Annotated in this window: 108 protein-coding genes (2 of these 108 running past the window's edge); 49 read left to right on the top strand and 59 right to left on the bottom strand. The window is 73.6% G+C overall.

Annotated elements, in window-relative coordinates:
• The 6 genes from F8568_RS24415 to F8568_RS50570 form a co-directional block, all read right to left on the bottom strand.
• A protein-coding gene (locus F8568_RS24415) for an oxidoreductase (RefSeq protein WP_151596004.1) crosses the window boundary here: on the bottom strand, positions 1-584 show its 5' portion. The gene continues 331 nt to the left of window position 1, outside the view; only the first 584 of its 915 coding nucleotides appear in the window; the start codon lies at positions 582-584; its stop codon lies beyond the left edge, outside the window.
• Positions 585-723: 139 nt separating this feature from the next.
• On the bottom strand, positions 724-1212 hold the full coding sequence (locus tag F8568_RS24410) for a glutathione peroxidase (RefSeq protein WP_151596003.1): 489 nt from the start codon (positions 1210-1212) through the stop codon (positions 724-726).
• A gap of 63 nt (positions 1213-1275) precedes the next feature.
• Entirely contained in the window at positions 1276-1437 is a 162-nt protein-coding gene (locus F8568_RS46990; RefSeq protein WP_202125274.1) for a hypothetical protein, read from the bottom strand.
• Between the two features lie 168 nt (positions 1438-1605).
• On the bottom strand, positions 1606-1764 hold the full coding sequence (locus F8568_RS46985; protein WP_202125294.1) for a hypothetical protein: 159 nt from the start codon (positions 1762-1764) through the stop codon (positions 1606-1608).
• Positions 1765-1877: 113 nt separating this feature from the next.
• Entirely contained in the window at positions 1878-2174 is a 297-nt protein-coding gene (locus F8568_RS24405) for a hypothetical protein (protein ID WP_151596002.1), read from the bottom strand.
• A 60-nt stretch (positions 2175-2234) separates the two neighbouring features.
• A complete protein-coding gene (locus tag F8568_RS50570; RefSeq protein WP_151596001.1) occupies positions 2235-3335 on the bottom strand; it encodes an LCP family protein in 1101 nt (366 codons plus the stop codon).
• Positions 3336-3541: 206 nt separating this feature from the next.
• Between F8568_RS50570 and F8568_RS24395 the strand changes: the two genes are divergently transcribed.
• Complete coding sequence (locus F8568_RS24395; protein WP_151596000.1) at positions 3542-5554, top strand: ABC transporter ATP-binding protein; 2013 nt, start codon at positions 3542-3544, stop codon at positions 5552-5554.
• Here the strand turns inward: F8568_RS24395 and F8568_RS50565 are convergent.
• Positions 5551-9150 (bottom strand): AAA family ATPase, encoded by a 3600-nt coding sequence (locus F8568_RS50565; protein ID WP_151595999.1) that lies wholly within the window; start codon positions 9148-9150, stop codon positions 5551-5553. The two genes, F8568_RS24395 and F8568_RS50565, sit on opposite strands and share 4 nt — an antisense overlap.
• Positions 9151-9340: 190 nt before the next feature.
• On the opposite strand from F8568_RS50565, the gene F8568_RS24385 reads away from it, so the two are divergent.
• Complete coding sequence (locus F8568_RS24385; RefSeq protein ID WP_151595998.1) at positions 9341-9775, top strand: STAS domain-containing protein; 435 nt, start codon at positions 9341-9343, stop codon at positions 9773-9775.
• Positions 9776-9804: 29 nt separating this feature from the next.
• On the opposite strand, the gene F8568_RS24380 is transcribed toward F8568_RS24385, so the two are convergent.
• From F8568_RS24380 to F8568_RS24360, 5 genes are all read right to left on the bottom strand, one after another.
• The gene (locus F8568_RS24380; RefSeq protein WP_151596034.1) at positions 9805-10599 is read right to left on the bottom strand and encodes an SGNH/GDSL hydrolase family protein; all 795 of its coding nucleotides are present in this window, start codon (positions 10597-10599) and stop codon (positions 9805-9807) included.
• A 121-nt stretch (positions 10600-10720) separates the two neighbouring features.
• The gene (locus F8568_RS24375) at positions 10721-11338 is read right to left on the bottom strand and encodes a GTP-binding protein (protein ID WP_151596033.1); all 618 of its coding nucleotides are present in this window, start codon (positions 11336-11338) and stop codon (positions 10721-10723) included.
• 40 nt (positions 11339-11378) lie between these two features.
• On the bottom strand, positions 11379-11825 hold the full coding sequence (locus F8568_RS24370; protein ID WP_151544490.1) for a DUF742 domain-containing protein: 447 nt from the start codon (positions 11823-11825) through the stop codon (positions 11379-11381).
• Positions 11826-11855: 30 nt separating this feature from the next.
• On the bottom strand, positions 11856-12305 hold the full coding sequence (locus tag F8568_RS24365; protein ID WP_151595997.1) for a roadblock/LC7 domain-containing protein: 450 nt from the start codon (positions 12303-12305) through the stop codon (positions 11856-11858).
• Positions 12302-15589 (bottom strand): sensor histidine kinase, encoded by a 3288-nt coding sequence (locus F8568_RS24360; RefSeq protein WP_328601000.1) that lies wholly within the window; start codon positions 15587-15589, stop codon positions 12302-12304. The genes F8568_RS24365 and F8568_RS24360 overlap by 4 nt, the downstream gene beginning before the upstream one ends.
• Positions 15590-16458: 869 nt before the next feature.
• On the opposite strand from F8568_RS24360, the gene F8568_RS24355 reads away from it, so the two are divergent.
• The 10 genes from F8568_RS24355 (at position 16459) to F8568_RS24310 (ending at position 26469) form a co-directional block, all read left to right on the top strand.
• Positions 16459-17439, top strand: coding sequence for an ABC transporter substrate-binding protein (locus tag F8568_RS24355; RefSeq protein ID WP_151595995.1), 981 nt, complete (start codon positions 16459-16461; stop codon positions 17437-17439).
• A 21-nt stretch (positions 17440-17460) separates the two neighbouring features.
• Positions 17461-18270, top strand: coding sequence for an ABC transporter permease (locus tag F8568_RS24350; protein WP_151595994.1), 810 nt, complete (start codon positions 17461-17463; stop codon positions 18268-18270).
• Positions 18267-19121, top strand: a complete 855-nt coding sequence (locus F8568_RS24345) for an ABC transporter permease (RefSeq protein ID WP_151595993.1) — start codon at positions 18267-18269, stop codon at positions 19119-19121. Before F8568_RS24350 ends, F8568_RS24345 begins: the two co-directional genes overlap by 4 nt.
• Positions 19118-20734, top strand: coding sequence for a benzoylformate decarboxylase (gene mdlC, locus F8568_RS24340; protein ID WP_151595992.1), 1617 nt, complete (start codon positions 19118-19120; stop codon positions 20732-20734). Before F8568_RS24345 ends, mdlC begins: the two co-directional genes overlap by 4 nt.
• A gap of 5 nt (positions 20735-20739) precedes the next feature.
• Positions 20740-21558, top strand: coding sequence for an ABC transporter ATP-binding protein (locus tag F8568_RS24335; RefSeq protein WP_151595991.1), 819 nt, complete (start codon positions 20740-20742; stop codon positions 21556-21558).
• Positions 21559-21772: 214 nt separating this feature from the next.
• The gene (locus tag F8568_RS24330; RefSeq protein ID WP_151595990.1) at positions 21773-22759 is read left to right on the top strand and encodes an ABC transporter substrate-binding protein; all 987 of its coding nucleotides are present in this window, start codon (positions 21773-21775) and stop codon (positions 22757-22759) included.
• Complete coding sequence (locus F8568_RS24325) at positions 22756-23532, top strand: ABC transporter permease (protein ID WP_151595989.1); 777 nt, start codon at positions 22756-22758, stop codon at positions 23530-23532. The genes F8568_RS24330 and F8568_RS24325 overlap by 4 nt, the downstream gene beginning before the upstream one ends.
• Positions 23529-24332, top strand: coding sequence for an ABC transporter permease (locus tag F8568_RS24320; protein ID WP_151595988.1), 804 nt, complete (start codon positions 23529-23531; stop codon positions 24330-24332). The genes F8568_RS24325 and F8568_RS24320 overlap by 4 nt, the downstream gene beginning before the upstream one ends.
• Before the next feature lie 23 nt (positions 24333-24355).
• Entirely contained in the window at positions 24356-25192 is an 837-nt protein-coding gene (locus F8568_RS24315; protein WP_151595987.1) for an ABC transporter ATP-binding protein, read from the top strand.
• Positions 25193-25206: 14 nt separating this feature from the next.
• Positions 25207-26469 (top strand): flavin-dependent oxidoreductase, encoded by a 1263-nt coding sequence (locus tag F8568_RS24310; protein WP_151595986.1) that lies wholly within the window; start codon positions 25207-25209, stop codon positions 26467-26469.
• Between the two features lie 28 nt (positions 26470-26497).
• Here F8568_RS24310 and F8568_RS24305 read toward each other — a convergent pair whose 3' ends face one another.
• The 6 genes from F8568_RS24305 to F8568_RS24280 all read right to left on the bottom strand — a co-directional run bounded on the left by F8568_RS24305 (position 26498) and on the right by F8568_RS24280 (position 34024).
• A complete protein-coding gene (locus F8568_RS24305) occupies positions 26498-28231 on the bottom strand; it encodes a bifunctional 3'-5' exonuclease/DNA polymerase (RefSeq protein WP_151595985.1) in 1734 nt (577 codons plus the stop codon).
• 148 nt (positions 28232-28379) lie between these two features.
• Positions 28380-28895 (bottom strand): DUF4234 domain-containing protein, encoded by a 516-nt coding sequence (locus tag F8568_RS24300; protein WP_151595984.1) that lies wholly within the window; start codon positions 28893-28895, stop codon positions 28380-28382.
• Positions 28896-29060: 165 nt separating this feature from the next.
• The gene (locus F8568_RS24295; protein WP_151595983.1) at positions 29061-30575 is read right to left on the bottom strand and encodes a metallophosphoesterase family protein; all 1515 of its coding nucleotides are present in this window, start codon (positions 30573-30575) and stop codon (positions 29061-29063) included.
• Positions 30576-30730: 155 nt separating this feature from the next.
• Positions 30731-31129 (bottom strand): YccF domain-containing protein, encoded by a 399-nt coding sequence (locus tag F8568_RS24290; protein WP_151595982.1) that lies wholly within the window; start codon positions 31127-31129, stop codon positions 30731-30733.
• Positions 31130-31538: 409 nt separating this feature from the next.
• The gene (locus tag F8568_RS24285) at positions 31539-32429 is read right to left on the bottom strand and encodes a diacylglycerol/lipid kinase family protein (protein WP_151595981.1); all 891 of its coding nucleotides are present in this window, start codon (positions 32427-32429) and stop codon (positions 31539-31541) included.
• A gap of 5 nt (positions 32430-32434) precedes the next feature.
• Positions 32435-34024, bottom strand: a complete 1590-nt coding sequence (locus F8568_RS24280) for an FAD-binding oxidoreductase (protein ID WP_151596032.1) — start codon at positions 34022-34024, stop codon at positions 32435-32437.
• Positions 34025-34161: 137 nt separating this feature from the next.
• On the opposite strand from F8568_RS24280, the gene F8568_RS24275 reads away from it, so the two are divergent.
• From F8568_RS24275 to F8568_RS24260, 4 genes are all read left to right on the top strand, one after another.
• Positions 34162-34770: a TetR/AcrR family transcriptional regulator gene (locus tag F8568_RS24275; protein ID WP_151595980.1), complete on the top strand. Its 609-nt coding sequence runs from the start codon at positions 34162-34164 to the stop codon at positions 34768-34770.
• Positions 34767-36335: a glycerol-3-phosphate dehydrogenase/oxidase gene (locus tag F8568_RS24270; RefSeq protein ID WP_151595979.1), complete on the top strand. Its 1569-nt coding sequence runs from the start codon at positions 34767-34769 to the stop codon at positions 36333-36335. The genes F8568_RS24275 and F8568_RS24270 overlap by 4 nt, the downstream gene beginning before the upstream one ends.
• Positions 36336-36483: 148 nt before the next feature.
• On the top strand, positions 36484-37386 hold the full coding sequence (locus tag F8568_RS24265; protein ID WP_151595978.1) for a sucrase ferredoxin: 903 nt from the start codon (positions 36484-36486) through the stop codon (positions 37384-37386).
• Between the two features lie 185 nt (positions 37387-37571).
• Positions 37572-37868: a WhiB family transcriptional regulator gene (locus F8568_RS24260; protein ID WP_021600082.1), complete on the top strand. Its 297-nt coding sequence runs from the start codon at positions 37572-37574 to the stop codon at positions 37866-37868.
• A 216-nt stretch (positions 37869-38084) separates the two neighbouring features.
• Here the strand turns inward: F8568_RS24260 and F8568_RS24255 are convergent, their stop codons facing one another.
• The 3 genes from F8568_RS24255 to F8568_RS24245 all read right to left on the bottom strand — a co-directional run bounded on the left by F8568_RS24255 (position 38085) and on the right by F8568_RS24245 (position 41319).
• The gene (locus F8568_RS24255; protein WP_151595977.1) at positions 38085-38792 is read right to left on the bottom strand and encodes a phosphoribosyltransferase; all 708 of its coding nucleotides are present in this window, start codon (positions 38790-38792) and stop codon (positions 38085-38087) included.
• A 247-nt stretch (positions 38793-39039) separates the two neighbouring features.
• On the bottom strand, positions 39040-40026 hold the full coding sequence (locus tag F8568_RS24250) for a phosphotriesterase family protein (RefSeq protein ID WP_151595976.1): 987 nt from the start codon (positions 40024-40026) through the stop codon (positions 39040-39042).
• Between the two features lie 39 nt (positions 40027-40065).
• The gene (locus F8568_RS24245; RefSeq protein ID WP_328600999.1) at positions 40066-41319 is read right to left on the bottom strand and encodes a YihY/virulence factor BrkB family protein; all 1254 of its coding nucleotides are present in this window, start codon (positions 41317-41319) and stop codon (positions 40066-40068) included.
• Positions 41320-41868: 549 nt separating this feature from the next.
• Between F8568_RS24245 and F8568_RS24240 the strand changes: the two genes are divergently transcribed.
• Genes F8568_RS24240 through F8568_RS24220 form a run of 5 tightly spaced genes read left to right on the top strand, consistent with a single transcriptional unit; the run spans position 41869 to position 45486 of the window.
• Positions 41869-43536 (top strand): nitrite/sulfite reductase, encoded by a 1668-nt coding sequence (locus tag F8568_RS24240; protein WP_202125273.1) that lies wholly within the window; start codon positions 41869-41871, stop codon positions 43534-43536.
• 13 nt (positions 43537-43549) lie between these two features.
• Entirely contained in the window at positions 43550-43711 is a 162-nt protein-coding gene (locus F8568_RS24235) for an Insertion element protein (protein WP_151595973.1), read from the top strand.
• Positions 43708-44418 carry a phosphoadenylyl-sulfate reductase gene (locus F8568_RS24230; protein ID WP_151595972.1) on the top strand — a complete coding sequence of 237 codons (711 nt, stop codon included), beginning with the start codon at positions 43708-43710 and terminating at the stop codon, positions 44416-44418. Before F8568_RS24235 ends, F8568_RS24230 begins: the two co-directional genes overlap by 4 nt.
• A gap of 11 nt (positions 44419-44429) precedes the next feature.
• Entirely contained in the window at positions 44430-45164 is a 735-nt protein-coding gene (locus tag F8568_RS24225) for a sirohydrochlorin chelatase (RefSeq protein WP_151596031.1), read from the top strand.
• 43 nt (positions 45165-45207) lie between these two features.
• Positions 45208-45486, top strand: a complete 279-nt coding sequence (locus tag F8568_RS24220; RefSeq protein ID WP_151595971.1) for a hypothetical protein — start codon at positions 45208-45210, stop codon at positions 45484-45486.
• A 57-nt stretch (positions 45487-45543) separates the two neighbouring features.
• Here F8568_RS24220 and F8568_RS24215 read toward each other — a convergent pair whose 3' ends face one another.
• Positions 45544-46263 (bottom strand): DUF1707 SHOCT-like domain-containing protein, encoded by a 720-nt coding sequence (locus tag F8568_RS24215; protein ID WP_151595970.1) that lies wholly within the window; start codon positions 46261-46263, stop codon positions 45544-45546.
• Between the two features lie 192 nt (positions 46264-46455).
• Between F8568_RS24215 and F8568_RS24210 the strand changes: the two genes are divergently transcribed.
• A complete protein-coding gene (locus tag F8568_RS24210; protein ID WP_328600998.1) occupies positions 46456-48081 on the top strand; it encodes an acyl-CoA dehydrogenase family protein in 1626 nt (541 codons plus the stop codon).
• A gap of 301 nt (positions 48082-48382) precedes the next feature.
• Here F8568_RS24210 and F8568_RS24205 read toward each other — a convergent pair whose 3' ends face one another.
• Both F8568_RS24205 and F8568_RS24200 read right to left on the bottom strand, forming a co-directional pair.
• Complete coding sequence (locus F8568_RS24205) at positions 48383-50047, bottom strand: sensor histidine kinase (RefSeq protein ID WP_202125272.1); 1665 nt, start codon at positions 50045-50047, stop codon at positions 48383-48385.
• 189 nt (positions 50048-50236) lie between these two features.
• Entirely contained in the window at positions 50237-50386 is a 150-nt protein-coding gene (locus F8568_RS24200) for a hypothetical protein (RefSeq protein ID WP_160573739.1), read from the bottom strand.
• Between the two features lie 489 nt (positions 50387-50875).
• Here F8568_RS24200 and F8568_RS24195 point away from each other — a divergent pair, with 489 nt between their 5' ends.
• Genes F8568_RS24195 through F8568_RS24185 form a run of 3 tightly spaced genes read left to right on the top strand, consistent with a single transcriptional unit; the run spans position 50876 to position 52316 of the window.
• Positions 50876-51577 carry a response regulator transcription factor gene (locus F8568_RS24195; protein WP_151595967.1) on the top strand — a complete coding sequence of 234 codons (702 nt, stop codon included), beginning with the start codon at positions 50876-50878 and terminating at the stop codon, positions 51575-51577.
• Positions 51578-51609: 32 nt separating this feature from the next.
• Positions 51610-51756 carry a cation-transporting P-type ATPase gene (locus F8568_RS24190; protein WP_160573738.1) on the top strand — a complete coding sequence of 49 codons (147 nt, stop codon included), beginning with the start codon at positions 51610-51612 and terminating at the stop codon, positions 51754-51756.
• 8 nt (positions 51757-51764) lie between these two features.
• A complete protein-coding gene (locus tag F8568_RS24185) occupies positions 51765-52316 on the top strand; it encodes an HAD-IC family P-type ATPase (protein ID WP_202125271.1) in 552 nt (183 codons plus the stop codon).
• A gap of 180 nt (positions 52317-52496) precedes the next feature.
• On the opposite strand, the gene F8568_RS24180 is transcribed toward F8568_RS24185, so the two are convergent.
• Positions 52497-53375 (bottom strand): universal stress protein, encoded by an 879-nt coding sequence (locus F8568_RS24180; RefSeq protein WP_151595966.1) that lies wholly within the window; start codon positions 53373-53375, stop codon positions 52497-52499.
• A gap of 196 nt (positions 53376-53571) precedes the next feature.
• Between F8568_RS24180 and F8568_RS24175 the strand changes: the two genes are divergently transcribed.
• Together F8568_RS24175 and F8568_RS24170 are read left to right on the top strand one after the other, a co-directional pair.
• A complete protein-coding gene (locus F8568_RS24175) occupies positions 53572-55989 on the top strand; it encodes a glycoside hydrolase family 65 protein (RefSeq protein ID WP_151595965.1) in 2418 nt (805 codons plus the stop codon).
• Between the two features lie 100 nt (positions 55990-56089).
• Positions 56090-56425, top strand: coding sequence for a hypothetical protein (locus F8568_RS24170; protein WP_151595964.1), 336 nt, complete (start codon positions 56090-56092; stop codon positions 56423-56425).
• Between the two features lie 110 nt (positions 56426-56535).
• Here F8568_RS24170 and F8568_RS24165 read toward each other — a convergent pair whose 3' ends face one another.
• Positions 56536-56949: a hypothetical protein gene (locus F8568_RS24165; RefSeq protein ID WP_151595963.1), complete on the bottom strand. Its 414-nt coding sequence runs from the start codon at positions 56947-56949 to the stop codon at positions 56536-56538.
• A gap of 269 nt (positions 56950-57218) precedes the next feature.
• On the opposite strand from F8568_RS24165, the gene F8568_RS24160 reads away from it, so the two are divergent.
• The 3 genes from F8568_RS24160 to F8568_RS24150 are packed head-to-tail and all read left to right on the top strand — an operon-like array spanning position 57219 to position 59238.
• Entirely contained in the window at positions 57219-58427 is a 1209-nt protein-coding gene (locus F8568_RS24160; RefSeq protein WP_151595962.1) for a globin domain-containing protein, read from the top strand.
• Between the two features lie 22 nt (positions 58428-58449).
• Positions 58450-59025, top strand: coding sequence for a pyridoxamine 5'-phosphate oxidase family protein (locus tag F8568_RS50560; protein WP_151595961.1), 576 nt, complete (start codon positions 58450-58452; stop codon positions 59023-59025).
• A 15-nt stretch (positions 59026-59040) separates the two neighbouring features.
• Positions 59041-59238 carry a hypothetical protein gene (locus F8568_RS24150; protein WP_407924486.1) on the top strand — a complete coding sequence of 66 codons (198 nt, stop codon included), beginning with the start codon at positions 59041-59043 and terminating at the stop codon, positions 59236-59238.
• A 232-nt stretch (positions 59239-59470) separates the two neighbouring features.
• Here the strand turns inward: F8568_RS24150 and F8568_RS24145 are convergent, their stop codons facing one another.
• From F8568_RS24145 to F8568_RS24105, 9 genes are all read right to left on the bottom strand, one after another.
• A complete protein-coding gene (locus F8568_RS24145) occupies positions 59471-59950 on the bottom strand; it encodes a pyridoxamine 5'-phosphate oxidase family protein (RefSeq protein ID WP_151595960.1) in 480 nt (159 codons plus the stop codon).
• A gap of 60 nt (positions 59951-60010) precedes the next feature.
• Entirely contained in the window at positions 60011-61180 is a 1170-nt protein-coding gene (locus tag F8568_RS24140; RefSeq protein ID WP_151595959.1) for a PucR family transcriptional regulator, read from the bottom strand.
• Between the two features lie 168 nt (positions 61181-61348).
• On the bottom strand, positions 61349-62116 hold the full coding sequence (locus F8568_RS24135; protein ID WP_151595958.1) for an SDR family oxidoreductase: 768 nt from the start codon (positions 62114-62116) through the stop codon (positions 61349-61351).
• A gap of 179 nt (positions 62117-62295) precedes the next feature.
• Positions 62296-65073, bottom strand: coding sequence for an AAA family ATPase (locus F8568_RS24130; RefSeq protein ID WP_328600997.1), 2778 nt, complete (start codon positions 65071-65073; stop codon positions 62296-62298).
• Between the two features lie 159 nt (positions 65074-65232).
• Positions 65233-66009 carry a sigma factor gene (locus F8568_RS24125; protein WP_151595956.1) on the bottom strand — a complete coding sequence of 259 codons (777 nt, stop codon included), beginning with the start codon at positions 66007-66009 and terminating at the stop codon, positions 65233-65235.
• Positions 66010-66276: 267 nt separating this feature from the next.
• Positions 66277-67002: an alpha/beta fold hydrolase gene (locus F8568_RS24120; RefSeq protein WP_151595955.1), complete on the bottom strand. Its 726-nt coding sequence runs from the start codon at positions 67000-67002 to the stop codon at positions 66277-66279.
• A complete protein-coding gene (locus F8568_RS24115; RefSeq protein ID WP_151595954.1) occupies positions 66999-67964 on the bottom strand; it encodes an alpha/beta hydrolase in 966 nt (321 codons plus the stop codon). Before F8568_RS24115 ends, F8568_RS24120 begins: the two co-directional genes overlap by 4 nt.
• A 115-nt stretch (positions 67965-68079) precedes the next feature.
• Positions 68080-68376, bottom strand: coding sequence for a WhiB family transcriptional regulator (locus tag F8568_RS24110; protein ID WP_151595953.1), 297 nt, complete (start codon positions 68374-68376; stop codon positions 68080-68082).
• Positions 68377-68408: 32 nt separating this feature from the next.
• Positions 68409-69104 (bottom strand): sigma-70 family RNA polymerase sigma factor, encoded by a 696-nt coding sequence (locus F8568_RS24105; RefSeq protein ID WP_236009084.1) that lies wholly within the window; start codon positions 69102-69104, stop codon positions 68409-68411.
• Positions 69105-69358: 254 nt separating this feature from the next.
• On the opposite strand from F8568_RS24105, the gene F8568_RS24100 reads away from it, so the two are divergent.
• Positions 69359-69601 carry a hypothetical protein gene (locus F8568_RS24100; protein WP_151595952.1) on the top strand — a complete coding sequence of 81 codons (243 nt, stop codon included), beginning with the start codon at positions 69359-69361 and terminating at the stop codon, positions 69599-69601.
• Between the two features lie 72 nt (positions 69602-69673).
• Here the strand turns inward: F8568_RS24100 and F8568_RS24095 are convergent, their stop codons facing one another.
• The 6 genes from F8568_RS24095 to F8568_RS24070 all read right to left on the bottom strand — a co-directional run bounded on the left by F8568_RS24095 (position 69674) and on the right by F8568_RS24070 (position 74966).
• Entirely contained in the window at positions 69674-70585 is a 912-nt protein-coding gene (locus tag F8568_RS24095) for an RNA polymerase sigma-70 factor (RefSeq protein ID WP_151595951.1), read from the bottom strand.
• Positions 70586-70741: 156 nt separating this feature from the next.
• Positions 70742-71824, bottom strand: coding sequence for a ferritin-like domain-containing protein (locus F8568_RS24090; RefSeq protein ID WP_151595950.1), 1083 nt, complete (start codon positions 71822-71824; stop codon positions 70742-70744).
• Between the two features lie 35 nt (positions 71825-71859).
• Positions 71860-72099 (bottom strand): hypothetical protein, encoded by a 240-nt coding sequence (locus F8568_RS24085; RefSeq protein ID WP_151595949.1) that lies wholly within the window; start codon positions 72097-72099, stop codon positions 71860-71862.
• Positions 72096-72557: a cupin domain-containing protein gene (locus tag F8568_RS24080; RefSeq protein ID WP_151595948.1), complete on the bottom strand. Its 462-nt coding sequence runs from the start codon at positions 72555-72557 to the stop codon at positions 72096-72098. The genes F8568_RS24085 and F8568_RS24080 overlap by 4 nt, the downstream gene beginning before the upstream one ends.
• Before the next feature lie 52 nt (positions 72558-72609).
• Positions 72610-73368, bottom strand: a complete 759-nt coding sequence (locus tag F8568_RS24075; RefSeq protein WP_151595947.1) for an SDR family oxidoreductase — start codon at positions 73366-73368, stop codon at positions 72610-72612.
• 128 nt (positions 73369-73496) lie between these two features.
• Positions 73497-74966, bottom strand: a complete 1470-nt coding sequence (locus F8568_RS24070; protein ID WP_202125269.1) for an MDR family MFS transporter — start codon at positions 74964-74966, stop codon at positions 73497-73499.
• A 96-nt stretch (positions 74967-75062) separates the two neighbouring features.
• Here F8568_RS24070 and F8568_RS24065 point away from each other — a divergent pair, with 96 nt between their 5' ends.
• Positions 75063-75632 (top strand): TetR/AcrR family transcriptional regulator, encoded by a 570-nt coding sequence (locus F8568_RS24065; RefSeq protein WP_151595946.1) that lies wholly within the window; start codon positions 75063-75065, stop codon positions 75630-75632.
• 16 nt (positions 75633-75648) lie between these two features.
• Here F8568_RS24065 and F8568_RS24060 read toward each other — a convergent pair whose 3' ends face one another.
• From F8568_RS24060 to F8568_RS24050, 3 genes are all read right to left on the bottom strand, one after another.
• Positions 75649-75906: a Rossmann-fold NAD(P)-binding domain-containing protein gene (locus F8568_RS24060; protein WP_236009083.1), complete on the bottom strand. Its 258-nt coding sequence runs from the start codon at positions 75904-75906 to the stop codon at positions 75649-75651.
• Between the two features lie 261 nt (positions 75907-76167).
• Positions 76168-76839, bottom strand: coding sequence for a hypothetical protein (locus F8568_RS24055; protein WP_151595945.1), 672 nt, complete (start codon positions 76837-76839; stop codon positions 76168-76170).
• A 64-nt stretch (positions 76840-76903) separates the two neighbouring features.
• Positions 76904-78001, bottom strand: coding sequence for a DUF6807 domain-containing protein (locus F8568_RS24050; RefSeq protein WP_160573737.1), 1098 nt, complete (start codon positions 77999-78001; stop codon positions 76904-76906).
• Between the two features lie 488 nt (positions 78002-78489).
• On the opposite strand from F8568_RS24050, the gene F8568_RS24045 reads away from it, so the two are divergent.
• The gene (locus tag F8568_RS24045; RefSeq protein ID WP_202125268.1) at positions 78490-78978 is read left to right on the top strand and encodes a Gfo/Idh/MocA family oxidoreductase; all 489 of its coding nucleotides are present in this window, start codon (positions 78490-78492) and stop codon (positions 78976-78978) included.
• Between the two features lie 26 nt (positions 78979-79004).
• Here F8568_RS24045 and F8568_RS24040 read toward each other — a convergent pair whose 3' ends face one another.
• A complete protein-coding gene (locus F8568_RS24040) occupies positions 79005-79763 on the bottom strand; it encodes a DeoR/GlpR family DNA-binding transcription regulator (RefSeq protein ID WP_151595943.1) in 759 nt (252 codons plus the stop codon).
• A 72-nt stretch (positions 79764-79835) separates the two neighbouring features.
• Between F8568_RS24040 and F8568_RS24035 the strand changes: the two genes are divergently transcribed.
• The gene (locus tag F8568_RS24035) at positions 79836-81029 is read left to right on the top strand and encodes an MFS transporter (RefSeq protein WP_151595942.1); all 1194 of its coding nucleotides are present in this window, start codon (positions 79836-79838) and stop codon (positions 81027-81029) included.
• Here F8568_RS24035 and F8568_RS24030 read toward each other — a convergent pair.
• The 3 genes from F8568_RS24030 to F8568_RS24020 all read right to left on the bottom strand — a co-directional run bounded on the left by F8568_RS24030 (position 81026) and on the right by F8568_RS24020 (position 83818).
• On the bottom strand, positions 81026-81898 hold the full coding sequence (locus F8568_RS24030; protein ID WP_160573736.1) for an LURP-one-related/scramblase family protein: 873 nt from the start codon (positions 81896-81898) through the stop codon (positions 81026-81028). The genes F8568_RS24035 and F8568_RS24030 overlap by 4 nt on opposite strands.
• A 145-nt stretch (positions 81899-82043) precedes the next feature.
• On the bottom strand, positions 82044-82430 hold the full coding sequence (locus F8568_RS24025; protein ID WP_151595940.1) for a hypothetical protein: 387 nt from the start codon (positions 82428-82430) through the stop codon (positions 82044-82046).
• Positions 82431-82537: 107 nt separating this feature from the next.
• Positions 82538-83818, bottom strand: a complete 1281-nt coding sequence (locus F8568_RS24020) for an ArsB/NhaD family transporter (protein WP_151595939.1) — start codon at positions 83816-83818, stop codon at positions 82538-82540.
• A gap of 193 nt (positions 83819-84011) precedes the next feature.
• Between F8568_RS24020 and F8568_RS24015 the strand changes: the two genes are divergently transcribed.
• On the top strand, positions 84012-84473 hold the full coding sequence (locus F8568_RS24015) for a CBS domain-containing protein (RefSeq protein ID WP_151595938.1): 462 nt from the start codon (positions 84012-84014) through the stop codon (positions 84471-84473).
• Positions 84474-84838: 365 nt separating this feature from the next.
• On the opposite strand, the gene F8568_RS24010 is transcribed toward F8568_RS24015, so the two are convergent.
• Positions 84839-85162: a histone-like nucleoid-structuring protein Lsr2 gene (locus F8568_RS24010; protein WP_151595937.1), complete on the bottom strand. Its 324-nt coding sequence runs from the start codon at positions 85160-85162 to the stop codon at positions 84839-84841.
• A gap of 402 nt (positions 85163-85564) precedes the next feature.
• Between F8568_RS24010 and F8568_RS24005 the strand changes: the two genes are divergently transcribed.
• The 5 genes from F8568_RS24005 to glgX all read left to right on the top strand — a co-directional run bounded on the left by F8568_RS24005 (position 85565) and on the right by glgX (position 90305).
• Positions 85565-86128, top strand: coding sequence for a DUF4262 domain-containing protein (locus F8568_RS24005; protein ID WP_151595936.1), 564 nt, complete (start codon positions 85565-85567; stop codon positions 86126-86128).
• A gap of 86 nt (positions 86129-86214) precedes the next feature.
• Positions 86215-86739, top strand: coding sequence for a GNAT family N-acetyltransferase (locus F8568_RS24000; RefSeq protein WP_151595935.1), 525 nt, complete (start codon positions 86215-86217; stop codon positions 86737-86739).
• Between the two features lie 17 nt (positions 86740-86756).
• Positions 86757-87332 (top strand): N-6 DNA methylase, encoded by a 576-nt coding sequence (locus F8568_RS51125; RefSeq protein ID WP_160573735.1) that lies wholly within the window; start codon positions 86757-86759, stop codon positions 87330-87332.
• On the top strand, positions 87227-88075 hold the full coding sequence (locus F8568_RS23990) for a restriction endonuclease subunit S (RefSeq protein WP_151595934.1): 849 nt from the start codon (positions 87227-87229) through the stop codon (positions 88073-88075). The genes F8568_RS51125 and F8568_RS23990 overlap by 106 nt, the downstream gene beginning before the upstream one ends.
• A gap of 121 nt (positions 88076-88196) precedes the next feature.
• Positions 88197-90305, top strand: a complete 2109-nt coding sequence (gene glgX / locus F8568_RS23985) for a glycogen debranching protein GlgX (protein WP_151595933.1) — start codon at positions 88197-88199, stop codon at positions 90303-90305.
• 43 nt (positions 90306-90348) lie between these two features.
• Here the strand turns inward: glgX and F8568_RS23980 are convergent, their stop codons facing one another.
• On the bottom strand, positions 90349-90747 hold the full coding sequence (locus F8568_RS23980; RefSeq protein WP_151595932.1) for a hypothetical protein: 399 nt from the start codon (positions 90745-90747) through the stop codon (positions 90349-90351).
• Between the two features lie 155 nt (positions 90748-90902).
• Here F8568_RS23980 and F8568_RS23975 point away from each other — a divergent pair, with 155 nt between their 5' ends.
• Entirely contained in the window at positions 90903-91625 is a 723-nt protein-coding gene (locus tag F8568_RS23975) for a pyrimidine reductase family protein (protein WP_151595931.1), read from the top strand.
• Here F8568_RS23975 and F8568_RS23970 read toward each other — a convergent pair.
• The gene (locus F8568_RS23970; protein ID WP_151595930.1) at positions 91607-92308 is read right to left on the bottom strand and encodes a dihydrofolate reductase family protein; all 702 of its coding nucleotides are present in this window, start codon (positions 92306-92308) and stop codon (positions 91607-91609) included. The two genes, F8568_RS23975 and F8568_RS23970, sit on opposite strands and share 19 nt — an antisense overlap.
• Before the next feature lie 63 nt (positions 92309-92371).
• On the opposite strand from F8568_RS23970, the gene F8568_RS23965 reads away from it, so the two are divergent.
• Positions 92372-93463, top strand: coding sequence for an ATP-dependent DNA ligase (locus F8568_RS23965; RefSeq protein WP_151595929.1), 1092 nt, complete (start codon positions 92372-92374; stop codon positions 93461-93463).
• Between the two features lie 24 nt (positions 93464-93487).
• On the opposite strand, the gene F8568_RS23960 is transcribed toward F8568_RS23965, so the two are convergent.
• On the bottom strand, positions 93488-95164 hold the full coding sequence (locus tag F8568_RS23960) for an alkaline phosphatase D family protein (protein WP_151595928.1): 1677 nt from the start codon (positions 95162-95164) through the stop codon (positions 93488-93490).
• 210 nt (positions 95165-95374) lie between these two features.
• Here F8568_RS23960 and F8568_RS23955 point away from each other — a divergent pair, with 210 nt between their 5' ends.
• The gene (locus F8568_RS23955; RefSeq protein ID WP_151595927.1) at positions 95375-97768 is read left to right on the top strand and encodes a HelD family protein; all 2394 of its coding nucleotides are present in this window, start codon (positions 95375-95377) and stop codon (positions 97766-97768) included.
• 111 nt (positions 97769-97879) lie between these two features.
• On the opposite strand, the gene F8568_RS23950 is transcribed toward F8568_RS23955, so the two are convergent.
• Entirely contained in the window at positions 97880-98176 is a 297-nt protein-coding gene (locus F8568_RS23950; RefSeq protein ID WP_151595926.1) for a hypothetical protein, read from the bottom strand.
• 75 nt (positions 98177-98251) lie between these two features.
• Here F8568_RS23950 and F8568_RS23945 point away from each other — a divergent pair, with 75 nt between their 5' ends.
• From F8568_RS23945 to F8568_RS23935, 3 genes are all read left to right on the top strand, one after another.
• Positions 98252-98494 (top strand): GntR family transcriptional regulator, encoded by a 243-nt coding sequence (locus F8568_RS23945; protein WP_151595925.1) that lies wholly within the window; start codon positions 98252-98254, stop codon positions 98492-98494.
• A 249-nt stretch (positions 98495-98743) separates the two neighbouring features.
• Positions 98744-100426 carry a 2-isopropylmalate synthase gene (gene leuA / locus F8568_RS23940; RefSeq protein ID WP_151596027.1) on the top strand — a complete coding sequence of 561 codons (1683 nt, stop codon included), beginning with the start codon at positions 98744-98746 and terminating at the stop codon, positions 100424-100426.
• A 27-nt stretch (positions 100427-100453) separates the two neighbouring features.
• Positions 100454-102535: a Xaa-Pro dipeptidyl-peptidase gene (locus F8568_RS23935; protein WP_328600996.1), complete on the top strand. Its 2082-nt coding sequence runs from the start codon at positions 100454-100456 to the stop codon at positions 102533-102535.
• 78 nt (positions 102536-102613) lie between these two features.
• Here the strand turns inward: F8568_RS23935 and F8568_RS23930 are convergent, their stop codons facing one another.
• From F8568_RS23930 to F8568_RS23920, 3 genes are all read right to left on the bottom strand, one after another.
• On the bottom strand, positions 102614-104539 hold the full coding sequence (locus F8568_RS23930) for a sensor histidine kinase (RefSeq protein ID WP_151595923.1): 1926 nt from the start codon (positions 104537-104539) through the stop codon (positions 102614-102616).
• A gap of 43 nt (positions 104540-104582) precedes the next feature.
• Complete coding sequence (locus tag F8568_RS23925) at positions 104583-105365, bottom strand: MBL fold metallo-hydrolase (RefSeq protein WP_151595922.1); 783 nt, start codon at positions 105363-105365, stop codon at positions 104583-104585.
• Positions 105366-105437: 72 nt separating this feature from the next.
• Complete coding sequence (locus tag F8568_RS23920) at positions 105438-106523, bottom strand: DNA polymerase domain-containing protein (RefSeq protein ID WP_151595921.1); 1086 nt, start codon at positions 106521-106523, stop codon at positions 105438-105440.
• Positions 106524-106587: 64 nt separating this feature from the next.
• Between F8568_RS23920 and msrB the strand changes: the two genes are divergently transcribed.
• The gene (gene msrB / locus F8568_RS23915; protein ID WP_151595920.1) at positions 106588-106989 is read left to right on the top strand and encodes a peptide-methionine (R)-S-oxide reductase MsrB; all 402 of its coding nucleotides are present in this window, start codon (positions 106588-106590) and stop codon (positions 106987-106989) included.
• A 40-nt stretch (positions 106990-107029) separates the two neighbouring features.
• Here msrB and F8568_RS23910 read toward each other — a convergent pair whose 3' ends face one another.
• From F8568_RS23910 to hemG, 3 genes are all read right to left on the bottom strand, one after another.
• The gene (locus tag F8568_RS23910) at positions 107030-107623 is read right to left on the bottom strand and encodes a hypothetical protein (protein ID WP_151595919.1); all 594 of its coding nucleotides are present in this window, start codon (positions 107621-107623) and stop codon (positions 107030-107032) included.
• Between the two features lie 88 nt (positions 107624-107711).
• Positions 107712-108416 (bottom strand): hydrogen peroxide-dependent heme synthase, encoded by a 705-nt coding sequence (hemQ, locus tag F8568_RS23905; RefSeq protein WP_151595918.1) that lies wholly within the window; start codon positions 108414-108416, stop codon positions 107712-107714.
• Positions 108367-109857, bottom strand: coding sequence for a protoporphyrinogen oxidase (gene hemG, locus F8568_RS23900; RefSeq protein ID WP_151595917.1), 1491 nt, complete (start codon positions 109855-109857; stop codon positions 108367-108369). The genes hemQ and hemG overlap by 50 nt, the downstream gene beginning before the upstream one ends.
• Before the next feature lie 118 nt (positions 109858-109975).
• Here hemG and F8568_RS23895 point away from each other — a divergent pair, with 118 nt between their 5' ends.
• Together F8568_RS23895 and F8568_RS23890 are read left to right on the top strand one after the other, a co-directional pair.
• On the top strand, positions 109976-111085 hold the full coding sequence (locus F8568_RS23895) for a hypothetical protein (RefSeq protein ID WP_151595916.1): 1110 nt from the start codon (positions 109976-109978) through the stop codon (positions 111083-111085).
• A gap of 133 nt (positions 111086-111218) precedes the next feature.
• On the top strand, positions 111219-112198 hold the 5' portion of the coding sequence (locus tag F8568_RS23890) for a DUF4349 domain-containing protein (RefSeq protein ID WP_151595915.1). Its footprint extends 64 nt past the window's final position; 980 of the gene's 1044 nt are visible here — the first part of the coding sequence; it begins with the start codon at positions 111219-111221; its stop codon lies off the right edge, out of view.

The following is a 112198-nucleotide window of genomic DNA, read 5'->3' as shown; positions in this document are numbered from 1 at the left end:
GTGAGCTCGGGGACGCGGCGGTCCAGCTCGCGGGCGAAGACGAGGTTGGCGAGCTTGGCCTGGCCGTAGGCGCCCCACCGGCTGTAGCGGCGCTCGCCCTGCAGGTCGTCGAAGCGGAACCGGCCGCTCCAGGCGACCCCCGAGGTGACCGTCACGACGCGGGCGGACGCGGCGGCGCGCAGCGCGGGCAGCAGCAGGCCGGTCAGCGCGAAGTGGCCGAGGTGGTTGGTGCCGAACTGCATCTCGAAGCCGTCGGCGGTGGTGCGGCGCGGGAGCGCCATGACGCCCGCGTTGTTGACCAGGATGTCGAGCGGGTCGTCGCCGTACCGGGCGGCGAACCCGCGCACCGACGCCAGGTCGGCGAGGTCGAGGGCGCCGAGGGTGAGGGCGGCGCCGGGCGCGGCGGCCCTGATCCGGTCGAAGGCGGCCTGGCCGCGTTCGGCGCTGCGGCAGGCCAGCACGACGGCGGCGCCGTGCCGGGCGAGCTGCAGCGCCGTGTGGTAGCCGATGCCGCTGTTGGCCCCGGTGACGATCGCCCTTCGGCCCTGCAGATCGGGAATGTCGGCCGCCGTCCACCCGCTCATGGCACCTCCACGTCGTAGCGCGACCTCAAAAGCTAGACGTGTCATTCAATAGCGACAAGCGGTGTGGCGCGATTCACAATGCCGGAGTGCCGGGCGCGGGGTTCGTGTGCCCGCGTCCGGCGCTCTTCCAGGCCTTTTCTCAGGCCGGAAGGTTCTTCTCGATGGCGGCGACGACGTCGGCGGACTCCGGCTCGGTCTGCGGCGCGAACCGGGCGGCGACCGCGCCGTCCGGGGCGATCAGGAACTTCTCGAAGTTCCACCGGATGTCGCCGGTGTGGCCCTCGGCGTCGGGGGTGCCGACGAGGCCGTCGTACAGCGCGTGCCGGCCGTCGCCGTTGACCTCGATCTTCTCGGTCATCGGGAACGTGACCCCGTAGGTCGCCGAGCAGAACTGCGCGATCTCCTCGGCGCTGCCGGGCTCCTGGCCCATGAACTGGTTGCACGGGACGCCGAGGACGGTGAAGCCGCGCCCGGCGAACCGCTCCTGCAGCCGCTCCAGGCCGGCGTACTGCGGGGTCAGGCCGCACTTGGAGGCGACGTTGACGACGAGCACGGCCTTGCCCCGGTACTGCCCGAGGTCTGCGGGACCGCCCTGCAGACCCTCGATCTCCACGTCATAGAAGGACATGCGGCCGATCCTAGGCGATCACCCCCGGCCCGCACCGCCCGGACCGCACCGGAAGGCGGCGGGTCACGGCGACAGGTCCAGGCTGCTCACGAACGAGGAGACCTGGTCACCGGCCCTGCCCAGCTGGGTGAACGCGTTGTTGACGAAACCGGCCGCGTCCTGGGGTGAGCTCAGCAGGTAGAAGATGACGAAGGCGATGGCCACATAGCGGAGGTTCTTCTTCATCCGTACGCCGTCCCTGTTGTAGCGCAGCGACACATTGACCCGATCCAATGATGCCCAGCCGCGTCTGCTCGCAAAGCGGGATTTTACTGTGACGCGGGGGAGAGCGCTTGCTTGCCGCGCGCGAAAAAGCCCCGCACCCGCGGCGGGTACGGGGCCTGGAAGCGGCACCTAGCTGGGAATCGCGCTCATGAACTGCGACAACGACTCGGCCGCGGTCCCCAGCCCGTTCAGCGCGTTGTGGACGAGATTCGCCGCTCCCTCGGGCCTGCTGATGACGTACCACGCTACGAACGCGATAGAGGCCAGCTTCAACTGCTTCTTGTACACTACAACCACCCTCTGCGGTCGGATGCCTACGGAGTGTAGTTCCCAAGGGTGGCCGCAAGGAGAGCAAGACGCGGAAAAGTCAAGGTCATGTCCGCTTGGCGCGGACGCGGGCCTCAGCCGCCGTGCTCGGTGAGGTAGTCGATGTAGAAGGGCCGGAGGGCGTCGGCGACCTCGCCCTCCCCCGCGTGCGTGAACTCGCGCAGCAGCGACAGGCCGTGGAACAGGTCGAACTCGGCGCGGCCGACCTCGCCGGCGGCCGCGGCGGCGGCGGGGATGGCGCGCAGCAGGTCCCACAGGAAGCCCACGTCGTGGCGCTCCCTGGCCAGCTCCATCGCGCGGTCGTGGAGTTCCTTGGACGACAGGGTCGACAGGTCGTCCTGCTTTCCGCCCTCAGGCGTCACATCCGCCATGGCCCGACTCTATGCCAAGCCCGGCCCGGCCCCCGACGGGACCGGGCCGGGCGCGGCGCCTCACTTCTGGACGAGGTCGGACGGGACGGGCTGCCCCTGCTTCAGCGCGCCGAACAGCTTCGACGCCTTCGTCTTGTCCCAGGTGATGTAGGAGCCGACGCTCGGTGAGGAGCCGGTCCCGCCGACCGGGACCGTCACGGTCACGCCGCCGTTGGACACGCCGCGCATCGCCCACATCATCCGCACCAGGTCGTACAGGTGGTCGCCGTCGTCCACGAGGAAGTTGCTGGTGGAGTGGAGGGCGAGCGGGACGCTGCGGAACGGGTTGAGGAGCGTCGCCGGGCTGGACGCCTTCTTCATGAGCGCGCCGAAGAACTGCCGCTGGTGCTCGACGCGCTCCAGGTCGGCGCGGGCGTAGTGGCGGCTGCGGACGTAGCCGAGCGCGTCGCTGCCCTTGAGGTTCTGGCAGCCGGCCTTGAGGTCGATGCCGGCCTTCGGGTCCTTGAGGTCCTCCTTGACGCAGATGTTCACGCCGCCGACGGCGTCGACCACGCCGACGAACCCGTTGAACCCGATCTCGGCGTAGTGGTCGATGTGCACGCCGGTCGACTTCTCCACCGTCTGCGCCAGCAGCTTGGGGCCGCCGAACGCGAACGCCGCGTTCAGCTTGTTGGATCCGTGCCCGGGGATGGGGACGTAGGAGTCGCGCGGGAGGCTGATGAGGGACGTGCCGCCCGCGCCGTAGTGCAGCAGCATCATCGAGTCGGTGCGCCGCCCGGCCGCGTAGCCGGTGTGGAGCTTCTTCTGGGCCGCCTTGTCGAGGCCCTTGCGGCTGTCGGAGCCGACGATCAGCCAGTTGGTGCCGGGCGTGTCGGCGACCCGGCCCGGGTAGTCGACCAGGACCGACTCCCGCTCCAGCCGCGAGTCGAGGTAGAAGTAGCCGCCGACGATCAGCAGCACGAGCACGACGGCGATCACGCCGAGCACCCGGGGCCAGCGGCGCCGCCGGCGCCGGCGGGCCGGCGGTTCGTCGGGATAGACCCGGCCTCCGGCGAGCTGGTCGCCCGCATACGGGTCGTCATAGGGGTCGCCGTACGCCTCCCGCCCGTAGGCGGCGTGCTGGTGCTCCGCGCGTACGGAGTCGTGCCTCTCGCGGGCCACGCCGTCGTCCTTCCTGCCGTGTCCGGCCACCAGGCCGGCCGCCGGTCATGCCGTAGACCCTAGACAAACCCGCGGTGTGCCGCGTCCATCCGGCGCATGATTGTCCACACCTCCAAATCACTACGTTTTGTGACATATGAAGCGGACACCGTCCCCCTCAAGGCGCACACTGCCCTTCGGTGGCACAGACGCGCGGAGGGCGGCGCATGGGCGCGAGGCGGCGTACCGCCGGGAGATCTCGGCTGCTCGCACGCCGGCGGCGCGGGAGCGGCCCCGCCGCGCCGGACGACCCGTTCGAGTCGCGGCTGCCGGAGCTGACGGCGCACATCTGGCACGCCAAGGACGGCGAACTCGCCGAGACCGGCATGGGCACCATGGCCCGCCGGCTCCCCGCGGTGATCGCGCGGGCGGCGGGGCTGGCCTGGCGGGCCAGCCGCGCCGACACGGCCGCGACGATCTCCCTGAACCTCGCCGCCGGGCTGTTCACCGCGTTCGGGCTGCTCGCCACGACCGGCGTGCTCACCGCGCTGTTCAGCGCCGGCCCCACGCCCGACCGGGTCCGCGACGCGCTGCCGTCCCTGGCGCTCGTCGCCGGCTCGGTGGCGCTGCGGTCCGGGCTCCAGGCCGCCGCCGGCTGGACCCAGGCCCGCCTCCAACCGCAGGTCCAGCGGCTGGTCGAGCTGCGGCTCTACGAGGCGACCACGGCCGCGGACCTGACCGCCCTCGACGACTCGACGTTCCTGGACGACCTGCAGCGCGCCCAGACCCGCGGGATGAACGCCGCGCCCCAGGTCGTCCAGCACGCCGTCGACGTGCTGACCGGCGCCGTCGGCATGATCGCCGCCGCCGGGACGCTCGGCGTGCTGCACCCGCTGCTGCTCCCGCTGCTGCTGCTCACCGCCGTCCCGGAGGGCTGGGCGTCGGTCCGCAGCGCCCGGATGCGCTACGCCACGATGCTCGCGCTGGTCGGCGTCGCCCGCCGCAAGTGGATCCTGTCCGACCTGATGACCGAGCGGCGGCACGCCGCCGAGGTCCGCTCGTTCACCATGCGGCCGTTCCTGCTCGGCGAGTACGACCGGTTCGCCGCCCACCAGCGCCGCGTCGAGCTCGGCCTGGCCCGCAGGCAGACCTACGCGAAGCTCACCGGCGACGTCCTGAAGGGCGTCGCGACCGCCGGCGTCTACGTCGCGCTGGGCCTCATGCTCTGGCAGGGCTGGGTGCCGCTGGCCGTCGCCGGCACGGCCGTCCTCGCGATCAGGAGCGGGCAGACGTCCCTGGTGAACCTCGTGTTCGCGGTCAACCAGTGCTACGAGGAGGGCCTGTACTTCGGTGACTACCTGGCGTTCTGCGACGCCGCCGAGGCCCGCGTCCCGCAGCGCGCCCTCCCGCCGCCGGACACCGACTCGCATCCGGCGCTGCCCGCCGACTTCGCCCGCATCGAGGTCCGCGACGTCACCTTCACCTACCCCGGCTCCGACGCCCCGTCCCTCAGAGGCGTCTCACTGGAGCTGCGCCGCGGCGAGGTCGTCGCGCTCGTCGGCGAGAACGGGTCCGGCAAGACCACCCTCTCCCGGATCATGGGCGGCCTGTACGAACCCGACGCCGGCGAGGTCCGCTGGGACGACGTGGCCCTCACCGACGTCCTCCAGGCCGAGGTGTGGAGCCGCGTCGCCGTCATCGCGCAGGAGTACACCCACTGGCCGATGACCGCACGGCAGAACATCACCATGGGGCGCGGCCCCGAGCACCGTCCCGGCGAACCCGAGGACCCCGCCGTGCTCGCCGCCGCCCGCGCGTCCGGCGCCGAGGAGGTCGTCGCGGACCTGGCCCGCGGCTACGACACCCTCCTGGACCGCCGCTTCCAGGGCGGCGCCGAGCTGTCCGGCGGGCAGTGGCAGCGGCTCGCCGTCGCCCGCGGCTTCTACCGCGACGCGCCGCTGCTGATCTGCGACGAACCCACCGCCAGCCTCGACGCCCGCGCCGAGCACCTGCTCTTCGACCGGATCCGCGACCACGCCGCCGGGCGCACCGTCCTGCTCATCACCCACCGCCTCGCCAGCGTCCGCTACGCCGACCGCATCTACGTCCTGGAACACGGCAAGGTCATCGAAGAAGGCGACCACACCACCCTGATGGCCGCCGGCGGCCTCTACGCCGACCTCTACAACCTCCAGGCATCCGCTTACCAGGGGGGCGATCCCCTGGGCGGACACAGCTAGATGTAGGGGCCGAAGGCGTTGGGGTCGGTGGGGTTCGGGGGGGTGTCGGGGAGGTCCTCGGGGCGCAGGAGGCGGACCTCGGACGGTTCGATGGCGGCGGGGTCGGCGTCGTGGGCGGCGGTGATGCGCTGCGCCTGCCGGGACACCGCGGCGTCCAGCAGGTTCCGGACGAGGCGGGCGTTGCCGAACGACGAGCCGCGCGGATGGGCGGCGACGAGGCGGCGCAGCGCGCCCGGGACGCCGGGGTCCAGGGTGAGGCCGGCGGTCGCCGCCATCAGCTCGAAGATCGTGACGAGCTCGTCGTCGGAGTAGTCGGGGAAGCGCAGGACCTGCGGGAAGCGCGACTCCAGGCCCGGGTTGGACTTCAGGAAGCGCTCCATCTCCGCGTCGTAGCCCGCGACGATGACCACCAGGTCGGCGCGGTGCTCCTCCATCAGCCGCAGCAGCTCGGCGATCGCCTCGTGCCCGAAGTCGCGCTGGTCGCCGCCGCCCGCCGAGGTCAGCGCGTACGCCTCGTCGATGAACAGCACGCCGCCGAGGGACCGCTCGACCGCGGCCCGCACCCGGGGCGCGGTCTGCCCGACGAACTCGGCGACGAGGTCGGCGCGGGTCACCTCGACCAGGTGCCCGGACGACAGCAGGCCGAGCCGGGCGTACACGGCCGCGATCAGCCGCGCGATCGTCGTCTTCGCGGTGCCCGGGTTGCCCATGAACACCATGTGCCGGGTCGGGACGGTCAGCGGGACGCCGGCGTCGCGGCGCATCTGCTCGGCGCGGGCCTCGGCGACCAGCGCGTCCACCTGCCGCTTGACCTCCTTGAGGCCGATGAGGCGGGCGATCTCGCCGAGCGGGTCGGACGAGACGTCCCCGCCGGCGCGGGCGAGCGCGTCGGGGACGTCCTCGAGGAGGATCTCGTCGAGCGACTCGGTCTCGTCGACGACGCCGTCGGCGAGCACGCGGCGGCCCTGCATCGCGACCGCCCGGTCCAGCAGGTTGATCATGATGCGGGCGTTGCCGAAGCCGTTGTCGCGCGGCGCGGCCTGGGCGAGCGCGCGCACCTTGTCGAGGACGCCGGGGGCGAGCGCGAATCCGCCGTCGGCGGCCTTGCCCGCGAACACCTGCACCAGCTCGTCGTCGGTGAGGTCGGGGAAGCGGACGGTGCGGGGGAACAGCGCGGCGAGGTCGGGGTGGGACTTCAGCAGCCCGTTCATCTCCGCCTGCGGCCCGGTCAGCACGACCACCAGGTCGTCGGCGTGCGCCTGGACGGTGGTGAGCAGCACGTCGAGGACCTCGCGGCCCCGCACGGCGTCCACGGCGGCGGCGACGAACGCGTGCGCGTCCCGGACCACGAGGACGCCGCCGAGCGCCTGCTCGACGGCGCGGCGCACCCGCAGTACGCTCTCGGTGGCGTACTCGCCGAGCAGGTCGGCGCGCTCGACCTCGACCATGTGCCCGGACGACAGCACGCCGAGCCCGGCGTAGATCCGGCCGAGGATCCGCGCGACCTTGGTCTTGCCGGTGCCGGGGTTGCCGGTGAAGACCAGGTGGCGGGGGCGCGCGGCGAGCGCCATCCCCGCCTCGCGGCGCAGCCGGGCGGCCTTGGCCTCGGCGACGAGCGCGTCCACCTCGCGCTTGACCGGCGCGATGCCGGCGCAGGCGGCGAGCTCCGCGTAGGGGTCGGTCTCGGCGGGACGGCCCGGGATGAGGCGCTGCGGCAGGTCCGCGGCGGCGACCTCCGGGGCGTCGTTGCCGGTACGGGCCCGCGCGGCCGCGGCGCACTGCGCCGCGGTGTGCTCGGCCAGGCGCGCGCCGCGGAGGTTCAACAGTGGGGGCGTCCGGCTGAGCAGCACGCCTGCGGTCGCGGCGACGTCGGCCGGCACCGTCGCGCCGCGCGCCCGGACGGCCCGGGTGAACAGCTCGGCGAAGTGGTCCTCGGCGAAGTCGTGCGTGCGGGCCACCTCGAAGGCGCGGACGAGCGCCGGGTTGGCGTCGAACAGCCGCCGGTCGCCGCCGGGGCGGCACAGCGCGACGACGTCCAGGGCCGGCGAGCGGGCCATGAGCCGGCGCAGTTCCTCGACCGCCGCGGCGCCGCAGCGCTCGTAGGAGACCAGCCGCTCCAGGTCGTCGACGACGAGCAGCATCCGGCCCTCGACGCAGTCGCGGACGCGGGCCTGCAGCCACAGCGCGGCGTCGCTGACGCCCAGCGAGGCGAACACCTGGTCGGAGACCCAGAGGGCCTCGCGAACGGCGCCGGCCGCGGCCAGCCGCCGTTCCAGCAGCTCGGCGGCGGTGCCCTTGCCGGTGCCCTCGGGGCCGGCGATCAGCAGCCGGACGGGCCGCTCCCCCGCGAGCCGCGCGGCCAGCGCGTCCCGGAGCGCGCGCGCGAGCTCCGGCTGCCCGACCAGCTCGTCGCGCACCTCGTCCCGTGCGGGACCGTCATCCTCCGGTGTGCCGGTTCCGGGCGCCTCCTCCGGACGGCCCTGAGCGGGCGCGGACGGCGCGAGGAGACCGGCCAGCGGGTTGACGACGCGGCGCGCCGCGAACAGCCGCCGCAGGTCGGACTGGAACGGGCGCACGGGAACGCGGCAGCGCGGGCTCGTCGGCGCGTCCGGCAGGCCCTGGACCGCGCCGGTGATGCGGACCGCCATGTCCAGCCAGGCGCGGGCCGCGTCCGCCTCCCCGGCGACGAGCCCCCGCGCCAGCCATCCGCGCAGGTCCTGCTGCCACGCCTCGACGGCGAACCCGGCGCGGACCGCGCGGAACCGCTCCTGCAGGTTCTGGTAGCGGTCGGCGCCGAGCGCGACCGCGAACTCCGCCGGGACGGCCGCCGCGTCGGCGGCCAGCAGCAGCTTGGCCAGCGCCGCGTCGGCGCCGTCGCCGTCCAGGACGGCCTCCGACAGCCGCGCGTGCGCCGCGTCGAGGCCGTCGCACGCCCAGCCGAGGTACCCGACGGGCCCGGCCAGCTCGGGCAGGACGTGGAGCTCCTCGTCGGTGAGCCCGGCCGTCCACACCTCCTCCAGCCGCTCCTGCGGGACGGTCAGGTCCTGCTCGCGCAGCTCCGGGTCGGCGGCCCGGCGGTCGAACAGGCCGGCGAGCGCCCGGCGGCGGCGCTCCAGCGGCTCCAGGCCGTCGAAGACGTCCAGGCCGTCGCGGGCCAGCTCCAGCATCACCGTGCGCAGCTCGCGGTCGTCTCCGGCCGGCTCGGGCAGCCACAGGCCCGGCGGGCGCCACCGCCCGCCCTGGGTGAACCACGCGACCGGCTCGCGGACGGCGGGCTCCGGAGTCGCCAGGAAGTCCGACAGCAGCTCGTAGTCGACGTCGCCGCGGGACCCGCCGCGCACCGCCGACGCGCCCAGCAGGAACGTCAGCAGCGACCACTGCTCGGCGCCCGCCGCGCTCGTCCCCTCGCCGTAGAAGTCGCTGAGCCGGCGCGGGAGCAGCGCCGCGCGGGGGTCGGCGTTGTAGGCGACGGCCCGTTCCCGCATCCGCTCGTAGAGCCCGTCGGGCACGCGCCACGGGCCGTGGGCGTACACGTCGAGCACGGGCTCCTCGGTGAGCAGCAGTTCGAGATGGTCCGGCAGCCGGGGGGAACGCACCTGGTCCTTCTCCTATGCGGCGGGTGGGGGACGTCACGTCTGGCAAGCACCCTACGACCCGGCGCGATCACGCACATCCCGTCGCGCCGGGTTGGCACCGAGCCGCTCCTCGGCGATAGTTGCCATACGGAAAGTATCCGCCTCGGGGGCCATGCCTGTGGCGGCGCCCGGCCCCTAGGAGGCGGACCTCGTGCCACCGTTGGAAGTGACCGCCCGCTCGCAAGCCGGACGCGCCGTCGTGCGCCTGCGCGGCGAACTCGACATCGCCGGCTCCGACGAGCTGCGCCGGCTTCTGGAGGCCGCCCGCCGCGAGCACGGGGAGCACGTCGTCCTCGACCTCGCGGACTTGGAGTTCATGGACTCCCAGGGTTTGTCGGTCATCGTCGGCTGCTACAAGGCCGCCACCGCCGCCGGGGGCAGCCTCACCCTGGCCGGCCCCCGGCCCGTCGTCCGCCGCGCCCTGGAGATCACCGGCCTGCACCGCCGCATCCCCGTCCAGGCGACGCTGGAGGCGGCCCTCACCGCGCAGCGCGACGCCGCCCCGAACCCGTCGCGCGACACCGGCCGCGCGGACGGTGACCCGCCGGCCCGGCCGGGCGCGCGGCACGAGTTCCCTCGCGCCTAGTGCGCCCGACCGTGCAACGGCCGTCCCGGTCAGCTCGCCGTCTCCGGCGAGCGCAGCTCCGTCGGCTCCGGCCGCTTCGGTCCGCGGCCGTCGCCGGACGAGCGGCCCGTCGCGCGGCGGCCGATCCACGGCAGCAGGTAGGCGCGCGCCCAGTGCAGGTCCTCGCGGCGCGAGGTGAGCCAGTCCACCGGGTCCAGCGGCGGCCACGGCGCGCGCCAGTCGTCCCGCACCGGCACGCCGACGACGCCCGCCACGACGAGCGCCATGCGGCGGTGCCCCTCGGGCGACAGGTGCAGCCGGTCCTCGTACCAGGCGCGCGGGTCGTTGAAGACCCGCAGCGACCACAGGTCGACGACCGAGCAGCCGCGGCGGTCCGCGATCGCGCGCAGGTGCATGTTGTACGTGGCGGCCTTGCCGCGGATGCGCGAGCCGCTGCGCAGCCCCCGGGTGTCGAACCCGGTGAAGATCACCACGCGGGCGCCGGTGGCGCGCAGCCGCCGCACGGCGTCGTCGAACACGACCGCGAGCGCGTCGGGGTCGGCGCCGGGGCGGATCATGTCGTTGCCGCCCGCGCAGAACGTCACGAGGTCGGGCCGCAGCTCGACGGCGCGCGGCACCTGGTCCTCGACGATCTGCCGGACGAGCTTGCCGCGCACCGCGAGGTTCGCGTAGCGCAGGCCGGGGCTGTGCTCGGCCAGGTGCTCGGCGAGCCGGTCGGCCCAGCCGCGGAAGCGGTCGTGCTCGCCCGGGTAGGGGTCGTTCAAGCCTTCGGTGAAGCTGTCGCCGATGGCCACGTACGTACGGATCTTCTCCAGTTCGTCCATCGCGGGCCCTGGCGTCGGTTCAAAGTCGGTCACGTCAGACAATCATGCATCGTGCACACAATCTACGCGACCGTAACCACGAGGGGTATGCGAGACGGCCGACGCCGACCGGGCCCGGGCGTCAGGTCCAGCTCGGCGACGCCGTGCCCAGCTGCCCGCCCGACGCCGCGGGCGGGGCCTGCGCGGCCGCCGGGGCGCCCGTGGCGTGCACCGACATCGCGTGCTGCACCAGCGTGATCAGCACCTGCTTCGTCGACTCGCGGCTGCGCGCGTCGCACTGCACGATCGGCACGTGCCCGCTGATCGACAGGGCCTCGCGGATGTCCTCGATCGCGTACTGGAACTCGCCGTGGAACCCGTTGACGCCCACCACGAACGGCAGGCCGAGCTCCTCGAAGTAGTCGACCGCCGCGAAGCAGTCCTCCAGCCGGCGCGTGTCGACCAGCACGACGGCGCCGATCGCGCCGCGGACCAGGTCGTCCCACATGAACCAGAAGCGGTGCTGGCCCGGGGTGCCGAACAGGTACAGGATCAGCTCGCTGTCCAGCGACACCCGGCCGAAGTCCATCGCGACCGTGGTGGTCGTCTTGTCCGGGACGGCCGACAGGTCGTCCACGTCGGCGCTGGCCGCGGTCATCACCGCCTCGGTGGTGAGCGGCATGATCTCCGAGACCGACCCGACGAAGGTGGTCTTGCCGACGCCGAACCCGCCGCCGACGACGATCTTTACCGAGGTCAGCTCGGCCTCGGGTCCGTGCGGCCCCGGGGGCGGGACCTGGTCAGAGCTTCCGAAGGCCACTGAGCACCCTTTCTAGCAAGCGGAGGTCCGGCTGGCCGCCGGCGGTGGTGGGGGTCGACTGGTGCAGGCGCAGCAGCCCTTCCATGGCCATGTCCGCGACGAGGACCCGGGCCACGCCGAGCGGCATCCGCAGCAGCGCCGACACCTCGGCGACGGAGCGGGCCGACCGGCACAGGTCCATGATCGCCCGGTACTCCGGGGTCAGCATGGCCACGTCGCGCGGCGGGTACGGCGCCGCCGTCACCAGGGCCTCGATCGCCAGGTCGTACCGCGGCTTGGTGCGCCCGCCCGTCACGGCGTACGGGCGCACCAGCGAGCTGCTGTCCCCCTCGTCCCGCCCTTCCGGCCGGTCCTGCACCGAGCGCGGCTCACCGGGCCAGCGCCCGGGACCTCCCGGACCGGCTCCGAAGGGACTGCCTCGATCCATGTCGCCGACCTCCGTCAGAGTCAGTCACGGTCAAAAGCGGGCGGGGCCGGCGCCCATCTCGGTCACCGAGGGGCCGCCGTAGGGCTGCTGCTGCTCCTGCGCGCGCAGCGCCGGCGTCAGCACCCGGCCCACCCGCTCGACCAGCAGCGTCATCTCGTAGGCGACGAGCCCGAGGTCGCAGTCGGGCGCCGCCAGCACCGCGAACACCGACCCGTTCGCGATGGACATGACGAACAGCAGCCCGCGGTCCATCTCCACGACCGTCTGGTTCACGCCGCCCGCGTCGAAGATCTTCGCCGCGCCCTGGGTCAGGCTCATCAACCCCGAGGCGATCGCCGACAGCTGGTCCGCACGCTCGGGCGGGAAGCCCGCGGAGTAGGCCATCGGCAATCCGTCGGAGGAGACCACGACGGCGTGCGCGACCTTCGCGACACGGTCCGCGAAGTTCGTCACCAACCAGTTGAGATCCTGCCCGCTCACCGGGTGCCTCCCGTCTCGCCGTCACCCTGTGACGGCACCTCACCTGACACGCCCCCGCCGCGAGTCTCGTTGCGTCCCCGGTGGACGCCGCGCTGCAGGCTCGCGAAACGGTTGCGCACGACGTCGGCCGACTGGCCGGACGACTGCTGGTTCTGCACGGGCGCCCCCGGACGCGGCACCGGCTGCGTCCGGCCGGTCGCCGCGGGCGGCGCCGCCTGGGGCTGCTGCCCGCTCCCGGCGGCCGGCCGGTTGCCGACCGCACCGGGGATGCGGTTCTTGCCCGGGACGCGCTTCGGCAGTCCGACCTGCGTGCGGCTGCCGGCGACGGGCTCGCGGATCGCCTCGGCGGCGCGGAAGCCCTCGTCCGCGGGTGACTCCCAGCCCTTGACCGGATCTTCGCCCACGTCCCCTCCCGTCCGGCGCTGGAACCATTCCGACTGCATCGCATCGAAGATCGGCGATCGCTCGGGCACCCGCGGCGACGGTTTCGCCCCGGCCGGCGCCGGCGGCCGGTGAACGGCGGGAGCGGGCTGATCGTAACCGTTCCGCTCGTAGGCCGCCGGTTCGGGGGCGCGGTGCTCGGGCGCAGCGGCCTCGCGGGGCCGCTGCGGCTCGGCGGCGCGGCCGCGGGCCGGCGCCCCGTTGCGGGAGCCGCCGCCGTGCGGGCCCTCGTCCGCGACCTGGTCCAGCGGGCCGGTCTCCCAAGGGATCTGCTGGCGCCGGGCGCCGGGCTCGGGCACCACGGGCTGGGCCTCGGGGACCACGGGCTGCGGTCCGGTGTGCCGGCCGCCCGCGTCGCGGTACCCGTTGGGAGCGTCCTGGTAGCCGTTGGGAGCGTCCTGGTACCCGTTGGCGGCGTTCTGCATCCGCTCGCTGCGCGGCTGGAACACGTTGTCCTGCCGGCCGGCGTCCGTCGTCTGCCGCCCGCGCAGCTGGGCGCCGGGACGGCGGACGGGCAGGTCGCTCGGCGAGCGCGGGGCCGGCGGGTCGCCGTACGGGTCGTTCGGCGGCGCGGCGTCCGCGGACCGCGGCATGTCCGGCGGGACGACCGGCAGCGGGCCGGTGTGCGGGGCGGCGTGCGCACCGGTGCCGGCGGCGGGGGTCAGCGGGCCCGTCGTCAGCGGCGGCTGCGGTCCGGTGCCCTCGCCTCCCGGGACCTGGCCGCCCATCATCGGCTGCGGCCCGGTGGCGCCGCGCAGCGGGCGCAGCGGGCCGGTGTGCCCGACCATCGGGTTGGTGCCGGCGCCGAGGCCGGCCGCCGGCCCGAAGTCGTCCTGGCGGAACCCGCCCCCCGCACCGGCGGCGAGCGGCTCGGGGCCGGTGCCGTTGAGCGCGGCGAGCTGGCCGGTGTCGCGGGAGCCGAGGCCGCGGGCGCCGACGCCCGCCGGCTCGCCGGGGGTGACCGCCGCGTCCGGCAGCACGACGAACGCGGTGAGCCCGCCGCCCTGCGCGGCCCGCAGCTCGACGCGGATGCCGTGCCGGACGGCCAGGCGGCCGACCACGAACAGGCCCATGCGGCGCGCCGCGGAGAAGTCGATGACGGGCGGGTTCGCCAGCCGCCAGTTGGCCTGCTCCAGCTCCTCGGGGGACATCCCCACGCCGTTGTCGGTGATCTGCAGCATCGAGCCGCCGCCGCTGAGCAGCTGCCCGGAGACGGTGACCTTGGTGTGCTCGGAGGAGAACACCAGGGCGTTCTCCACCAGCTCGGCGAGCAGGTGGACGAGGTCGTTGACGACCGGGCCGGAGACGGTCATGTCGCCCTGCACGCGCAGCGCGACCCGCTCGTACTGCTCGACCTCCGACAGCGAGGCGCGCACGACGTCGATCAGCGGGACGGGCTTGTTCCACCGGCGGGCCTGCTCCTGGCCGCCGAGGACCAGCAGGTTCTCGCAGTTGCGGCGCATGCGGGTGGCGAGGTGGTCCAGCCGGAAAAGGCTGCCGAGCTGCTCCTCGTCGCGCTCGCTCTGCTCCAGCTCCTCGATCAGCCGCAGCTGCCGCTCGATCAGCGACTGGCTGCGCCGCGACAGGTTGACGAACATCGCGTTGATGTTGCCGCGCAGGACCGCCTCGTCGGCGGCCAGCCGGACCGCCTCGCGGTGGACCTCGTCGAAGGCGCGCGCGACCTGGCCGATCTCGTCGGTGGAGTCGATCTCGATCGGCGCGACCTCGATGCCGCCGGCGGCGGCCTCGGGGTCGCGGAGCCGGTCGACCAGGCCGGGCAGCCGGCTGCTGGCGACCTCCAGCGCGCCGGACTGCAGCCGGCGCAGCGGCCGCACCAGCGACCGGGCCATCACGACGGTGATCAGCAGGACGATGATCAGCAGCGCTGCGACCAGCGCCGAGTCGAGGATCGTCGAGTTGCGCGCGGCCGTGCCCTGCTCGTCGCTGTGCGAGCGGATGTCGCCGGCGATCTTCTGCTCGACCAGGCGCATCTGGTCGACCATCGCGGTCATCGCGCCGCGCATGGCGGTGGCGGCGTGCGAGGTCCGCAGCGTGGTGGGCAGCAGACCGTTGTTGGCGCTCGCCGACGATATGACGCGCTGCCGCACGTCACGGGCCTGGTCGACCTTGGGGCCGACGACCGTGTCCTCGAACAGCTGGTTCTGCTCCAGGGAGGCCGAGTCCTTGAAGGCCGCGAGCTCGCTGTCCTCCTGCGCGCGCGCCGCGGTGAGCTCGTTGATCTCCTGGGTGTCGAGCTGCCTGCTCCGCGCGCCGATGAGCAGCAGGGCCCGTTCCCGGGACACCGCCTCCTTGGCGCGCGCGAGGGCGCCGAGCGCACGGGTCGACTCGGCGAGCTCGTCGTCGGCGACGTTCTGGGAGATCCCGTCGAGGACGGCCGTCAGCTCCCGGGCCGCCTCGGTGTACTTCTCCAGCACGATGAAGGGCGGGACCTTCGTGCCGACGACGAGGGAGCGCAGCGCCTTCAGACCGTCCAGGCGGCTCTTCACCGTGGTCGCGTCGCGGACGGCCTCGGTGCCGTAGGAGCCGTTGATGCGGCCCGCGTCGGCCTGCACCGGGCCGACCTGGGCGTCGGTCTTGCGCTGCTGGGCCTGCAGGGCCGGCAGGAGCGCCTCGGACCGGCCGGCCGCGATGTACTCGACGGCCGCGTCGCGTTCCGCGGTGAACTCCTGGACGAACCGGGTGATCCCGACGCCCAGCTCCGCCATCCGCTCGACCCGGCCGTAGCTCTCCGCCTTGCTCACGGAGCTGGAGATCCGCAGGCCGGCCAGCACGACGGCGGCGACCGTGGGCACCAGGATCAGCACGATCAGGCGCTGGGGCACCCGCCAGTTCCGCAGCCGGAGCCGCCCGCCCGATCGCGGCGGACCGCCTGTCCGTGCCGGATGGTCCGACTGCACCTCGACGTCACCAGGCCGAGCACGGTCGCGACCCTCGTCGCTTGGTTGCATCCGCCGTCAACACCCTCTCCCTCACGATGCCGCACTCTCCGTGGCCTCATCGCCGCGAAGGGTCATGGCGACATCGTCTCGACCTCCGGCGCCCGATATTGCAGCACATCCATGGATATGCCGCAAAGGACCCTAGGGGAGTGGATAAGAACCAAGGTGGCGATCGCGAGTTCATGCCCATATGTCCGTTTTCATCGTCACGAGCCGTCACGGTGCGCACGCAGACGTAGCGCATCTGACCGATTACCTCGCGTGAACACCCCTGCTCTCGTCACTCCTTCCGTCGATCCGCCGCAACGGCGCGCTCGGAAACCGAAAAGCCGATCACACTCCGTATTCGCTTCGCAATGGATTGTCACAGCGGGCGCGGAAGCCCTTATGAGCAAGGGGAATGCGGCGGTCGGCACACCCCATTCGACGCGTTATCAAATCGAATCCGCCGACCCATACCGACCAGTAACCGTCGGCGGCCGGCCCGCGCTCCCCGGCGCCTCCGCCACCATCCCCACCTGGAATGACGCCCGGGGAACCGGGGAGGGCGATCGGTCCACTGAAGGACACAAGAGAGTCACGCAATTCAGCCCCAAACCCCCTAAGATGCCTAGTCCGCGATACTCTCCCGACGCACGTGATCTTCGAGCACGGCGGGAGAGGTGGCTGCAGTCGTTCCCCTGGCTCATGAGCCCTGGCCTGCCCAAGCCCTGCCGAAGCAACTTCCCCCGTGAGTTAAGAAGGAGTGCCCGATGCGGCATCCCAGACGTCTTCTGGCGCTGGTCAGCGCCCTCGCCCTCGTCACGTCCCTGGCCGCGGGCTGCGGCGGATCGGACGACTCCGGCGGCGGCAACGGCCTGGAGAAGAAGGACATGAAGGTCGCCTCGCTGCCCCTGGTGGACGGCGCGGCGCTCTACATCGCCCAGAAGCAGGGCCTGTTCAAGGCCGAGGGCCTGAACGTCAAGATCGTGCCGGTGCAGCAGAGCATCAAGGCGCTGCCGGCGCTGAAGAACGGCGAGGTCGACGCCATCGCGGGCGCCAACTACGTCTCCTTCCTGCAGGCCAACGAGCAGGGCACGCTGAAGCTCAGCATCCTCGCCGAGGCCGCCACGCTGACCTCCAACATGATGAACGTGGTGGTCATGCCCAACTCCAAGATCAAGACGGCGAAGGACCTGGAGGGCAAGAAGGTCGCGGTCAACATCACCAACAACATCCAGAGCCTGACCCTGGACGCGATCCTCAAGGCCAACAACGTCGACCCCAAGAAGGTCAACTACGTCGCCATCCCGTTCCCGCAGATGGCGAGCGCGCTGCAGAAGGGGCAGGTCGACGCGATCCACACCGTCGAGCCGTTCCTGTCCGACATCGAGAAGAAGGCCGGCGCCCGCGTCGTCGTCGACGGCGGCAGCGAGCCGGTCACCGGCCTTCCGATCAGCGGTTTCGTGAGCACCCAGGAGTTCGCGAAGAAGAACCCCAAGACCGCGGCGGCGTTCCAGCGCGCGATCATCAAGGCGCAGAAGATCGCGTCCCAGGACCGCAAGCAGGTCGAGGGGGTGCTGCCCGGCTACGCCAAGATCGACGCGCAGGTCGCCTCGGTCATCACGCTGCCCGGCTACCCGACCTCGCTGAGCACCACCCGGATGCAGCAGATCGCGGACCTGATGACCTCCGCCGGGCTGCTCAAGCAGAAGCCGGACCTGAAGTCGATCCTCTTCCAGCCGACGTCGTGACGGCAGGACGCTGATTCGCCCATGGCACACGAGCCGACGCCGCCCCGCGGCCTCTCCCGCCCAGGAAAGTGGGCGCGGGGGGCCGCCGGGGTGGCGGTCCTGTTCCTGGCGAGCGAGGCCCTTGGCCGGGCCGGGATCGTGGACCGTTCCTATCTGCCCCCCGCATCCGATGTCACCGCTCGCGCGTTCGAGCTGATCGGTGACTCCGACTTCCTGTTCAACGTGCGCGTCACCCTGACCGCGTGGGCGCTCGGGACGCTGATCGCGATCGCGGTCGCGGTCCCGCTCGGGCTGGTGCTCGGCAGCATCCCGGCCGTCAACACGGCGATCCGCGCGATCGTGGAGTTCCTGCGCCCGATCCCCTCGGTCGCCCTCATCCCGCTCGCCGGGCTGCTTCTCGGCTCGGGCCTGAAGATGGAGGTGCCGCTCATCGTCTACGCCTCCAGCTGGCCGATCCTGTTCAACACCATGTACGGGCTCGACGACGTCGACCCGACCGCGAAGGAGACGCTGCGCAGCTTCGGGTTCGGCCGGACCCAGGTGCTGCTGCGCGTCTCGCTGCCGAGCGCCGCGCCGTTCATCGCGACGGGCGTGCGGCTCGCGGCGTCGATCGCGCTCATCCTGGCCGTCGGCACCGAGATCCTCTCCGGCTTCGGCGACGGCCTCGGCATGTTCATCGCCCAGGCCGGCAACGTCCCCGACGGCACCCGCGACGTCCTCGCCGGGACGGTGTGGGCGGGCTGCCTCGGCCTGATCATCGACACGCTGCTGGTGCAGGCCGAGAACCGCGTGTTCCACTGGCACAAGGCGCAGAGGAGTGGTGCATCGTGACCGCGGCGGCGCTCACCGCCCGCACCGGCCGGACCGCCCGCGGCGGGGCGGCCGCGCGGCTCGCCCGCGGGCTGCTGCACCGGCTGCTGCCGCTCGCCGTGCTGGTGGCCTGCTGGGAGGCGGCGACCCGCGCCTCCGACAGCGCGTTCTTCCCGCCGCCTTCCGAGATCGTCAAGCACATGCGCGAGATGTGGCTGTCCGGCCCGCCGAGCCATCTGTACTTCAGCGGCGAGGCCGGCGACTCCATCGCGCCGAGCCTCGGCCGGATGGCGCTGGCCCTGGTGCTGTCGGTGGTCGCGGGCGTCGTCCTCGGCATCGCGCTCGGCCGCTCGGAGCGGGTGCTGGCCTACCTGCAGCCGGTGATGCAGTTCGCCCGCGTGATCCCGCCGCCGACCCTGGTGCCGGTGTTCATCGTGCTGTTCAAGATCGGCACGGAGATGCAGGTCGCGTCGATCGTGTTCAGCGCGATCTGGCCCGTCCTGCTCAACACCGCGGACGGCGTGCGCAGCGTCGACCCGATGCAGATGGCGACCGCGGAGGCGTTCCGGTTCTCCGCGGCGGACCGCATCCGGTACGTCATCATCCCCGCGGCGATGCCGAAGATCTTCGCCGGGCTGCGGCTGGCGCTGTCCCTGTCGCTGATCCTGATGATCTTCTCCGAGCTGCTGCCGGGCACCTCCGACGGCCTCGGGTTCGAGCTGTCGAACGCGCAGAGCAGCTCCGACCTGCCGACCGTCTGGTCGGTGATCGTGCTGCTCGGCATACTCGGCTACCTGTTCAACACGATCCTGCTCGCGGTGGAGCGGCGCGTCCTCTCCTGGCACCGCGGGGCGCGAAAGGCGGATTCATGACGACCGAGCTCACGGTCCGGGAGGCGTTCTTCGACTTCTGCCGGAGAGTGGGGATGACCACCGTCTTCGGCAACCCGGGCTCGACCGAGCTGCGGATGTTCCGCGACTTCCCCGCCGACTTCGAGTACGTGCTGGCGCTGCAGGAGACCGTCGCGGTCGCCGCGGCCGCGGGCCACTCGCTCGGCACCGGCAACGCGACGCTGGTCAACCTGCACTCGGCGGGCGGCGTCGGGCACTCGCTCGGCGCGGTCTTCAACGCCTACCGCGACCGGGTGCCGGTCGTCATCGTCGCCGGCCAGCAGTCCCGCGCGATGCTGCCCACCCACCCGTTCCTCGGCGCCGACGAGCCGGCCCTGTTCCCCCGCCCCTACGTCAAGTGGAGCCGGCAGCCCGAGCGGGCCGAGGACGTGCCCGCCGCGCTCGCCGAGGCGTACCGGGTCGCGATGACGCCGCCGCGCGGGCCGGTGTTCCTCTCGGTGCCCGAGGACGACTGGGAGCACCCCGCCGAGCCCGTCCCGGACCGCGAGGTGCGCAGCGACTTCACCGCCTCCCCCGCCGCGCTCCGCGAGGTGGCCGAGGCGCTGAACGGGGCCGCGAACCCGGTCCTCATCGTCGGCCCCGGCGTCGAGGACGAGGACGCGCTGCCCGGCGTGCTCGCGCTCGCCGAGCGGACCGGCGCGCCGGTCTGGATCAGCCCGCTGTCGGGCCGGTCCGGGTTCCCCGAGGACCACGCGCTGTTCCGCGGCTTCCTGCCGCCCGTCCGCGACCAGCTGTCGGCGCGGCTGGAGGGCCACGACGTCATCCTGGCGCTCGGCGCGCCGATCTTCACCTACCACGTGCACAGCGAGGGCGCCGTGATCCCGGCGGGGTCGCGGCTGTTCCACTTCGACTGCGACCCGTCGCAGACCGCGTGGGCGCCGGTCGGCACCAGCGTGCTGACGACGATCGCCGCGGGCGTGTCCGGGCTGCTGGAGCTGGTCGACAAGGCCGACCGGCCGCTGCCCGAGCCGCTCGAGCGGCTCGCGAAGCCGGCCGTGACCGACCGGGCCGCCCCGATCGACGCGGCGCTGGTCGTGGAGACGCTGCGGGAACGGATGCCGGAGGACGCGGTCATCGTGGAGGAGGTCCCGAGCTACCGGGACATGTTCCACGCGCGCCTGCCGATCACCCGGCCCGGCGGCTTCCTCACCACCGGCAGCGGCGCCCTCGGCTGGGGTCTGCCGGTCGCGGTCGGGCGCGCGCTCGCCGGGTCGGGCGAGCGCATCGTCTGCGTCATCGGCGACGGCGCGATCATGTACTCGGTGCAGGGCCTGTGGACGGCCGTGCAGCACAACGTCCCGATGACCGTCGTCGTCCTGAACAACCAGGGCTATGGTGCGGTCAAGGCCCTCGGCCGGCGCATCAAGATGGACAGCGTCCCGGGCACCGACCTGCCCGGCATCGAGTTCGTCACGCTCGCGCAGGGGTTCGGCTGCGCGGGCCGGACCGTCACGAACGCGGCGGACCTGGACGCCGCGATGGCGGAGGGCCTCGGGCACGATGGTCCCTACGTCATCGACGTCCGCGTCGCCGCGGACAACGCCGCCCTCTACGACGAGCCTTGGGCACGGTGAGCGATATGCTGGAGATAACCGGACTGGGCCACAGCTACGGTGCGCACCGCGTGCTGGAGGGCATCGACCTGAAGGTCGGCGAGGGCGAGCTGGTCACGATCGTCGGGCCGTCCGGGTGCGGCAAGTCGACGCTGCTGCGCTGCATCGCCGGACTCGTCCCGCCGAGCGAGGGCAAGGTCGTGCTGAGGGGCGCGCCGATCGACGGCGTGCCCGACGACCTCGCCGTGGTGTTCCAGGACTACAGCCGCTCGCTGCTGCCGTGGCTGACCGTCCGCGACAACGTGGCGCTGCCGCTGCGCCGCCGCGGCCTGGCCAAGGCCGCGCGCCGGGCCCAGGCCGTCGAGGCGCTGGCGTCGGTCGGTCTGAAGGACGCGGCGGGCAAGTACCCGTGGCAGCTGTCGGGCGGCATGCAGCAGCGCGTGTCGATCGCCCGCGCGCTGGCGTACCGGCCGGCGCTGATGCTGATGGACGAGCCGTTCGGGTCGGTCGACGCGCAGACCCGCGAGGACCTGGAGGACCTCGTCCTCCAGGTGCACCGGGCCCAGGGCATGACGATCCTGCTCGTCACGCACGACATCGACGAGAGCGTCTACCTGGGCGACCGGGTCGTGGTGCTGGCCCGCAACCCCGGCCGGGTCCGCGACGAGCTGCCGGTGACGCTGCCCGCCGGCCGGGACCAGATCGGCACCCGGGCCGACGCGGAGTTCGTGCGGCTCAGGGCCGAGGTCGGGCGGCTGGTCCGCGGCGTCGTCAAGGATTCCGAGGCGGCGGACGCCCTCGACGCCAAGGGCGGCGCCTCCGTGGAGGAGCCCGTGAAGAAGTAGCGCGGACGTCCCGCGGGGCCCCGGTCGCGTCGCGGCCGGGGCCCCGCGCTTTCCGGGTTTCGAGCAACAAAACAATCCTGTTCACAATTTTCCCTCCATACCGCCACATACGCCACATTTCTCCCGCGATCGGGCGGGCGATGCGCTACGCTCCCGGCACTCGTTGAACGATCAGTTATCCGCCGGCTGCCCCTCCCGCAATGGAGCGTCGCCCATGCCCGCCACCCTCCCCCGCGCCGCACTCGGCGGCGCGCTCGCCGTCGCGGTCGCGCTCTCGGCCACCGCGTGCGGCGGCTCGGACGACAAGAAATCGGCCAACGGGCTCGAGGAGTCCACCATCACCGTCGGCACCATGACGATCGCCGACACCGCGCCGCTGCAGATCGCGATCCAGAAGGGCCTGTTCAAGGCCGAGGGGCTGACCGTCAGGACCCGCGTCGTCAGCGGCGGCGCCGAGGCCATCCCGCTGCTGAAGAGCGGCCAGCTCGACATCACCTTCGGCAACTACGTGTCGCTGTTCACCGCGGCGTCCAAGGACCCCGGCTTCAAGCCGAAGGTCGTCGCCGACGGCTTCCAGGGCGCCCCGAAGACCCACACGCTGATGGTCCGCGGCGACTCCCCCTACCGCACGATCAAGGACCTGGCCGGGAAGAAGATCGGCGTCAACACCAAGCGCAACGTCAGCACGCTGCTGGTGCGCGCCGCCGGGCAAGCGCAGGGCGCGACGTTCGACGAGGACGAGAACTTCGTCGAGATCCCCCCGCCGAACATGGAGGCGGCGCTGAAGAACAAGAGCGTCGAGGCCGTCCAGGCGATCGAGCCGTTCGGCACGCAGATGCAGCGGTCGATGGGCGCGCGGATGGTCGCCGACCTGTCCAGCGGGCCGACCGCGCAGTTCCCGATCGCCGGATACGCCGCCATGGCGAAGTTCACCGGCAAGAACCCGAAGACGGTCGCCGCGTTCCAGCGCGCGCTCGTCAAGGGCGAGGGCATGGCGGCCGACCGCAAGCTCGTCGAGCAGATCGTGCCGACCTACGCCAAGGGGATCGACGCGAAGGTCGCCGCGAGCATGAGCTACGGGACCTATCCGACGTCGCTCGACGCGACCCGGCTGCAGCGGGTACCGGACGTCATGCAGCAGTTCGGGTACATCTCCAAGAAGATGGACGTGAAGCCGCTGCTGCTGACCGCGGCTTCATGACCGCTCGCCGCATCCTCCTCGGCGCGGCCGGGGCGGTCGTGGTGGTCGGCGCGCTCGAGGCGGTCAGCCGTGCCGGCCTCGTGGACGAGACCTCCCTCCCCCCGGCCTCGACCGTGCTGAAGGAGGCCGGGAAGCTGGCCATGGACCGCGAGTTCCTGGTCGACGTCGGCGCGACGGTGCGCGAATGGCTGCTCGGGCTGCTGCTCGCGGTGCTGGCCGCGGTGCCGCTCGGCGTGCTGCTCGGCTCGGTGCCGCTGCTCGGCACCGCCTCCCGGGCGCTGGTCGAGCTGTGCCGGCCCGTCCCGTCGGTCGCGCTGATCCCGCTGGCGACCCTGCTGTTCAGCTCGCCCGCGCAGACGAACATGTCGCTGATCTTCTACGCGTGCCTGTGGCCGATCCTCGTCAACACGCTGTACGCGCTGCGCGACGTCGACCCGGTCGCCAAGGACACGCTGCGCGCGTTCGGGTTCTCGGCGCCGGCGGTGCTGTGGCGGGTGTCGCTGCCGAGTGCGGCGCCGTTCATCGCCACCGGCGTGCGGATCGCCGCCTCGGTCGCCCTCGTCGTGCTGATCAGCACCGAGCTGCTGGTCGGCGGCGACAACGGGATCGGCATCTACCTGACCGAGACGCAGCAGGGCGGCGGGCGCACCGACCTGATGCTGGCCGGCGCCTGCTGGGCCGGGGTGCTCGGGCTGCTCGCCAACACCGCGCTGACCGCGCTGGAGCGGGTCGCGTTCCGCTGGCACGCCGCGCGGGTGGAGGGGATCGCATGAGGATCGGCCGCCCGGCCCGCGGGCTCGCCGAGCGGGTGTGGCTCGTCGCGCTCGCCGCGGTCTGCTGGCAGCTCGTCACGTCCGCGGTGGACGAGACGTACTTCCCGCCGCCCACGAAGATCATCGAGGCGCTGCACGAGGTGTGGTTCTCCGGGCCGGCCTCGCACGCGTTCCTCACCGGCAACGCGGTGGACGACTTCTCCAGCAGCCTCGCGCACCTGTTCACCGGGTGGGCCGCCGCCGGTGCCGCCGGGATCGCGGTCGGCGCCGCGATCGGCCGGTCGCGGGTCCTCAACGACCTGCTGGACCCGGTGCTGCAGTTCCTGCGCGCGGTGCCGCCGCCGACGCTGGTGCCGTTCTTCATCGTGGTGTTCCAGATCGGCACCACGATGCAGATCGTCACGATCGCGTTCGGGGTGGTGTGGCCGGTGCTGCTGAACACCGCCGACGGCGTCCGCGCGGTGGACCCGCTCCAGCTCGACACCGCGCGGGTCTTCGGCGTCTCCCGGCCCCGCCGGCTGCTGCTGATCATCCTTCCGGCGGCGGCGCCGAAGATCTTCGCGGGGCTGCGCGTCGCGCTGTCGTTCGCGCTGATCCTCATGGTGCTGTCGGAGATCGTCGGCAGCACCACCGGCATCGGCGCGGAGCTGCTCGACGCCCAGCGCGCCTTCGAGCTGCTCACCATGTGGGCCGGGATCGTCATGCTCGGCGTCCTCGGCCTGCTGTTCAACGGAGCCTTCATGCTCCTCGAACGGCGGCTGCTGGCGTGGCACACCGGCGCGCAGCGGCTGACGAACTGACCCCGACAGAAAAGGCGTCCGCGATGCTCGCGATCACCGGCCTCACGCACACCTACACCGGCGGGCACACCGCGCTCGACGGCCTCGACCTCACCGTCCCGGACGGGCAGCTGCTCAGCATCGTCGGCCCGTCCGGGTGCGGCAAGTCCACCCTGCTGCGCTGCATCGCCGGGCTGATCAGACCGACCGGCGGCACGCTGGAGATGGACGGCGCGCCGGTCGACGGCGTGCCGGACGACCTCGCCGTGGTGTTCCAGGACTACAGCCGCTCGCTGTTCCCGTGGCTGACCGTCCGCGACAACGTGGCGATGCCGCTGCGCCGGCGCGGCGGGTCCCGGGCCGAGCGGCGCGCCGCCGCCGACGAGGCGCTGGAGTCGGTCGGCCTGCACGACGCGGCCCGCAAGTACCCCTGGCAGCTGTCGGGCGGCATGCAGCAGCGCGTGTCGATCGCGCGGGCCCTGGCGTACCGGCCGTCGCTGATGCTGATGGACGAGCCGTTCGGGTCGGTCGACGCGCAGACCCGCGAGGACCTGGAGGACCTGGTGCTGGGCGTGCACCGCACCGGGAAGATGACGATCCTGCTGGTCACCCACGACATCGACGAGAGCGTCTACGTCGGTGACCGGGTGGTCGTGCTGAACCGGTCGCCGGCCCGGGTGCACGCCGACATCCCGGTGGGGCTGCCCGCGTCCCGGGACCAGATCGAGACCCGCGGGCTGCCCGAGTTCGTCCGGCTGCGCGCGGAGGTCGGGCGGCTGGTCCGCGGCGGCGCCCGCGTCCCGGGTGCCGCGCCCGCGGACGGGCTCCCCGCGGACCGCGGGCCGGATGCGGACGGCCAAGCGGAGACCGGCGCCGGATAAGGGACCATGAGTGCATGCGCGTACTCATCGCCGGGGCCGGTATCGGCGGGCTCACCACCGCGTTGAGCCTGCACGAGGCCGGGATCGAGGCGCTCGTGGTGGACTCCGCCCGGCGGCTGCGGCCGCTCGGCGTCGGCATCAACCTGCTGCCGCACGCGGTCCGCGAGCTCACCGAGCTGGGGCTCGGCGGGGACCTCGCCGACATCGGCGTCCCGACCGCGGAAATGGTGCACTTCGACCGGTTCGGCGGGCGGATCTGGGCCGATCCGCGCGGCCGCGCCCTCGGCTACGACTGGCCGCAGTACTCCGTCCACCGGGGCGAGCTGCAGATGGCGCTGCTCGACGCGGTCCTGTCCCGGCTCGGCAAGGGCGCCGTCCGCACCGGCACGGTGCTGGAGGGCTTCGAGCAGGACGGCGGGCCGGTGCGGGCGCGGCTGCTGGACCGGGCGTCCGGCGCCGCCGAGACGGTGCCGGCGGACGTGCTCGTCGGCGCCGACGGCCTGCACTCCACCGTCCGGGCGCGGCTGTACCCGGACGAGCCCGCGCCGTTGTGGAACGGGATCCGGATGTGGCGCGGCGTCACCGAGTCCGAGCCGTTCCTCACCGGCCGGACCCTGGCCGTCGCGGGCAGCAACGCCGCGGCCAAGATGGTCGTCTACCCGATCTCGATGCGCGCCGAGCGGCGCGGCCGGGCCCTGCTGAACTGGGTCGCGGAGGTCAGGCTCGAAGGGGACCGCCGCGCGGGCGCCGCCGACTGGAACCGCAAGGGGCGGCTGGAGGACGTCCTGCCCCACTACGCGGACTGGACGTTCGGCTGGCTCGACGTCCCGGCGCTGCTCAAGGGCACCGCGGAGATCCTGGAGTACCCGATGGTGGACCGGGAGCCGCTGGACCGCTGGACGTTCGGCCGGGTCACCCTGGTCGGCGACGCGGCGCACCCGATGTACCCGATCGGCTCGAACGGCGGCTCCCAGGCCGTCCTGGACGCGCGGGTGCTGGCGTACGAGCTGGCCCGCGCCGCCGATCCCGGTGAGGGCCTGCTCGCCTACGAGCGGGAGCGCCGCGAGACGGCCAACGCGGTCGTGCTGGCCTGCCGCGACATGCCGGCGGAGCGGATCCTGCGGCTGGTGAGCGAGCGGGCGCCGGACGGCTTCGCGGCGATCGAGGACGTCCTGACCGCGGCGGAGCTGGCGCGGCTCACCGGCGCCTACCGCAGGACGTCGTTCATCGACGCCGAGACGCTCAACGGCCGCCCGTCCTACTCGGTCGTCCGCTGAGCCGCCGCCCGCACCGGGCGCCGGGCGCTCACTTGGCGTCGGCGTAGCGGTCCACCACCGCGATCTCCATCGGGAAGGCGACGGGCGTCGCGCCGAACAGCAGCCGGCGCGCCTCCTCGGCGGACGCGCGGACGGCCTCGGCCACGGCGTCCGCGAGCTCCGCCGGGGCGTGCACGATGACCTCGTCGTGCTGGAAGAAGACCAGGCGCGGCGGGCCGAGCGCGGTGAGCCGGCGGCGCAGCGAGCCGAGCAGCGCGAGGGCCCAGTCGGCCGCCGTGGCCTGGACGACGAAGTTGCGGGTGAAGCGGCCCCGGCTGCGCAGCGCCTGCGCGGCGGTCGCCGGGCGGCGCGCCCCGTCCGGCGGCGCGCCCGCCGCCCGGGCCGGGTCGCGCTCGTCGTCGCCGGCCAGGGTCAGCTCCCGCCAGCCCGCCGACGGCGGCGGGCACGTCCGGCCGAGCAGCGACCGGACGAGCCGCCCGCGCTCCCCCGCGCGGGCGGCGGCCTCGACGTACTCGAACGCGTCGGGGAACCGGCTCTTCAGCACGCCGAGCAGCTGCACGGCCTCGCCCGTCCCGCCGCCGTACATCGCCGACAGCAGCGCCAGCTTCGCCTTCGCGCGCGCGGACAGCCCGCCGGCGGCCTCGTCGGAGCGGAACGCGTCGGACAGCGCCGCGTAGAGGTCGCCGTGGGCGGCGGCGTCGGCGAACGCGCGGTCGCCCGCGAGGGCCGCGAGGACGCGCGGCTCGAGCTGCGCCGCGTCCGCCACCACCAGGCACCAGCCGGGGTCGGCGACGACGGCCCGGCGCAGCACGCGCGGGATCTGCAGCGCGCCGCCGCCGTTGGTCGCCCACCGCCCGGACACCACGCCGCCCACCACGTACTCGGGCCGGAACCGCCCGTCGCGCACCCACGTGTCGAGCCACGCCCAGCCGTGCGCGGCGTGCAGGCGCGCGAGCTCCTTGTACTCCAGCAGCAGCGGCACCGCCGGATGGTCGACGCGCTTCAGCACGTGCGCGCGGGTGGACGGGATCGGCAGGCCCGCCGCCGCGAACGCCTTGAGGATCTGCGCCGGGGAGTCGGGGTTGACGTGCGTGCGCGGGCCGAACGCGGCGCCGATCCGGTCGGCGAGCTCCTGCAGCCGGCGCGGCCGCAGCCCGCCGGACGGGCGCGGGCCGAGCAGCTCGGTGAGCAGCGCGTCGTGCTCGGCGGCCGACCAGGGCAGCCCGTCGTGCCCCAGCTCGGCGGCGACCAGCGACCCCGCGGACTCGGCGGCGGCGAGCAGCGCGAACCCGTCCAGCCCGGCGATGGCCCGCTGCTGCGCCGCGTGCACCTCGACGATCCGCCCGAGGTCGTCGGACGGCGCCGCGCGGTCGGCGGCCTCGTCGTCGCCGAACAGCGGCGCCTGCGGCGACGCCTCCCCGTGCGCCGGCGGCGGGTCGGGCGGGACGGGACGGCCGTGCAGCCGCGCCCACGCCGCCGCGACCGAGCGCGGCTCCCCGTAGCGGCCCGCGTGCCCGAGCAGCAGGTTCTCGACGAGTTCGAGGTCGTGGCAGCGCGCGACCCGCACGCCGGCGCGCAGCAGCCGCGGGTACAGCCGGGCGCTGGACGCCCACACCCAGCGCGGCGCCGACTCGCGCTCGCGCGCGGCGATCTCGGCGGCCAGGTCGGCGGCGGCGTACCCGGGCCCGGCGGGCGAGCCGTCCTCGGCCAGCGGCCGCAGCTCGCCCCCGTCCCCCGGCCCGGCGGCCACCGCGATCCTCACCCGCCCATTCTGGCCCCCGCCTACGACAGAGCCCCCTCCGCGGGCTGCGGAGGGGGCTCGGAGCCGTTCCAGGAGGCCAGGGCCGCGGCCCCCTTGCGGGGTTGGAGCGGGTCAGGCCGCGCGGCGTACAGGCCGCGCGACCGTCAGGTCACGCGACCAGGGAGACCTGCTGGCCCGCCGGGGTGTCGCCGTAGCGGTCGACGACCTTGTTGATCTGGATCTGGTAGTACAGCACGCCGAAGCCGAGGATGCCGAGCAGGAAGCCCATGCCCCCGCTGCAGGTGGCGGGCAGGCCCGCGGCGCGCTGCGCCTGGGCGATGCGGCCGCCGAGCTTGCACCACACCACCAGGGGCCAGATGCCGAGGGTGACGAAGCCGAAGATCATCGACAGCAGCGCGCCGGTGGCGGCGTCGTCGATGCGGCGGTCGTAGTTGTGCAGCTCGTTGTGGACCTTGAACATCCACACCAGCCCGTAGACGCCGAGCGTGATCATCGGCAGCCCGAGCCAGGCGCCGACGGGGTTGCGGCGCTTCATGTTGGCGCCGACGCCGCGGGCGACGGCCTGCTGCTGTTGCTGTGCCGGGGCGGGCGAGTAGCCGCCCTGGTAGGCCTGCTGCTGTTGCTGCTGGTAAGGCTGGCCCTGACCCTGCTGGGGGTAACTCATCGAGTCGCTCTCCTGTGGACGCGGTCGTTCTCCGGCCGACCGTCCGTTACCGGTCACCTGTTCGGTGAGCTGAGACTGTAACGGCATTGCGGCACGTCGCGCGGCGACACGACATATTTTGTCGACATTTCTGGCGGATTCTCCAATCCGCCCGTCACCCCTGCATCACCGGAGCGGGATCGTCACCTCGTCCTCGACCGGCGGCGCCGCCTCGTGGTCCCCGCAGCCGGTCGCGGCGAAGCAGCGGACCCGCAGCTCCGACGCGGTCACGTCCAGCCGGAGGAAGCTCTTGAAGAACGGCGGGCTGTCCCAGTCGGCCATCTCCGAGCGGAACCGCTGCGGCATCTTGCGGACCGGCAGCCGCAGGAAGCGCGGACGGCGCCGGCCGCCCCGCGGCACGCCCAGGACGAACGCGACGAACCGGGCCCGGCGGGACGGCTGGAGCCCGTCGTAGCCGCGCCCCGGCGCGATCCCCACGCGCGAGCGGATGACGGCCGTGGCCTCCTCCGGGGTGAGGTCGAACAGCCCCGGCATGCGGGTCCACCTGCCGTACAGCCGGCTGTAGCGCGACAGCGAGTCGCCGCGCAGCGGGTAGCAGCGGAAGTCCTTCTCCTCGACCACGCGGGCGCGCGGGATCGTGTGCGTCGCGTGCATGAACGCCCCGCCGCCGCCCGACACCAGGTACTGGACGACGCGCCCCGTCCCGTCCACCTTCACCGGGTAGCGCTGGTAGTTGTGGATGTCGCCGCCGACCGCGAGCACGTAGTTGTGCGCCGGGTCCCGGACGATCTCGTCGACCGTCCCGCCGCCCTCGATCGGGCCCGGATGGTGCTCGTCGTCCACGTACAGCGGCTTGCCGGTGACCAGCATCTTGGGCTTGGGGCCCGCGGACACCCCGCGCAGCCATTCGCCCTGCTCGCGGTCGATGCCGCCGGTGATCCCGGTGTCGATGCCGATGATGCGCAGCGACGGCGTGTCGATCGCCCAGTACGGGCCTGGCTGGCCGGCCTGCTGGCCGGGCGCGCCCCGGTACAGCGAGCGGGCCTCCGCGAGCGCGCTCCTGTCGACGTCCCCCGAATGCCGCCAGAACAGGCGCGGGATGAACGAGAGCGGCCCCCGCCAGTGCGGCGAGCAGTCCGCGTCCAGCCCGCAGAAGACGTGCAGGAAGCCGCGCAGGCCGTCGTACCAGTCGTGGTTGCCCGGGACGGCGTAGATGGGCGCGGGGTAGTCCCGGTAGGGGCGGTAGAACTTCTCGGGGTAGTCGCCCGCGTCACCGGTCGGATAGATGACGTCGCTGGCGACGACCATGAAGTCGGTGCCCGCGGTGGCGTGCAGCAGCGGCGGCACCACGGCGTACTGCGACCGGTCGCCCTCCCCCGTGTCGCCCAGGAGGGCGAAGGAGAACTCCTCTTCCGAGCGGTGGACGGTGAACGCGGCGGGCGTCCCGCGTTCGCGCAGCGCGGCCACGGCCCGGCGGCGGATCGCGTTGGACGGGTCGCCGAACAGCCGCGCGACCACGTCGTTGCGCGACCGCCACAGAATCCTCGGGCGCCGCCAGGAGAAATCGGGGACGTGCTCGGGCAGCAGGTCCCAGAACGTGCCCGGCTTGCCGCACGCCCATCCGGCGCCCGCTTCGGACGCGCGGGAGTTCTCGGGGGCGGCGGCTTGCTCGGCGCACAAGGGGGCCTCCGGCAGGGGGTGAAGGGGGCGTCCCCAGCCTGTCCGCAGGCGATCTCGGGCGTCAAGCAACGCCGCCCCGCCGGAAAGGGCGTGTCGCCTATGTCAGGGCACCTGAGCGGCGCCTGCGAGGGCGCTCAGACGCCATGCCGGGGCGCTCAGGCGGCGCCGAAGGAGCGCGGGTCGCCGGACGGGACGATCTCGCGGCCGAGCGGCAGCAGCGAGATCGGGATCAGCTTGAAGTTGGCGATGCCGAACGGGATGCCGATGATCGTGACGCAGAGCGCGATCCCGGTGAACAGGTGGCCGAGGGCGAGCCACCAGCCCGCCACGACCAGCCAGATGACGTTGCCGATCGCCGAGCCCGCACCCGCGTCGCGGCGGCGGGCCACCGTGTAGCCGAACGGCCAGAGCGTGTACATCGCGATCCGGAACGCGGCGATGCCGAACGGGATCGTGATGATGAGCACGCAGCAGACGACGCCGGCGATCGCGTAGCCGATCGCCAGCCAGAGGCCCGAGAGCACGAGCCAGATCACGTTGAGGAGGGTGCGCACCCGATCAGCCTAGGCGCGGGCCGCCCGCGCGGGAACGTGGCGCGCTGGGGCGGTCGGGGCGGTCGGGGCGGTCGGGGCGGTCGGGGCGGTCGCTGAGGCAAGGCTCCGGATCGGCACGGGGCGGGCCGGACCGAACCGGACCGTGGTGGGCGCCGGCGCCACCCCCAGAGACGCCGGCGCCACCACGCGGAGGGCGCCTGTGGCCATCATGAGTCCCCCCAGAACGGCGAGCGATCGCCTTCTCATGATGCCTCCACAGACGACCCCAAGGTCCCGAAAGCGGGACGTAATTGACGCTATCCGGAGGGCCGTAATGGGTGCGTAAACCGCCCCAAACGAGGGTCCAAAAACCCGTGGATCTTGCGTCAGTGCAGGTCAGACGTATAGTTCGGGGATACGGATCGTCCTGTCACGGGGCCAGGACGCGGAGCGCGCCGGGCATCACCTTCGCGGTCACCGGCAGCACCCCCGGCAGCTCCCCGTCCGCGCCGTAGGGCAGCGTCCGGCCGGGCGGCCCGGCCAGCTCGATCCGCACCTCGCGGCCGCGCAGCACCTCCACCTGGGGCCGCCGGACGTGCGTGCCGGCCTCCAGCTCCCGCATCACCGCGAAGAACAGCGTCCGGGAGGCGTTGCGGATCAGCACCACGTCGAGCAGGCCGTCGTCCACGCGGGCGTCCGGCGCGATGTGCTTGCCGAACCCGTAGTAGCCGGAGTTGGCGGCGACGACGGTGTAGCCCTCGCGGCGGTGCTCCTCGCCGTCCACGACCACCCGGTAGTCGGCCGCGCGCCAGGACAGGATCGCGCGCAGCGCCCCGATGTAGTAAGCCGCCGACCCGCGCAGCAGCCGGGTCTTGTTGGCGTTGGCGTTGGCGACGGCGTCCACCCCCGCGTAGACGCTGCCGAGCACGGGCGTGCCGTTGGCCTCGATCGCGTCGACCGTGCGGGGCTCCCCGTCCAGCAGCAGCGGCGCGAGCCGCTCCGGGTCGGACGGGACGCCGAGCTGGCGGGCGAAGTCGTTGCCGCGCCCGGCGGGCACGATGCCGAAGAGGGCCCGCGTGCCGGCGAGCGCGCCGCCGACGCAGCCGATCATGCCGTCGCCGCCGACGCCGAGCACCACGCGGCCGGCCTCGGCGGCGTCGCGCGCCACGGTGCGCGCGTGGTCGAGGCCGCGGCTGTACTCGACGGCGACCTCCGCGCCCGCCTCGCGCAGCAGCCGGGCGAGCGGGATCAGCGTGGAGGCGGACGCCGATCCGCCGGCGGCCGGGTTGACGATCGCGGTGAAGACGCGGGGGGTGGTCATGGCGGCTACTCCCCGGCGGCCGGCGGGACGAGGACGCCGGGGTTGAGGATCCCGGCGGGGTCGAGGCGGTCCTTGACGGCCCGCAGGATCCCGGCGCCGAGCGGGCCGATCTCCCGGGCGTACCAGTCGCGATGGTCGGTGCCCACGCCGTGATGATGGCTGATCGTGCCGCCCGCGTCGATGATCGCGTCGGACGCGGCCCGCTTCGCGGCGTCCCAGTGGGCCACCGGATCCTCGCCCTGCGCGGACACGACCGTGAAGTACAGCGACGCGCCCGCCGGGTAGACGTGCGAGATGTGGCACATGACCAGGGGCGGCGTGCCCGCTCCCGACAGCGTGCCGATCAGCGCGCGGCGGACGGCCTCGTACAGCGCCGGGATGTCGCTCCAGAACGCCGCGGTCTCCAGCGTCTCGGCGAACGCACCGACGTCGAGCAGCGCGTCGCGCAGGTAGGGGGCGCTGAAGCGGCCGTGCCGCCACCTCTCCCCCGGCCCGTCGCCGAGCGGTTCGCCGCCCGCCTCCCGCAGCACGCCGGCGGTCCCGGCGCGGCGTCCGGCGATCTCCTCGGCGGTGCCCTCGTAGCCGAGGACGGCGAGGCAGCCGGCGGCCGCCGAGCCGCCGCCGATGGCCGCGGGGTCGGCGAGGCCGATCATGGTCTCGGTCTCGTCGGACAGCCGCAGCACGACGGGGAGCGGGCCGTCCTGGGCGAGGCGGCGCAGCGCGGCGGCGCCGTCGGCGAACGAGGCGAACCGCCAGCCCTCGTAGGCCCGCTCCGGCGGGACGGGCCGGATCCGCACCGTCACCGAGGTGATCACGCCGAACGCCCCCTCCGAGCCGAGGACGAGCTGGCGCAGGTCGGGGCCCGCCGCCGACTTCGGCGCGCGGCCGAGCTCCAGGGCGCCCTCCGGGGTGGCGACGGTGAGGCCGACGACCAGGTCGTCGAACCGGCCGTATCCGGCGGACGCCTGGCCGCTGGAGCGGGCGGCGGCGAACCCGCCGATCGACGCCCACTCGAACGACTGCGGGAAGTGCCCGAGCGTGTAGCCGCGCGCGCCGAGCAGCTCCTCGGCGCGCGGCGCGCGCATGCCGGGCTGCAGGACGGCCGTCCGGGACACCTCGTCGAGGGCGACCAGGGCGTCCATCCGGCGCAGGTCGAGCGCGACGAACGCGTCCACCCCCTCGGGGGCCAGCCCGCCGACGACCGAGGTGCCGCCGCCGAACGGGACGACCGCGACGCGGTGCGCCGCGCAGGCCCGCAGCACCGCGAGGACCTCGTCGTGGCCGCCGGGCAGCACGACGGCGTCGGGCGCGTCGGAGGCCTCGCCGGCGCGGATGCGCACGAGGTCGGGGGTCGACTTGCCGCGGGTGTGGCGGACGCGGGACTCGGCGTCGGTGCGGACGTGCTCCGCGCCGACCGCCGCGGCGAGCGCGGCGAGGGCGGCGTCGCCGAGCCGGGGGTCCGCGACCTCGACGCCGGCGAGGGCGACGGGGGCCGCGCCGCCGGTCTTCACGCCGAGCAGGTCGCGCAGGAGCCCGACCATCGGTTCCGGCAGCGGCGCGGCCTTGGCGGGGTCGCCCCAGCCGCTCCACAGCATGTCCCGCGCCCGCCCCGTGCCGGCGGTCCCCGTGCTGGTGATCTCCGTTCCGGTGGTCAAGGCGCCTCCCCTTCGACTGGGCCGCTCCCGGCACCGGGTTCCCGTTCACCCGTCCCGGTGGGCTTACACTGTGACACATGACGTCGAATCGTCACAACAGGCCGGCGGCCCGGACCGCCGACGACGCCGTGCTGGACGCCGCCCGCGACTGCGTGCTGGCCGTCGGGGTGCGCCGCACCACGCTGACCGACATCGCGCGCCGCGCCGGGGTCTCCCGCATGACGCTGTACCGCCGCTGGCCGGACGTCCGCACGATCGTGGCCGACCTGATGACCCGCGAGTGGACCGCGATCGGCACCGCGATGCAGCCCCCCGACGACGGCCGCCCGGTCCGGCCCCGGCTGGTGGACGGCCTGGTCGCCGGCGTCCGCACGTTCCGCGACCACCCGCTGCTCCGCAAGATCGTCGAGGTCGACCCCGAAGCGCTGCTGCCCTACCTGCTGGACCGCTGCGGCGCCACCCAGCAGGCCTTCCTCGGGCTTTTCGAGGAGGCGCTCGCCGCCGGGCACGCCGACGGGACGATCCGCCCGGACCACCCGGGCCGCCAGGCGCGCGCGCTGCTGCTGGTCGTGCAGTCGTTCGGGCTGTCCGCGCAGATCGTGATCGACGAGGCCGACCCCGAGCTGCGCTCCGACGCCTTCGATGCCGAACTCCGGCACGTCCTGGAGAGGATGCTCTCGCCGTGACCTCCGCCGCCGTCCCGCCGCCCGCTCTCCGGAACACGCCGGCGTCGCTCAACGCCGCCCGCCGCGAACGCGACCTCGCCGCGCTTCCCGGCGAGGTCGTGGACGTCCTGGTCGTCGGCCTCGGCGCGACGGGCGCCGGCGCCGCGCTGGACGCCGCGTCCCGGGGCCTGTCGGTCGCCGCGGTCGACGCGCACGACCTGGCCTTCGGCACGTCCCGGTGGAGCTCCAAGCTGATCCACGGCGGGCTGCGCTACCTGGCGTCCGGGCAGGTGGACGTGGCGCACGAGAGCGCCGTGGAGCGCGGCGTGCTGATGTGCCGGACGGCGCCGCACCTGGTGCGCGCGCTGCCGTTCGTGCTGCCGCTGACTCCGCTGGTGTCGCGGTCGCAGGCGGCGGTGTCGCGGGCGGGCCTGCTGGCCGGGGACGCGCTCCGGCTGGCCGCCCGCACGCCCCGCTCGGTGCTGCCCGGCCCGCGCCGGCTGTCGGCGGTGGAGACGCTGCGGCTCGCGCCGGCGCTGCGCCCGTACGGGCTGCGCGGCGGCCTGCTGTCCTGGGACGGGCAGCTCGCCGACGACGCGCGCCTGGTCACCGCCATCGCGCGGACCGCCGCCGCGCACGGCGCGCGGATCCTGACCCGGTGCCGCGCGGTCGAGCTGACCGGCGGCGGCGCGCTCGTCCGCGACGAGCTGACCGGCCGGGAGATCACCGTCCGGGCCCGCGCGGTGGTCAACGCCGCGGGCGTCTGGGCGGGCGGGCTCGTGGACGGGGTGCGGCTGCGGCCGTCCCGCGGCACCCACCTGGTGCTGGCCGCCGAGTCGCTGCGCGGCCTGAGCGCCGGGATGCACGTCCCGATCCCCGGCGCGGCCAGCCGGTTCATGCTGGTGATCCCGCAGGGCGACGGCCGCGTCCACGTCGGGCTGACCGACGAGCCGGCGGACGGCCCGATCCCCGACGTGCCGGAGCCGACGCCCGGCGAGGTCGGCTTCCTGCTGGACATCCTCGGCTCGGCGCTGGACGTGCCGGTGCGGCGTTCGGAGGTGCTCGGCGCGTTCGCCGGGCTCCGCCCGCTGCTGGCCGGCGGCGAGGGCGCCACGGCCGACCTGTCGCGCCGGCACGCGGTGCTGACCTCGCGGGACGGCGTCGTCACGATCGTCGGCGGCAAGCTCACGACGTACCGGCGGATGGCGCAGGACGCGGTGGACGCGGCGGTCGCGCGCCGCGGCCTGCCCGCGGGCCCGAGCCGCACCGCGTCGCTGCCGCTGGTCGGCGCCGCGCCGCGGGACCGCCTGGACGCGCTGGACGCGCCGCGCCGCCTCGTCCAGCGCTACGGGACGGAGGCGCCGCTGCTGGCCGCCCTGGGGAAGGAGGACCCGGCGCTGCTGGAGCCGGTCGTGCCCGGGCTGCCGGTGCTGGGCGTGGAGCTGGCCTGGGGGGCGCTGCACGAGGGCGCGCTGGACGCGGGGGACCTGCTGGACCGGCGCACCCGGATCGGCCTGGTGGCCGCGGATCGCGCCGCGGCGCTGCCGGCGGCGGAGTCCCTTCTCCCCCGGTCCGCCGTGCACTGACACCCCGGCTCACGACAGAGGTCACCAAAGGCCCAGATATCCCCCCAGATAGACTCGCGCACCGGGGACCCCGCTGGTGCGACCGATGGAACTTAGGTTACCCTTACCTAAGCATCCATGATCGGACCGTACGGCCAGGGGGACTCATTTGACGCGCGGGAAGGGCTGCGGACACTGTCCGGGAAGCCACACCGGCGAGCGGCCGTGCCTGGCGAGCGCGACCGTCAAGGCCCGCTCCTGGCTGCTGATCGAGCACCCCGGGCCCTGGCCTCAGCATGTGGCGGACCTCGCCGGGCCCGCCCCGGTCGCCGCGGCCGTGCGGGCCGCGCAGGCCGCCGGCGTGCGGCCGCAGCTCATCCGGCGGCCCGGGCGGCGGCGCAAGACGCCGCCGATCCAGGTCTTCGCGGGGTTCTCGCACGGCCGCGAGGCCTGGATCGAGGGCCGCGAGCTGGCCGATCCGCGGGAGCTGGCCGACCTGGACCTGCCCGCGCTCGCCGCGGGCCGCTCGCCGGGCCTCGGCGAGCGGGTCGCGGGCCCGGTCCTGCTGGTCTGCGCGCACGGCCGGCACAACGCCTGCTGCGCGCGGACGGGCGCCCCGCTGGCCCGATCCCTCGCTGGGCGTTTTGACCGTCTTGTCTGGGAAACCACCCATGTCGGCGGCGACCGGTTCGCAGCGAACCTGGTCTGCCTCCCCCACGGGCTCTACTACGGCGACCTCGGCGAGGCCCAGGCCGTGGCCGCCATCGAGGCCTACCTGCGCGGCGAGGTCGTGCTCGACCGGCTGCGCGGGCGGGCCGGACGCCCCGAGGCCGCGCAGGCCGCCGAGCACTTCGTCCGCGCGCACACGGGGCGCCTCGAACTGGACACCGTGACCGTGGAGTCGATCTCCGGGGCATCACGCTACGAAGCGATCGTTGCCGTCCAGGAGCGCCGTTACCGGGTCATTCTGGACGCCGTCGAGCGGCCCGCTTGCGGTCCGGGGTGCGCCGAGAACCTGAGAACCTACGCTGTTACGGAACTCACCCTTCTCAACGAGGCCGCCCTCGTGTAATCTCTCGAAGGCCCCATTCGAGGGTCTCCCTGTCGCACGACCCCAGGTTTCCGGAGTAACCGGACGGGGAACAGAGCGGCAACTCCAGACGTTGGAACTTTCGGCGCTGCTGACTCATGTCACCCGAAGCACGTCGATGCGTCCATGTCCCGAAATTGTTCGAAACCAATCAAGGTGGGTGTTCCATGGCTCAGGTACGTCGGCAGGCAAACCTCCCTCGTCCCAGCTGGGGCTGGCAGGACGCCGCGGCGTGCCGGGGGGAAGACCTCGTGCTCTTCTTCGGCCCCGACGGCGAGCGCCAGCCCGAGCGTGAGATCCGCGAGCGCAAGGCCAAGCAGATCTGCATGGGCTGCCCGGTCCGCACGGAATGCCTGGACTACGCCGTGTCCCGGCCCGAGAAGTACGGCACGTGGGGCGGTCTGAACGAGGACGAGCGCGCCTCCGAGCGCCGCCGTCGCATGCGCCGCGCGAACGCGGCCTGACCGTCGCACGGCACGCCAGAACCGCTCCCAGCGCGCACCCCGGCACGCCACCGAAAAACGACTCGGCCCCGCCCCGCGGGGCCGTTTGCGTTGCTCAGGGCCCGGCCGCCACGGCCGGGCCCTGCCGCGTTCGTCACAGGTGCGTCACATCTGTGTTGCGGCCCGCCGGGATTTCCCGGTCGCTTTTACCGCAGCGGACGCTTCCGTGTGGCTATTTCACCGAAATTCGCCGCACCCATTTCCGGCGCGCTCCAGCCAGCCGGTCACGTCGCGGTCGGTGAGCTGACCGAAGTCGCGGTACCACTGGCCGACCGCGCGGAAGTCCCAGGGCGCGGCGGGCACCACCAGGTCGTCCACCTCGGCCGCCAGCGACCGGACGGTGTCCTCGGCGCCCACCGGCACCGCCAGCACCAGCCGGGACGGCCCGCGCCCGCGCAGCGCCCGCACGGCCGCGCGCGCGGTCCCGCCGGTGGCGAGGCCGTCGTCGACGACGACCGCGGCGCGTCCGGCGACGTCCGGCAGGCTCCGGCCGCCGCGGTAGGCCGCCACGCGCCGGTCCAGCTCGGCGCGCTCGGCCCGCACCGTCGCGGCCATGTCGTCCTCGGTCAGCCCGAGCCGGTCCAGCAGCCCGCGGTCGAACACCGGCTCGCCGCCCTCGGCGATCGCGCCCACCCCGAGCTCCGGCTGCGGCGGGAACCCGATCTTGCGGGTCACCAGCACCTCCAGCGGGGACCGCAGGCGCCGCGCGACCTCGAACCCGACCGGGACGCCGCCACGCGGCAGCGCGAGCACCACGGCGCCGTCCAGGCCCATCGGCGCGAGCCGCGCGGCGAGCACCCGGCCCGCCTCCGCGCGGTCGGCGTAGGGCAGCGGGACGGTCCCTTCCTGAGCCGGCGCCCGCTTCGCCGTCCTGTTCCATGACATCGGCGCACCCCCTCCCGGGGTCGCGGAAGAGCTCCTACCGCAGCCCTACCCGCCGGGGGCCGTGTTGACCCAGGGGGACGACCCCCTGGAACCCCCGTCACGACTGACAGGCTGTTTCCCGCTCCGCTAGCGCTCCGCGCGAAACAGCCTCTCAGTCGGCGGGCAGGCCCGCTGCGCTCGCTAACGCTCGCTCCGCGTGCCTGCCCGCGTCTGCCCAGGGGGGCGACCCCCTGGAACCCAGCGGGCTTCAGCCGGCGGTGAGCCAGCGCAGCGGGTTCGCCCGCAGGACCGTGTCGAGGGTCGCCTCGTCGGCGCCGGCCGCGCGCAGCGCGGGCAGGAAGGTGCCGAACAGGTAGCCGTAGCCGTGGCCGCCGTACCGGACGATCTGCTCCATCCGCGAGACGCCGGTGCTGAGCAGCACCCGCTCGGCGTGCCCGGCCTCCAGCAGGTCCATGACCGCGCGCACGCGGGCGCCGATCGCGGCGTGGTCCTCGCCCGCCAGGCCGAGGGTGCCGAACGACACGTACCCGCCGGACTCGGCGATCTTGCGGTGCTGGCCGGGGTCGTCCACCCGGTCCTGCTGGCCGACGGCGACGCGGTCGGCGGGCAGCCCGGCGGCGGTGAGGATCTCCAGCTGGGCCAGGCCGGCGCGGCCGTAGGTCGCCACCGACAGGCCCGAGTAGCGGGCGGCGCGGGCGGCGGCCCGCAGGCACAGCTCCTCGGCATCGGTGGGCGCCTCGCCCCAGGTGCCGATCTCGCCGATCACGCCCGGCAGCGCGTTGGTGCCGTCCATGCCGAAGCCGATCTCGGCGAGCAGCCGCTCGGCGAGCCGGTCCACGCCCGACTGCCCCTCCGGGCCGGGGCCGGCGGCGAGGGCCTCGCGGACGAACGCGGGGTGGAACGGCTCGGTGAAAACGCCCGTCCCGGCGACCACCGCGACCCGGGAGCCGGCGCTGATGCGGGCCAGCGCGGCGGCGTTGCGGCCCATGCCCGAGCACGTCAGGTCGACGACGAGGCCGAGCCCGTGCTCCTTGCGCAGCTCGTTCAGCTCGCGCTGGACCCCCTTCTCCTCGTCCAGCCAGCGCGCCGGGTCGGACCCCACCTGCTGCGGCCGGGCCGGCCAGCGCAGGTCCATCTGCAGGTGCTCGTGGGAGAGCACCGGGCCGGTGATGTCGGACGTCGCGATCGTGCCGGTCACGGTCCGGAGCCGGCCGGTGTCCTCTCGGGGGGTCATGGCAAGCGAGGCTACGACATGTTTGGCCTTTTCAGAGCCTTATTCGGTGTAGTCTTTACCATTCGTCCCAGGGGCATCGGGCCCACCGGGCGCCTCACCGGCCTCGTCCGGCGCGGGGGCGGCGGTCGCGCCCGGCTCCTGCGCGCCGGGCTCCGGCCGCCGCGCGGCGGCGTCCCCGACGGCGCGCGCCCGGGCGGTGCCCGCGCTCGGCCACAGCCGGTCGATCTCAGCGTTCAGTGTCGCGCCGATCAGCACCGCGATCGCCGCCACGTACAGCCACGCCAGCACGGCGATCGCGGCGGCCAGCGAGCCGTACACCGACACCCCGCTCAGCGATCCGCTCAGGTAGATCCGCAGGACCAGGCTTCCGACGACCCAGATCACCAGCGCCAGCGCCGCGCCGGGCACCTCGCGCCACCAGGCCGTCCGCACCGGGACGCTCATGTGGTACAGCAGCGCCAGGAACACGATCGACAGGGTCACCAGCACCGGCCAGTACAGCACCTGGACGATCGTGGCGCTCTCCGGCACCGCCTGCCGCGCCAGCGTCGGCCCGGCGACCAGCAGCGGGGCGACGACCAGCCCCACCATCAGGCCGACGACGTAGAGGATGAACGCCCGCGTGCGGGTGCGGATGACGCCGCGGATCCCCGACAGCCCGTAGGCGATCGTGATCGTGTCGATGCACACGTTGACCGCCCGCGAGCCCGCCCACAGCGACAGCACGAAGCTGATCGACACGATGTCGGGGCTGCCGCCGTGGATCACGTCGTCCAGCAGCGGGACGACGACGGTGTTCACCGCGTTGGGGGTCAGTACGGTCTGCGCGTGCTCGATGGCCCGGTTGCGGATGTCCTCGACGGTGTCCTTGCTGATCACGCCCTGGAAGTGGCCCATGGTGCCGATGAGCCCGAGGGCCAGCGGCGGCAGCGACAGCAGCGCGAAGAAGGCGATCTCGGCGGCGAGCCCGGTCACCCGGTAGCGGAACGCCCCGACCGCCGTCCCCCGGACCAGCCGCCACCCCACCGGGCCGCCGGAGCGCGCGAGGACGCCCAGCGCGGCGCAGAACGCCGTGCGGACGCGCCCGGTCGCGGCCCGGACGCGCGCCGCGGCCGTGCGGGCGCGCGCGGCCGGGCCCGCGGTACGGCGCGGGGCGTGGTCGGAGCGCACGGAAGCGGTATGCCCGTGATCGGCGGACCCAAGATCCGCGCCGTCCCGGCCGTCCCAGGCGGCGGGCGCGGCGCCGTCGCCCCTGGCCGGGGAGTCGCCGGCGGCGTCCGAGACGGTGGTCACACCGCCCCACCGTAGGGCGTGGGCCGCCCGCGCGCACGGGTAGCGCGCCAGGTGTGCGCGTGCGCGAGCATCGATGCGCATCGGTGACAATGGAGGGGTGATATGCCAGTCCTGCCGCGAACGCCACCACGGGGAGTGCCGTGGCGGCTCGTGGTGCGACTGCCAGCACAGGGCCGCGCCCGCGACGCCGTCGGAGCCGTCGACGCCGCCGGAGCCGGCCGGGGAGCGGGCGCAGGACGCCGAACCCCCGGTGAACTGGAAGCGTCAAGGATGACTCTTCTCACTCGTTCACATTCCGGACGTCACTGGACAGCCCGCGAGACCGCGTGTCAGAGTTTGAGCATGACTGCCGCGGACCCGTTGCTGGCCAAGCGCCGGCACGTCGATTTCCTGCGCGTCCGCAGCGCGATCTGTCGTTGACGCCCCAGACCACGCCCCCTTGCTCAGCCGGGCGCGTGGTGCATCGGCGTCACCTTTGACTTCATCCTGCTCAGCGTCGAGCCGGCTGCCTCAGAGCGCCGGTGCGCTACGCGTCCCTCACCACCACAGATGAGGACGCGCGCCGTGCCACCCGCGATCAAGCGCAAGAAGGGCGAGGGCCAGTGGGCCCTCGGCTACCGGGAACCGCTCAACAAGAACGAGGAGAACAAGAAGAACGACGACGGGCTGAACGTCCGCCGCCGGATCATCGACGTCTACTCCAAGACCGGTTTCGACTCCATCGACCCCGCCGACCTGCGCGGCCGGTTCCGCTGGATGGGGCTGTACACGCAGCGCAAGCCCGGCATCGACGGCGGCAAGACCGGCGCCCTCGAGGACGAGGAGCTCGAGGACCGGTACTTCATGATGCGGGTGCGCATCGACGGCGGCCAGCTCAGCGGGCCGCAGCTGCGCACCATCGCCGACATCTCCACCCGGTACGCGCGGGGCACCGCCGACCTCACCGACCGGCAGAACGTCCAGCTGCACTGGGTGCGGATCGAGGACGTCCCGGCGATCTGGGAGGCCCTCGAGGCGGTCGGGCTGCACACGATGGAGGCCTGCGGCGACGTGCCGCGCACCATCATCGGCTGCCCGCTCGCCGGCATCGCGGCCGACGAGGTGATCGACGCGACCCGGGACCTGCGCGAGATCCACGACCGCTACATCGGCTCGCCCGAGTTCTCCAACCTGCCGCGCAAGTACAAGACGGCGCTGTCGGGCTGCACCTCGCACTGCACCGTCCACGAGATCAACGACATCGCGTTCGTCGGCGTGGTGAACGAGGCGGGCGAGACCGGCTACCAGCTGTTCGTCGGCGGCGGGCTGTCCACGAACCCGATGTTCGCGCAGAGCCTCGGGGTGTTCGTGAAGCCGGAGCAGACGAGCGAGGTCTGGCACGGCGTCACCTCGATCTTCCGCGACTACGGCTACCGGCGGCTGCGCAGCCGCGCCCGGCTGAAGTTCCTGATGAAGGACTGGGGCGCGGAGAAGTTCCGCGAGGTGCTGGAGAAGGAGTACCTCGGGTACGCGCTGCCGGACGGCCCCGAGCCGGCCCCGCCGCAGGCGCACCGCGACCACGTCGGCATCCACCCGCAGAAGGACGGAAACTTCTACGTGGGGTTCGCGCCGCGCGTGGGCCGGGTGAACGGCGAGCTGCTCGGCGCCATCGGGGAGCTGGCCGACCGGTACGGCTCGGGCCGGGTCCGCACGACCATCGAGCAGAAGATGGTCATCCTGGACGTCCCGGAGGAGAACACCGAGGCGCTCGCCGCGGCGCTGGCCGAGCACGACCTGCAGGTCCGGCCGTCGACGTTCCGGCGGCAGACGATGGCGTGCACCGGCATCGAGTACTGCAAGCTCGCGATCGTCGAGACCAAGCAGCGCGCCATGGACCTGATGGACGAGCTGGAGAAGCGGCTCCCGGACTTCGACCAGCCGCTGACGATCAACGTCAACGGCTGCCCGAACGCCTGCGCCCGCATCCAGGTCGCCGACATCGGGCTGAAGGGCCAGCTGGTCGTGGACGAGAACGGCGACCAGGTCGAGGGCTTCCAGATCCATCTCGGCGGGCGGCTCGGCGCCTCGTTCGGCAAGAAGGTCCGCGGCCTGAAGACCACCTCGGCCGGGCTGACCGACTACGTGGAGCGGGTCGTCCGCAGGTTCGACGAGCAGCGCACCGAGGGCGAGACGTTCGCCGCGTGGGCGCAGCGCGCCGACGAGGCCGACCTCAAGTAACGGGCAGACCGGAATGAGCGAACGTGCCGCGCCGTTCTACTGCCCGTACTGCGGCGAAGAAGATCTCGAACCCCTTGCGGAGCACGGGGCGTGGTTCTGCCACGACTGCGCCCGCTCCTTCCAGCTGAAGTTCCTGGGTGTCCGAGCCGCCCACCAGACCAAGGAGTCCCGGTGACCCTGCTGGAGACCGACAGACCGACGCTCGATCTCGAGGACATCGTCGAATCGGCCGCCGAGGCGCTGGAGGGCGCGCCCACCCTCGAGGTCATCCGGTGGGCCGTCGCCACCTTCGGCGACCGCATCTGCCTCACCTCGTCCATGTCCGACGCCGCGCTGATCCACCTGGTGTCGAAGGTGAAGCCCGGGATCGACGTGCTGTTCGTCGACACCGGCTACCACTTCGCCGAGACGATCGGCACCCGCGACGCGGTCGAGGCCGTCTACCCGGTGAACATCATCAACGTCACGCCGTCGCGGACCGTCGAGGAGCAGGAGGCCGCGCTCGGCCCCCGCCTCCACGGCCGCAACCCCGACCTGTGCTGCCACCTGCGCAAGGTGGAGCCGCTCGGCCGCGCGCTGGAGGGCTACATGGCCTGGTTCAGCGGCATCCGCCGGGACGAGACCGCGAGCCGCCGCAACCGCCGCGTCGTCGAGTGGGACCGCAAGCGCGGCATGGTCAAGGTGAACCCCATCCTCGACTGGTCGCAGGAGGAGATGGACAACTACATCGAGGACAACGGGGTCATCATCAACCCGCTGCACTACGACGACTACCCCTCGATCGGCTGCGAGCCGTGCACCCGTCCCGTCGCGCCCGGCGAGGACCCGCGCAGCGGCCGCTGGGCCGGCCTGGGCAAGACCGAGTGCGGCATCCACCTGTGAGCGCCGTCCCGATGGTCGCGGTGGCGCACGGGAGCAGGGACCCCCGCGCCGCCGCGACCGTCGCCGAACTCGCCGCCGCCGTCCGGGCGCTGCGCCCCGGCCTGCCCGTGCAGGCGTCGTTCCTCGACCACGCGACGCCGGCGCCCGACCGGGCGCTGGACGCGCTGGCCGGGGACGGCGCGGCGGAGGCCGTCGTGCTGCCGCTGCTGCTGACGGCCGCCTACCACAGCAAGACCGACATCCCGGGCGTGCTGAACCGGGTCCGGGCGCGGTGGCCCCGGCTGGCGCTGCGGACCGCGCGGACGCTCGGCCCGCATCCGCTGCTGACGGACGCGCTGGAGCGCCGGCTGTCGGAGGCGGGCGTGGAGCCGGGCGATCCGGACACCGCCGTGGTGCTGGTCGCGGCCGGGTCGTCCGACGCGTCCGCGAACGCCACGATCTGGCGGCTGGCGCGGGAGTGGCGCGCGCGCGGGTGGCGCGGCGTCGTCCCGGCGTTCGCGTCGGCGTCCCGCCCGACGCCCGCCGAGGCGGTCGGGGCGCTGCGCGACGCGGGCGCGCCCCGCGTGGCGGTGGCCTCCTACTTCCTCGCGCCGGGCTACTTCGCCGACAAGGTGCGCGCCGAGTCGCTGGAGGCCGGCGCGTACGCCGTCTCCCCCGTCCTCGGGGCCGCGCCGGAGGTCGCCGAGCTGGTCGTCCGCCGCTACGACGAGGCGCTGGACACCGCCCGCGCGGCCGCCGCCGTCTGATCCCTCACGTTCCGCCCGGCCCGCTCGGGGTATGCGGCCCGGCATGGACGGCATGGACGAGCGCGACGATTCCGGACACGAGCCCGAGACGACCCACGACCGCGACTTCGCGCCGGTGAACCAGGGGTCCGACGCCCGCGGCCGCACCGTGCCCGGCGCGCCCGTCCCGGCGCACGTGCCGGGCGAGGAGCCGGCGGACCGGGCCGGCCGCGAGGACGTCAGCGGCACCGGCACGCCCGGCGTCCGCCGCGGCCATCCCGACGCGCTGCCGCCCGACGAGGCGGGCGTCGCCGAGGCCGAGCGCACCGACGACTCCCGCTGACCGGCGGCGACGGCGTCCTGCCGGAGGTGGCCCTCTGAGCGCGGCGCGCCCGGCCGGTCAGGAGCCGGAGCGCCGGTCCCGCCACCACGACGCGACGGCCCGCCGCATCGGCGCGTGGTGCTCGTCGTCCACGATCTTCACATCGCCCATGAAGGCGTTCGCGGTGACGCGGACGACGGGGATCCGCTCGCCCGGGCACGGCTCGCGCACCTGGACGCGGCGGTCGCCGAGGAAGGCGTGGCCCATCAGCTCGACCGCCACCCCGTCCGGCACGATGATCTTCACATCGCCCATCACGGCGGTGGCCGCGACGTGCACCTCGCCGGTCGGCACCTGCGCGCCGCGCAGGTCCAGCTCGACGTCGCCCATCACCGACACCGCCTCCAGCGGGCCGTCGATGCGCCCGACGATGCGCTCCTTGCAGTCCCCCATGACGGCGCTGAACCGCCGCTTCACCTGCGGCGGAGCCGGGTTGGCGCCGGGTGCGCCCATGCCGGGCAGGTCCGCGGTGATGCGCTCGAGGTCACCGCGGGTGACCGCCGCGTAGGCGGCCTCGGTCCGCACGGTCAGCTCCTCGAAGGTCAGCCGCCCCTCCACCGAGGCGACCCGCAGCCGCTCGACCACGGCCTCGCGCTCGGCGTCGGAGGCCCGGACCGCGCCGGGGGCGGGGGCCGTTCCGGCGGGATCGGCGCCGGGCCGCGCGGGGTGCAGGTCCTCCCGCCGCCGCGGGCGGCTCGGGCACGGCGGCCGCCCCTGCTGCGGACTGGACTGACTCATGGTTTCGAAGTTATGCCCCCGCGCCGCATGGACAATCCGCCGCGCGGACGAGATCGCCCCACCACTTCAGGAGGATGCCCCGGACGGCCCGGGCAGGGCATGATCAATCTTTCAACTACCCGAACCCGGTTCTGTATCCTGCGGTCGGGGGCGTCCCCCACGACCCGTCCTCCGCAGCACAGGAGCAGCGCAGTGACCCACGAGGTGTTCAACCAGGTTCCCCCGCTCGCCGGCCACGACCTGGCCGACGATCCCGCCCTGCTGGACGGGCTGGAGCGCGAGGGCGCCGGCTGGGCCGTCCCCGAGGTGCACGAGCTGGGCCTGCTCGCGGGCACCGAGCGCGCGCAGGAGTGGGGCCGGCTCGCCAACGAGAACCCGCCCGTCCTGCGCACCCACGACCGCTACGGGCACCGCATCGACGAGGTGGAGTTCCACCCCGCCTGGCACGAGCTGATGACCGTCGCGGTGACCCGCGGCCTGCACGGCTCCGCCTGGGCCGACCCCCGCGAGGGCGCCCACGTCGCCCGTGCCGCCAAGTTCTACACCTGGCGTGTGGACGCCGGGCACGGCTGCCCGATCTCGATGACGTACGCCGCCGTCCCCGCCCTGCGCCAGGCCCCCGGCCTCGCCGCGCAGTACGAGCCGCTGCTCGCCGAGCCCGAGTACGACTTCGGCCTGCGCGCCCCGCTCACCAAGAACGCGCTGCTCGCGGGCATGTCGATGACGGAGAAGCAGGGCGGCTCCGACGTCCGCGCCAACACCACGCAGGCCGCCCCGCAGCCCGACGGGACGTACCGGCTCGTCGGCCACAAGTGGTTCACCAGCGCCCCGATGTGCGACGTGTTCCTCACCCTCGCCCAGGCGCCCGAGGGCCTGACCTGCTTCCTCGTCCCCCGCGTCCTGCCCGACGGGACGCTCAACCCGCTGCGGCTGATGCGGCTGAAGGACAAGCTCGGCAACAAGTCCAACGCCTCGTCCGAGATCGAGTACGAGAACGCGGTCGCGTGGCGGGTCGGCGACGAGGGACGCGGCGTCCGCACCATCATCGAGATGGTCAACATGACCCGGCTGGACTGCGTCATCGGCGCCGCCGCCGGCATGCGGCAGGGCGTCACCACCGCGGCGCACCACGCCGTGCACCGCAAGGCGTTCGGCGAGTACCTCATCGACCAGCCCCTGATGCGCAACGTCCTCGCCGACCTCGCCATCGAGTCGGAGGCCGCGACGGTCCTCATGACGCGCCTGGCCGGCGCCACGGACCGCTCGGTGCGCGGCGACGCGTCCGAGGCGGCGTTCAAGCGGCTCGCCCTGGCGGTCAGCAAGTACTGGGTCTGCAAGCGGTGGCCGGCGCACGCCGCCGAGTCCCTCGAATGCCTCGGCGGCAACGGCTACGTCGAGGAGTCCGGCATGCCGCGCCTGTTCCGCGAGTCCCCCCTGAACTCCATCTGGGAGGGCTCCGGCAACGTGGCCGCGCTCGATCTCCTGCGTGCAACCCTACGCGAGCCGCAGACGCTGGAGGCGTTCTTCGAGGAGGTCGAGCTCGCCCGCGGCGCGGACCCGCGCCTCGACGCGGCCGTCCAGGAGGCCAAGGACGCCTTCGCCGACACCGCCACGATCGAGTACCGCGCGCGCCGGGTCGCCGAGCGCCTGGCGCTCGTACTCCAGGCATCGCTGCTGGTCAGGCACGGTCACCCGGCCATCGCCGACGCCTTCTGCGCGAGCCGCCTCGGCGGCGACCGGGGCGCCGCCTTCGGCACCCTCCCGCCCGGCCTGGACCTCTCCCCCATCATCGACCGCGCCACCCCGAAGATCGGCTGAGCCCACACCCACGACCAGCGTCCGGAGCCCGCCCGCGGTCGATCGGAGCAAGATCATCCGCTAGCGGACCCGCTAGTAGGCGCCCGCCGCGGCCTCATCCAATTTCGGGCCGGACGGCCCCGCCATGCGAAAGGGCGGGGCTTGCGGCCGACGCGACGGTGGTGAAGGTCGACCCGGCGAGCCGGACCCGCCACGTGACGGTGTCCTGGGCTCCTGCGGCGCCGCTTGGACGAGGCCCGCTACCGGCGCTGGGACGCCGCCTGGGCCTGCTTCGACCGGCATCGCATCGGACCGTGAACCATCAGCCGTCCTTGAGCGGGACGCGCCAGACCAGGATCGTGCCGCCGCCAGGGCGCCGGCGGGTGCTGAAGGAGCCGCCGCACGCCTCGGCGCGTTCGCTCATGTTGCGCAGGCCGCTGCGGCGGCCGCCTTCACCGATGCCGACACCGTCGTCCTCGACCCGCAGGGTCACCTCGTCGCCGACGTCGATGGCGACGACGGCCTGGCCGGCCTGCGCGTGCCGTGCCACGTTCGACAGCGCTTCGCGCACCACCGCGAGCAGTTGCTCGCCGGTGTCGTCGTCGACGGCGGTGTCGAGCAGGCCGTCGAGCCGGACCGAGGGGGAGAACCCCAGCTGCTCGGCGGCGCTGTCGACGAGGGCGCGGACGCGGCTGCGCAAGGACTCCTCGTCGCCCGTCGCCTGCAGCGCGAAGATCGACGAGCGGATCTGGCGGATGGTGTCGTCCAGGTCGTCCACGGCGCGCTGGACCCGGACCGCGACCTCCCGCTTCTGGGTCATCTTGATCGCGGCCATCAGCGTCATCGCGGTGGCGAACAAGCGCTGGATGACGGTGTCGTGCAGGTCCTTGGCGATCCGATCCCGGTCCTCCAGCAGCGTCAGCCGCTCGGCGTCCCGGCGCCGCTCGGCCAGCTCCAGCGCCACCGCCGCCTGGCCGGCGAACGCCTCCAGCAGCCGCTGCGTCCGCTCGGAGAAGGCCGGCTCGCCGGGCGCGTTCACGACCGTCAGCACGCCGCGGGCGGAGGAGCCGACGCCCAGCGGCACCATCAGCAGCGGACCGATCTCCACCTCGACCGGCATGCCGGCCTCGCGTACCGCCTCCGCCCCGTCGGCCAGACGCAGCGAAGCGCCCTCCTCGAACACTTTCCCGGCGATCGAATGCCCTCTGGACAGCCGGATCCCGCGGACCAGGCCCGCGTCGGAGCCGTCGGCGGCCTCCACCAGGAACTCCCCGCCCGCCTCGTCGATCAGCGCCACGGTGGCGAGCCCCGCGTCGGAGACCTGCCGTGCCCGTTCGGCGACCAAGGAGGTGACCTGGTGGGTGTCAGTGCCCGACAGCAGCCTGGTGGACACCTCCGCGGACGCCTCAAGCCACCGTTCGCGGCGCCGGGCCTCCTGGTAGAGGCGAGCGTTCTCGATCGCGACACCGGCCGCCGTCGCCAGGGCCGTGACGACGACCTCGTCCTCCTCCTCGAACGCGCCGCCGCCGGCCTTCTCCGTCAGGTAGAGGTTGCCGAAGACCTCGTCGCGGACCCGGAGCGGAACGCCCAGGAACGTGCGCATCGGCGGATGGTGGGCGGGGAAACCGTACGACTCGGCGTGCTCGGTCAGGTCCGCCAGCCGCAGCGGCCGCGGGTCCTTGATCAGCAGGCCCAGGATGCCGTGCCCGTGCGGCCAGTGGCCGATCGCCGCGATCTCCTCATCGCTGACCCCGGCGGTGACGAACTGCACGAGCCGCTCGCCGCCCTCGTCGATCACGCCGAGCGCACCGTAGCGGGCGTCGACGAGGGTCGTGGCGGCCTCGGTGATGCGCCTCAGCACCGTCTCCAGGTCCAGCTCGCCGCCGATCGAGACCACGGCCTCCAGCAGCGCGTGCACCCGGTCACGGGTCGACCGGGCGGCCTCCAGCCGCGTCTGGAGTTCCGCGAGCAGATCGTCCAGCTGCAACTGAGGGAGGATAAGTCGTGCCTTGTCACCGCCCGACCCAGGCTCATCGGTCACCCTCCCAGTATCGCCGACCGGTAACCTCGGCCATAGGTGGGTCTGGCCATAGGCGAGAGGGCATCGTCACCCGATGGCGCGTCCTTCACACCACGGCGGCCGAGCGGCGCTGCCGCGCCCACCGGGCTCTCCCGGTCACGGCTCTTCGAGCATGACGTCGTCGACCGGACGCCGCACGGTCGCCAGCTCCTCCCCCACCTGCACGCCGATCCGCAGCAGCATCTGCGGGTAGGCGCCGTCGCAGAAACGTGTGCGGATGAAGGCCCGCAGCTCGGGGACCTCCAACGCCTGCGTCCGGCAGCAGCCGCACCACCGGCTCGTAACCGCGCCTGCGCAGCGACAGCCGCAGGTTGTACAGGGCCGCGCCACAGCTGATCAGCATCTCCCGGCCCTGCGGATCGGCGACGTCCAGCCGGCGATCAGGGTCGGCGCGCACGCTGATCCGCGACCCGCGCAGCCCGAACAGCCACGGCTGGGTGTTGTGCACCGACGGTGCCCGAATCGCGTCCTGCACGGCGCCGCGAACCAGGTCGCTGCCGATCGGGGCGCTGCCACCACCATGCATGGGTCACTCCTTCCCCTCTGCCTCCAGCCCACTACCCGGCCCTGACCAGGACAAGGGCCGAAGGTCCATGCATGGCCGCCCCGCGCCGCCCGGCGAAAGGACCGGTGGGACTTTCGTCCCCGCGACCGCGGGACCTCCGGTTCCTGTGAGGCGGCCCTTCGCCGGGGTAGCGTCCAGGGCATCACCACTGACCCGAGGAAACGATCACCATGACCGGGACCGGCGACCAGAACGCTCCGCAGGCCACCACGACCATCCGGGTGTTCCTGATGGACGACCACGAGGTCGTCCGCCGCGGCGTCGCGGCGCTGCTGTCCGCCGAGGACGACATCGAGATCGTCGGCGAGGCCGGCACCGCCGAGCACGCCCTGGCCCGGATCCCCGCCGCCCGGCCCGACGTCGCCGTCCTGGACGTCCGGCTCCCCGACGGCGACGGCGCCGAGGTGTGCCGCGAGATCCGCTCGCGGATGCCGGAGCTGGCGTGCCTGATGCTGACCTCCTTCGACGACGAGGACGCCCTCTTCCAGGCCGTCATGGCGGGCGCCGCCGGCTACGTCCTCAAGCAGATCCACGGCTCGGACCTGGTCGGCGCCGTCCGGACCGTCGCCTCCGGCCAATCCCTCCTCGACCCGCGCAGCACCGCCCGGATGCTCCAGCGCATCCGCGCCCGCCAGGAGAAGAAGGATCCGCTCAAGGGCCTCACCGAGCAGGAACGGCACATCCTGGAGCTCATCGGCGAAGGGCTCACCAACCGGCAGATCGGCGAACGCCTGTTCCTCGCCGAAAAGACCGTGAAGAACTACATCTCCAGCATCTTCACCAAACTCGGCATGAGCCGCCGCACCCAGGCCGCCGCCCTCGCCGCACAACTCAAAGCCGACACCGAGAAAGAGCACGGTCGCCACGGGTGACCGGCTCGCCCGCCGTCGATGATGGGGCTCGGATGACGCCCGTCCCGGCGCCTTACCGCACTCCGGCCGGCGAGGTGGCGACCGCGCTCGGCACGGACGCCGAGCGCGGTCTCGCCGGTCCCGAAGCGGCGGTCAGGCTCAAACGGGACGGCCCGCGGCGCGCGGCCGCGGGCCGGTGATCCGGTTCTTGCTGCAGTTCCACAGCCCGCTGATCTACGTGCTGCCGGCGTCGGCGGCGGTGAGCGCGCTGCTGGGCGAGCACGCCGACGCGCTGGTCATCCTGGGCGTGGTGGTGGTGAACGCCGTCGTCGGGTTCGTCCAGGAGTCCCGCGCGGAGAAGGCGCTCACCGCGCTGGCCGCGCTGACGCGGACCACGGCCTCCGTCGTCCGGGACGGCAGGTCCCTGACCGTTCCGGCGGCCGATCTGGCCCGCGGCGACCTCGTCGAGCTGGCGGCCGGCGACAAGGTCCCCGCGGACCTGCGCCTGCTGCGCACCGACGAGTTGCCGGTGGACGAGTCGGCGCTCACCGGCGAGTCCGTCCCGGTGGGCAAGGACCCGGCGGCTCTGGGCGAGGCGCCGCTGGCGGACCGCCGCAACATGGCCTTCTCCGGGACGCTGGTCACCAACGGACAGGGCTCCGGAATCGTCGTCGCCACCGGTGCCGGCACCGAGATCGGCGATGTGCACCGCCTGATGCGGACGACCAGCACGGTCGGCCCGCTTCAGCAAGATCGTTAACGTCGCGATCCTGCTGCTGGCGGCGCTGGCCTTCGAAATCGGCGTCCGGTACGGCCGCCCGCCCGCCGAGATGCTCACCGCCGCGGTGGCGCTGGCGGTCGGCGCGATCCCCGAGCGGCTCCAGCGCGGCTGACGTCCCCCGCGGCCGGGTCCCGGCCGCGCCGTCCGGGGCCGGTGCGGTCAGTGGGCCGACGGCACGATGGCGACCGTGCAGGGGGCGTGCTGGAGCATCGCCGAGCTGGTCGCTCCGAGGAGCAGCGGGTCGAGGCCGCCGGCGCCGCGGTCCCCGACCACCAGCAGATCGGCGCGGTCCGCCGCCTCCAGGAGGGCTTGGCGCGGGCGATCGAGGGCGACCGAGGCCTGGAGATCGGCCTTGGGGTAGCGGTCGCGCCATGGGGCGACGGTCCGCTCCAGCGTGTCGGCACGGACCTGGGCGAGCCGTTCCTTGTCGGTGAACAGGGGCAGCTCCGCTTCGTCGACGGCTCCCGGCTCCCAGACCCCGAACACGACTTGCAGGCTCCACTCGCGCAGCACCGCCTCCTCCATGGCGAAGCCCAGCGCGGCGTCGCCGCCCGCGGACCCGTCCACGCCGACGACGACGCTGCCGCGGGTGCGCCCGTCGCCATGGCCGTACCGGCGGGCGGCCAGCACGGGCCGGCGCGCCCGGGCCGGCAGTTGCACGGCGGTCGATCCGACCGGCAGGTGGTGGCGCTCGTGGGAGCCGATCACGATCAGTTCGGCGTCGTCGGATTCGCCCACCAGGGCGTCGGAGACGGGTTCGGGCCTCAGCCGCTTGCCGACCGTCCCGGGCATCCCGAGCTTGCGGGCCCGCGCCTCCCCGTGCTCGAGGAGCTTCTCGCCCGCCCGCTTGATGATCGTTTCGACGTGGTCGTCCACATGGTCCGCGGAGTACGGCCAGTGCCAGCAGTGGCACATCACCAGGTCCAGCCCGCGCAGGCGGGCCTCGTCGACCGCCCACCGCAGCGCGGGATCGTTGTCCTCGCTGGCGTCGTAGCCGAGCAGCACATGGGGCCGTTGAGCCCTGTCCAGTTCGCCCATCCTCAACACTTCTCCCCAGTCAGGCGGCAGTACTCCTCGACTACTCAGTCTGGGTTCGCATCGCCTCGTCCGAACGGGCCGAAGGTCCCTGGACCGCCGGCCCTTCCGGCACTGAGCGCTCGGGGCCGCCGGTGAGATGGTCCGGAAAGGGGGCACCCTCACCGGACGGCTGCACACTGACGGGCAAGGGGAGGCCATGAACCGGTGGATCCTCGCCTATGACGGCTATGACCCGGCCGCGGAGCGGCTGCGTGAAGCGCTGTGCACGCTGGGCAACGGGTATTTCGCCACGCGCGGTGCCACGCCGGAGTCGTCGGCCGGCGGCCCAAATTACCCCGGGACCTACGTCGCCGGATGCTACGACCGGTTGACCGCACGGATCGGCGGGCAGGTCGCCGACAACGCCGATCTCGTGAACGTCCCGAACTGGCTGCCGCTGACGTTCCGCGCCGCCGGAGGCGACTGGTTCGACCTCGACCGCGCGTCCGAGGAGGGACGGCTCCTGACGTACGGGCAGGAACTGGACCTGCGCCGCGGCGTCCTCACCCGGCTCCTGCGCTGCCGTGACGCGGCGGGCCGGACGTTCCGCCTCGCCCAGCGCCGGATCGTGTCCATGGACGACCCGCACCTGGCCGCCCTGCAGACCACCATCGTGCCGGAGGACTGGACCGGCGTCCTGGAGGTCCGGTCGGCGCTGGACGGCCGGGTCGCCAACACCGGCGTGGACCGCTACCGGAACCTGCCGGCCGAGCACCTGTCCCGCGAGAAGCCGGACGAACCCGACGACCCCGAGCTGTCGTGCGTGAGGACGACCACGGTCTCATCGGGGATCGGCATCGCCGTGGCGGCACGCACCCGCTCGTCCGAGCCCGCCGAACGGTCGCGGCACGCCGAGCCGGGATGGGCCGCGCAGGATCTGCGCATCGAGGTCCGCGAGGGCGCGGCGGTCACGATCGAGAAGGTGGCGGCCGTCTTCACCTCCCGCGACCGGGCGATCGAGGAGCACGGCCGGGCGGCGCTCGCCGCCGCCCGGCGCGCGGACGGTTTCAAAGGCCTGCTGGAGCGGCATGAACTCGCCTGGGCGCACCTGTGGCGGCGCGCTCAGTTCGAACTCGACCACGACGACGTGCAGCGCGTCCTCAACCTGCACGTCTTCCACGTGCTGCAGACCGTGTCGCCGCACAGCGTGGAACTGGACGCCGGCGTGCCCGCCCGCGGGCTGCACGGCGAGGGCTACCGCGGCCACGTCTTCTGGGACGAGCTGTTCATCCTGCCCTTCCTGACCATGCGGTTCCCCGAGATCGCCAAGGCCCTGCTGATGTACCGGCACAGGCGCCTGCCCGCTGCGCGGCGCGCGGCCGCCGTGGCGGGCCGCCGCGGCGCCATGTACCCGTGGCAGGGCGCGGCCGACGGCCGCGAAGAGACCCAGCGCGTGCACCTCAACCCCCGCTCGGGCCGCTGGCTGCCCGACCACTCCCATCTGCAGCGGCACGTCGGGCTGACGATCGCGCACAATGTCTGGCGGTTCTACGAGGCGACCGGCGACCTGGAGTTCCTCGCCGAGTACGGCGCCGAGGTCATCTGGGAGATCGCCCGGTACTTCGCCGATCTGGCCGGCTACGACCGCTCCACCGACCGGTACCGGATCCGCGGCGTGATGGGCCCCGACGAGTACCACGACGCCTACCCCGGCCGGGACGAAGCGGGCCTCGACGACAACGCCTACACCAACATCCTCACCGCCTGGGTCCTGCACCGGGCACTGGACGCGCTCGCGCTCCTCCCCGAGGACCGGCGCACCGAGCTGCGCGAGCGGCTCGGACTGACCCGCGAGGAGATCACCCGGTTCGAGGACGTCCGCCGGCGGCTGTACGTCCCGTTCCACGACGGCGTGATCAGCCAGTTCGAAGGCTACGGCGACCTCGAAGAGCTCGACTGGCCCGGCTACCGCGAGCGCTACGGCGACATCCGCAGGCTCGACCGGATCCTGGAGGCCGAGGGCGACTCGACCAACCGCTACAAGGCCTCCAAGCAGGCCGACGTGCTGATGCTCCTCTACGTCCTGACGCCGCGGGAACTCGACGAGATCCTGCAAGACCTCGGCTATGAGCACGGGCCCGACCTGATCGCGCGGACGACCGCCTACTACCTGCCGCGGACCTGCCACGGCTCGACCCTCAGCTCCCTGGTCCACGCGTGGATACTGGCCAGCACCGACGGGGAGGAAGCCTGGCGCGTCTTCCGGGAGGCCCTCGGCAGCGACCTGGAGGACGCCCAGCACGGGACCACCGCCGAAGGCGTCCACCTCGGCGCCATGGCCGGCACCGTCGACCTCGTCCAGCGCTGCTACGCCGGAATGACCACCCAGGGCGGCACCCTCCACCTGAACCCGCGCCTGCCCGCAGCGATCGGCGAGCTGCGCCTGGGACTGCGGTACCGCGGCCACTGGGGAATCGACCTCACCTGCCGACAGGACCGGCTCAGAGTGACGCTCCGTCCCGGCGCCGCGCTGCCCGTCCGGATCGCCTTCAGCGACCAAGACGTCTTCATCCGCCCCGGGGACTCCTGGGAGACCCCGCTCCACCACGGCAGGACGCCCACCACCGGAGATTGAACGCCAGGTCGTTCGTCCCGCCGGCACAGGACGTCCGCACCTGCAGGCACTCACCCGTCCGCGGTTACGTTCGGCGCAGAGGCGATCCCAGGAGGCGGCCATGTCCAGCGTTCACCCACGTCAAGTCCTGGACGAACTGCAGCGACTCCGGCGCCGGCTCGGCTTCGACCGCAACGACCTGCGACGCGCGGCGGACCGGCGGCAATGGGCCGCCGGACCGGCGGCGGCGGTGTCGTTCGCAACGATCGCCCCGCCGCCATGCGCGGGCATCGTCTCGGCGACCTACCAGTCCGGCGTGAGGACCGAGGCGGCGCAGACCGCCTCGCACCTGGCGGTCGGCGGAGCCGCCGCGTCCGGCGTCCAGGTGGTCCGGATCGGGCAGAGCGGCGCCGACGCGGTGTGGCACGGGGTGGCCGCTCGTCCGGGCGCTCGCTGAATGAGCGGTGCAGGAGCCGTGGCCGCCCGAGGCGACGGCCGCGGCTCCCGTGACCCAGGATCCGGCCGTCGGTACAGGCCCGGCAGCGCCCAACGTCCGGAGGAAAAGCCTTACGTCCTGCCGGCGATGGAGCTCGGGTTGCGGATCTGCAATCCGAGTTGGACCTTCCACATCGCCTCGGCCAGAGCGTGGAACTGGTACAGCAGGCGGCGCATGACGGGGAGGTCACCGGCGTCCGCGGTCGCGGCGGCGTGCTCGGCGACGATCCTCAGGCGGTTGACGCGGCAGCCCAGGAAGTGCGCGAAGGCTTCGCGCCGCACGCTTCCGGAGAGCGCGTCGAGCAGAACCGCCTCGGCTGCGTCCAACTCGGCCAGCACCTCGGCGGTGGCGGCCCGGACGTCCCTCCCGGTGCCCCTGCCGTTGCTCGCCAGCAGCTTCAGCCTGCCTAACGCGGGCCGGCAGCGGCGATGACGTTCTCGCAGGACGTCCTCAAGGGTGTCCGCATCCGTGGCGGTGGCGCTCATGTTCTTCTCCGTCCGTGGCGATGTGCCGGTCATCCCCGGCGATAACCCGTGAGGGGCGGCGTCGCGCACTTCCACGGTCCGCGCCAGCGGCGGGCCTCGGTAGGGAGGGAGGTCCCGGTCGCCGGGACGAAGGTCCCGTGCGTCACCCAGGGTCATCCGGACCAAAGGCCCCACGGCCGGGGGACCAAGGTCCCTGGGGCGGTTGTGATCAGCGGGGCCATCGTGGAGGAGCCCCCGATCGACACCAGCCAACGAAGGAACGCAGCACAGTGCTCTCCCCCGAACACGCCGGCTTCGTCCAGTCGACCCTGCCCGCCGTCGCGGCGCACGGCGCCGAGATCACCGGCCGGTTCTACCCGTCGATGTTCGCCGCGCATCCCGAACTGCGGAACCTGTTCAACCAGGGCAACCAGGCCAACGGCGAGCAGCGCCAGGCCCTGGCGGGCTCGGTCGTCGCCTTCGCCCGGCAGCTGTGCGGGCTGGAGACCGCCGCGGCGCCGCAACGGCTGCTGTCGCGGATCGCGCACAAGCACGCGTCCCTCGGTGTGCGGCCCGAGCAGTACACGATCGTCGGCCGCCACCTCCTGGACGCCGTCGCCGAGGTGCTCGGCGACGCGGTCACGCCCGAGGTGCGCGCCGCCTGGTCGGAGGTCTACTGGCTGTTCGCGACGCTCCTGGTCGCCGAGGAGGCCCGGCTGTACCAGGAGGCCGGCTGCGGTCCCGCGGCGGAGTACCGGCCCTGGCGGGTGGCCGAGCGCCGCGACGAGGCCGAGGACGTCGTGTCGTTCGTCCTGCGGCCCGCGGACGGCGGGCAGGTCGTCTGCCACCGGCCGGGCCAGTACGTGTCGGTGGCGGTCGACCTGCCCGGCGGGCTGCGGCAGCCGCGCCAGTACACCCTGTCGCGCGCGGCGGACGGCGTCTCGATGCAGATCACCGTCCGGCGCGTACGCGGCGGCGGCGGAACCCCCGACGGCGCGGTGTCGACCCACCTGCACCGGAACCTGAAGGTCGGGGACGACCTGCTGGTCGGGACGCCTTTCGGCGACGTCGTCCTGGACGACGGCCCCGACCCTCTGGTCCTGGTCAGCGGCGGAATCGGGATCACCCCCATCGCCGCGATGCTGGACCATCTCGCCGCGACGCACCCTGGCCGCCGGGTCATCGCCCTGCACGCCGACCGCTCCCCCGCCACGCACGCGTTGCGCGTTCAGACGTCCCGGGCGGCGCACCGGATGACCGAGCTGGACGCCTTCACCTGGTACGAGCAGCCCGACGGCCCGAGCGGCGATGAGGTCATGGCCGGACGCATCGACTTCGGCGCCCTGCCGGTGCGCATTCCCGCCAAGGCGCGCGCCTACCTGTGCGGTCCCATCCCGTTCATGCGCGACGTCCGCCACGGCCTCCTGAAGGCCGGCGTGAGCGACGAGCGCATCCACTACGAGGTCTTCGGACCCGACCTGTGGCAGCAGCACGACTGACGAGGCGAGACGAGACCGGACAATGATCGCCGATGAGTCCCGGGGGCTCCGCCCGCTCGACCGCACCGCCTGCCTGTGGCGGCTGACGCACGCGGTCATCGGCCGCGTGGCGTGGGCGGGCTGCGCCGGACGCGCCGTGCTCGTCCCGGTGAACTTCGTCGTCGACGGCCCCGGGGTCACGTTCCTCACCGCGGCCGGCGGCCACCTGTCCGAGGCGGTCCGCGCCCGCAACCGGCTGACCCGCCCGCCGACGGTGCGGACCGGCACACCCCGGCGGAGCGTGCCCGGCGCGCCGTCGACGCCGTCGAACCGGGCCAGCTCGACCTCGACCGCCTCGCCGCCCGCGACCGACAGCAGCGGGTCGGCGCCGCCGAGGTCCAGGTTCCACCTGCCCACGCCGGCCTCGCCGTACCGGAATCCCAGCGAGCCGTTCGGGACCAGCGGATGCCCGGTGGCGGCGTCCAGAATCACCGTCTTGAACGCGGCGTGCTCGGATACGGCCTCCGCGCCCGGCAGGTCGGCCGCGGTGAGGAACTTGCCCGGGACGTGGCGGCCGTCCCGTTCCTCCCGCCGCACCAGGAACGGCAGATCGCTGTAGCGCTTGACGTAGCCGGTGAAGTACGGGACAGGCGCGGTGGCGTTCGGCGGGTACGTGGCGTTCTCGGTCTATTTGCCCACCTACCTCAAGACCGAGTACGGGCTGACGCAGGTGGACGCGGCGAACCGGATGGCGGGCTTCGTGCTGCTGGCGGTGGTGCTGCGCCCGGTCGGCGGGCCGTGGTCGCGGGGGCCGCCGCGCTCTTCACCGTGACCGTCGTGCGGCGGACGACCATCTCTGAGCAATCTGGCGAACCAGACATCGCGTGGCCGGACAGTCCCCGTACGCGAGCCGCCCATTGCGTCCACCCACCTCGATCGCTCGGTGCCGTGCACCGCGGTGCCTCACCGTCAGCCCGCGAACCGTGATCGATTCGCGTCGAGACCACACTGCTGGATCGAGCCGACCGTAAATAGGGACGTTGGTCCCGTGCATGGACGCCGGGTCATCCGACGGCGCTGTCCCCTCCGTACCGAAGACCCGGATCCAAGGCTGCGTCCCCCAGGGCGACATCAAGCCCATCGGGTATACGACGCCCGGAGAGCATCTCAGGACGGACCCTGACGAACAGGTCCCGTTGCCCCGGCGCCCAGGCCCGCAGTTCGATCTTCTCCAGCACGGCGGCCTCGCCGGGCGAGGAGACCCGGCGCGCCGGCCCGACCACCACGACGGACCAGCCCGTCCGTGCGTCGACGTCGAACTCGTCGATCTCGAAGGCGACGATGACCCCGGTCGCAGCTGTGGCCAGGCGCGAGGTGCGCGACGTCCGGAACACGATGTCCTCGCCGTACAGGACGTAATTGACCGGCTGGATCGCCGGCAGGGCATTGTGGGTGAACACGATCCGGCCGACCTCGGCATGCCGAAGCAGATCCCGGCATTCGTCGGGGCCGAGGATCTCCAGACCACTGCGATCGAGCTGCATGGTTCCAACCTGCCGAAGCGAGCGTAAGCCCTGTTAGGGCCCAAGGTCCCCACTCGAAGATCATTCGCCGGCGGACGGCTGGGCGGTTCCGCGCGGGCTCGTGGTGGGGCGGGGCAGCAGCCGGTCGGCGCGGATGGCGAGTTCCATCTCGAACCGCCATGCCGGGTCGCGGAGCTGGTCGCCGAACAGCTCGTCGAGGCGGCGCATGCGGTAGCGGACGGTCTGGGGATGCAGGTGGAGCCGGGCGGCGGCCTGGGCCTGCGAGCCCGTGCTCAGCCAGGCCAGCAGGGTCTCGAGCAGCCGCCGGCGTGGTTCGGGCTCGAGCCGCTCCAAGGCGGCCATGCGGCGTTCGATCAGCCGGCGGGTCAGGTGCTCGTCGCTGAGCAGGAGCAGGGTGGAGAGGTGGTCGTCGCAGCGGACGTGGCCGGCGCCGGGGAAGGCCCCCTGGCGGAGAAGGGACAGGGCGTGTTCGGCGGTGCGCAGCGACTGCGCCGCCTCGGCCAACCCGACCCGGGTGCCGACGGCGAACCGCGTCCCTTCGAGGGCGCGGCGCAGCCGGTCGATCCGGCCCGGGCGGTCCGGTTCGAGGACGACGCAGGCGATCGATCGCGGGACGCTCCATCGCGCCGCGCTCGCCGCCCGTGCCAGGACGCTCGGGGCGAGGGTCCCGGGCTCGGCGAGGATGGCCTGCAGGAGGCGCCGCCGGTTCCCGCGCAGCGCCGCGGTGCCGCCTTCGGACAGCTCCGTGTGGGCGTCGAGCGCATAGCCGCAGAGCTCTTCGGCGGAGGCGAAGACCGCCTCGGTCAGCCGGTAGAGCTGGTCGGCGGACGCGCCGGACCGCCGGACGGCCGCGCTGAGCCGGCGCCGGGCGAACCGTGCGCCGGCCTGGTAGGCGCTCTGCAGGAGGACGGGGCCGACGCCGTGGAGGTAGGCGCTCCGTCCCAGGGCGCGGTGCATCCTCGCCCGGTCTTCGGGGGACGCCGTAGGGTCCGCGATGTTCCTGACGAACGCCCGCAGTCTCGGGTCGATGGCGCACGGGGCGTCGTGCTCGCAGGAGTGCGGCGAAGCCCGGGCGAGTTCGGGCATCGCCTGCCAGACGTCCTCCAGAACCCGCTCCGGCAGATCCGGCAGCCGGGACCGCAGGTACAGCGCGAGCGACCGGTCTCCGGGGCCGTCGGCGACCCCGAAGAAGGGTAAGGCTCCCGGCTCCGCGTGCAAGGCCTGGTTCATGTGCCGTGCTCCTTGTCGGCTGCGATGGACGGCCCTAGCGCCCCGATGACGGCCGACACCGTCCGCACCAGCCGGTCGGCGAACCCTTCCACGTCGGGGGGATCCTCGCCCTCCACGACCCAGGTGTTGATCAGGGTCGCCCAGCCGCCGGTCAGGAAGGCGGCGCGGTCACCAGGGCTGCTCGCCGGCGCGGACCAGCATCCGCGCGACGGCGACCCGCCGCTCCCGCGTGACGATGTAGCCGATGGCGTCCGCGACGTCCTCGGGCCGCAGCGCCTCGGTGCCGGCGGCGCTCCGGCGGGAGGCGTCCCGGACGGTCTCGCTCAGGTGGTCCACCAGCTCGGTCTCGACGGCGCCGGGCTCCACCAGCCCGACCCGGACCCGTTCACCGAGCAGCTCCCGGCGGAGCGACTCGGTGAACGCGCTCAGGCCCGTCTTGGTCAGGCCGTAGACGCTGCTGCCCGGCCGGGCGGCCCGCCCGGCCGCCGCGCCGATGTTCACCAGGTCCGCCACCTGCCGCGGCGACGTCGACGCCGCGTAGATCAGGTGCGGGACGGCGGCGTGCGTGACGTGCAGCAGCGCCGCCACGTTGAGCGAGACCATCCGGTCCCACTCCTCGACGGACGTGTGCAGCGCCGAGCCGAGCAGCATGATCCCGGCGTTGTTGACCAGGACGTCCAGGCGCCCGAGCCGGTCGAGCGTCTGCTGCACCGCGTCCTCGGCGCGCTCCGGCTCGGTGATGTCGGCCCGCACCGCGACGGCGTGCCCGCCCGCGGCCGCGATGTCGCCCGCGACCCGGTCCAGGCGGTGCCCGCGGCGGGCGACCAGGGCGACCGCCGCGCCCTCCCGGGCCAGGCGGCGCGCGGTCGCGGCGCCTATCCCGCTGCTGGCGCCCGTGACGAGCGCGACGGCTCCGTCCAGCGGCCGATCGGCCATGCTGCCTCATTCCGTTCCGCGATCAGGGGAGGCGCGGTGGCCGAGGAGGCCAGGCGTTCCCGGGCTGCGTCCGGCGGGGCCGCCGGCACGGCCAGCCTCGCGGAGGCGGCCACCGGGGGGACCAGTGTGTCTCCCTGGTGTACCGGGACCAGGGTCCGCCGGGGCCGGGGAACGGCCGGTCAGCCCGGATCCGGGCCCGACGAGGCGCTCGGCAGGGCGCCGGCCAACTGCCTGCGGGAGCTGATCCCGAGCTTGGCGAAGACCTTGCGCAGGTGCCACTCGACGGTGCGCGGGCTGATGAACAGCCGGGTGCCGATCTCCGGATTGGTCAGCCCCTCCCGCACCAGCAGCGCGATCTGCCGCTCCTGCGGCGTCAGCTCCTCGCCCGCCGGGACGTCGGCCGTGCGCCTGCGGACGCTCTCGCCCGCGGCGATCAGCTCGCGGTGCGCCCGCTCCGCGAACGCCTCCATCCCGATCGACGCGAACATGTCGTAGGCGGTCCGGAGCCGGTCCCTCGCCTCGCCCTGCCGGCGGTTCCGGCGCAGCCACTCGCCGTACAGCAGGTGGGCGCGCGCGAGCTCGGGGCGCAGCTCCGTGCGGCCCAGCCGCTCGATCGCCTCGCGGTGCAGGTCCTCGGCGCCGGTGCCGTCGTCCAGCAGGGCCCGGGAGCGGGCGAGCACGCCGAGCGCCCAGTCGGTGCCGGACGGCTCCGCCGCGTCCGCCAGGTCGTCGAGCGCCGCCCGCGCGAGGCCGTCCTCGCCGGCCCGCACGGCCGCCTCGACCAGTTCGGGCAGCGCCCAGGCCGGCACCCACAGCTCGGCCGTGCGGGTGCAGACCCGGGCCGCCTCGAGCGCCTGCCGGTAGCGGCCGAGACCGTTGTAGAGGACCGCGGCCGCCCACTGGGCGGCGGTGACGCCCATCAGCTGGCCGCCGGCGACGGCCTCCTCGATCGCGGCGGCGATGTGCGCCTCGGTTTCGGTCTCCCGGCCGCGCAATGCGTTCAACCGGAGCTCGACGTGCGGCGCGATGGGCACCCCGGTCGCCGCCGAGACGTCCTCGATCTCCGCGACGATCGCCGCGGCGGCGGTGAAGTCCCCGGTCCAGGAGACGGCGATGCCGAGCGGGGTCAGGCAGAGCGGGAGCTCGGTCAGGGCGCCGGCCGCCCGCGCCCCCTCGACGACCCTGCCGGCGAGGACGCGTATCGCCCGGTCGTCCCAGACGGCGGCGCCGACGCCGTTGGCCACCCAGCTCCACGTCAGGACCTCGCGCACCGGCAGGTCCGCGAGGGCGTCCAGTGCCCGCCGCAGCACCGGGACGGCGGCGGCCCGGCCGCCGGTGACGAGCAGCGCGTAGCCCTCGAGCACGAGGTCGACAGCGCGCGGGGTCCCCGCGGGCGCCGGAAGCGCCCGCGCCGCCTCCGAGATCTCCGCGAGGCGGCCGGAATGGGCGGCGAACAGCGCCGCGGTGCCCCACGCGATCAGGTAGGTCTCGCGCGCGAGTTCCAGGTCGAACGGCTCGAGCCGGCGCGCGGCGGACAGCAGCAGCGGCGGCGCCTCGTGGTTGAGGCCGGCCGCGAAGGTGATCCTGCTCCGGACGAGGTGCGCCCGGACGCCCTGGAACTCGTCCCGGGCGTTGCGGTCGGCGATGTCGGCGAACCGGCGCGCGGTGTCGAGGTCGCCGGCCCGGAGGGTCGCCTCGGCGGCGGCGACCGCGCGCTCGGCGCGCCGCCACGGGTCGATGGTCAGCGCGACGGATCGCTGCAGGAACGCCGCGGCGGCGGCCAGCCCGCCGCGCGCCTGCGCCCGGCCGGCGGACCGCTCCAGCTCGGCCGCGACGGACTCGTCCGGCGCGGCGGCGGCGGACGCCAGGTGCCAGGCCCGGCGGTCCGGGTCGGCCTCCGGGTCGGTGACCTCCGCGAGCGCCAGGTGCACCGCCCGGAGGTCCCGCTTCGACGCCGACCGGTACACGGCCGACCGCACGAGCGGATGCCGGAACGTCACGCGCGCGTCCAGCGACAGCCATTCCCATGTGCCGTCGGCGAGCGCGTCCGCCGGCGGCACGCCGAGCCGGGCGGCGGCGCCCCACACCAGGCCGGGGTCGCCGACGGGCTCGGCGGCGGCGACCAGCAGCAGCAGCCGGGCCTCCTCGGGCAGGCCGCGGATGCGGGCCAGGAAGCTCTGCTCGATCCGGCCCGGCAACGCGTCCGAGCGCAGGAGGCCGAACCCGCCCGCCATCTCGGTCACGCTGAGCCCGCGCGGCAGTTCGAGCAGGGCCAGCGGGTTGCCCCTGGTCTCGGTGACGATCCGGGCGCGGACGTGCTGGTCGAGCCGGCCGTAGGTGACCGAGTCCAGCAGGGCGTGGGCGTCGGCGTCGCGCAGGCCCGCGATCTCCATCCCGGGAAGCCCCAGCAGGTCTTCGGGGCGCTCTCGCGTGCCGAACAGCAGGACGACCGACTCCGCCAGCAGCCGCCGGGCGACGAAGCCGAGGACCTGCAGCGACGCCCGGTCCACCCAGTGGGCGTCATCGACCGCGCACAGCAGCGGCCGCTCCTCCGACGCGTCCGACAGGAGGCTGAGCACGGCGAGCGCGACCAGGAACCGCTCGGGCGGCGCCTCCGCCCGGATCCCGAACACCGTCTCGAGCGCGGCGCGCTGCGGCGCGGGAAGGTTCGGCAGCCGGTCCAGCAGCGGCGCGCACAGCTGGTGCAGCGTGGCGAACGGCAGCTCCATCTCCGACTCGACGCCGACCGCCCGGAGCACGTGCATGCCCGTCGCCGCGCTCTCCGCGTACCCGAGCAGCGCCGACTTCCCGACTCCCGGCGCACCGTACAGGACGAGCACGCGGCTCTCGCCCGTGCCGACCGCCGCGAGCATCCGGTCGAGGGCGGCGCGTTCCGGCCCCCGCCCGAGCAGCTCGGCGCTTCCCCCGCCGCCCGCGCCCCGCCTCCGCCGTTCCACCGCCACCGCCCTCTTCGCGCGCCCGGACGCGCCCGGACGCGGTCGGCCGCGTACCGGGCGCCCTCTCATGGCCCGGAACGATCGTCCGCGCCGGTGTCCATGATCCCAGAGTCGGCGGCCTTCGAAAGGCCCCGTGCGAGCGCGCCGACGGCACCCGGGTCAGCGGCGATGCCAGGCCCCCAGTTTGGCGGGGTTCAGCACGATCCAGACGGCGATGACCTCCTCGCCCGCCGTGCTCACGCTGACCACCGCCACCGCCCGTCCGTCGCGGCGCAGCACGAGGCCGGTGCGGCCGTTGACGGACCCGACGGTCACCGCGGTGCGGGGACGGCCGGTCAGCAGCGCCGTGATGAACCGGGCGGCGGCGTCCGCGCCGTGCGTCGGGTGGACGGCGGCGCGCAGCGTGCCGCCGCCGTCGCTGACCACGATCGCGTCGGCGGCGAGGACGGCCCTCAGCGCGGCCGTGTCCCCCGCGTCGCAGGCCGCCGCGAACCGCCGCGCGACCCGATCCTGCCGCCGCAACATCGCGCCGTCCGCAGGCGAGGTCCTCGAGACGTCCCGCAGCCGCGCCCACTCCTCGGCGAAGTCGGGCGGTGCCGGACCGCCGGGCGGGTCCCCGCCTGGAGTGTCGCAGGAGGCCGAGGCGGCCGGCACGGCCGGGGCGCCGGGGTCCGGCGGACCATGAAGGGGGGTGGCCGCGGCGGCGATCAGTTCAAGGCAGATGCCTCCCGCGACCCGCGTCAGCCAGGCGCGGGGCGAGGCGATGGCGGCGCGCTCGCGGTCGTCGAGGACGTACCAGCGGCGGTAGGTCTCCTGGACGATCTCCTCGGCCGCGGCGGCGGAGCCGAGCATCCAGGCGGCGATGTCCACCAGGTGCCGCCGCTCGTCGAGCATCTCCGCGAGCGAGGCGAGGGCGCCGGTGTCCCCGCCGGTCATGGGCGGCCGCCCGCGGCGGCGCGGCGGGGCACGGGCCCCGGGGAGCGGGAGGCGTCCTCGCGCCGTGCCGCGAGGGTGGAGCGGTCCGCGTGGCCGCCGGCCGTCCGGTTCGTGAGCATGTCGTCCTCACCTCTTCGCCGTCGCCAGCTAAGACAAGACGGCTCGCCGGGTTGTGACCGCTCCGGCATCGCGGTGGATCACATGCGACAACGGCCCGCCCGGCGACGCGATCGCCGGGCGGGCCGAGGGCAGGGGCCGGGGCTTCGGTCAGCCCTGCCGGTCACCGGCGGCGTCGAGGACGGAGGCGACCACCGCCTCCGGCCGGGAGGCGGCGATGGCGTGCGAGGCGCCGGCGATCTCCCGGGTCCCCCGCGCGGCGGCCCGTCCGGCCATGAACCGCAGCAGCTCGGGCGGGATGTTGAGGTCGCGGTCGCCGAAGACGAACCAGGAGGGCTTGGTGCGCCAGGCCGGCTCGCTCGCCTCCAGCCCGCCGGTCAGCGCCTTCTCCGTCACCGGGCGCTGCGTCGCCGCCATCAGGGCGGCCTCGCCGGCGTCCAGGTCCGCGCAGAACTGGTGGTGGAACTTCCCATCGTCGATCCGGAACTCGTTGCCGCCGGACGATACGGGATAGGCCTCCAGCGCGCCGGCCAGGGTGCTGCCCTCGAACTTGGCGGACAGCTGGAAGGCGCTCTCGCCGGGTTCGGGGGCGAAGGCGGCGACGTAGACCAGGGAGCGGACGGCCGGGTTCCCGGCCCCCGCCTCGCTGATCACCATGCCGCCGTAGGAGTGGCCGGCCAGCACGACCGGACGGCCGATCCCGGCGATCACGTCGCGCAGGTAGGCGGCGTCGCCCGCCACGTCCCGCAGCGGGTTGGCCACGGCCACGGCATCCAGGCCGCGGCGGCGCAGGCCCTCGATGACGCGGTTCCAGCTCGCCGACTCGGCGAACGCGCCGTGGACGAGGACGGCGATGGGCTGCTCTCCGTTGGTCATCGGTCTTCCTCTCGGGTGCGCAGGGCACTCTTCAGCACCGCGGCGGCCTGGGCCGTCGCGGCCCGTGCCGCGCGGGTGCCGCGGACGGGGTCGAGCATCATGAAGTCGTGCAGCGTGCCGTTGTAGCGGACGCTGGTGGTCGGGACGCCCGCCTCGGTGAGGCGGCGGGCGTAGGCCTCGCCCTCGTCGCGCAGCACGTCGTTCTCGTCGACGATGAGGAAGGCGGGCGGCAGCCCGGCCAGGTCGTCGAGGGCGGCGCGCAGCGGAGAGGCGGTGATCTCGGCGCGCTCGGCGGGGTCGGTGGTGTAGGCGTCCCAGAACCAGGCCATGGCCTTGGCCGTCAGGTACGGGCCGTCGGCGAACTCGCGGTAGCTGGCGGTGTCCTGCGCGGCGTCGGTGACCGGGTAGTACAGCGACTGGTGGACGAAGGTCACATCGCCGCGCCGCTTGGCCAGGATGGTCAGCGCGGCCGTCATGTTCCCGCCGACGGAGTCCCCTGCGACCGCGAGGCGGGAGGCGTCCAGCCCCTCCTCCGCGCCGTGCCGGGTGATCCACTGCGCCGTCGCGTACGCCTGCTCGATCGCGACCGGGTACCGGGCCTCGGGCGAGCGGTCGTACTCCACGAAGACCACGGCGGCCCCGGCGCCGGTCGCCAGCTCCCGCACCAGGCGGTCGTGGGTGCCGGCGTTACCGAGCACCCAGCCGCCGCCGTGCACGTACAGCACGGCCGGCAGGACGGTCCCGGCCGTCCCCGCGGGCTTGACGATGCGGACCCGGACGTCGCCGACCTCGGCCGGCACGGTGATCCACTTCTCGTCGGCCTCGGGCCCCTCGACCGGGCCGGCCTGCAGGTCGTCCAGGACCTTGCGGGCCCCCTCGGTGCCCAGCTCGTACACGAACGGAGGCTTGGACGTGGCGTCGGCGAGCTCCTGCGCGGCCGGCTCGAGAACGTGCTCACTCATCGGTGCATCCCTTCTGTTCTCCTTGTTCTTCGTTCCTTGTTGCCCTCTCCAGTGGGAGGGGCACTGATGCGTCATCGCCGGGTTCGGTGATGACGCCGGTTCGCCGCCTGCCGGATCAAGCGGCGCCTGCCGTCCGGGTGGCGGGGCGCGAGGGCCCGGTCGCGGGACGGGAAGTCCGCCGGGCCGCCCGCAGGCGGCGGCGCTCGCTCGGGGTGGTGCCGGCCCAGATGCCGTCCGGCTCACCCGTCGCCACCGCCCATTCCAGGCAGCGGCGCGCGGCGGGGCAGGCGGCGCAGATCCGGCGGATCGCCGCGATCTGGTCCGTGTAGACGGTCTCCTCCGCCACCGGGAAGAACAGGTCGGGGTCGAGCGAGCGGCATGACGCCTCCTCCTGCCAGTGCAAGGTCTTCATCGGTCCCTCCGGTCACCGATTCGTTGACGGCGTCACGCCACCCGGTCCGCGGCGAAGAGGTCTTCCAGGGCGGCGGTGTTCCCGGACTGGGCGGCGCCGACGAAGACCTCGACGAGCCGGCGGTGCTCGGCCCGGTCGATCGGCCCGCGCCGCGCCGCGGTCAGGTGCTTGCGGGCGCGGCTCACCAGCTGCCGCGTGTTGGCCTGGCTGAGCCGCAGGATCTCCGCGATCTGCGGGTAGGGGTAGTCGAACGCCTCGCGCAGCACGTAGGCGGCCCGTTCGGTCGGGGTGAGCCGCTGGAGCAGCAGCAGGAGCGCGAACTCCAGCGCCTCGCCCCGTTCGGCCTCGAGGGCGGGGTCGGTGCCGGTGTCGACGGGTTCGGGCAGCCAGGGGCCGATGTAGGTCTCGCGGCGCGACCGGGCGGACGTGGCGGTGTTGATCGCCAGCCGCGTGGTGATCAGCGCCAGGAAGGCCGCCGGGTTCTCGATGGCCGGACGGTCGGCGCCCTGCCAGCGCAGCCAGGTCTCCTGGACGATGTCCTCGGCCTCGGGGACGCTGCCGAGCATCCGGTAGGCGATGCCGAACAGCCGGGGCCGAGCCCCCGTGAAGAAGGCCACGGCCTGGTCGAGCGTGCCGTCCGGCCGCCCGGGATCCGGACGCGCACCCGCGTCCCCCTCCTCCGTGCCCGCGGTCTCCCGCGCCGCCGGCTCCGGAACGTGCATGGTCATGAGCGGTGGTCCTTTCCGTCCTGCTGCGCGGCTTCGGCCGATACCGCTCACGATCGGCCGCCCGGGTGCGGGAAGGCACCAGGGTGACCCCCTGGCCGATGCCCCGGGACGGCGCCCGGTCCCTAGGAAAGGCGCCCCGGGTCCCGGGTCGCGGGCGCGCAGGCGACCGTCCGCGCGGAACCCGTCACAGATCGGCGGGCCGTCCGGTCTTTGCTGGGGACCGATCCCGCCGTTCCATGAAGGGAGCACACGACGTGCCATCCCCCGGTGAGAGTGACGAGCTCAGCTTCGAGCAGGACATCAAGCCCCTGTTCCGGACGAAGGACCGCGCCGCGATGCTGTTCCGCTTCGACCTGTTCGACCACGCCGACGTCGCCGAGAACGCCGACGCCATCATCGGTTCCCTGCTGAGCGGGCGGATGCCGTGCGACGGCTCATGGCCCGAGGCGGACCTGGAGAAGCTCCAGCGGTGGATCGACATGGGCAAGCCCGCGTGAGGACGGCGCCGCGAGGGGCCGCCGTCCACGGCAGGCGGTGGACGGCGGGCCCTCGCGGCGCCCGCGGGGCGGTCAGCCGGCGGGTGACGCGGCGGTGATCTTGGCGGGGTTCATCATCCACAGCACCCGGCCGATGCCCTGGTCGGTGGCGTCGACGGTGAGGACGGCGAAGGTCTCCCCGTCGCGCCGGAGCAGCGCGGCGGACTGGCCGTTCACGGTGGCCCACTCCACGTCCACCCCGTCCCAGAACCGGTCCGCGAACGCCCGCAGGTACTTGGCGACCCGGGCGGCGCCGACGACGGGGAAGCGGGACGCCCGGGCGGCGCCGCCGCCGTCGGAGTAGCTGACCGCGTCGGCGGCGAGGAGCTCCTCCAGGGCGGCCAGGTCGCCGGCGCGGGCCGCGGCGACGAAGGCGGTCAGCAGCCGGCGCTGCTCGGCGCCGGTCACCGGCGCCCGCCGCTCGGACCGCAGGTGCTTGCGGGCCCTGCTGACCAGTTGCCGGACCGCCGGCTCTCCGGCCTGGAGGATCTCGGCGATCTGCGGATAGGGGTAGTCGAACGCCTCCCGCAGGACGTAGGCGGCGCGTTCGGTCGGCGACAGCCGCTCCAGCAGCATCAGGACCGCGAGGTTGAGCGCTTCGCCGCGTTCGGCGCCGAGGTACGGATCGGCGCCGGTGTCGACGGGTTCGGGGAGCCAGGGCCCGACGTAGCTCTCCCGCCGGACCCGGGCGGACCCCAGGACGTTGATCGCCAGCCGCGTCGCGATCGTCGCCAGGAACGCGGCGGGGTCGGCCACGGCGTCGCGGTCGCAGGTCTGCCAGCGCAGCCAGACGTCCTGCACCAGGTCCTCGGCCTCGGTGGCGCTGCCCAGCATCCGGTAGGCGATCCCGAACAGCCGCGGCCGCACTTCCGCGAAGGCCGCCGCCGCCGAGTCGAGATCGTCCGCGTCCTGCGGAACGTCGCCCGGTCCGTCGTCCGCCACCATGATCGCCCCCGTTCGATCGCCGGCCGGTCCGCTCTCACCCGCCCTCGGACACCCTGGACGGCTCGGATGGAGCGGGCCCCTCTCCCACGACGGTAATCGCCGCCGGTCCGGGACGGCCGGGCGCCCGCCCGTCCGCTCGGCTGCGCTGCGGTTCGCTCACTGCGGTCGGGCCCGCCGCTCGGGCGGCACGTACTCGAAGGTGGGGCCCGCCGTGGTGCCGTCGCCGTCCGGCATCCGCATCAGCGCCTGGGCCTGCGCCTTGAGCCGGTACATGGTGGCGACGGCGGCCGCGATACGCCGCGGACCGCCGTTGAACGCCTGCTCCAGCAGGGAGAGCAGGGTGCAGTAGGTCCGGTTGAACTCCTCCTGGGCCGCGCGGATCGCGCTGCCGGGAGCGTGGTCGGCGACCCGCGGGTTCGGCCTCATCGGCAGGACGCCGGCGAAGTCCACGGCGACCTTCTCGCCGGTGGGCCCGGACCGCGGGGTGTCGCCGCGGCGGTAGCGGCGGCCGGCCCTGAGCTCCTGGAAGCGGTAGTAGTGGCCGACCTCGTCCCGGCCGGGATGGTGGACGTCGGGGTCGCCGTCCCAGACCGCGCCGCGGGCCGTGCCCTCGCCCTGCTCGACGATCTCCTTGAGGGCGGCCAGCGCCGAGGCCAGGTCGGTGACCGCGATCATCCGTCCGGCGGTGTGCCGGAAGTGCCCGGCGTCGAGCTGGCGGGACGGGTCGCCCGAGAAGACCTCCGCCTCGCCGAGCCGGTCGCACAGGTGCCGCAGCCCCGCCTCGATCGCGGCGTAGAACTGCCCGATCGTCTCGTAGCGGTCGCCTTCGGCCGGGCCGCTGGGCGGTGCGGGCCGCTCCAGGCGCAGGAACATCTCGAGCGCGGCGTCGCCGAACGGGAGCAGCGACAGCTCCAGCGAGGCGTCGCCGTGCGGGAGCCGCCTGGGGTGCGGCGGCAGCAGGTGCGGCGCATCCAGCCGCGGGCTCCCGCCGACGGCGTTGAGCAGGTTCGCGGCCAGCGCCAGGTGCAGCATCTCCTCGATGAAGACGCCCGCCACCGCCTCGGCGGCCTCGGGGTTGCGGTCCGGGTCGAGCGAGTACAGCGCGCACAGGTACGGCGGCAGGGTCGCGTGCTCCAGCTCGATCGCCCACTGCAGGTGCGCGCGGAGATCGTCGAGCGCGGCGATCCCGGTCGACGGGGCGGGGACGGGCGCATGCGGCGGCCCGGCCGGGTGGTTCATGGTGTCTCGCTTCGGATGTCGTGAGGTGGGCGGGTTCAGGCGCCTTCGCCGGAGCCGCGTTTCCGGGACCGGGAACCGGACTCCAGTTCCTCGGCCGCGCCGAGCAGGTCGCGGAGCACGACCTCCTCGGCCTCGGCCTCGACCGGGTCGAACAGCCATCCGGAGGCCGGCTGCGCCGCGGCCCGCGCCGGGTCGCTCGCCTCGGCCAGCTCCAGCTCGGCCTCGACCTCCGCCTCGAACTCGATCTCGAACTCGCCGCCGGTCGGGGTGCTCATCGCTTCTCCGCGCCCGGATCGCCCGGACGGCCCGCCGGGACGCGCAGGTGCGCCCGCTCGGCCAGTTCGGCGTCGTCCACGAGGGTCAGCATGGGCTTGCCCGGCTCGCAGAGCATGGTGACGAGGAACCGGAGCGGCATGTCGTCGCGGTTGTTGCCGTCCTGGTAGTGGATGACGTCGCCGCCGGGCTCCCAGAACGCCTCGCCCGCCGGGATGGGCCGGGGCGGCTGCCCTTCGAGCTCCATCAGCATCTCGCCCTGCAGCACGTAGCCGAACGCCGGGCCGGGGTGCCGGTGCGGCGGCGCGCCGGGGTCGCCGGGCGGGTACTCGATGATCACGGTCGCGGCGTGCGCGCCGGCCGGGATGAAGGGCGGCTCCACCTCCTGGATCGTGGTGAGCGCGGTATGCCAGGCGTTCGACCTGGGCTTCGGCGCGGCGGTGGGGTCAGTGCCGGGCATGGTGGCGCCTCCTGGGCTCGTCGTCGCGGGGCTGGGTCACTGCTCGACGGGGTCACTTGACGGGGTTCGCGGCCAGCCAGCCGGCGTAGGTGATCTCGCCGAGGGTCGCGGCGCCCTCGTCGGGGACGAGGTCGCGCTCGTGCATCTCGGCGCCGAAGTAGTGCGCGTGCGGGTCGGTGACGACCTCGCGCGGGTCGCCCCACGCGGCCAGCGCCTTGCGGAAGAACTCGTCCATCCGGGACACCTCGGGGCCGGCGATCTGGATCCGGCCGTTCAGCGGCGCGCCCGCGGCGGTCCGCGCGACCGTCCGGGACACCTCCTCGCCCGCGATGGGCTGGAACAGCACCGGCGGCATCGGGACGGTGTCGCCGCCGGCGGCGGCCTCGTCGGCGATCCTGCGCCCGAACTCGAAGAACTGCGTCGCGTGGATCAGCGAGAACGGGATCGGCGACGCCTCGATGAGCTTCTCCTGCGCGACCTTCGCCCGGAAGTAGCCGATGTCGGGCCGCCGGTCGGTGTTCACGATCGTCAGCGCGACGTGGTGGCCCACGCCCGCCTTCCGCTCCGCATCCAGCAGGTTGCCGGTCGAGGTGGTGAAGAAGTTCAGCACCGCCTCGTCCTCGAAGGACGGCGAGTTGGACACGTCGATCACCACGGACGCGCCCTCCAGCACCTCCGCCAGTCCCTCGCCGGTGAGCGTGTTCACACCCGTGCTCGGCGCGGCCGGCACCGCCTCGTGCCCGTGCCGCCGGAGCATCTCCACGGCCTTCGAACCGATCAGCCCGGTGCCGCCGATGACCACGATCTTCATGAGGAACCCTCCCGTTCGCCGGGCCGTCGGTCACCGCCCGGTCGCCAGCTAAGACAGGGCACCCTGCCGGGCTGTGACGGCTCCGCCGAAAAAATCTCCGCGGGCCGCTCGAGTCCGGCCCGCGGCCGTCAGGAACCCGGGTTTGCGGGGGCCGGCGGTCGGGTGCGGCCGGGCAGGAGGAGGCAGAGCGGGACGGCGCAGGCGGTGAGGGCCACCGACCACCAGAACGCGTGGTCGAACCCGGCCGCCAGGGCCGCGGGGGTGCGGGCGGCGCCGATGTTCCGCTGGAGGACGACGATGAGGACGGCGACGCCCGCCGCGCCGCCGATCTGCTGGGCGACGCGAGTGATCATGCTGGCGTCGGGGATCTCCGCGTGCGCCAGCCCGACGAAGGCGGCGCCCATGGGCGCGATCATCGCGGCGCCCAAGGCGACACCGCGGACGAACAGCGCGGCCATCAGCAGGATCTCGCTGGTACTCGCGGTGACGAAGGCGAACGGCACGGTGGACACGGCGACGGCCGCGAACGCCGCGAGGGCGACCGCGCGGGGGCCGACCCGATCCATGTACCGGCCCGCCAGACCGCGCGCGAGGAGGGCGCCGGCTCCCTGCGGGATGAGCAGCAGCCCGGCGTCGAGCGGGGTGCCGCCCCGGACCAGCTGGAAGTACAGGGGCAGCAGCATCATCGACCCGAACAGCGAGATGCCGCCCAGGAAGAGCAGGGCGGATGACGAGGCCACCGGGCGGTGGCGGAACATGCGCACGTCGACCAGGGGATCGGCGGCTCCGGTGAGCGCCCAGGCAGCGAAGCCCGCGACCAGGACGAGCCCGGCGAGCAGGGGCACGAGGACGCGGGCGCCGGTGGGGTCCGCGGTGCCGTCGACCCGGGAGAGGCCGTAGAGCAGGGCCGCGGAACCCGGGCAGAGCAGGAGCAGGCCGACGACGTCCAGGCGGGTGCGGGGCCGGCCGGGCGCAGGACGGTCATCGGGCAGGTCGCGCCGTGCGAGCCACATGCCGGCCAGGCAGAAGGGGATGTTCACGAGGAACAGCCAGCGCCAGTCGGCCAGGTGGAGGATGAGGCCGCCGAGGACGGGGCCGAGGATCGGGCCGAGCGCCGTGGGCACGGTGATGACGGCCATGACCCTGCCGATGTCGCGGCTCTTGGCCGCCTGCATGAGCAGGGTGTACATCAGCGGCATCATGATGCCGCCCGCGAAACCCTGGACGAGGCGGAAGGCGATGAGGGCGGTGGCGGTCCAGGCCAGCGCGCTCAGGACCGAGCCGGCGAGGAACCCGCCCAGGGCCGCGATCCACAGGCGCCGGCCGCCGAGCCGCGACTGGGCCCATCCGGCGAGCGGGATGGCGACGAAGACGGCCAGCATGTAGCCGGTGCCGACCCACTGGACGGTGGCGAGCGGGGCGCCGAGGTCCTCGGCGAGGTCGTTCAGGGCGACGCTGACGACGGTGGTATCGAAGACGACGCCGAGGGCTCCGACGATGAGGGTGATCGCCATGCGCCGCACAACGGGGTCGACGGGATCGGCGAAGGCGGGGCCGGGACCGGCGGGAGCGGGCCCGGCCGCACGGGGAGTGCGCACGATCGGCACCTTAAGATAGACGACTCTTCCTTACACCTCGCACGGTAAGCCGATACCGTAAGAAAGGCAAATCTATCTACGCCGGGAGGGCGGGCGATGGCTCAGCGGCGCCGCGGGGCTGCACTGGAGAAGGCGCTCCTCGATGCGGCCTGGGACGAACTCACCGAGAGCGGCTACGCCAGGTTCACCATGGACGCCGTCGTCAAGCGCGCGGGCACGAGCCCGCCCGTGCTCTACCGGCGCTGGCCCGACCGCGACGAGCTCGTCCGGGCGACCATCGTGCACGTCCTCAGCGAGTCCCGCCCCGCCGTCCCCGACACCGGCAGCCTGCGGGAGGACGTCCTCACCCTCATGCGCGAGATCGCCACCGCCCACGTCCAGCTGGTCACCGTGATGTACGCGCATCTGGCCAGCTACTACCGGGAGACCGGGCGGAACCCCAGCGACCTGTTCGACCCCGTCACGACGGGCCGCGCGGCGGCGCTCGACACGCTCTTCGAGCGCGCCGTCGAGCGCGGCGAGGTCAGGCCGGAGCTGCTCACCGAGCGGATCAAGACGCTCCCCTTCGTCCTGCTGCGCCACGAGATCCTCTCGACGTTCGCCGAGGTGCCCGAGCACGTCCTGGAGGAGATCGTCGACACGGTCTTCCTCCCGCTGGTCCGCTGACGCCGGGGCCCGGCTCTCAGGTGCTCGGGATGGGCACCCGGGTCAGGTCTTCGGAGATCCGCCATAGGCGCTCGGCGTCCTCGGCGCTGCGCAGGAGGCGGTAGAGCTTCTGCTCAGCGGGAGGTCCGCCCAGGTGCCCGGGTCCGCGCGGGCCGTAGAACCCGCCGCCTTCGGCGTGCGGGGACGTGGCGGCGTAGAGGGCCGGAAGGTCCGGGGTCCGCCGGCGGATCGCGGCGATCGCGTCCTCGCCCCTGCGCTGGTTGCGGACGGGCATGACGACCTCGGCCCCGGCCGCGGCGAGCCCGGCGGCGATGCCGAGGCCGCCCGGCGGCTAAAAAGGAGGCAGCACCACGGGAGGACGAGCATGGTGATCGACCGGGCGGGACTGGCGGAGTTCCTGCGGCGCCGCAGCCCGAGGACGTCGGCCTTCCGCGCGGGCGGCGGCGCCGGACCAGCGGGCTGCGGCCCCGGGCGAAGCGCCCAGGTGCGGCTCCCCGGCCGGGGCGCCGCACCTGGGAGGCGTGTCCCTCAAGGGTCACCGCCGGCGCGGCAGGCTCGCGTGCCAGCGGTGCCCGTCGGCCCTCGAGGGCTCTCGCTCCTCGCGGGACGGTGCCTGCTGCCGCTCCCACTCGGGCGAGGCGGTGGACCCGCGGCCCGAGCGGTCCGCTTCGGGAACCGCGGTCCCCCTTCGGGTGCCCCCGACGGCGCCGGCGGTTCCGGCGGCGGCCGCCGCGCGCTCCGCCTCCGCTCGCCGCGCCTCCCGCACGCCGACCACCAGGAAGCGTCCGAGCGCGATCGCCGCCAGCAGGGTGACGATGGCGCCGAGCCCCTGGTAGAAGGACAGCTGTTCGGCGATCTGGCGCGACTGGCCGCCGAGCGCGGTTCCGGGGCCGCCGCCCCACACCGGGGCGATCACGGTGCCCACGACGAACCAGAGTCCGCCCGCGATGGCCAGCCAGGAACCGACCATGGCGACCGGACGCGCGGCGCTGACCATCAGGATCAGCCCGCCCAGCACGACCGCGATCGCCGGGAGGATGGACAGCACCAGCCGGTCGGAGGTGTAGTCCCACGTGGCGGTCGAGCCGAACCCGAAGGTGAAGTACGGGCCGATGAACGGGATGAGCCCGCCCCACAGCCCGAGGAGCACCAGCAGCAGCCCGTTGACCATGCCCCGGCTGCGCGGCGCCTTCAGCAGTCCGGACATCGGAGTCCGGGGAGCATTCGCACTCCTAGTCATGGTCATACCTCCCTGACTAGGTCGAAATGTCCTATTCGATCGCTGTACCCGGCGCGCCCTCCCCCAACCCGCTCACCAGCCACGAGTCGGTGCCGGCGGCGTCGCCGGCCGTCCCTGCGGCGAGGTCGCGGGCCCGGCCGGGCGCGAGCCGCCCGTCGGCGACCACGACGGTGACCGCCCGGTGCAGGTTCTCCGGGACGGTCAGCGGCGTGTCCCAGGCGAGCGCCGGGCCGGCGCCCGGGTACTCGGCGACGCGGACGAACCACGGGTCGAGCCCGGCGGTCTGGACGAACACCAGGGTCCAGGCGTCCGAGGCCAGGGCCAGCCACGGGGTGACGCTGCCGTGCACGGCCTCCTCCCCCGACGCCTCACCGGTGAAGACGTCCAGGCCGGGCGAGTCTTTCGGCGCGCGCCAGAAGAACCCGCCGTAGCCCGCGCCGACCCGGCCCTTGCAGGCCGAACTCCGCAGGACGAGAGGGCGCCCCGTCCGGCTCGTGAGGGTGAACGCGACGTCCAGCGCCCAGGCGCCCGGTACGGCCCGCGCGGTCAGGGTCCGTTCCTCGGCGGCGAGGACGGTGCCGTCCGGGCCGATCCAGTCGAGGGTCTCCGCATAGCCGCCGTCGATGGGCCGGAGCGTGCGCCGCCGCTGCCGTCCGTGGTTCGCCAGCATCGTCGGCCCCTCGTCCCGGACATAGGTGGAGCCGCCCCAGAAGTTCGCGCCGTCGACGTCGGAGATCGCGACGCTCGCCCCGAAATGGTGGACGTGGTCGTCCGGCTGGACCTCGGTGACGACCGTCCCGCCGAGCGTCCGGACGGGGTGCAGGTGCGGCCGCGGGGCGTCGGACGCCTGCAGGTCGCCGCGCTCGACGTAGGCGGCGACGTCCTGCCCGTCCACCCGCAGCACCGTCTCCGGCCACGGCGCCCGGACCGATCCGAGGCTCTCGGGGAAGCCCAGTTCGCAGAGCGTCCCGAGGCCGGCCGCCGCCCGCACGGCCAGGTCCTCGATCCCCGGCAGCACCAGCCGGGACGGTTCGGTCCGGACGAACCGGCCCTCGACCGGCCGCGGGCCGGGTGCGAGCCGAATCGCGTCGAGCAGCCGGGTGAAGCCGCCGGTGCGGGCGAGCGGCACCAGCAGGTCCGCCCCGTCCCGGACGTGCGCGATGAGGTTGCCGAGCAGGTCGGTCCGGTCGTAGCCGGTCCTGACCCCGCCGGCCTCGATCTCGTCGAGGGTGTAGAAGAGCCGCGCGGAACGGGTCGCGCCGTGCAGGTGCAGGTAGGGCTCGGTGCGCCGGCGGTCCGCGCACAGCGAGACGGTGATCGCGATGACGGTGCCGCCGGCGAGCCGGAGCCGCGCGCTGGAGGTGTCGTCGGACTCGATGTCGTTGGCCCGGAACAGCTCCAGCTCGACGGCCTCGATCGACTCGGCGGTGTCCGCCCCGGCGACGGCGAGCGCGGACGCGACCGCGTGGGCGCGGGCTCGGCGACCGGCCCGCCAGGGCGCGGCACGCGCCGGGGCTCGGCACGGACCCGTTCCTGCTCGACCTGTCCGCCGACCCCCGGCTCAAGGCCCTCTACCTGGACGCCGAGCACGAGGACGGCTACAACCGCGACCAGGACGTGTTCGGCGAGGGCATCACCATCGACGACAACATGGCCGTCCTCGTCCGCTACGAGAAGGGCGCGCTGCTCACCTACTCCCTCAACGCCCACGCGCCGGCGGAGGGGTACCGGGCCGTCTTCAACGGCACCGCCGGGCGGCTCGAACTGCACGTGGTCGAGCGCGCGTGGACGCCGCCGCACGCCGCGATCGACCCGACCGCGTCCGGGAAGGAGCACGCCGCGGGCGCGTCGGAGCGGCTCGTGCTGCACCGGCACTGGCACGAGCCCGAGGAGATCGCGATCGAGCGGGGCGCGGGCGCGCACGGGGGCGGCGACGCGCTGCTTTTGGACGACGTGTTCCGGGGCCCGTCGGAGGACCCGCTCGCGCGCCAGGCGGGGTACCGCGCGGGCGTCGCGAGCGTGATGATCGGCGTGTCGGCGGGGCTGTCCGCCGCGACCGGCACCCCCGTCGCCCTCACGGCCGGCGGGACGCGGCGGGCGGGCTGACACGGGGGCGGACGGTGCGCACGGGGTCAGACGGTGCGCACGGTCACGCCCGCGGCGGCCAGCTCCGCGATCCGGTCGCCGGGGGCGGAGTCGTCGGTGACGACGGCGTCGAGGTCGGACGCGGGGCCGACGAAGGCGAGCGCGGTGCGGGACAGCTTGGCGGCCTCGGTGACGGCGATGACGCGCCGGGCGGAGGCGATCGCGGCGCGCTTGACGGCGGCGTCCTCCAGGTCGTGGGCGGTCAGGCCGTCCGCCGCGGTCAGCCCGCAGCAGCCGATGATCGCGGTGTCGAAGCGCAGCGCGGCCAGCGACGCCTCGGCGAGCGGGCCGGTGAGCGCCAGCTCGCCGGGGCGCGGCCGGCCGCCGGGCACCAGAAGCGTCAGCCGGGGCGCGCCCGCGAGCGCGTTGATCGCGTGCAGGGACAGCGGCATGACGGTCAGCCGCCGGGTCTCCAGCGCGCGGGCCACCTCCAGGCAGGTGGTGCCGCTGTCGAGCACGACGGACTCGCCGTCGGCGATGAGCGCGGCGGCCTCGGCGGCGATGCGGCGCTTGGCCTCGGCCTCCTCGTGGACGCGCACCGCGAACGGCGGCTCCTCGCCGCGCAGCAGCAGCGTCCTCGCCCCGCCCCGGTAGCGTTCGAGGACGCCCTGGGCGGCGAGGTGATCCAGGTCGCGCCGGATGGTCATCTCGGACGCGCCGGTGAGGCCGGCGAGCTCCGCGACGCCGATGCTGCCGGCGTCGCGCACCGCCTCGGTGATCCGCCGCAGCCGCTCCGTGTCTGCCATACCGCGATCGAACACCATCGATGTTCGGAAAACAAGGTTTCGAGGCATCAACTTGTTCGTTATGTTCGCGTTATGGAGCGAACGCTACGGACGGGCCGGATGGCCACCTTCGTCTACTTCGGCCTGTCCGGCTTCCTGCTGGGGATGTGGGTCGTGCACATCCCCAGCATCGAGCACCGGACCGGGATCGGCCACGCCGAACTGGGCCGGCTCCTGCTGCTGCTCGGCGCGGGCTCCTTCGCGGGCATGCAGGTCATCGGGCCGCTCACCGACCGGTTCGGCGCCCGCCGGGTCGTCCCGGCCGGCGCCGCGCTGAGCAGCGTCGCGGTCGTCGGGCCCGGCCTGGCCACGAACGCCTGGACGCTCGGCGCCGCGCTGGCCGTCCTCGGCGCCTGCAACGGCGGCGGCCTGAACGTCGGCATGAACGCCCACGCCGTCCAGGTGGAACGCGGGTACGGGCGGCCCGTCATGTCGGCGTTCCACGCGACGTACTCCATCGGCGGCGTCCTCGCGTCGCTGGTGGGGGCCGCAACGCTCGGCGCGGGCGTGCGTCCCGCCGGCACGCTCACCGCCGTCGCGGTCCTCGGCGCCGCCGTCGCCGCGGCGGCGGCGCCCGCGCTGCTGCGGCCGGAGCACCCCCGCGAGATCGGCACCGCGAGGGCGGGGCGGCGGATGCCCCTGCGGATCTGGGCGCTGGCGGCGCTCGCCCTGATGATCATGCTGTGCGAGGGGGTGGCCAACGACTGGAGCGCGCTGCACCTGCGCCGCGTCCTGGACGCGCCCGCGTCCACCGCCGCCCTCGCCTACGGCGCGTTCGCCACCGCCATGACCGTCGGCCGGCTGCTCGCCGACCGGGTCGCGGCGCGGCTGGGCGCGGTCGCCGTCCTGCGCTACGGCGCCTCGGCCGCCGCGCTCGGGATGGCCGGCGCCGCGCTGTCCCCGTGGATCCCGCTCGCGCTGGCCGGCTGGGCGGTGTTCGGAGCGGGGCTGTCGGGGTGCATCCCGCAGCTGTTCAGCGCGGCCGGGCACGCCGACCGCGACGCCGCCGGCGTCAACGTCTCCCGCGTCGCGGGCATCGGCTACCTCGGTATGCTCGCCGGGCCCGCCGCCATCGGGGCGCTGACCGGTGTCGTGCCGCTCAACGCCGCGTTCTTCCTGCCGGTGGCCTGCTGCGCGGCCGCCGCAGCGGCGGCGGGGATCCTGCGCCCGCGCCCCGGCACCGTAGCGGAACCGTCCGCGGACGCCGCCGGGAAGCGGTGCGGCTAGAGCCAGCCGCCGATGCTGCGGTTCTGGGAGACCGCGGTGTCGAAGGCGAGCGGGCAGGCGAGGACGAGCGTCCGCAGCGGCTCCTGCAGGGGCGCGTGCATCCGGAGCACGTAGCGGTCCGCGCCGGTGAACATCTGCGACAGCAGCTCGCCCATGCCCTCGAAGCCGCGCTGGATGCGGGCGATCTCCTGCTGCTGCCAGTCGGTGACCCGGCCGCTGAGCAGCTCGTAGTAGCCGAGCTGCTGCTCCTGCGCGTTGAGGATCTCCCAGCCCCGCATCGCGCGCTTGCGCAGGTGCCCGATGAGGCCGCCCTGCGCGGTGAGCACCTGCATCTTCGGCGTCCCCATGAACCCGTACGGCTTGTAGAAGTGGAAGTACGGCATGCCGTCCGGACGGAAGATCGTCAGCTTCCGCTCCGCCTTCGTCTGACTCCCCTGGCTGACGACCCGCAGCGCCTTCTTCGCGCCGCTGACGCCCTGCTCGCGGACGTGCGCGGCGGGCTGCCCCTGCGGGCTCCAGATCGTGTAGTTCGCCTCCGTCGAGAAGAACTGCGCCGGCTGGTCGTAGACCAGGATCGGCGAGCCGTACAGGTCGGCCGGGGCCGTGGCGTACTGCGCGGGAGGCTGCTGCCGCGGATAGCCGCCCTGCTGCGGCACGGGGTATCCGCCCTGCTGCGGCGCCGGGTATCCAGGCTGCCGGGGCGGGTATCCGGCGGGCGCGTACCCGTTGGTCGGGTAGCCGGGCTGCTGCGGCGCGTACGGCGGAGCGGGCGGACCGGCGGGCGCCGGGGCGCCGTAGCCCCCCGGCCCGTAACCGGGCTGGTACGGGCCGCCTGGGCCGGGCTGGGAGGGAGGCGGGGGGTAGCCCATGGAGGCTCCTGTACGAGGCGTGTCAGCGCGATGGTCAGGCGACACGATAGCGCCGCCATCTCCCCTGTTCGGCGCCTTTCCGGACGAACCGCCCCATGCCCGCCGCCCGCACCGGGCGCGACGGCGGGCACGGACCCGGATCCGGTCAGCAGTCGGAGACCTCCGCGCCCGGGGCGGGCTTCGGAACATCGTCCACGATCGCGGTCCGCACCAGGGCGCTGGAGAACAGGGTCGACCCGCGCCTTCCGAGCTGGTCGCTGGAGCGGGTGACGACGTCCCGCATCCCCAGGAACCGGTGCGTCGCGGAGTCGAAGATGAGCTCCTCCCGCACCGTGTACCGCATGATCGCCGGGGTGTGCCGGCGGAACAGCGCGGCGAACCGTTCGGGATCGGTGCGGGACGCGGCGATCGGCGCCGCGTCGGTCGGCTCCCGGAACGCCTCGCCGGCCGGCTCCGCGTCCGGGGCCCGGGTGGGCTCTCCGGCCGGCGCCGGGGCGGGACGGACCGGTGACGACCGGCTCGTGGGGGGCATGGGCGGGCCTCTCGGGTCGACGTGTGATCACCCGTTGTTGCCCGGCCGGGCGCCCGCGGGTCCCCGGTCCGGGGCGCGTGTCCGCAGCTCCGCCGGTCATAGGCCGGTCAGAGGTAGCGCAGCCACAGGTAGGGGACGCACAGGGCCACGGTGACGGCCGTGACGATCAGGCCGTACCGGGTGAACTTCCAGAAGCTGATCGGGGTGCCGTTGCGGGCCGCGATGCCCAGCACGACGACGTTCGCGCTCGCGCCGATCGCGGTCGCGTTGCCGCCGAGGTCGGAACCCAGCGCCAGCGCCCACCACAGCACGTGCCCCCCGGTGCCCGGATGCGCCTGGACGAGGTCGGAGACGATCGGGCTCATCGTCGCGACGTAGGGGATGTTGTCCACGATCGCCGACAGCACGCCGGACGCGCCCAGCAGCAGCATCGACGCGGCGCCGAGGTCCCCGCCGGTCACGTCGGCCGCGGCCCGCGACACGTCCGCGATGACGCCCGTCTCCACCAGCCCCCCGACCATCACGAACAGCCCGGCGAAGAACACCAGCGTCGGCCACTCCACCTCCGCCAGCGCCTGCTCGGTGGTGACCTTCGTCGCGGCGACCAGCAGTCCCGCGCCGAGCAGCGCGACCACCGACGGCTGGTAGTCCAGGACGGGGTGCAGCACGAACGCCGCGATCACCGCGGCGAGCACCGCGAGGCCCTGCCACAGCAGCCGCCGGTCGGTGATGGCCTCCCGCTCGCGCAGCGCCATCACCTCCGCCGCGCGGCCGGCGTCGTAGACGAACGCCGACCGGAACAGCCACCGGCACAGCAGGCAGAACACCGCGACCAGCCCGACCACCAGCGGCGCGAGGTTCACCAGGAACTCGTTGAACGTCAGGCCGCCGCGGCTGGCGATGATGATGTTGGGCGGGTCGCCGACGAGGGTCGCGGTGCCGCCGATGTTGGACGCCATCACCTCGGCGATCAGGTACGGGACGACGTCCAGGCCGAGCCGCTCGCACACCAGGAAGGTGACCGGCGCCACCAGCAGCACGGTGGTGACGTTGTCCAGCAGCGCCGACGCGCTCGCGGTGATCACCACCAGCATCACCATCAGCCGGTACGGCCTCCCGCGCGCGCGTTTGGCCGCCCAGATCGCGACGTACTCGAACACCCCGGTCTGCCGCAGCACCGAGACGATCACCATCATGCCGAGCAGCAGGAAGACGACGTTCCAGTCGATCCCGGTGCGCTCGGAGAAGAACGCCGCGCGGTCGTCGGTGACGTGCAGCAGCAGCATGAGGGCCGCGCCGCCGAGCGCCACCGCCGTCCGGGGGATCCGCTCCCACGCGATCAGCACGTACGCGACGACGAAGATGGTGACGGCGGCTGCAGCGGCCAAGGCGGCTCCTGGAAGTCTTTTCCGGGTCGGCGGCACGATGCCGACCAGACTTCCCGGCTCACCGTTCACCGACCCTAACGGGATTCCGGTGCGTTTTCCACGCAGGAGCGCCGCGACCACCCGTCCGGCCGCCCGTCCGACCGGCGGTGACGGCACCGGCGGCGGCGGAACGCGCCCCTGCTACGGTCGGGGTGTGCGCGCCGGAGAACTCGCCGTGGACCACCCCACCGTCACCGCGGACACCAGCGCGCTGGACGCCGCCCGCCTGCTGGCCGAGCACCGGCTGCTGGGGCTGATCGTGGTGGACGACCGGCGCCGCCCGAAGGCCGTGCTGCCCGGCTCGCAGCTGCTCGGCGCGCTCATCCCGCAGTACGTGCGGGACGACCCGGCGCTCGCCCGCGCCTACGACGAGGGGCACGCCGACCGGCTGTGCGAGCGGCTCGCCGGCAAGCGCGTCGCCGACCTGCTGCCCGCGAACCGGACGCCGCCGCCCGTGGTGGACGCCGACGCCACCGTCATGGAGATCGCCAGCGTGATGGCCGCCGCGCGCAGCCCGGTCGTCGCGGTCTCCGGCGACCCGCGCAGCACCGACGCCCCGATGATCGGCGCGATCACGGTCGCCGACCTGCTCACCCGGGTCCTCCCGCCCGCCTGAGCGGCACCCGCGGCGCTCCTCCGGCGGTCAGGCGTTCCCGGCCCCTCCGCGGGCCGGGCAGCGGCCCATTCGCGCGACCGCGCGACCGATGGCGAAACGGCCGCACTCAGGCGCGGGCATGCCCGCCCGCGCGCGGCGGGCGACGTGCGCGGCGGCGGATCGCCCGCTCGGCGATTGATTGCTCTCGGCGCCGCGGTCCCGGCTCTTCGGCGGGCAATGCGGCGGCCGTCACTTCCCGTGCCGAAGGAGCGCCCGGCCGCAGTTCCTTTGGCGGGCGTCCGGCGGCGGAAACCGTTCCGGACGCGGTCGCCGGAAAGGGCGCGCGCAGCGCCTTCGGACGGATCCGCGGTGGCCGGGAACGGTGTTCAGTGCGCGGCCTCGTACTGCTGGACGACGTTCGCCGGGATGCGGCCGCGGTCGTTGACCGGGATGCCCGCCGACCTGGCCCAGTCGCGGATCTCCGCGCTGCGCTCGCGGTTGCTCGCGGTGCGCGTCGCGGTCTTGCGGCCGGCCGGGCGGACCTTGCGGGCGCTGTCCCGGTAGGGCGCGATGACCTTGCGCAACTTCGCCGCGTTCTTCTTGTTCAGGTCGATCTCGTACGCCCTGCCGTCAAGGGCGAAGGAGACCGTTTCCACCGCCGCTCCGCCATCGAGGTCATCCACCAGTGAGACCTGGACCTTCTGCGCCATGAGCCGTCTCCGTTCCGTTTATTGGTCAGTTCGAAGAATAGTAGATGCTCGGCGGCCGCGGTATTGGCGGAACCCCGATTAATGTATTTCCCCAACGGGTGAGGATTTCGTCATGCGCGCGCATGGCCGGGGCCGCGAATCCGTCGTCCGGGTCAGCGGTACGCCAAGCGGACGTGACCCGCGGGACGCGGCGGAGGGGGTCACCGGCTGCGCGTCGCCATCGCCTCCAGCGACCTGTCCTACCTGGGCAACCGGAGCGTCCTGCCGGTCACCGTCCGGACCGGGCCCGCCGACCCCGGCGGCTCACCCTGCCGGTCCTCGGCTGAACGCGTAGCGGGGACCGCCGCCGGTTCGCCCCCGCGCGGGCGGAACGGCGGGCGAAATGATCGTAAGCTTGCTTGCATGTCCGACGGTCGCCCCTCATGCACCTGCGTGATCTGCCGCGACTACGGCGACCGCGACCGGCTCGACAACTTCCAGCTCCGCACCATCGTGCACATCACCCAGTACGGGTGGAGCGTCGTCCTCGTCCAGCCCGACGCCGACGGCCCCGGCTGGGCGTACACCATCGGGCTGTGGCACACCCACCGCGCGCCCGAGCTGGCGATGTTCGGCGGCGACGTGTACGAGACCGAGGAGGTGCTCAACGCCCTCGGCCGGGAGGCGGCGGAGGGCCGCCCGCCCGCCGACGGCGAGCGCCGCGAAGGCGCCGTCCGCGGCCAGACCGCCGCGTTCCGCGCCGTCGACCCGCGCTGGTACGACGGGCTGTTCCGCGGCGCCGTCGCGTTCTACCGCCGCCCGCCGCTGCCGTTCCTGCAGGTCGTCTGGCCGAACGGCGAGGGCCTGTTCCCCTGGCAGCCCGGCACGGAGCTGCCGTTCCGGCACTCCCAGCCGTGGCTGTGGCTCGCCCCCACCCAGCATCCGCCCGGCGCCTGGACGCGCCGCCACGCCGCCGGCCACGGCTGACCCGGGCCGGCGTCCGGGAACGGGGCGCGGCGGATCTTGCCCAGCAGATCGGGCACGGCGTGCCGGGCAGGGCTTACGATCGGCGGGTGTACGGGCCGATCGCCGAGACCATCCGGACCCAGCGCCTCGTCCTGGAGCCGCTGGCCGTCCACCACGCCGACGAGATGGCCCCCGTCCTCGACGACCCGCGCCTGCACGCCTACATCGGCGGCGAGCCCCTCACCCTCGACGAGCTCCGCGCCCGCTACGAACACCTCGTCGCCGGGCCCGCCCCCTTCCATCAGGAGTACTGGCTCAACTGGATCGTCCGCCGCGCCCGCGACGGGCAGGCCGTCGGCTACCTCCAGGCGACCGTCACCCCTGCCCCCGGCGGACCGCAGGCCGCGCTCGCCTGGGTGATCGGCATGCCCTACCAGGGATTCGGCTTCGCGACCGAGGCCGCCCGCGCGCTGGCCGGCTGGCTCACCGGGCACGGCATCGCCGCGCTGACCGCCGCGATCCACCCGGCCAACCGGGCGTCGGCGGCCGTCGCGTCCCGGCTCGGGCTGCGCCCCACCGCCGAGACCGCCGACGGCGAGACGATCTGGCGGCTGCCCTCCAGCAAGGGTTAACAAAAAACGATGAGATCGTGCGCCAGGAGGGCCACCGGGGCGGGGAGTTCCGCACGCCCCGGTCAGTGGCTGAAGTCGTGGCCGGAATCGCGTCCCCGACTCCGGGCGACCGGATTCTCGACCCCTGCTGCGGTTCCGGCGATCTGCTAGTGGCGACCGCATCGCTCGAACCAAGGGCCGCGGGGCCGGTGATAGGACGAGCGCTGTCATCGAGGCCCGCACTTTGGGCCGGCGTCAACCTCGCGTTGCACGGCATCCCTGCGCAACTCTCATCTGACGCCCTGGACGATCTGCGCCACCCGGCCGAACCCGGCGAACTCTATGATCTCATCGTCACGAATCCACCTTTCTCCCGGTCACCATCTGGGTACTCGAAAAGCGCCGCCGCCCCACTCCGGGTGTTCTCCTCATCGACGCCGGCGATGCCGCGGAAGGCGACTTCCCCGAGATCGTCCGGATCTTTCGTGGGTGGCACGCGGACAAGGTCATGGGCGACCTTGAGGTTCCGAGGCGCGAGGTCGGCTTGGAAGAACTCCGCGACGCGAACTACTCCCTCAACCCGGGGCAATTCCTGGTCCCGGGCAGCACCGTGATCGACCAAGACGAGGCCGCCGAGCGTTTCAGGGCCTCGGTCGCGTACGTCGCTCGACTCACCCTATCCGGCAGGCGCATCGATGATGAGGTGATGGCGCTCGCAGGCGAACTGGTCGCGCAGGGCCTCGAGGAAGGCACCCAGCACAACGAATGGCTCCGAGCCCCGCTCGACACGCTGTGCGCCGTACAGCCCGGACCATCGAAGATCCCCGCCACCGACGACGGCGAGGGCGTCCCTGTGGTCACCGCGAAGCAGATCCGGAACCGTCGCATCGTCGACGAAGATCTTCAGCGCACCACGGCGGAGTTCGCGGCATCGATGCCGCAATACCGATTGATGCCGGGCGACGTCGTGTGCGTGCGCACCGGAACCATCGACCGCGTGGCGCCGGCACGCGAACGGCACACAGGTTGGCTGTTCGCAAGCGGCTGCGTGCTTCTGCGTCCTGGTGATCGGATCCTGCCCAGCTACCTGATGCACTACCTGAGCCACCCGCAGGTGGTCCAGTGGGTCCGCCGGTCCGCCACAGCCACCGTGCTGCCCACGATCAGCATCCGGAAGGTCCGCGAGCTTCCCGTGCTCGTCCCGCCCATCGAACGCCAGAGGGAGATCGTCGGCCTCCTCGACGCGCTCGACGAGAAGATCGGTGTGCATGCCGGCATGCTGCGAGCGGCACGCGAAATGCATGCCAGCGCCTTGGGCGCCCTGCTCGGTGACACCGCGCCCGGAACCGACAGATGAGCGGACGGCCGTGACACTCTGATATCGGGCCGTGGCGGGCGGGCAAGGCGGGAGTAGGCCAGAATCGACGGGGAACGCGCTGCGGGGCAGGCGGCACCGGTCGGTCGACGAGAGGGAGCACATGCCTGAGGTCTGGCCCGGGGATCCGTACCCGCTGGGCGCCACCTGGGACGGCACCGGCACGAACTTCGCGCTGTTCTCGGAGGTGGCCCGGCGGGTCGAGCTGTGCCTGTTCGACGCCGACGGGACCGAGACCCGCCGCGAGCTGCCCGAGGTGGACGGGTTCGTCTGGCACGGGTACCTGCCCGGCGTCGGTCCCGGGCAGCGCTACGGCTACCGGGTGCACGGGCCGTTCAGCCCGCGCGACGGGCACCGCTGCAACCCCGCGAAGCTGCTGCTCGACCCGTACGGCAAGGCCGTGGAGGGCGGCGTCCGCTGGCACGAGTCGCTGTTCTCCTACCGGTTCGACGCCCCGGACGCGCTCAACGAGCCGGACGCGCTGAACGAGGACGACAGCGCCCCGTACATGCCGAAGAACGTCGTGGTGAACCCGTTCTTCGACTGGGGCGACGACCGGGCGCCGCGCGTTCCTTACCACGAGAGCGTGATCTACGAGGCGCACGTCAAGGGGCTGACGAAGCTGCACCCGGGCATCCCGGAGGAGCAGCGCGGCACCTACGCGGGCCTCGGGCACCCGGTGATGGTCGACCATCTGGTCGACCTCGGCGTGACGGCCGTCGAGCTGATGCCGGTCCACCAGTCGATCCCCGAGCACGCGCTCGTGGCGCGCGGCCTGGACAACTACTGGGGCTACAACACGATCGGGTTCTTCGCCCCGCACAACGCCTACAGCGCGTCCGGGCAGGCCGGCGAGCAGGTGCTGGAGTTCAAGGCGATGGTCCGCGCCCTGCACGAGGCGGGCATCGAGGTCATCCTGGACGTCGTCTACAACCACACCGCCGAGGGCGACCACCTCGGGCCGACGCTGTCGTTCCGCGGCATCGACAACGCGTCCTACTACCGGCTCCGCGACGACGACAAGCGCTACCACCTCGACTACACCGGCTGCGGCAACTCCCTCAACGTCCGCAACCCGCACGCGCTGCAGCTCATCATGGACTCGCTGCGCTACTGGATCCTGGAGATGCACGTCGACGGGTTCCGGTTCGACCTCGCCTCGGCGCTGGCCCGCGAGCTGCACGACGTCGACCGGCTCGCCGCGTTCTTCGACCTCGTCCAGCAGGACCCGGTCGTCTCGCAGGTCAAGCTGATCGCCGAGCCGTGGGACGTCGGCGAGGGCGGCTACCAGGTCGGCAACTTCCCGCCGCTGTGGACGGAGTGGAACGGCAAGTACCGCGACACCGTCCGCGACTTCTGGCGCGGCTCGTACGCGACGATGCCGGAGTTCGCGTCCCGGCTGACCGGCTCGTCGGACCTGTACGAGCACAGCGCGCGCCGCCCGTTCGCGTCCATCAACTTCGTCACGTGCCACGACGGTTTCACGCTGGCCGACCTGGTCTCCTATGACCACAAGCACAACGAGGCCAACGGCGAGTCCAACCGCGACGGCACCGACGACAACCGGTCGTGGAACTGCGGGCACGAGGGCCCGACCCGCGACCAGGGCGTCCTCGACCTGCGGGCCCGCCAGCGTCGCAACTACCTCGCGACGCTGTTCCTGTCGCAGGGCGTCCCGATGCTGCTGCACGGCGACGAGCTGGGCCGCACCCAGCGCGGCAACAACAACGCCTACTGCCAGGACAACGAACTCGCCTGGGTGCACTGGGACGAGCCCGGCGACATGGAGTTCATCCGGATCCTGGCGCGCCTGCGCCACGACCATCCGGTGTTCCGGCGCCGCCGCTTCTTCACCGGCACCGGGACGGGCGCCGCCGCCGACATCGCCTGGCTGACGCCCGCCGGCGAGAGCATGACGGACGAGGACTGGAACGTCGGGTTCGCCAAGTCGCTCGGCGTGTTCCTCAACGGCGACGCCATCACCGAGCCCGACCAGCGCGGCCGCCGCGTCCGCGACGACTCGTTCCTGCTGCTGGTCAACGCCGGATCGGACGCCGTCGAGTTCGCCCTGCCCGGCGCCGAGTACGGCGAGCGCTGGGAGTGCGTCCTCGACACCGCCGATCCGGCCGCCGTGGGCGAGCGCCCGCGCGTCAAGGCCCGCGACGAGGTCGCCGTCCCCGCCCGCTCCCTCACCGTCCTGAAGCGCGGCTGACCCGGGGCCGGCCCGGGGCGGGGTCAGGTGCGGTCCGGCTGTCTCATGTTCGGCTCACCTCCATGGCGGTGAGGAAGACCAGGACGAACGTCGCGACGGCGATCACGCCGTGGAAGGCGACGGCGGCGGCCGGGAACGTCTGGTCGCGGCCGCGGGCGTGCCGGCCTCCCCCGACGAGCCAGCGCGTCAGCAGCATGAACCCCTGCAGGATGACGACCAGCAGCGCGGCGAACGCGACCCAGGCGAACGCGGCGCGCCCGGTCTCCAGGTAGCCGATCCAGACGCAGAGGCCGGCGGCGGCGGCCAGCGGATGCCCGGTCACCACCAGCACCGGGAACCGGGTCACTTTCGTGCCCCGCCCCCCGCTCGTCAGCCATTTGACCAACAGGTGGCCGCCGGCCGTGGCGGCGAGGACCCACGCGGCGAGTGCGGCGAACTCCACCTCCCGCTCCTTTCGGTGCAGTTCTGCGGTCCGTCCCCGCCCCAAGTGTCGCGTGCCGACCGCCGCGCCATGACGGATTCGTGCATATTGCCGTACGCTGAGTAAGCGGAACGGTCAGGTCGCCCTTGCCCGCGGTGCAGTAACTTGTGACTTCTATGCGCACCCTGACGCCCTCCTCCGACCCCGTCGACCTCGCCGAGCGCTACGCCTACCCGCCGGGCGGGGGGACGTGGCTGCGCGCGAACATGGTCGCCGGCCTCGACGGGGCGGCGCAGCGCGACGAGCGCAGCGGCGGCCTCGGCAACCCCGCCGACCAGGAGCTGTTCCTGCTGCTGCGGGGGCTCGCCGACGCGGTGATCGTCGGCGCGCGGACCGTCCGCGCCGAGGGGTACGGGCCGGTCAAGCCGCGCGAGAGCTGGGGCGCGGTGCGCGACGGCCGGCCGCCGGTGCCGCCGCTCGCGGTCGTCTCCCGCACCCTCGACCTGGACTTCGACGCGCCGCTGTTCACCGAGGCCGCCGTCCCGACGATCGTGCTGACCACCGCGACCGCCGACCCGGCGCGGCTGCGCCTGGCGAAGGAGCGCGCGGACGTCATCGTCGCGGGCGAGGGCGCGCTCGACTTCGCCGTAGCCGTCCGGAAGCTGGCGGCGCGCGGCTTCCGGCGGCTGCTGTGCGAGGGCGGCCCCGGGGTGCTGGCGCAGATCACGGCGGCCGGGCTGCTGGACGAGCTGTGCCTGACGCTGAGCCCGATGCTGCTCGCCGGGCACCCGGCGCGGATCCTGAACGGCCCGCCGCTTCCCGTCCCCGCGGAGTTCCGCCTCGGGCACGCGCTGGAGGAGGACGGCTTCCTGTTCCTGCGCTACACGCGCAGCCGGTAACGGACGAACAGGACGCCCTCGTCCAGGTAGACGGCCGCGGGCTCGACGGGCACCTCGGCGTCCAGGACACCGAGCAGCCGGGTGTGGCGCGGGCTGCCGAGAAGCGCGGGCGCGATGTTGAGGCACAGCTCGTCCACCAGCGACGCCCGGATGAGCGCGGTGGCCAGTGCTGGACCGCCCTCGCAGAGCAGGTGCTCGTGGCCGAGGTCCTCGCGCAGGATTCGCAGCGCTTCGGGGAGGTCGACGTCGTCGTCTCCGGCCGTGACCACCTTGATCCCCGGCGGGACGGCGTCCCGCGCGCGCTCCGTCGTCACCACGATCGTCGGTGTCTCCGCTTCGGTGAACAGCGGGAGCGTCCAGTCGAGGTCGAGGGAGCGGCTCACCACGGCGATGGGCGCGGGCGGGCCGCCCCGGCGCGCGCGCAGGTCCGGCCGTAGGCGGGCGGGACCGAGGCGCCCGGTGCGGGCCGTCGCGGCGCCCACGAGGATCGCTCCGGCGAGCGCCCGGAGCGTCCGGAACACCCGGAAGTCGGCGGCGCCGCCGAGGCCGTCGGTCCAGCCCTCGGCGTCGGTGACCGACCCGTCGGCGCTCATCACCATGCCGAGCCGCAGTCCCGGCGCGTCGCCGTACGCATCGTACGGATCGACGTCCTCATCGGTGGGCCCGGGCAGCAGGCGGCGCATGACCTGGAGGTTATCGGCCTCCGGTGCGCCGTTTTGTCGGTGGCAGGGCGCAAGATGGTGGGCATGGACCTGCCGATCAGCCCGCCGCTGCCGCCGATGCTGGCCAAGGCCGTCAAGACCATGCCCCAGGGCGACCTGCTCTACGAGCCGAAGTGGGACGGCTTCCGCTGCATCGTGTTCCGCGACGGCGACGAGGTGGAGCTGTCCAGCCGCGGCGAGAAGCCGCTGACCCGGTACTTCCCCGAGGTCGTCGAGGCGGTGAAGCGGGAGCTGCCCGAGCGGTGCGTGGTGGACGGCGAGATCGTCCTGCCGCGCGGCACCCGGCTCGACTTCGACACCCTGCAGCAGCGCATCCATCCGGCCGCGTCGCGGATCACGCTGCTGTCGCAGCAGACGCCCGCCTCGTTCGTCGCCTTCGACCTGCTGGCGCTCGGCGACGAGTCGCTGCTGGAGACGCCGCTCGGCGAGCGCCGCCGGCGGCTGGTGGAGACGCTGGCCGGGGTGAAGGCGCCGATCCACGTGACGCCCGCGTCCGACTCCTACGAGCTGGCGCTGCGCTGGTTCGACGAGTTCGAGGGCGCCGGCCTGGACGGGGTGGTCGCCAAGCCGCGCGACACCGAGTACCAGCCCGACAAGCGGGTGCTGTTCAAGGTCAAGCACGAGCGCACGTGCGACTGCGTGGTGGCGGGGTTCCGCTGGCACAAGTCCGGGCCGATCGTCGGGTCGCTGCTGCTCGGCCTGTACAACGCCGAGGGCAACCTGCAGCACGTGGGCGTGGCGGCGTCGTTCTCCATGAAGCGCCGCGCCGAGCTGGTCGAGGAGCTAGAGCCGTACCGGATGGAGGACCTGTCCGGGCATCCGTGGGCGGAGTGGGCGCGGCAGTCCGAGGCGACCGCCGACCGCATGCCCGGCGCCGTCTCACGCTGGACGGGCAAGAAGGACCTGAGCTGGGTAGCGGTGCGCCCCGAGCTGGTCGTCGAGGTGGCGTACGAGGCGATGGAGGGCAACCGGTTCCGGCACACCGCCCGGTTCCGCAACTGGCGCCCCGACCGGACGCCGAAGTCCTGCACCTACGAGCAGCTCGAAATGCCGGTTGCCTACGACCTGGACGATATCTTCAACGGCCCGGCGACCAGCCCCCGCGCCGACCGGTGAGCCGGCGCGGGAGCCGGGCCCGGGTCAGGGCTGGGTCTCGTTGCGGATGGTCTGGTCGATGATGGTCTGGTCCGACTCGGCGGCCAGCTTCGTGGCGGCGTAGGGGCGCAGGTAGGTCTGCTTGACGCCGGGGACGCGGTCCTCGATGACGAAGGTCGCCTTGGTCGACACCGGGGAGCCCGGCGTCCGGACGGACGCGACCGTCTTGAAGTCGGCCTTCATCTCCTCCTTGCCGATCTTCGTCAGCACGTACCCGCGCTGGTTGTTGTAGAACTTCAGGTGCGGGTTGATCGCCAGGTAGGGGTGGCTCGCGGGGTCGGAGTCGGCGCCGTCGCCGGTGGTGCTGATCGACGAGCAGACGAGCTCGGCGCCGACCGTCGCCGAGTCCGGGTCGTCGTAGTTCGTCTTGAGGTCGCTCGCCCAGTGGGCGTGGACGTCGCCGGTGAGCACGACGGGGTTGCGGACGCCGGCGTCCACCCAGCCCTTGGTGATGCGGTCGCGGGAGGCGACGTAGCCGTCCCAGGCGTCCATCGAGGTCTTCTTGACGGGCCCGGCGGTGTTGTCGCGCTGGGCGAAGAAGACCTGCTGGCCGATGACGTCCCACCGGGCGTCCGACCTGCGGAACCCGTCGATCAGCCACTTCTCCTGCGCGTCGCCGGTGATGCTGCGCTTGGGGTCGGTGGCCTCGGGGCAGTCCTTGTAGCCGTCGCCGCAGCCCTGGTCGTCGCGGAACTGGCGGGTGTCGAGCATGTGGAAGTTGGCGAGCTTGCCCCACCGGACCCGCCGGTAGATCTGGATGTCGGGGCCGTGCGGGATCGACGAGCGGCGCAGCGGCATGTTCTCGTAGTAGGCCTGGAACGCGGCGGCGCGGCGGGCGCGGAACTCCTCGTAGGTCGGGGTGTCGGAGCCGGACTCGGGGATGTAGCCGGCCCAGTTGTTCTCGACCTCGTGGTCGTCGAAGACGACGAGCCACGGCGCGGCGGCGTGCGCGGCCTGCAGGTCGGTGTCGGACTTGTACTGGGCGTGCCGCAGCCGGTAGTTCGCCAGCGTGACGGTCTCGGGGCCGTCGGCGTCGCGGACGTTGCCGCCGGGCGCGACGTACACGCCCTTCTTGTACTCGTACTGGTAGTCGCCGAGGTGCAGGACCAGGTCGGGGTGCTCCTCGGCGAGGCGCCGGTAGGAGGTGAAGTAGCCGTGCTCGTACTGGGCGCACGAGACGAAGGCCATGGTCAGGGCGGGGCCGAACGAGTCGGTGCGGGGGGCGGTGAGGGCGCGGCCGACCGGTGAGACGTGGCTGCCGGCGCGGAAGCGGTACCAGTAGTCGCGTCCGTGGCGCAGGCCCTTGAGCTCGACGTGCACGGAGTGCGCCGCCTCGGGGCGGGCGGTGGCGGTGCCGCGCCGCTCGATCCGCTTGAACCGCTCGTCGGTGGCGACCTCCCACCTCAGCTCGACGGGCTTGGACGGCATGCCGCCGAGGCCGTCCTCGGCGTGCGGGTCGAGGGCGAGCCGCGTCCACAGGACGAAACCGTCGGGGGCGGGGTCGCCGGACGCGACGCCGAGGGTGAAGGGGTCGCCGGGCGCGGCGGTGCGCAGCCGGGGGGCGGCGGCTTCGGCGATGCCGGGGACGGCGAGGGCGCCGGCCGTCAGGCCGCCGGCGACGAGGAATGATCTCCTGCTCAGGGGGCGTGCGAGTGCGGCCATGGGGGCGGTGACCTTTCGGAGGTTTCCGGGGTGATCGCCGGAAAGCCTCTTCGCGGCCGGTGGCCGCGAGGCACCGCGCAGGTGACGTGCACCGCAACAGAGATGATCTTTTGCGGTCGCGCACGCGTGCGCGGGGACGGGATGCTACGCTGGCGGCTTACGAATTGCGCACAAAAAACCGCATCCTATGAATAGGAGTGTAGCCGAAGCATGGGACATCGTCAAGCGGTACCTGTCAAGCCCGCCGACGCGGAGGCCGCCCGCCGGGCCGCCGTGCGCACCGAGCAGGAGTACGTGACGCGCCTGTACGAGCGGCTCGACGAGGAGCGCGCCAAGGCCGAGGCGGCGCTGCGGCAGGGTCCGGCCGCGGGCGGCGGCAGCGTGCTGCAGGCCAGGGTGGAGAGCGCCGTCGCCACCGAGGAGGCCGCGCGCCGGCTGGCCCGGCTCAGCGGCGTGGAGCACGGCCTGTGCTTCGGCCGCATCGACCACCGGGGCGGCGCCGACGGCCCCGGCGACACCTTCTACATCGGCCGGATCGGGCTGCGCGACGCCGAGCACGAGCCGATGCTGATCGACTGGCGCGCCGCGGCGGCCCGCCCGTTCTACACCGCGACGCCGGGCGCGCCCGGCACCCTCGCCCGCCGCCGCCACCTGCACCTGCGGCACCGCGAGGTCGTCCGGCTGGACGACGAGGTGTTCGACCTCGACGGGCTGGACGAGGCCGAGCGCCGCGGCATCGTCGGGGAGGCGGCGCTGCTGGCCACCCTGCGCCGCGGCCGGACGGGCCGGATGAGCGACGTCGTCGCGACCATCCAGGAGGAGCAGGACCAGGTCATCCGCTCGGGCCTGCAGGGCGTGCTCGTCGTGCAGGGCGGCCCCGGCACCGGCAAGACCGTCGCCGCGCTGCACCGCGCCGCCTACCTCCTCTACACCCACCGCGACGTGCTGGAACGCCGCGGGGTGCTGATCGTCGGCCCGAACGCGACGTTCCTGCGCTACATCGAGCAGGTGCTGCCCGGCCTCGGCGAGACCGACGTCGTCCTCGCCACGGTCGGCGAGCTGCACCCCGGGCTCAAGGCGACCGCGAAGGACGCCCCGGAGGTCGCCGTCCTCAAGGGCGACCTGCGCATGGCCGGCCTCGTGCGGGCGGCGGTCCACGACCGGCAGCGCGCGCCCTCCGGCGGCCTGCGGGTCGACACCGACGGCCTCACGCTCGTCGTCGACGCGGAGAAGTGCGAGCAGATCCGCGACCGCGCCCGCGCCCTGTACCTCCCCCACAACGTCCAGCGGCGCCGGTTCGTCCACGACATGCTGGAGGCCCTCGCCGTGAACCGGGCCGAGCAGTACGACCGCATCATGGACGAGCCGCTGGAGGAGCTCGCCGGCCCCGGCGGGTACCCGGCCTGGCTGCAGGAGCTCATCGACGAGTCCGAGGACGGGCCGCTCCTCGACGAGACGGACCTCCGCCTGGCCAAGGAGGCCCTCTGGCAGGAGCCGGTCGTCCGCGACGCCCTGGACGGCCTGTGGCCCGAGCTGACGCCGGAGCGCCTCCTCACCGACCTCTTCGCCTCCCCGGAGGCCCTCGCCCGCGTCGGCGCCCAGGCCGGCCTCCCCGACTGCGCCCTCCTGCACCGCCCGGCCGGCTCGCCGTGGACGGTGCAGGACGTCCCCCTGCTGGACGAGGCCGCCGAGCTGCTGGGCGTGGACGACTCCGCCGAGCGGGCCCGCCGGCGCGCCGCCGACGCGGCCCGCGCCGAGGAGGCGCGCTACGCCGCCGAGGTGATGGAGTCGACCGGCGGCACCAACATGATCCCCATCGGCGACCTGATCTCCGCGAGCGAGCTGGCGGAGCGGCACGGCGACGCCGGCCCGCCGCTCACCACCGCGCAGCGCGCGATGGCCGACCGCCAGTGGGCCTACGGCCACGTCATCGTGGACGAGGCGCAGGAGCTGTCGGAGATGGCCTGGCGGACGGTGATGCGCCGCGTCCCGACCCGCTCCCTCACCGTCGTCGGCGACATCGCGCAGACCGGCAGCGCGGCGGGCGCGGCGTCCTGGGGGCAGATGCTCGACCGCTACGTCCCGGGCCGGTGGCGCGAGCAGCGCCTCATGGTCAACTACCGCACCCCGGCCGCCATCATGCGGGTCGCGTCCCGCGTCCTCGCCGCCGTCGCCCCGAACCAGACGCCGCCCGAGCCCGTCCGCGACGACGGCCCGCCGCCCCGCGCCCTCGCACTGCCCGTCGCCGGCCTGCCCGGCCTCGTCGCGGCCGAGCTGGCCGGGTTCGGCGACGGCGGCGAGGGCCGCCTCGCAGTGATCACGTCGGCGGCCCGGCACGCGCCGGTCCGCGCCGTCCTGCCGGACGCCGCCGTCGGCGCCACGCCCGAGGCCCTCGACTCGCCCGCGGTCGTGCTGACCGCGGAGGAGGCCAAGGGCCTGGAGTTCGACTCGGTGATCGTCGTCGACCCGGCGGGCATCCTCGCCGAGTCGGCGAAGGGCGGCCAGGACCTCTACGTGGCCCTCACCCGCCCGACCCGCCGCCTGACGATCGTCCACGACGGTGAGCTGCCCCCGCTGCTCAGCGGGATCGTCGCAGCCGGGTGAGGGTCTGGGTGAGTTCGGTGGTGATGATGCGGCCGGCGGTTCGGGGGTCGCCGGCGCGGATCGCCTCCACGAGGGCGGCGCGTCCGACGCAACCGCTCGGCTGCCGCGGCATTAGATCGCGCCGAGCCTGCTCGCGATGACGACGGCGGCGTCGATGACACGGTCGGCTTCAGCGATCCATTCCCCCCAAGAGTGGGCGAACCAGAAGCGCCCGCCGTCGTCGGCGCGCGGGCGGCAGGTGATGGTGTCGGAGGGCTCCGGGTTGTCGTCGCAGCAGCCGTCCGCATACGGGTTGGACACCTGGAGTCCCTCGGCCTTCAGCCGAACATCGAGCCGGTAGGCGTCAAGGCGATGCATGAGAGCGCCGAGGGCCGCCTGCGCCCGGGCCGGCGGAATGTGAGTCGTCATGCCACGAACCCTAAGACAAGTTGTAAGTTGTTGTCAGTAGTTAGCCATTGTCGCAGGTCACCTACTGCGTGGATCATGACGGTTGACCTCGACGGCCCGGATCCGCTCTGGCAGCAGATCGCCGGGGTCCTGCGCGCCCGCATCGAGGACGGCACATACCCCGCTAATCGGCGCATTCCGAGCGAGGAAGCACTCTGCGACGAGTTCGACGTGTCCCGCCCGACCGTCCGTCGCGCCATCTCCACCCTGCGTGCCGAAGGGCTCCTGCGGGCTGTGCGCGGCCGTGGCACCTTCGTCACCCCGTCACCTGGCGAGTAGCCCGGGCGCCGGCGCTCGGCGCGATGGTCTACGATCTTGAGCTGATGTCGTGGCAGGGTCTTCTTCTCGGTCGCCGCGGCGGGGCCTGATTCGACCGGCACCCCGCCGCGGGGTCCGGCGCTGCCGGTCGTCCGGCTACCAGCGAGGACCACCGCCATGATCGAGCCCACTACCTTTCCCACATTGCGCACCCCGTCCGGCCCCGTGGCCGACGGCGCGCCCTTCTGGAACCCGCAGCGCGGCAGCGCCATGCCGTTCCACCGGTACCGGTCCGTGCACGACCGGGTCCCGTCGCCCGTGCCCGAGGTCGAGCGGACCTGGCCGTCGCGGCGCATCGAGCAGGCGCCGCTGTGGGTGCCGGTCGACCTGCGCGACGGCAACCAGGCGCTGGCCGAGCCGATGGACCCGGCCCGCAAGCGCCGCATGTTCGACCTCTTCGTGACCATGGGGTTCAAGGAGATCGAGGTCGGCTACCCGGCGGCGAGCCGGACCGACTTCGACTTCGTCCGGCACCTGGCGGCGTCCGGGATCCCGGACGACGTCACGCCCGTGGTGTTCACGCCCGCGCGCCGCGACCTGATCGAGCGGACGTTCGCGTCCATCGAGGGCATGCCGCGCGCGGTCGTCCACCTGTACACCGCGACCGGGCCCGCGTGGCGCGAGGTGGTGCTGCGGCAGGACCGGGACGGGGTCCGCGCGCTGATCCTGGACGGCGCGGCGGACGTCGCGCGGCTCGCCGGGGACCGGCCGGGCGTGCGGTTCGAGTTCTCGCCCGAGACGTTCAACTTCACCGAGCCGGAGTACGCGCTGGAGGTGTGCGACGCGGTCACCGGGCTGTGGGACGCCTGCGCCGACCGGCCGGTGATCCTGAACCTCCCGGCGACGGTCGAGATCGCCACGCCGAACGTGTACGCCGACCAGATCGAGTTCATGCACCGCAACGTCGCCCGGCGGGACGCGGTGATCCTGTCGGTGCATCCGCACAACGACCGCGGGACGGGCGTGGCGTGCGCGGAGCTGGCGGTGCTCGCGGGCGCGCAGCGGGTCGAGGGCTGCCTGTTCGGCAACGGCGAGCGGACCGGGAACGTCGACCTGGTCACGCTCGCGCTGAACCTGCACGCGCAGGGCGTGGACCCGCGGGTCGACTTCGCCGACATCGACGAGATCCGCCGCACGGTCGAGCACTGCAACCGGCTGCCCGTCCACGAGCGGCACCCGTACGGCGGCGACCTGGTGTACACCGCGTTCTCCGGCACCCACCAGGACGCGATCTCCAAGGGGATGGCGCACCACGCCGCGCGGGCCGCCGAGCTGGGCGTCCCGGCGGAGGAGGCGCCGTGGGAGGTGCCGTACCTGCCGATCGACCCGGCCGACGTGGGACGCGGCTACGAGGCGGTCATCCGGGTGAACAGCCAGTCCGGCAAGGGCGGCATCGCCTACCTGCTGCGCACCGGGTACGGGCTGGAGCTGCCGCGCCGCCTGCAGATCGAGTTCTCGCGGGTCGTTCAGGAGGCGACGGACGGCAGCGGCGAGGAGATCACCGCCGCCGAGCTGTGGGAGCTGTTTCGCGCCGAGTACGTCGACCGGGCGGGCCCGGTCGCGCTCACCGGGTGGCGGACGTCCCACACCGGGCCCGGCCGGCACGATTTCACCGGCGTGCTGCGGGTGGACGGCCGCGAGCAGGAGTACACCGGTTCGGGCAACGGCCCGCTGGCGGCGCTCGCCGACGCGCTCGCGGCCGCCGGCGTGAAGGTGGACGTGCTGCAGTACGTCGAGCACTCGACCGAATCGGGCCACGACTCCCCCGCGGTCGCCTATGCCGAGTGCCGGGTGGACGGCGTGACGTGCTGGGGCGCGGGGCGCGACACGTCCGTCCTCACCGCGTCCGTGCAAGCGGTGCTGGCCGCGGTGAACCGCGCGAAGGCCGGCTAGCGACGCCCCCGGGCACAAGGGCAATTCGTGCCCAAATCCGGCCGGAGTTCGTCGTGCGGTGCCCTTTACCCGGCACCGCACGGCGAGGACCCTGTGGCCCCGGCGGGATCATTCCGACGCCAGCGGGGGGGGGGGGGGGGCCGGCGCGCCCGGAGACGGGCCCGGCGGACAGCGACGCTTGTCGTGCTCACCGGAGCGGCGGTCGCGATCGCGGGCGGCGGCGCGACGGCCATGGCCCGGACCGTCCCCAAGATCGTGGTGAAGGACGGCGTGACCCAGCCGGTCTTCTCCTACAAGGACGCGATCCGCGAGCACGTGTACGTCCAGTCGAGCGTCGACGGCGACCGGGACGGCAAGCCGGACCGCATCAACGTCGACATCATCCGGCCCAAGGAGACCGAGCAGGGCCTCAAGGTGCCGGTCATCATGGACGAGAGCCCGTACTACGACAACCTCGGGCGCGGCAACGAGAGCGAGCGCAAGACCTACGACGCCGGCGGGAACCCGGTGAAGTTCCCGCTGTTCTACGACAACTACTTCGTCCCGCGCGGCTACGCGTTCCTCGCGGTGGACATGGACGGCACGACCCGCTCCGACGGCTGCCCGGTCAGCGGCGGCCCGACCGACGTGCTCGGCGGCAAGGCCGTCATCGACTGGCTGAACGGCCGCGCGAAGGCGTTCAGGGCGGACGGCACGCCGGTCGAGGCGACCTGGACGACGGGTCATACGGGCATGATCGGCAAGTCGTACGACGGGACGCTCGCCAACGGCGTCGCCGCGACCGGCGTGCAGGGCCTCGACACGATCGTCCCGATCTCCGCGATCAGCAGCTGGTACGACTACAGCCGCATGAACGGCGTGAAGTACTGGACGGACGAGCAGCCGGGCCTCGCCGACACCGTCGACACCGACCCGCCCGCCAAGTGCGCCGCCGTCAACGCCGGCCTCGACGAGGGCGAGGACGACGCGACGGGGAACTACAACGCGTACTGGAAGACGGCGAACTACCTGCGCGGGTCCGTCACGCACGTCGGCGCGGTGCACGCGAGCATCTTCGCGGTCCACGGCGTCAACGACCTGAACGTCAAGGACAACCAGTTCGCGCAGTGGTGGCAGGCGCTCGCGCAGCGCGGCATCACCCGGAAGGTGTGGCTGCACCAGCGCGGCCATGTCGACCCGTTCGACATCCGCCGCGACGACTGGGTGAACACGCTGCACAAGTGGTTCGACCACGAGCTGATGAAGGTCCCCAACGACGTGCTGAAGCAGCCGCGCGCGGACATCGAGGTCGGCCCGGACCAGTGGATCACGCAGCCGGACTGGCCCGCGAAGGACGCGCGGACCACGATCCTGCGTCCCCGCGCGGACGGCTCGCTCGGCGACCAGCGCGCGCCGGAGGGCGCGACCGCCTCGTTCACCGACGCCGCCGGCCCGCGCAACGCCGGCTACACCGAGGGCGACATGGTGTCGGACCCGACCGCCGCGAAGCCGTTCCGGCTCGCGTTCGTGTCGGGACCGCTGCGGCAGGCGGGCCGGCTGTCCGGGACCCCGGACGTGCGGCTGTCGGTGAAGCTGGACAAGCCGACCGCCAACGTGACCGCGCTGCTGGTCGACTACGGCACCGACACCCGCGTCGACTACCTCGGCGACGGCTCCGGCATCACGACGCTGGGCACCGAGGACTGCCACGGTGAGAGCACCCCGGCCGACGACGCCTGCTACAAGCGGACGAAGGTCTCCACGATCACCTCGGACGTGAACGTGGTCGGCCGCGGCTGGCTCGACGTGCAGAACGCCGCGTCGCTCAGCGACCCGAAGCCGGTCACGCCCGGGAGGTACTACAGCGTCCGCTGGCAGACGCTCAGCCAGGAGTACCTGCTCAAGAAGGGCCACCGCCTCGCGCTGGTCCTCGCCGGGACCGACGCCGACAACACCACCGAGACGCCGACCGGCGCCACGGTCACGGTGGACCTGTCGGCCGGCTCGATCCGGTTCCCGGTCGTCGCCGGGCAGGACGGGACGGGCGCGCTCGACGTCCCCGAGCCGAAGGCCGCCTGGACCGGGCCGTCGCACGTGACCCTGCCGCGGCAGGAGCGCACGCTGTACTGACGCCGCGCCGGAACCACCGAGGCCGCCGCCCCCGCTCACCGGGGACGGCGGCCTCACCGCGTCCGCCCGCCCGAGGCGTCAGCGCGTCGCGGTCTCGGCGGGGTGCTCCAGGTGGACCGGCGCCTCCACGGTCAGGGCGAAGCCGCCGCCGGTCCGCTCCGCCGTCAGCACGCCGCCCCGGGCCGCCACCCGCTCGGCCAGGCTGGGCAGCCCGATCCCGCCCGGCTCCGCGCGCTCCGCCGCCGGTGCGGCGGGCGGCCCGCCGACCCCGTCGTTGGTGAGCCGCAGCCGGGCGACGCCGTCGACGACGGCCGCCTCGATCGTGCAGCGGGTGGCGCGGCTGTGCCGCAGGATGTTCGTGACCCCCTCGCGCAGCACGGTGGCGAGGACGGTGTCCAGGTCCGCCGGCAGGTCCGGGACGTCCACCGCGTGCGCGACCTCGATGCCCACCGCGGCGAGCGTGGTGCGCGCCGCCCCGGCCTCCGCCGCGACGGACATGTCCCGGTAGCCGCTGGTCACGCCGGTCATGTCGGCGAGCGCCTGGCGGGACATGCCGACCGCCTCGACGAGCTGCCGGCGCGCCTCGTCCGGCCGGGACGCCGCCAGCCGGGCGGCCACCTCGTTCTTCACCACGACCGTGGACAGGCTGTATCCGAGCAGGTCGTGCAGGTCCCGGGAGAACCGCAGCCGCTCCTGCGCGACCGCGGCGGCGGCCATCTCCTCCCGCGCGTCCCGCAGCGCCCGGATGAACCCGGCCATCCGCGCGATGCCGTACACCAGGGCCGCGCGTTCGGCCGTCCAGACGACGAAGTAGACGGTGCCCCAGTGCGCGGTGCCCCAGATGCCGAACGGGACGTCCTGGCAGACCAGCACGGCGGCGGCCGGCCACCGCAGCCGCGGCCCGAGCAGCACCGCCGCCGCGCCCGGCAGGAACGGCAGGACGGCCCAGGTCGTCGGCCCGTAGAACGGCATCGGCGCGAACGTCAGGACGGCCAGCCCGGCGAGGATCCCGTACCGCCGCACCGCGCCGAGCGGGCGCCCGTACGCCCGCAGGCACCCGTACACGTACAGCACGGCGTACGCGGCGAGGAGCAGCACGAACAGCGCCGCCTGCCACGCGGCGCGGTCGCCGCGCGCCAGGAACCGCAGCGGATACGGGACGATCATCAGCGCGAGCGCCGCGGCGCCCAGCACCGCGACCCGGCGGGTGGTGAGGTCCCCGGCGACGGTCCGCGCCCGCGCCGGCTCGGCCGGTTCGTCCAGCCGGGCGAGGTACTCGTGGGCGACGCGGCGGGTCGTGGCGAGCGCGGTCCGCGCCCCGCGCACCCCGTCGTCCAGCAGGTCGCGCGCCTCGGCCGGACGCGCCCCGATCAGCGTGAGGGCGTGCTCGCCGCGCTCGATCGCGCCGGCCAGCGCGACGCCGATGTTCTCCTGCAGCCGCCGGGTGAACGCCAGCCGCTCCTGCGCGACCCGCGCGGCGGGCAGCACCTGGAGGGTGTCCTCCAGCGCGGCGACCAGGTCGGCCAGCCGCGCCATGCCGTAGACGGCGACGCCGACGAACGCGGCCTGCCCGATGAGGAAGTACAGGGCCTCGGCGACCGTGGGGCGTTCGGCCAGCGACAGCGGCAGGTCCGCGGCGAGCACCGCGCCGAACCCGGCCCAGGCGAGCCGTCCGGGGCGCACGAGCAGCAGCACCGCGCCGCACAGGAACCCGACGTTGCCGTACCAGGTCGACGAGTACCAGATCATCGGGACGAACGTCAGGACGGCCTGCGCGGCGAGGGTCCACGGCCACCCGGCGGGCCGCCCGCCGTCCAGCCGCCGCACGCAGTTGCGAAGGTGCAGCGCGAGCAGCGCGGCGAGCAGGACCAGCGGGACGGCGCGCCGGGAGGGCGCCGAGTCCGACGTCATGATCCCGACGAACCCGCCGAAGAAGAACCCGATCGTCACGATCGCGATGACGGCCTGCGCCACCCGCGGGACGACCGCCGCCACACGCTGCATGGCGGAAATCTACCCTTACCTCGGACTATGTCCAGATAGCCCGCTACAGCGTGACCGTCTGGCCCGGCTCGAGGAGATGGAACCCGCCGGAGAACGCGGCGAACGGCTCCGCCAGGGTGTCGCGGCCCTGCGAGAAGTGCGCCCAGCCCTCGAAGTGCAGCGGCACGACGTCCCGCGCGCCGAGGATCCCGGCGGCCTCGGCCGCCGCGGCGCTGCCGAGCGTCAGGTCGCCGTCCAGCAGCGGCGTCCGGGCGGCCCCGGCGAACAGCAGCGCCACGTCGAACGGCCCGAGCCGGCCGGCGATCTCCCGCACCACGTCCAGCGAGGCGTTGTCGCCGCTCACGTAGGTGGCGGGCAGCCCGTCGCCGGTCAGCACGAACCCCGTGACGGGCCCGGTCAGGTGCTCGGTGCCGTCCGGGCCGTGCTGCGCCGGCACGCCGGTGATCCGCAGCGCGCCCCCGCCGGGACGGGGCAGTTCGACGTGCTCCCAGTTCGGCAGCGCCCGGACGGTCCCGCCGAGCCGCCCGGCCGCCGCCTCCGTGGACAGGGTCAGCGGCGCCCGCTCCACGTAGGCGCGGCCGCCGTCGTCGAGGTTGTCGGGGTGCTGGTCGTGCGAGAGCAGCACCGCGTCGACCGGGCCGATCTCGTCCGGCGCGGCGACCGCGCCCATCGTCTTGGTCAGCGCCCGGTCGCCGACCGGGTGCTCGCCGGGCGCGTCGAACGTCGGGTCGGCCAGCAGCCGCACACCGCCGATCTCCAGCAGCGCCGTCGGCCCGCCGAGGTAGCGGACGGTCAACACGGATCCCGCCGGGGTGTGCTCGGGCATGGGGGCCGCCTTCCGGGTCGTCGCAACGATGTCGATCAAGAAAGTCACCGGCGGCGCCGGAAATTCCCCGGGTCAGGACGGCTTGCCGGTGTCCTTGCTGGGCTGCACCCGCTTGGGCTCGCCCGGCATCTTCGGGTAGTTGGGCGGATACGGCATGTCACCGAGGCCGTGGTCGCGCTCGTCGCGGTCGGCCAGCTCCAGCAGCCCGTCCAGGGTGAACACCTCGTCGTCGATCGCCGCGTGCAGGTCGCCGACCTCGGCGAACCGCTGGGGCATGGTCGCGATCGTGAAGTCGCGCGGATCGGCGTCGGCCAGCTCGTCCCAGGTCACCGGCGCCGAGACGGGCGCGTGCGGGGCCGGCCGGACGCTGTAGGCCGACGCGATCGTCCGGTCGCGGGCGTTCTGATTGAAGTCGATGAAGATCTGCTCGCCCCGCTCCTCCTTCCACCACCGCGTGGTGACCTCCTTGGGGACGCGGCGCTCCACCTCGCGGCCGAACGCCAGCGCCGCCCGGCGCACCTCGGTGAACGTCCAGCGCGGCTCGATCCGCACGTAGATGTGCACGCCGCCCTTGCCGGAGGTCTTCACGAACCCCGTCATGCCGAGCTCCGACAGCAGGTCGCGGGCCGGGCCGAGCGCGACCCGGACGGCGTCGGAGAAGTCGGTCCCCGGCTGCGGGTCGAGGTCGATGCGCAGCTCGTCGGGATGGTCGACGTCGCCGTCCCGGACGGGCCACGGGTGGAACGTCAGCGTGCCGAGGTTCGCGGCCCAGGCGATCACCGCGACCTCGGTCGGGCGGACCTCGTCGGCGAACCGGCCGCTGGGGAACGCGATCCGCGACGTCTCGACCCAGTCGGGCGCGCCCTTGGGGATGCGCTTCTGGTAGAACGCGTCGGACTTGCCGGCGCCGAAACCCGCCTGGCCGCGCGCGTAGTCCTCGCGCGTGGCCATCTTGGCGCCCTCGAAGACGCCGGCCGGCCACCGCTCCAGGGTGGTGGGCCGGTCGCGGGTGGCCCGCAGGATGCCCTCCCCCACGGCGATGTAGTACTCCACGAGCTGCCGCTTGGTGTACCCGTGCTCGGGGAAGTAGACCTTGTCGGGATTGGTCACCTTGACGAGCCGATCCCCTACCGGGATCTCGATGAAGGGCGAGGCCATAACGGCACGTTAACCCACGGTCACGACAGTCTCAGGGCGCGCCTCGGCCGGGTACCGTCGGAGTATGGAGAAGATCCGCAAGAGCGAGGAAGAGTGGCGGGCCCAGCTCAGCCCCGAGGAGTTCCGCGTGCTCCGCGAAGCGGGCACCGAGAAGCCCTTCACCGGCGAGTACACCGACACCAAGACGGTCGGGGTGTACCGGTGCCGCGCCTGCGGGACGGAGCTGTTCCGGTCCGAGACCAAGTTCGAGAGCCACTGCGGCTGGCCGTCGTTCTACGCCCCGTCCGACTCCGACGCGGTCACCCTGATCGAGGACCGCTCGCTCGGCATGGTCCGCACGGAGGTGCGCTGTGCCGTCTGCGACTCCCACCTCGGCCACGTGTTCCACGGGGAGGGCTACGCCACCCCGACCGACGACCGGTACTGCATCAACTCGGTGTCGCTCACCCTCGAACCCGCCGAGTGACCGCGGGCGCGTTCGCCTGACGGCCCGGAACGGGCGGCTCTCAGGGCGTGTCGGGGACCTTGCAGTCGTCGGAGTCGCTCTGCTTGTTGGCGAGGACGACGCTGCCGTTGTCGCTGCTCTTGCCGTGCACGAAGACGCGCGGCTCGTCGTCGCCGCCGTCCTCGAGGTAGCCGACCGTCCACTCGCACAGCGAGACCGCGGGCTTGGAGTTCTCGTCGTCCTCGCCGAGGTCGGTGTAGACGCGGACGAAGGTGCCGCTGCGCCGGATGTCGGTGACGTGCTTGACGATCCCGCCGCCGGGGTCCTTGGCGCGGAGGTAGGGCAGGGCGTCGGAGGACAGCTCGTCGGGGTCGCCGGAATCGCCGGCCGCGGCGAGCGTCGCGCCGGCGGAGGACGGCGCCGACCGTGCGGTGTGCGCGGCGGCCGCCGCCCTTGGCGCGTTCCCGGAACCGCCGCCGGTGAAGGCCAGCGCGGCGAGCGCGGCCACGACCGCCAGGGACGCCCCGCCCGCGCCCGCCGCCGCGAGCCGCCGCCGCCCGGACGCCGCCGCGATCATCCGGTTCCAGCGGACGGACAGCTCGGACGGCGGCTTGGCGTGCCGCCCGCGGGAGGCATCGGCGGGAGTCTCGTTCACGGGCGGCACTTTACTGCCGTTGCGTCCGGATTCTGGGCGGATCCCAGGGATCTATCCGTTCCCGCCGCGCAAGATCCGCAATGGTCCGTTACGGGAGGTTGGCGATGAGCTCGGTGAGGGGCTTGCGGCGGCCGGTGTAGAACGGGATCTCCTCCCGCGTGTGCAGCCGGGCGCGCGCGCCGCGCAGGTGCCGCATCAGGTCGACGATGCGGTGCAGCTCGTCGGCCTCGAACGCGAGCATCCACTCGTAGTCGCCGAGCGCGAACGCCGAGACCGTGTTCGCGCGGACGTCGGGGTAGTCGCGCGCCATCTTGCCGTGCTCGGCGAGCATGGCGCGACGCTCCTCGTCGGGCAGCAGGTACCACTCGTAGGACCGGACGAACGGGTACACGCACACGTAGGCGCGGGGCTCCTCGTCGGCCAGGAACGCCGGGATGTGGCTCTTGTTGAACTCCGCGGGGCGGTGCAGCGCCATCTGCGACCACACCGGCTCGCTGGCGCGGCCGACGGCGGTGCGGCGGAACCGCGTGTAGACCTCCTGGAGGTCGTCGGAGCTGGGCGCGTGCCACCAGAACATGTAGTCGGCGTCCGCGCGCAGGCCCGCCACGTCGTAGGAGCCGCGGGTGGTGACGTCCTTCTCGGCCATCTGGTCGAGCAGGTCCCGCACCTCGGCGGCGTCCTGCTCGCCGAGCGCGCCGGTGTCGCGCACCTTGAACACCGACCACATGGTGTAGCGGATGACGCTATTGAGTTCGCGCGCCTTCGGCCTCGCCGCCGGCTCCGTCCCTGACATCGTTCGTCCCTCCTCGACTGCGCAGATGGTCCAGCACCCGGTCGGCCGCCGCGTTCGCCGAGGCGATGCAGGCGGGGATGCCGAGGCCGTCGTAGGCGGCGCCCGCGACGGCGAGCCCCGGCACGCGGGCGACCGCGGCGCGGACCCCGGCCACGCGGTCGGCGTGGCCCACGTTGTACTGCGGGAGGCCGCCGCCCCAGCGGGTCACCCGGCCCTCGACGGGCAGCTCGGCGACGCCGGAGGTGGCGGCCAGTTCCGCCATCGCGGCGGCCTTCAGCTCCTCGTCGGACCTCTGGAGCAGCCGCTCCTCGCCGAACCGCCCGATGGAGCACCGGACGGCGATGACGCCCGGGTCGCGGTCGCGCAGATGCGGCCATTTTACCGAGCTGAAGGTGACGGCCTTGACGCCCCGGCCGCCGGCCTCGGTGTCGCTCTCCACGCCCGGGACGAGGTAGCCGCTGCCGTCCGGGAGCCTCGGGAACGCGGAGGCCTGGTAGGCGAGGGTGACGATCGCCATGCTCGCGTACTCGATGCCGGCCAGCGCGCGCCCGGCGTCCGGGACCTCGTCGGTCAGCAGCCGGGACGCGGGCGCCGCGGGCACCGCGATCACGACGGCGTCGGCGTCGAGGTGCTCGGGGTCGCGGGCGGACCCGACGGTGAGCCGCCAGCCGTCCGGGCGGCGCCGCAGCTCGCGGACCGTCGCGTTCACGCGGACCGTCCCGCCGGCCGCCTCGATGTCGGCGGCGACCAGCGGCGGCAGCGAGCCGAGCCCGCCGGGCAGCGTGGCGAACACCGGGCCGGGGTCCTTCGGCGCGGCGTCCCGGATGCCCTGGACGGCGTTGATCAGCGAGCGGTGGGCGCGCGCGGCGGCGGCGACGGCGGGCAGCGTGGAGTCGAACGACAGCAGCTCGGCGCGGCCGGCGTAGACGCCGCCGAGGAGCGGCTCGACGAGCCGGTCGACGACCTCGCGGCCCATCCGGGCGCCGATGTAGTCGGCCACCGAGACGTCCCCGCCGCGCGGTGTCTCGGGCATCACCAGGTCGAGCGGGACGCGGGCCAGGCCGGCCGGGGACAGCACCTGCGCGGCGGCGAGCGCCTTCAGGTCGGACGGGACGCCCATCACCTGGCCGGACGGGATCGGCCGGAGCGCGCCGCGGCTGAGGATCGCCGAGGAGGTCGTGCCGGGGTTGACCAGGTCGCCGCCGCGGCCGAGGGCACGGACCAGCGCGAGCCCCTCGGGGCGGCGGGCGAGCATCGACTCGGCGCCCTCGTCGACCGGGATCCCGGCGATGTCGCTGACCCGGAGCTTGCCGCCGATCCGCGGGGAGCCCTCCAGCACGGTCACGCGGACGCCGGCGTGGGCGAGCGCGCGCGCGGCGGTGAGGCCCGCGATGCCGCCGCCGACGACGGCGGCGTGCGCGGCGGGACGAGACGGGGTCATGCGTCCAGCCTTCCAGACGCCTCCCGGAACCGCGCACCGGGGCGCCCGCAGCGCGGCGCCGTTTTTCTATCCGGGATTGACAAGATCCATCCGACCATGCCAGTGAATACTGGCAAGCATGATCTCTCGGAAGGCATCCCTCGCCGCCGCGGCCGCCGCGGTCCTCGCCGCCGGTCTGGCCGCCGGCCTCGCCGCGCCCGCCTCAGCCGCCGGCCGCGGCGACTTCAAGCCCGTGCAGCTGCCGTTCTTCTGGCCGAACAACTCCCTCTACGACGTCGCCGCAGCCGGGCCCGACAGCGTCTGGATCGCCGGGAACCAGGGCGAGATCCTGGTCCCCGGCCCCGTCCCCGGGACGGGCAGGACCATCCCCGGCAACCCCGTCGTGCGCCGCTGGAAGAACGGCGGCTGGGTCGAGTACGACCTCCAGGGCCTGCCGAGCCACGGCACGATCACCGACGTCGACGCGGTCGCGCCCGAGGACGTGTGGATCACCGGCCCCCGGTTCGCCGACGACGGCTCGACGACCCCCTACCTGGCGCACTTCACCGGCTCCTCGTTCGCGCAGGTGGCGCTGCCCGCGGGGGCCGGCGCCGCGACGCTGCAGGCGGACGCGTCCGGCGTCTGGGTCAGCACCGCCACCGACGTGTACCGCCGGAGCGGCGGCACCTGGACGCACGTCGCCGCCCTCCCGGACGTCTACCGCACCGCCTCCTACGTCCGTGCGGACGACGACATCTGGGTCCTCGGCACCGCCTCCGAAGGGGACGGGACGCCCGTGGCGCGCCACTGGGACGGGCGGTCCTGGCACAGCGTCCCCGTGAACGCGACCGTCCCCGGCACGGGGTTCACCGACATGGTCGCCCTCTCCCCCACCGACGCGTGGGCGACCGGCATCAGCTACGCGACCTCGCCGTCCACGCCCGTGCTGATGCACTGGGACGGGACCTCCTGGACCGACGCGGCGGTCCCCGCCGGGCTCAACGCGCTGACCAAGATCGCCAAGGGGGAGGACGGCGGCCTGTGGGCCGTCGGGCACTCCCTCGACGAGCCCGCCGAGCCCGGCCTGCTCCACTACGGCGGCGGCGCGTGGTCGCGGGTGCCGACCACGGCCGTCCCGAACCGCAGCAACATCTACGCGACGTCGCTGGCGGTCGTCCCCGGCACCGGGGCCCTGTGGACGCTCGGCAGCGTCAACATCGGCGGCCCGGTCGTCCTGTCCGACGGCTGACGCGCTCCTCGTGGAAGCCGGAGACCGGGCACGCCAGGACCACGGCGCGGCCGTGACCCCGGCGTGCCCGCGCCGTGGCCGGATCGCGACGCGCCCGCCGGAACGGTGATCTGCACCACTCCGTCCAAGCGTCATGCTGAACGTCAGAAGCGTCAGGCAGATCCCGTACGCACTGATCGTCCTCGTCCTGGCCGGGGTACTGGGCGCGACGCTCACGGCGTGCGGCGGCGGCGGATCGTCGGATTCGGGCGAGAAGAGCACGGCGGGAGGCCTCGCCGCCCCGGCGGCCACGCCGAACGGTGCCCAAGCCCAGCGCAAGCAGGCGAGCGGCGGGTCCGGCTCCGGCGGGGACGGGGGCGCGGCGGCGCGGCCCCCGCTGCCGGCCGGCCGCGCCGTCGTCTACACCGCCACGATGCGGATCCGGGCCAAGGACGTGGACGCGTCCGCGACCACGGCCAAGCAGCTGGCGAGCGCGGCGGGCGGGTACGTCGAGCACGAGTCCGGGTCGAGCGACCCGCCCGGCTCGACGATCACGCTGAAGATCCCGTCCGACCGGTACGCCGGCGTGCTGGACCAGCTGTCCCGGCGGCTCGGCACCAAGCTGTCGCTGAGCCAGCAGGCCGACGACGTGACCGGCGAGGTCGCCGACGTCGACAGCCGGGTCCGGTCCGCGAAGGCCTCGCTCGCCTCGTTCCGCAAGCTGCTGGACAAGGCGACGACGGTCGGCGAGATCATCGACGTGGAGCAGGAGATCTCCTCGCGGGAGGCGGACCTCGAGTCGCTGCAGGCACGGCAGAAGGCGCTGAGCCAGAGCACCCGGTACGCGACCGTGACGGTCACGCTGGAGGCGGCGGCCAAGCCGGTGCGGCGGCATGAGGACCGCGGCGGGTTCGTCGGCGCGCTCGGCGACGGCTGGCACGCGTTCACCGGGTTCCTCGGCGGCGTCGCCGTCGTGTTCGGCTGGCTGCTGCCGTTCCTGGTCACCGCCGCGATCATCGTCGCGCCGGTCGTGGCCTACCGGAACCGCCGCCGCGGCCGCGGGCCCGCGGAACCGGACACCAGCGCCGGCGCGGGCGAGGGCGAGGAGCAGCCCGTCACGGTGGGCGCGGGCGG

Source organism: Actinomadura physcomitrii, assembly GCF_008923205.2.
In the GTDB taxonomy this organism is placed as follows: Bacteria; Actinomycetota; Actinomycetes; order Streptosporangiales; family Streptosporangiaceae; genus Spirillospora; species Spirillospora physcomitrii.
The sequence above is the reverse complement of the archived record's forward strand: the minus strand, read 5'-3'. Positions and strand labels throughout refer to the sequence as shown.

Coding starts and splice junctions, on each gene's coding strand:
- F8568_RS24010 (WP_151595937.1), bottom strand. CDS start 85,162: ATGGCGCAGAAGGTCCAGGTCTCACTGGTGGATGACCTCGATGGCGGA.
- F8568_RS24080 (WP_151595948.1), bottom strand. CDS start 72,557: ATGCCCGGCACTGACCCCACCGCCGCGCCGAAGCCCAGGTCGAACGCC.
- F8568_RS23930 (WP_151595923.1), bottom strand. CDS start 104,539: ATGCAGCGTGTGGCGGCGGTCGTCCCGCGGGTGGCGCAGGCCGTCATC.
- F8568_RS24180 (WP_151595966.1), bottom strand. CDS start 53,375: ATGGGCGAACTGGACAGGGCTCAACGGCCCCATGTGCTGCTCGGCTAC.
- F8568_RS24380 (WP_151596034.1), bottom strand. CDS start 10,599: ATGGACGAACTGGAGAAGATCCGTACGTACGTGGCCATCGGCGACAGC.
- F8568_RS24060 (WP_236009083.1), bottom strand. CDS start 75,906: ATGCCCGTCCGCAACCAGCGCAGGGGCGAGGACGCGATCGCCGCGATC.
- F8568_RS23960 (WP_151595928.1), bottom strand. CDS start 95,164: ATGGCCGCACTCGCACGCCCCCTGAGCAGGAGATCATTCCTCGTCGCC.
- F8568_RS23925 (WP_151595922.1), bottom strand. CDS start 105,365: ATGCCCGAGCACACCCCGGCGGGATCCGTGTTGACCGTCCGCTACCTC.
- F8568_RS24095 (WP_151595951.1), bottom strand. CDS start 70,585: ATGGTGGCGGACGACGGACCGGGCGACGTTCCGCAGGACGCGGACGAT.
- F8568_RS24315 (WP_151595987.1), top strand. CDS start 24,356: ATGCTCGCGATCACCGGCCTCACGCACACCTACACCGGCGGGCACACC.
- F8568_RS24170 (WP_151595964.1), top strand. CDS start 56,090: ATGTCCAGCGTTCACCCACGTCAAGTCCTGGACGAACTGCAGCGACTC.
- F8568_RS24215 (WP_151595970.1), bottom strand. CDS start 46,263: ATGAGTCAGTCCAGTCCGCAGCAGGGGCGGCCGCCGTGCCCGAGCCGC.
- F8568_RS24260 (WP_021600082.1), top strand. CDS start 37,572: ATGGCTCAGGTACGTCGGCAGGCAAACCTCCCTCGTCCCAGCTGGGGC.
- F8568_RS24370 (WP_151544490.1), bottom strand. CDS start 11,825: ATGGATCGAGGCAGTCCCTTCGGAGCCGGTCCGGGAGGTCCCGGGCGC.
- F8568_RS24405 (WP_151596002.1), bottom strand. CDS start 2,174: ATGGCGGATGTGACGCCTGAGGGCGGAAAGCAGGACGACCTGTCGACC.
- hemG (WP_151595917.1), bottom strand. CDS start 109,857: ATGACCCCGTCTCGTCCCGCCGCGCACGCCGCCGTCGTCGGCGGCGGC.
- leuA (WP_151596027.1), top strand. CDS start 98,744: ATGCCGTTCCACCGGTACCGGTCCGTGCACGACCGGGTCCCGTCGCCC.
- F8568_RS24325 (WP_151595989.1), top strand. CDS start 22,756: ATGACCGCTCGCCGCATCCTCCTCGGCGCGGCCGGGGCGGTCGTGGTG.
- F8568_RS24255 (WP_151595977.1), bottom strand. CDS start 38,792: ATGTCATGGAACAGGACGGCGAAGCGGGCGCCGGCTCAGGAAGGGACC.
- msrB (WP_151595920.1), top strand. CDS start 106,588: ATGGAGAAGATCCGCAAGAGCGAGGAAGAGTGGCGGGCCCAGCTCAGC.
- F8568_RS24320 (WP_151595988.1), top strand. CDS start 23,529: ATGAGGATCGGCCGCCCGGCCCGCGGGCTCGCCGAGCGGGTGTGGCTC.
- F8568_RS24240 (WP_202125273.1), top strand. CDS start 41,869: ATGAGGACGCGCGCCGTGCCACCCGCGATCAAGCGCAAGAAGGGCGAG.
- F8568_RS24310 (WP_151595986.1), top strand. CDS start 25,207: ATGCGCGTACTCATCGCCGGGGCCGGTATCGGCGGGCTCACCACCGCG.
- glgX (WP_151595933.1), top strand. CDS start 88,197: ATGCCTGAGGTCTGGCCCGGGGATCCGTACCCGCTGGGCGCCACCTGG.
- F8568_RS24110 (WP_151595953.1), bottom strand. CDS start 68,376: ATGAAGACCTTGCACTGGCAGGAGGAGGCGTCATGCCGCTCGCTCGAC.
- F8568_RS24005 (WP_151595936.1), top strand. CDS start 85,565: ATGTCCGACGGTCGCCCCTCATGCACCTGCGTGATCTGCCGCGACTAC.
- F8568_RS23990 (WP_151595934.1), top strand. CDS start 87,227: ATGGGCGACCTTGAGGTTCCGAGGCGCGAGGTCGGCTTGGAAGAACTC.
- F8568_RS24025 (WP_151595940.1), bottom strand. CDS start 82,430: ATGCCCCCCACGAGCCGGTCGTCACCGGTCCGTCCCGCCCCGGCGCCG.
- F8568_RS24125 (WP_151595956.1), bottom strand. CDS start 66,009: ATGACCGGCGGGGACACCGGCGCCCTCGCCTCGCTCGCGGAGATGCTC.
- F8568_RS24220 (WP_151595971.1), top strand. CDS start 45,208: ATGGACGGCATGGACGAGCGCGACGATTCCGGACACGAGCCCGAGACG.
- F8568_RS24355 (WP_151595995.1), top strand. CDS start 16,459: ATGCGGCATCCCAGACGTCTTCTGGCGCTGGTCAGCGCCCTCGCCCTC.
- F8568_RS24115 (WP_151595954.1), bottom strand. CDS start 67,964: ATGAGTGAGCACGTTCTCGAGCCGGCCGCGCAGGAGCTCGCCGACGCC.
- F8568_RS24335 (WP_151595991.1), top strand. CDS start 20,740: ATGCTGGAGATAACCGGACTGGGCCACAGCTACGGTGCGCACCGCGTG.
- F8568_RS23975 (WP_151595931.1), top strand. CDS start 90,903: ATGCGCACCCTGACGCCCTCCTCCGACCCCGTCGACCTCGCCGAGCGC.
- F8568_RS24165 (WP_151595963.1), bottom strand. CDS start 56,949: ATGAGCGCCACCGCCACGGATGCGGACACCCTTGAGGACGTCCTGCGA.
- F8568_RS24300 (WP_151595984.1), bottom strand. CDS start 28,895: ATGAGTTACCCCCAGCAGGGTCAGGGCCAGCCTTACCAGCAGCAACAG.
- F8568_RS23945 (WP_151595925.1), top strand. CDS start 98,252: ATGACGGTTGACCTCGACGGCCCGGATCCGCTCTGGCAGCAGATCGCC.
- F8568_RS24090 (WP_151595950.1), bottom strand. CDS start 71,824: ATGAACCACCCGGCCGGGCCGCCGCATGCGCCCGTCCCCGCCCCGTCG.
- F8568_RS24235 (WP_151595973.1), top strand. CDS start 43,550: ATGAGCGAACGTGCCGCGCCGTTCTACTGCCCGTACTGCGGCGAAGAA.
- F8568_RS23955 (WP_151595927.1), top strand. CDS start 95,375: ATGGGACATCGTCAAGCGGTACCTGTCAAGCCCGCCGACGCGGAGGCC.
- F8568_RS24250 (WP_151595976.1), bottom strand. CDS start 40,026: ATGACCCCCCGAGAGGACACCGGCCGGCTCCGGACCGTGACCGGCACG.
- F8568_RS24065 (WP_151595946.1), top strand. CDS start 75,063: ATGGCTCAGCGGCGCCGCGGGGCTGCACTGGAGAAGGCGCTCCTCGAT.
- F8568_RS24285 (WP_151595981.1), bottom strand. CDS start 32,429: ATGACCACCCCCCGCGTCTTCACCGCGATCGTCAACCCGGCCGCCGGC.
- F8568_RS24075 (WP_151595947.1), bottom strand. CDS start 73,368: ATGAAGATCGTGGTCATCGGCGGCACCGGGCTGATCGGTTCGAAGGCC.
- F8568_RS24140 (WP_151595959.1), bottom strand. CDS start 61,180: ATGAACCAGGCCTTGCACGCGGAGCCGGGAGCCTTACCCTTCTTCGGG.
- hemQ (WP_151595918.1), bottom strand. CDS start 108,416: ATGTCAGGGACGGAGCCGGCGGCGAGGCCGAAGGCGCGCGAACTCAAT.
- F8568_RS24190 (WP_160573738.1), top strand. CDS start 51,610: ATGACGCCCGTCCCGGCGCCTTACCGCACTCCGGCCGGCGAGGTGGCG.
- F8568_RS23920 (WP_151595921.1), bottom strand. CDS start 106,523: ATGGCCTCGCCCTTCATCGAGATCCCGGTAGGGGATCGGCTCGTCAAG.
- F8568_RS24195 (WP_151595967.1), top strand. CDS start 50,876: ATGACCGGGACCGGCGACCAGAACGCTCCGCAGGCCACCACGACCATC.
- F8568_RS24330 (WP_151595990.1), top strand. CDS start 21,773: ATGCCCGCCACCCTCCCCCGCGCCGCACTCGGCGGCGCGCTCGCCGTC.
- F8568_RS24085 (WP_151595949.1), bottom strand. CDS start 72,099: ATGAGCACCCCGACCGGCGGCGAGTTCGAGATCGAGTTCGAGGCGGAG.
- F8568_RS24275 (WP_151595980.1), top strand. CDS start 34,162: ATGACGTCGAATCGTCACAACAGGCCGGCGGCCCGGACCGCCGACGAC.
- F8568_RS24035 (WP_151595942.1), top strand. CDS start 79,836: ATGGAGCGAACGCTACGGACGGGCCGGATGGCCACCTTCGTCTACTTC.
- F8568_RS24395 (WP_151596000.1), top strand. CDS start 3,542: ATGGGCGCGAGGCGGCGTACCGCCGGGAGATCTCGGCTGCTCGCACGC.
- F8568_RS23965 (WP_151595929.1), top strand. CDS start 92,372: ATGGACCTGCCGATCAGCCCGCCGCTGCCGCCGATGCTGGCCAAGGCC.
- F8568_RS23895 (WP_151595916.1), top strand. CDS start 109,976: ATGATCTCTCGGAAGGCATCCCTCGCCGCCGCGGCCGCCGCGGTCCTC.
- F8568_RS24055 (WP_151595945.1), bottom strand. CDS start 76,839: ATGTCCGGACTGCTGAAGGCGCCGCGCAGCCGGGGCATGGTCAACGGG.
- F8568_RS24175 (WP_151595965.1), top strand. CDS start 53,572: ATGAACCGGTGGATCCTCGCCTATGACGGCTATGACCCGGCCGCGGAG.
- F8568_RS24280 (WP_151596032.1), bottom strand. CDS start 34,024: ATGCTGTGGAGCGGCTGGGGCGACCCCGCCAAGGCCGCGCCGCTGCCG.
- F8568_RS24225 (WP_151596031.1), top strand. CDS start 44,430: ATGGTCGCGGTGGCGCACGGGAGCAGGGACCCCCGCGCCGCCGCGACC.
- F8568_RS24350 (WP_151595994.1), top strand. CDS start 17,461: ATGGCACACGAGCCGACGCCGCCCCGCGGCCTCTCCCGCCCAGGAAAG.
- F8568_RS23950 (WP_151595926.1), bottom strand. CDS start 98,176: ATGACGACTCACATTCCGCCGGCCCGGGCGCAGGCGGCCCTCGGCGCT.
- F8568_RS24410 (WP_151596003.1), bottom strand. CDS start 1,212: ATGTCCTTCTATGACGTGGAGATCGAGGGTCTGCAGGGCGGTCCCGCA.
- F8568_RS46990 (WP_202125274.1), bottom strand. CDS start 1,437: ATGAAGAAGAACCTCCGCTATGTGGCCATCGCCTTCGTCATCTTCTAC.
- F8568_RS50560 (WP_151595961.1), top strand. CDS start 58,450: ATGATCGCCGATGAGTCCCGGGGGCTCCGCCCGCTCGACCGCACCGCC.
- F8568_RS23970 (WP_151595930.1), bottom strand. CDS start 92,308: ATGCGCCGCCTGCTGCCCGGGCCCACCGATGAGGACGTCGATCCGTAC.
- F8568_RS24145 (WP_151595960.1), bottom strand. CDS start 59,950: ATGCAGCTCGATCGCAGTGGTCTGGAGATCCTCGGCCCCGACGAATGC.
- F8568_RS24030 (WP_160573736.1), bottom strand. CDS start 81,898: ATGGGCTACCCCCCGCCTCCCTCCCAGCCCGGCCCAGGCGGCCCGTAC.
- F8568_RS24105 (WP_236009084.1), bottom strand. CDS start 69,104: ATGACCATGCACGTTCCGGAGCCGGCGGCGCGGGAGACCGCGGGCACG.
- mdlC (WP_151595992.1), top strand. CDS start 19,118: ATGACGACCGAGCTCACGGTCCGGGAGGCGTTCTTCGACTTCTGCCGG.
- F8568_RS24135 (WP_151595958.1), bottom strand. CDS start 62,116: ATGGCCGATCGGCCGCTGGACGGAGCCGTCGCGCTCGTCACGGGCGCC.
- F8568_RS24040 (WP_151595943.1), bottom strand. CDS start 79,763: ATGGCAGACACGGAGCGGCTGCGGCGGATCACCGAGGCGGTGCGCGAC.
- F8568_RS24120 (WP_151595955.1), bottom strand. CDS start 67,002: ATGACCAACGGAGAGCAGCCCATCGCCGTCCTCGTCCACGGCGCGTTC.